The following is a 115,343-nucleotide window of genomic DNA, read 5'->3' on the forward strand; positions in this document are numbered from 1 at the left end:
TTGGAAGCACAACTTCTGATTCTGTAAGAGCAATGGTTACGAAGGATACAAAAAATTTAATTATGGCTATAGTCTCTTTTAACGGAGATAGGAATTTAGATAAGTATATAGAGTACTGTAAAGAGCTTCTAGTAAAGTATGCAGAGGGAAAAAATATTCATTCTGGAATAATTTCATAGAAAGCTGCTATTTTATAATACAGCTTAATGGGAAAAGTCATAATAAATTATAAGGTGTGATGGGATTTTGGGTAGGGAAATTATAGTAAATGGTAGGGCTTATTCAGAAGATGATTTAAAGAAGGCCACATTAGACAGTATTATTAAGATTTGCAAGGAATTAAAAATGAGTTTTCCGGAATACGGTCATCTTCTTTATAAAAGAAATGTTTTAATTGAAAAAATATTTCAAATAGCTGATTGTAATAGTGAGGATGTAAATAATAAGGGAATAGTTAACCAATCAATTGATTATGAAGAAGAGAAAAGCTTGGTAGATATAGACTTAGGTGAAGACGCAACTAAAGAAAAGATAGATTTTTCAGAGGAAAAATCCATATTCTCTTTAGAGGAGCTCTTTAAAAGGAGCTTTAGAGAAGAAAAAAATAACGATGCTCAGGATTGTTACATAGAGGAAAATGAAAATATAGTAGAAGACAAGGAAACACAAGCAGAAGTAGAATGTCAATTTGAAGATAAGATACTACAAGATTTTCCAAAGGATAGTGATTCTAGAAGCTACAACTTTGAAGATTTAAAAGCATTAGATTACCGCTCTTTAGCAGATATTTGTTCAAGTTTGCAGTTAATAAAAGAAGAAACGGATGATTCCTATTACGGATATGATAGATCAGAATTAGCAATGATGATTTTAGATTGTCAAGGGAAAGCTTATGATGAAATCGAAGTTAGAAAGTATTATGATGAGTATTATGATGAGTTTGAAAAGGAAACCCTTTTAGAGAAAGTAGAAGAAAGAAAAAGCTCACATGAAAAGTACAATAATTCTACAGATTCTCTATCACAGAAAATTGGATACGACGGGGAGTTATATGTTAGCTTTACTTCTACTTCTATTTTGTTAAAAGTAGAAATAAGAAAAGAAGGAAAGTTTATCTATTATAATATACCAAATGTAATATATGTAGAGGACATATATTTAGATAAAGTAGATGTTCTATTTGGCGAGGATTTACAAAATGTCTTAAAAGATAAACTTTTGAAAGGAACATTTATAGTCAATTTTGATAAATGGCTTCAGGAACTTGGAAACAATGAAGAGAACAGTGAAGAAATTAGTACTATAGAAAGGCAGAAGGTTTTAAAAGCTTTCTTTAATAAATTAATAAGCAAGATAAACAATGACTTAAATATAGCTATCAGTTTCCTGTATATTTTAACAAAAAATAACTTAATTGCTAAAAAAATATTAGATGAATGTGATTTGAAATGTAAGTCGGTAGGTTCATTGGAACTAGATGATATAAGTGCAATTATTTATGAAATGAGTACAACGGATAAGAAAGCAGGTAGTAACAAGTATCTAGGAATAAATCTAGAGGAAAACAAATGTGAACTAGTTGAATATAGCAGTAATATGAAAGAAGGAGAATTTTCCTATATTTTAACTATAGATAAGAAAATATTAGAGCAAAGCTTTGTATTAAGTATTAATAGATTAGCGGAAAAAATAGCCTGTTATATGAAATACAAATTAGCAAATTCTTTTAACGATGAAAGTTCACTTTTCCTAGAATGTGAAAAAATATTTAGGAAGATAGACAATAATGAACCTTTGGAACACATTAATAAGGAGTTAAACCTGCACTTTGAAAAGGCTCAGTTACTATTTCCAACAGATTTTAATCAGTTAGAGTTAGATGAAGATTACTACAGAATTAGAAATAACTATTATATATTAAAATTAACAGCTTTAAACATAATGAACGGAACTGAAGGAACTATTAAATTAGAATTATATAGAAGAGAAAATCAATCTCTCCTAGTATATGAAAAGGAAATACTAATCAAAAGTGAAGAGATAAAAAGAATTATAGCTGGTGAAATGTACTTAGGAATTAAAAGCATACTACATGATTATAATGAAAAAGTTATTCTTGTAGGAGAAGAGTTTTTAGTACAAGCAGTGAGGGAGGTAGTAAAGGAATTTATACCTGGAAACATGGTAAAAAGTTCTTCAGTTTATGACTGTATTGAGGCTGCCAAAGAGTATTCTAAAGAAGTTATTAAAGGCACTATAGAAGCGGTAGTTACAAACCATAGAGAAAATATAAAATACATTGTTTCTACTAAGAATTTCAAGGGTGAGGAAGTTATTCTTATAGATGAGGAAAAAAATATAAACTACGTAATGAAAAATATGATGACCAATGAAGTGGAATTTTACTTAAAATCTGGCTGTGATAACCTAGAGGTAGTTAGTAACTATATTTTTAGAAACAAGCAATATACAAGAAGAGAAGAAACTTCATTAGAAAAGTATATAGAGCTATTTGGTATAGATAATATAGCCAACATTTCTAAAAACACCAATAAATTTATAATTAAATTAAATGAAAATAAAACAGAATTATTTGTTCTGTCAGTACAAAATAGAGATGATGTGGAGTATATAGGTGATTTAGAAATTTTTCATATATCAGAGAGCTAAGTTACAGTACTAATTTTAGTTGAAGAAAAAGGTGAAAATATGTTTAAAAATTTTTTTGGTAAATCATCAAATTATTACTATGATGAAAATGATAACAGGATAAGCAAAGATGAATTAGAAGAGATAGGTTCTGGTGGAGAGGGAACTGTATTCAAAACTAAGGATGATAAGATACTTAAGCTCTATTTCGAAGAGAGACTTACACAAGAGCTAGAAGAGAAGATTAAGCTCATGGTAAGTAGAAGGATAAGTTATTCTGGAATTTGTTGGCCAGAAAATATGGTTTTTAACCATGAAGGGAAATTCATTGGATACATCATGTGTAAAGCAAAGGGCTATGAATTACAGAAATCTGTATTCATGAAACCGCTTTTACAAAAAAGGTTTCCAGATTGGACAAGAGTCAATCTTACTAATTTAGCTATAAACATTCTAAAAAAACTGGACTTTTTGCATGAAAATCATGTAATAGTTGGAGACTTGAATCCGTTTAATATTTTGGTGAATTCTGAAGAGGAAGTTTATTTTGTGGATACAGATAGTTATCAAATTGGAGATTATAAATGTTCAGTCGGAACTCCTATCTTTACAGCACCGGAGATACAAGGAAAAAACTTTGGATCCTTTTTTAGAACAATTAACCATGAATATTTTGCTATAGCCACATTACTATTTATGATTTATCTTCCTGGGAAAACCCCATATTCTTTTCAGGGTGGAGAAGATGTTGTAGATAACATTATAAAGAAAAATTTCTCTTATCCCTTTGATGAAAGTGCTAATTTTTTAGCGCCAAAGGGACCATGGGAATTCATCTGGAATGAGTTGTCTTATGAGCTAAAGGAGGCCTTTTACAATACTTTTAAACTTGATACTAGATTGTCACCGAAAGAGTGGATTAAGTTATTAGAAGGTTATAAAAAGGAACTAGTAAATGACAACTATGAAAAACACATTTTTCCTGATTCCACTACTAAATACGTTGAAGATATTTCTGTTTCAATGAATAGAAGAAATGAAGGTTTTGGTGAAATAGAAACTGTTGTTAATGAAAGTTTAAGATATGATCCTAATATTGCAGTTATAGAGTTAAGTACTAAAGCTGTAAAAATGTTAATTGGTGATTTAGAACAAATAAAGACTAGAGGATTTAATTTTAAGAGCTTTAAAAGAGAGGCCAAGCTTACCAATACAGGTAAGGGATTAGATGCTGAAAATAATATGGATTTGGAATTTTTTAAAGCAAAAGTAATACCAGTAATAGATCATTTTAAAAGCGCACTTAAGGCACACAGAGTAGATATTGTGTATACTGTAGCTACTGCAGCAATAAGAAGTGCTAAAAATAATAAGAATATACTTAAATTGATAAAAGAAGAGTGCGGCTTAAATGTTAAGGTGTTGACAAAGGAGGAAGAAGCAAAAGCTACTCTAGATGCTTTCATGTTTAGCGGCAAAAGTTATATTGAAGATACTGAACAGAGATTTATTTTAATCGACCAAGGGGGAGGCTCCACAGAAATAACTCTTTTTGAAAAGGGTAGAATATTAGAAACTTATAGCTTAGACCTAGGCACTGTTGTTTTAGAAAACAGACTGTTTGTAAATAACAATATAGATACAGATATAAGAAGAGCATTTAAGGAAGTTGATAAGCAGATTAACAACAAGCTAAGATACTATTTTCAGAAACACGCTCCCAATGCAGAAGATGCTACTTGTATAAGCGTGGGCACTGTAATAACAAGAGCTACTGGTAAGGCTACTAATAAGAGACAACATGGAACAAAAATAACTCTAGAATATATTGAAAATAAAATTAGAGAGACAGAGGATGAAATAGCTATAAAATATAATAGTGTCGGAGACGTATATGAGGCTATTCACGGGTCTACCGAAAAAAACGAGAATACTGCAGAAGATCTAGCAATAATGAGAATGGGACTATTTATGTACAAGGAGCTTATGAAAAGATTTAATATAAAAGAACTTCTAGTTAGCGGTACTGGATTATGGTATGGCGTTTACTATGATAAATATAAGGAAATTTATGAGTGTTCATAAATTGTGAGGTGAACAAAGATGAATCTTGATACAATTTTAAAAAAATACTTAATCTTTGTTGATACCTGTAGCTTTATGTGTGACCAGGCAGAGGTGTTTTTTCAAGGCAATTTTATTAATCAGCTAGAAAACCGTGGAAGAAAAATTTTAGTTCAATATAAGGTTGCAGAAGAAATAAACAGGCTGCAAGAAAGTAATAAGAAAGAAACTAGAGATAAAGCGAAAAAAGCAGGAACTTTGGTTAATAGGCTTATAAGAAAGCAACTAATAGATCCAATCGGTACAGAAAAGGATAAATTTGCTGATCACACTTTTTTAAAGGTATTTATGGATAAGGTTACTGAATTCAACATGTGTTTGATCACCCAAGATAGTAAGCTTGCAAATGCTATTTTGGCAATAAAGAATCAACAGGCGGTTTTTGGCAAAGACATACTAGTTTTTCGGATTAATGAAGATTCAAACTTAAGAGACTGGGAAGAAATATTTAAAAATAGAGAACAAAAAGGAAGGTCAGGAGACAATTCCTTTGACCGAACTGAAGATAACAAGGACAAAGCTAAGAGGCTTGCAAATAAATTGATATCTGCTATAGATAATGGAGTAAAAGCAAAAGAAAGATATCAATTGAAAAGTAATATAACCCCTGACAATAACAAACTTTTAGGAGTATTAAAGGTGCCAGAGTTAAATGATGTTGTATCCTCTGGTAAACATGGTATGTTAAAGTTGGTAGAGGAAATTGGCGATGGGGGAGAAGGAAAAATATATGTTACAGATAACGGATTGATATGTAAGATATATTACCAAGAAAAGCTAACTGAAAATAAAAAGGATAAGATTCTTCTAATGCTTCAATCGGATATATCTATAAAAGGCATCTGCTGGCCTATAGACTATGTTACTTATAAAAACAACTTTGTAGGCTATCTAATGCATAGGGCTACAGGAAAAACACTACAAACAGCAATGTTTGTTAAACCACTACTTTTAAAGAACTTTCCTTATTGGACAAGAAAGCACCTAGTAGAGTTGTGTTTAAACATCTTAGGAAAAATCTACTATTTACACAGCAGGAATATCATAATTGGGGATATAAACCCAAACAATATACTAATTAAAAGTGAAAAAGAAGTATATTTTGTTGATACAGATAGCTATCAAATAGAAGCTTATCCCTGTCCAGTAGGTACCATTAATTATACTGCTCCAGAAATTCAGAGAAAAGATTTCAAAACTTTTTTAAGAACTTTTGAGCAGGAATACTTTGCAGTTGCTACACTTATGTTTATGCTTTTACACCCTGGAAAACCTCCCTATTCTCATCAGGGGGGAGGATCTCCAAGTGAGAATATAAGATCAATGAATTTTTCCTATCCTCTTGGAGAACAGAGTAATAAAAAGGCGCCGGATGGACCTTGGAGATTTATATGGAGTAATTTGCCATATGCTACAAAGGAACTGTTTTATAATGTATTTAGAAACAATAAGAGAGTGGATACTAAAACATGGATTGAAAATATGTGTTACTACTTAGTGCTTCTTCAGTCTGATTTTGCCTCAGAAGAATTGTTTCCAACAGAATATAAAAAGGTGACCACTAACACTGTGGAGGCTACCTGTGTAATATGCAAAAAAATAGTTAAAGAAAATAAACATCATATAGATAAGTTGAAGAAGCTTAATAAAGATTATATATGTCCAAATTGCGGTTCAAAACTAAAGAATTCATAATTACTAGGAGGAGATTATATCATGGATTTAAGAGAAAAATTATTATTTGACAACCCAACTACAAGACTGCCAGTTTGCTTGGTACTAGATACAAGCGGTTCAATGTATGGAACACCTATAGCAGAGTTAAATGAAGGTATACACTTATTTTTCAAAGATGTATTAGAAGACGATGTTGCTAGATATTCAGCTGAAATAGCTATCGTTACCTTTGGAAGAGGTGGGGTACATAAGATAGTTGATTTTGACAGCATTGAAAATCAATCAATACCTGTTTTAGAAGCAGATGGGCTAACACCAATGGGAGAAGCTGTTAACGCAGGATTAGATCTGCTGGAACAGAGAAAGAAAGAGTACAGCAATGCAGGAGTTGAATACTTTCAACCTTGGTTGGTTATTATGACAGATGGAATTCCAACAGATGATATTGAAGATGCAGCAAATAGAACTAGCGACCTTGTAAAAAATAAAAAATTAACTATATTCCCAGTAGGGATAGGTGATAATTTTGATCCTACAGTACTTGCTAGATTTTCACCATTATTTGCACCACAGAAATTAAGAGGGTATGAATTTAAAAAGTTCTTTAAATGGTTAAGTAAGAGTGTAAGTAGAACTTCAACTTCCATGCCAGGAGAAAAAATAACGTTACCTCAGAGAGACTGGAATGAAGTAAGCTTATAAGAGAAGGAGAAACTATGGAAAAGCTAGAAATTGGACGTTGGAAAGTTGCTGGGGCATCAGTAGAAGGACTGTCCCATGAAAAGGATAGCACACCCTGCCAGGATAAAGTTGCTATGGCTGTTGATAACAGAACCGCTGTAATAGCTCTAGCTGATGGAGCTGGCTCTTGTAAGTTATCTCACTATGGAGCTGAAATAGTTGTAAATAAAGTAAAAACTATGTTTATAGATAGCTTTGACAGGGTTTATAATATGGATGCAAAAAGTGCAGCAAGATATATTATAAGTAATATTGTAAGCGAACTTAGGGAAAAACTTAAAGAGTTTGAGGGAGCAGTATTGAAAGACTTTTCTTCAACAATGTTATTTGTGGCTGTAAAGGACGATAGGTTCATTGCAGGTCATGTTGGAGATGGAGTCATTGGATATATTTCAAAGGATCAAGCTAAAGTTCTTTCGGAGCCAGAAAACGGCGAATTTTCAAATTCTACTTTTTTTGTCACCATGGATAACTCAGAAAGATATCTGAGGCTATCTAGAGGAACTATTGGAAATGCCAGTGGATTTCTTTTAATGTCTGATGGAACTGGAAGCAGCTTTTATGATAAAAAAACTAGAACCTTAGCACCAGCCTCCAATGCAGTTTTAGGTTGGTTAGATGAAAACTCAGCACTTGATGTGAATAAAGCTATCGAAAAAAATTTAAGAGAACTTATTAGAATGAAAACTAATGATGACTGCAGCATGGCAATCATGGTATTATGTAAGAAGAACTTGGATGAGTTCAGAGATAGGGATATTGAGTTTAAAAAAGACTTTTTAGAGCTAAGTGATGACAGGGCAGTAGAAAACTGCATTAAAGTCTACGAAGCAGTAAAAAAAAATAGGATAATTAAGAAAACTACCTTAAGAAGGGTGGCAAAAAGTATAAGGTTATCTAAAAAGATTGTATTTAGACATGTTAAAAGAATGGTCAATATAGGCATACTATAAGTAAAGTACTAGAGATGAGGTGTTAATAATTGCATATAGTTTGTTCTATTGGTTCATGGGTTAACTCAATAGAAGATGTAGATAAATTAGTAGAAGCAGGTATGACTGTACCTAGATTTAACTTTTCACATATTGATTATGAAAAGTCAGAGAAGCTTATAAGTGAAATAAAGAAAAAATATCCCGAGATGCCTATTTTTCAAGACTTACAGGGAAACAAGTTAAGGGTTTCGAAGCTATTTAGAAATCAAATTAAAGTAAATGAAGGTGATATTGTATATTTCTGCACTGAAGAACTATACAAAAAATATCAGAGAACAGATAAGTATACACTTATACCTGTAGCTTATGAAGGTGAATTTAAAGATCTGCAAAAGGCAAGAACTATCTATATGAAAGATGCTACAATGGAATTTACCGTCCTTGGTAGAAATGAAAATGCTATTAAAGTACAGGTAAAAAAAGGTGGCATGGTCAGAGGAGAAAAGGGGATAAATGCTCCTGGCATGGATAGAAGTAAGCTTGGATTAACAGAAAAGGATAAGAATGATATAAAGTGGGGACTAGACCGGGGGATAGATATTATATGCCTATCTTATGTAACTAGTGATGACAGTATTAAAGAATTGAAAAGCTTTATTAAAGATTATCAAAAATACAATAAAGATATAAAGATGCCTATAATTTGGGCCAAAATTGAGTGTAGAGATGCTATAGAAAATTTTGATAAAATAGTAAAGGTAAGCGATGGCATTATGATAGGCAGGGGAGATCTGTTAGCAGAGTTGGAACTCCATGAAATTCCTTTAGCTCAAGATAAAATTGTTACAAAGATGAAAAAGAGTGTAAAGGAGCTAATTATTGCTACCTATGTATTAGATTCCTTAAAAAAAGGCAGTATGCCAACTATAAATGAAGTTAACGATATATATAATTTCATGAAAAATAAGGTTAATGGTTTTATGTTATCCGGTGAGGTAACTATTTCTAGAACCCCTATTGAAAATATCAAGCTTTTAAAGGATTTAGTTACAAGATTTGAGAATTAAATAGTCTTTGAAGATATTATTTTTTATCAGCTTACTTTTTAAAATTTAGACTATAAATTGCAATTAAGGAGTGGTAGTTATTAATTACTCTGAATTATTTAATAAATATAGAATACTAGTAGATACTTCCAGTTTTCTCTGTACTGGAGCAGAAGAGTTTTTTATTCATAAAGCTGAAAGGGAATTAAAGAATAGTAATAAAAAATTTATCATACAGTACAAAGTAGCGGAAGAAATAAATTTGTTAACTGATAGTGAAGATGAAAAGGCAAGAGAAAGAGCTAAGAAAGCGGTTAAGCTTGTTAATTATATGTATTTTCAGGGGGGAACTTTAGAGCACTACGGAACAGAAGAAGATTCCTATACAGATACGCAATTTTTAAAGATATTTACACAGTTTGGTAAGAACGCAGATTTAGCTCTTATAACTCAGGATAGATCATTAGCTAAGTCTATTCTAGGGATTAAAAATCAAAATGATATCACATCTACAAAAGATATAGCAGCTTTCAGAGTTTCCGATGATGGAAACCTAGTTAATTGGGAAGAATTGATAAAAGAAAAAAAAGTAAGAACTGTTAGTACAAGATGCTTCAACTGCCATAAATGGTTTAAGGAAAATAAGTGGTTTATAGATAAATTATACGACAACGGAAAAAAAGTATACTGTACTGAATGCAAAAAATTATTTATACCTGTAAGGTAGATTTTTAATAAAAAGGGGTATCTCCAAAGGAGATGTCCCCTTTTTGTTAATGAAGTTAAGACTAAGAATCAGCCTTTGGTAACTCTTTTACAAATTGGAAAAATTCTTCATAATTCCCCTTGTAATCTGTAATTATAGCGTCTTCTGTTCTATGTAACATGTTATCTGTTATTAGATAAGTCTTCATTCCAAGATTTTTGGCTACAAGGTCTTCTTGCACGTCATTTCCAACCATAAGACATTCTACAGGAGATTTCTCTATATCTTTTAGTATTTCCTCGTAGTACTTTAATTGAGGTTTGCAATAGTGATTGGTTTCAAAGGTACTTATATATGAAAATTCTTCTGGGTCAAAACCAGCCCAGCGTATTCTATGATAAATTGCTTTCGCTGGAAACATAGGGTTTGTGGCTACAACTATTTTATAACCTTTTTCCTTCAGTATTTTAACACTTTCTTTAATACTTTCAATGTTGTGAACTGCTTCCCTTACATTCAAGAACCTTGTATCATAAAATTCATCAAAACGATTCTTTAGAACAGATATATCGGCTTCCAATCTTTTCCCAAAGTCCTCCATAAAAACTTCTTCATTGGTTCTAAATTCAGTATTTTTAACCATAGCCTTTGTGGATTCCCAAATATTCTTTGCAAACTTTTCAGGTTCCATTATATCGGAAAAAGTATCTGTTAGTTCTCTAAAATATAGTTTTTCAAATAAAATCATATCCATAGAAAGTAGTGTTCCATCAAGATCAAATAAAATAGTATTCATAGTTGTCCTCCTTCATGGCTTATATCAAAATTTAAAGTAAGGGAGTAAGTATATTTAGAAAATCTCCCCAACATATTAAATAATTTTAACATAATAATAATAGTATTACTACAAAAGGTATAGGTTTTATTATTATAACTAAAGGTGTTGAAGTGTTTTGAATGATTCGTGAAAGTATTTGATTTAATTTGAATGAAATTGATTGAAATTTTGTTTTTTATCTATTATAATGTTTACATAAGTTATTTAAGAAGGTGATTATAGTTGTTAACAGAAGAAAGACATAATTTGATACTTGAGCTTCTCAAAGAAAAAGGCGTAGTAAAGATAAATGAACTTGTGGAAGCAACAAACACTTCAGAGTCCACCATAAGACGAGACTTAACCATATTAGAAAGTACAAACAGCATTAAGAGAATACATGGGGGAGCTACATTAACTAAGGGAAGACTCATCGAACAAACTTACCTTGAAAAGGAAGTTCAGAGCGTAGATGAAAAAAGATTAATCGGTAAATATGCTGCATCACTTGTAAAAGATGGTGATTGCATCTACCTAGATGCAGGAACATCTACCTTCGAAATGATTCAATTTATTGATAGAAAAAATATAATAGTAGTTACCAACGGACTTAAACATATAAATGCTCTTGTTGAACGAAAGATTAACTCTTATATTTTAGGTGGAAAAGTTAAAGAAACTACAAAAGCAGTTGTAGGCATAGATGCTTTGAAAAGTTTAGAAAAATTTAGGTTTGATAAGTCTTTTCTAGGAATCAATGGAGTTCACTTAGAGCAAGGCTTTACTACACCAGATTCAGAGGAAGCTATACTCAAAGAAAGTGCTATTAAGCAATCAAGACAAGCTTTTATTTTGGCAGATGACAGTAAATTTGGGGAGGTAAGTTTTGTTAAAGTAGCGGATTTGGAAAAAGCTATGATTATTACAAACTCTCGGATAGAAGATTATGAAAATTATAGTAAAAAAACTAAACTAAAGGTTGTGGTAGAACAATGATATACACAGTAACATTTAATCCATCTATAGATTATGTCATTGATGTTGAAGAATTTGAAAAAGGAAAAGTAAATAGAGTTACAAAAGAATATAAGTATGCTGGCGGAAAGGGAATAAATGTATCTAGGGTTTTAAAGAATCTAGATATTCAAAGCAGAGCACTTGGATTTATTGGAGGCTTTACAGGTAGGTTTATAGTTGACTCTTTAAAAAGTCAAGGTGTTGAAACAGACTTTATAGAAGTTAGTGGTGACACAAGGATAAATGTAAAGCTTAAATCAAAGGAAGAAACAGAAATAAATGGTGCTGGTCCAGAGATAGATGAAGAAGCTCTAAACAGGTTATTCAAGAAAATTGATAAATTAAGTTCTAAAGATTTTTTAGTATTAGCGGGAAATGTGCAAAAGTCATTGCCAATGGATATTTATTCAATAATTCAGCAAAAATGTTCGCATAAGGCAGTAAAGGTTGTAGTTGATACTACAGGAGAAGCTTTAATAGCTACATTAAAGTTTAACCCTTTTTTAATTAAGCCTAACAATCATGAACTGGAAGAAATATTTAATGTAAAAATAAACAGTAAAGAGGAACTAATACACTATGGTAATGAGCTTAAAGAAAAGGGAGCAGAAAATGTAGTTATTTCTATGGCCAGTGAAGGTGCATTATTAATATGTAATGAAGGTGTTTTTCATGCATCTGCTCCAAAGGGAATTGTAAAAAATTCAGTAGGTGCTGGGGACTCTTTAATTGCCGGGTTTATTGCAAGTTATTCTGAAAAATCAAGTTTAGTTGAAGCACTTAAATTTGGTGCTGCAACAGGAAGTGCCACAGCATTTTCAATGGATTTATGTAAAATGGAAGATGTAAAGAAACTGCTCACAGAAATAACCATAACTAAGTTATAGCACGCTGTGATTGTATAGATATAATATAGAAAACAATTTTATATCATCAGCTAAATCAGGCATACCTATGTTGTATAAGAATAATTAAGACTACCTTAGTTTAAATAATAAAGATTATGTAAAGGTGTACAAAGGTAAATTAACCATAAAAATTTAAAAATAAAACAATGCGGAGGTAAAAATGAAAATTACAGAGCTTTTAAAAAGAGATACTATTATTTTAGACTTAAATTCTAAATCTAAAGCAGAAGTAATTGATGAATTAGTAAATAAACTAGATACAGCTGGAAGATTGAGTAATAAGGAAGAATATAAAAAAGCTATATGGAAAAGAGAAAATGAGTTCTCAACGGGAATAGGTGATGGAATAGCTATTCCCCATGCTAAAACTACAGCAGTAAAGGTTCCATCTATAGCCTTTGGCCGTTCTAAGGAAGGTATAGATTATGATTCTCTAGATGGTACTAATGCTCATATATTCTTTATGATAGCTGCAAGTGAAGGGGCACATAATGAACATTTAGAAACCTTATCAAGACTATCAAGCTTACTTATGAATGAAAGCTTTAAAGAGGGACTTGTTAATGCAAAATCAAAGGATGAGATATTAAATCTAATTGATAATCAAGAAAAAGTTTATTTACAAGCTGAAAGCAATAAATCATTGTCAACAGAGAAGAAAACTGAAGAAAAAAAGTTAATCCTTGCTGTTACTGCATGCCCTACTGGTATAGCCCATACTTACATGGCAGCAGATTCTCTTAAAAATAAGGCAAGAGAAATGGGAGTAGATATTAAGGTTGAAACTAATGGTTCTACTGGAGTAAAGAATAGATTAACTGAAGATGAAATTAGTAGAGCAGCAGCAATAATAGTAGCTGCAGATAAACAAGTTGAGATGGCTAGGTTTGAAGGTAAAAAAGTAATTCAAGTTCCTGTAGCACATGGAATTAAAAAGGCTGAAGAACTTATAAATAGAGGATTACAGGGAGATGAACCAGTATATCATCATAGTGGAAATAGAGAAACTCCAGCAGGAGACAAAAGTGAAAAAATAGGTTTTTATAAGCATCTCATGAGTGGTGTGTCAAATATGCTTCCTTTCGTTGTAGGTGGAGGTATATTAATTGCAATATCCTTCATGTTCGGTATTCATGCTAATGATCCAAAGGATCCATCCTTTAATCCTATAGCAAAACTCCTAATGGATATAGGTGGAGGTAATGCTTTTGCCTTAATGGTGCCGGTGCTTGCTGGATTTATCGGAAGCAGCATAGCAGATAGACCTGGTTTTGCTCCAGCAATGGTAGGTGGTTTAATTGCAGCAAACAATGGTGCCGGTTTCTTAGGTGGATTAATTGCTGGTTTTCTTGGAGGTTACTCTGTACTATTAGTTAAGAAGGTATTCTCCGGGCTTCCAGAATCTCTTGAGGGTATAAAGCCAGTTCTTATATATCCTCTACTTGGTATATTCATAACTGGTGCAGTTATGCTGCTATTTATAGTAAACCCTGTTAAAGCCATTAACACAGCAATGCAAACATGGTTAGGATCAATGGGAACAACTAATAGGGTTATTTTAGGTTTAATTCTTGGTGGTATGATGGCTGTTGATATGGGTGGTCCAATAAATAAAGCTGCCTTTACCTTTGGTATTGCAATGATTGATGCAGGAAACTACTATCCTCATGCTGCTATAATGGCAGCAGGTATGGTGCCTTCAATAGGAATTGCTATTGCAACAACTATATTCAAAAATAGATTTACTAAGGAAGAAAGAGATGCAGGTAAAACTAACTATATAATGGGCGCTAGCTTCATAACAGAAGGAGCTATACCTTTTGCAGCTGCAGATCCAGGAAGGGTCATACCTTCAGTAATTGTTGGATCAGCAATATCTGGAGCATTAACTATGATGTTTAATATAGGACTACCTGCTCCTCACGGTGGTATATTTGTAATACCAATAGTAAAGGGAAATCCATTGCTTTATATTTTAGCTATCCTAATAGGAGCATTTATTACAGCCTTTATGTTAGGGTTTTTAAAAAAACCACTGGAAAATAATGAATAGAAGTTATTACAAATAACTTGTCAAAGAAAAACAACAGAATAAAAAAGCAAAGGTATAATTTACTTACCTTTGCTTTTTCATTATAGTAATAACATAAACCTTATCAATTGTTCTTACCTTGCAATCTTTTCCTCAGAATTACTGGAATAGTCAGCTTCCTCTTTACTTTTAACTATTGAGGTTATAATACTAATCGTTAGAATAGAGAATATTGTAATCAAGGATGCTACTATAGATATTTCAATGTGGAAGAATAAAATTGCTAGTTTTATTCCAGTAAATATTAATATGCTGGCAACACCATATTTCACATAAGCAAACTTATTATGAAGCTTTTCTAAAAGAAAGTATAGGTTTCTAAGCCCTAATATAGCAAACATATTAGAGGTATATACTATGAAAGGGTCAGTAGTTATAGAAAATATAGCTGGTATAGAATCTATAGCAAAAATAATATCGGAACCTTCTACAAGCAGTAGTATAGCAAACAATGGTGTAGCGTATAGAATTCCATTTTTTCTTGTGAAAAATTTTTCCCCTTCAAGAGTGTCAGAAACAGGTATAATCCTATTAAGAACTTTTATTATTTTACTGTCTTTAAAGCTATCCGCATTTTCTTCATTTCGGAACATTCTAATTCCGCTAAATATAAGAAGCAAACCAAAAATGTAAAGAATCCAGTGAAATTTGTTAACAATAGTTACTCCTAATACTATGAATATAAGTCTTAAAATAATAGCTCCAATGATTCCATAAGTAAGAACTCTTTTCTGATATTCTTCCTTTATCCCAAAACTTTGGAATATTAAAAGAAACAAAAATAAGTTATCTAAACTTAGACTTTGCTCAATTACGTATCCACCAAGAAAAGCTAAAGCTTTTTCCGTACCCATGAAAAAGTAAATTCCAATGTTAAATAGCACTGCTAATCCAACCCAAAAACCTAAATGTAGTAGTGATTTCTTCGTTGACATAAAATTGCCTCCCTTATAAAAAATTTATGTTAACCTAGGACAAAATAAAAGGCTTTTAACATAATTCATATTGGGCTATGAACTATGTCAAAAGTCTTATAACCTGAAACAGGCTTACAAAGCCAGATTTATAACACTAAATCGAATTGTTGACTTTGTAATTTAAATTACTCCCTTTTAACAGAGGATTATTAAAGTTCTAAATTAATAATAGCTTAACTAATAAGGTTATGTCAAGTAAAAAATAATATATATAATAATTATAAATATTGTGATAAGTGGTCAATGATACTACATTGCCCCGGTGCGGTTTATATAGAAATACCATATTCTATAAATGAATAAATAAATTTTACAAGATAAAAATAATTAGGTAGAATTATAGTGAAAAAAAGAGAGGGGTTAGACTAGATGATAAATTTTAATTACAACATTCCTACAAGGGTTTTTTTTGGAAAGGATCAGATTAAGGTATTAGCAAAGGAAATAAAAAAATATGGTTCCAAAGTACTGTTAACCTACGGAGGTGGAAGTATAAAACGAACTGGTATATATGATACTGTAATACAAATTTTAAAGGATAATAATATTTCCTACTGGGAACTTGGAGGTATAGAACCTAATCCAAGGATAACCAGTGTAAAAGAAGGTGTTAAGATATGCCGGGAAAATGATATAGACTTTATACTTGCAGTTGGTGGAGGAAGTACCATAGACTGTTCAAAGGTTATTGGTGCAGCCTTTTATTATGAAGGTGATCCATGGGATTTAGTTTCAGGTAAAAGTAGAATAGAAAATGTTTTGCCAGTAGGAACTATTTTAACTCTTTCAGCAACTGGTTCTGAAATGGATGCTGGTGCTGTTATTAGTAATTTAGAAACAAAGGAAAAACTAGGTTGTGGTCATCCTGGAATGTTTCCTAAGTTTTCCATACTAGATCCTACATATACCTTTACCGTACCAGCAAACCAGACAGCAGCAGGCACTGCTGACATAATGAGTCATATATTTGAAGTATATTTTAATAAGACAGAAGGGGCTTATCTTCAAAACAGAATGGCAGAAGCACTACTTAAAACCTGTATAAAGTATGGGCCTATTGCTTATAAAGAGCCAGAAAACTATGAAGCAAGAGCCAATATAATGTGGGCATCTAGCCTTGCAATAAATGGATTGTTAACCTATGGAAAGGAGACAAATTGGAGTGTTCATGGAATGGAGCATGAATTAAGTGCATTTTATGATATAACCCATGGAGTAGGTTTGGCTATTTTAACTCCAAGTTGGATGAAACACGTTCTAGATGACAGTACAGTTAATTACTTTGTAGACTATGGAGTTAATGTTTGGGACCTAGATAAAGATGGAGATAAATTTGAAATAGCCAATGCTGCCATAGATAAAACAAGAGAATTCTTTACTTCATTAGGAATACCATCAACTTTAACAGAGGTTGGAATTAACCGTGAAAACCTAGAAATTATGGCAAAGGCTGCTGTTAGAAGGGGATCTCTAGGTAATTTTAAGCCTCTTAAAGCAGAGGATGTTCTATCTATATTTGAAGCTTCCTTATAAAAATTCTACTAGTGATATTTACAATTTAATACAAAAGAAAATTCCTGTCTAAATTTATATTGAGACAGGAATTTTCTTTTGTATTAATACCTTAACTATACATAAACTAAGGATAATTTAAATAAGGGAAGGTGAGATTATGAGGATCAGATTAGGTTACGTAGCAATCGCTTTAAATCTTCCAAAGGTCACTTCATCCAGCTCAGTGACCTATACCAATTATAACAAATTAGGTTCTGATGAAAAAAGGTTAAATAAACTTAAGCAAGTAACGTTATCTAATTTAGATGATTTGTATAAAATTCTTAAATATAATGTAGAGAATAATATTCACTTCTATAGAATAACTTCTGCACTAGTACCCTTAGCTACCCATCCTGAAGTTGATAACTGGGATTATAGAAAGATTTTTAATGTAGACTTTAAAAGAATAGGTCAGTTAATAAAAGATGAGAAAATGAGGGTAGATACTCACCCAGATGAATTTAATGTTATAAATAGTATAAGGGAAGAAGTAGTAGAAAGTACAAGACGAAATTTATGGTTTCACGCAAATCTATTTGAGGACATAGGTTATCCAAAGGGAAAAATGGTGCTACACATAGGTAGTAGCCAAGGTGGAAAGGAAAAGGCCATAAATAGATTTATTAATAACTTTTCTCAGTTTCCTAAGGAAATAACCAGTAAATTGATATTAGAAAATGATGATAAGACCTTTACCACCAAAGAAGTTTTACAGATATGTAAGGAGGTAAAAACCCCTATGGTTTTAGATGTTCACCATCATATCTGCAATAATAATGGCGAGGAATTAGAACCAATGCTTAAGGATATCTTCCATACTTGGATAGATCAAGCATTGCCTCCCAAAATTCACTTTTCCAGTCCAAGGGAAGGAAAAACTGACAGGAAACATTCTGATTTCATAAACCCACAGGATTTTGTAGAATTTATAGAAAGCTGTAGGCCTTTAAAAATTGATTTTGACGTAATGCTAGAATGTAAAAAGAAAGATATAGCCCTATATAAACTAGTTGATGATATAAAGGAATTAAGAAGTGGCTGGAATTGGATTGATGAAACTACTATAGAACTATAGATTTTTATAAATATTTAACCCAGTATTCATATTGTACTGGGTTAAATATTTATAAAACATACTGAGTTAAAGTGTATTTTATTGTAAAACTTTTAAAAATTAAGGAATACTACAAGAAAATTTAGCATAAAGATTAACTTAAAGCAGTTAATATATTGATATACTCCCATTACAAAGTATAATATAAATGGAAGAAGATATATTCCATGCATATAATGGAACACTTTTCCCAGAAGTATATAAGTTGGAGGAAATAACTAATGAAAAATAGCAAATCTATTGTTAGTATTTATAAGAAGCACATATCTATAATTATAACTCTAATTATTACTGTAATTATATCAATTTTTACGCTTCTATTCATAAACCTACATAGTAATTATGAGAATATTAACCTAATTAACATACTAGGTAAACAGAGAATGCTAACACAAATTATTGTAAAGGAGGTAAATCGAGTATATGAATTAAACTCAGCAGCAGAAAAATATAGAGATAACGAAAAAGAAATATCATCTATAAAAATTAAACTAGAAAAAACTCTTAATAATTTGGAAAAGTATAGGAATGAATATAGAGAGAGGTACGAAACAATAGGCCATGGATACGTCACTTTCAATGACAAAAGGATACGCTTTGAAAATGTGCTTCAGGATCTTCAGCCTACTCTATCAGAACATGAAAAAGTGTGGCCTCAGTTTGATAATGCAGTTAATATTGTTTTAAAAGAGAAAGGTAATACCAATTTACTATATGAAGGAGTAAAATATATAAATGAGAATAATGAAACTCTTTTAAAATACAGTAATGATATAACTAATATAGTTTCTAAATATACCCATCACAGAAATTTAGTTAGACTTTACTTAACAATTTTACTATCCATTATTACACTTGTTTTCTTAAGTATATTTTTTAATAATGCATATAAAAATTTATTTATACCTATAACTCAGCTGTATAAAGGTATGGAAGAGGTAGGAATAACAGATTTAGACATCTCTGCTGTAAAAATGAACAATGCGGAATTTGCCCCTGTTTTCTCTGAGGTAAAAAGAGTATTTAACAAGTTTAACAGCATTATTTTACTGATAGAAAACCTAGGTAGAAATATTCCTTTCAAAGATATTTTAAATTATATTTTTGACTCTTTCATTGAATATATACCCTATACATATATAGGAATAGCACTTATAAAAGATGATGGAAAGTCCATACAAGCATCCTACGGTGTATCTGGCAAGAACCATGAAAATTTGCCTAAGAGATTACTTGGCTTTAAGACAAGCATTGAAAGAACAAGTCTAGGAAAAATTATAGAATACGGTAAAGAAAGAATTATAAATGATCTAGAGATGTATGTAAGTAATAGTGAGGTTACAGAGTATAATCGTATTCTATTAGAAGAGGGAATAAGGTCATCTATAACACTACCATTAAAAAATGATAAAGAGGTAGTAGGGATAATATTTTTTTCCAGCAATATAAAAAATGTTTATAAAAAAGAACATGTGAAATTTTTAAAGACATTAGCTAATAGCATAATGCTTAGTTTAGAAGAGGATATAATTATTGACGATATGATTATTAGTTCAACATTGGCTCTTGCAACATTGACGGAAGAAAGAGATTCGGATACCGGAGATCATTTAAATAGAATGAAAAGTTATTCTCGTATAATTGCTCAACTACTATCTAAAGACAAAAAATATGCAGAAATTATAGGTATGCAGTATATAGACAATATAGAAAGATTTAGTCCTCTTCATGATATTGGAAAGGTAGCAATTAAAGATGATATTCTTCTAAAACCATCAAAACTTACTGAGGATGAATTTGAAACAATGAAAACTCATACCATATATGGCGGAAAAGTTTTAAGGAGGGCAGAGGAAAACCTAAAAAAGAGTGGAAGAAACATTTTTAAAATAGGTATTGAAATTGCAGAAGGACATCATGAAAAATGGGATGGATCAGGATATCCCTATGGTAGAAGAGGAGAAGATATACCTCTCAGCGCTAGAATTGTAGCAATTGCAGATGTTTTTGATGCATTGACCAGTAATAGGCCTTATAAGAAAGCCTTCACTTTTGAAGAGTCTACTAAAATTATTTACGAAGGTTCTGGAAAGCATTTTGATCCATATATAATTAATGTGTTTCTTAATAATATTGACGTAATAAGATCTGAATATAATAAATATTTTGCCTTAACTAAACAATAATGCATAATTGACGATCTTTTCTTAGAATATTTCTATTAAAAAAATATTAATAATAATATACACAAAAATATGTTATACTGTAATTGCAGTGATATCCTTGACTTTGAGAGAAAATGGAGATGATTTATATGCAGATGTGTTCTATTTGTAATAAAAATATTGCAACTATATATACAGCAAAAATGGAAAATGGAAAAACTGAGATGATACCTGTATGTATGGACTGCGCAAAAAAAATGGGAATTCCCATAGTAGATCAGTTGATGAAACAAGCAGGAATGACTCCAGAAGATATTGAAAATTTATCTGAACAAATGAATAGTATGCTTCAAGATATAGATTTAAACGACACAGATAATAAGCCCTTTGCTAACTTCTTTAATGGTATATTCCCACCATCTAAAGACATGAATAATAAAGATCCTAAAGCTTACAATAGAGAAGCCTCCTCAAAGGATGAAAAAGATCCCGGTGTAAAAACAAAAGGGGGCTTTTTTAAGAAAAAGAGAAAAAATCTAGATTTATATGGAATAAACTTAACGGAAAAGGCAAAATCAAATAAAGTGGATAAAGTTGTTGGAAGACATAGAGAAATTGATAGAGTAATTCAAATTTTAAATAGAAGAACTAAGAATAATCCTATCTTAATTGGAGAGCCAGGTGTTGGAAAGACTGCAATTGCAGAAGGTTTAGCTGTAAGAATTGCTGATAAAGAAGTTCCAGCTAAATTATTTGATGCAGAAGTTTATCTTTTAGATCTAACCGCTATTGTAGCTGGCACTCAATTTAGAGGCCAATTCGAAGGCCGTATGAAAGCTATTATAGAAGAAGCTAAAGATAATGGAAATATTATTTTAGTAATTGATGAGGTTCATAATATAATTGGAGCAGGAGAAGCTCAAGGTGGTGCTATGAACGCTGCTAATATACTAAAGCCTGCTCTTGCAAGAGGAGAAATACAGGTAATTGGTGCAACTACCTTAGAGGAGTATAGAAAGCATATAGAAAAAGACTCAGCCCTTGAAAGAAGATTCCAGCCAGTTATTGTTGAAGAGCCAACTATAGATGAGTCTATAGAAATTTTAAAAGGTATTAAAAATTACTACGAAGAATATCATCAAGTTAAAATATCTGATGAGGTTATAGAAACAGCTGTGAAATTATCAGCAAGATATATAACGGATAGATTTCTACCAGATAAAGCAATAGATGTCATTGACGAAGCTAGTTCAAGGGCAAATTTAAAAAACCAAGGATTAGTAGAGTTACGAGCATTAGAAGAAGAATTAAAAGAAGTTCAAGATAAAATTATAGATGCTGCAAGTGATAATGACTATGAAAAAGCTGCTGAGTACAAGGTGAATGAATGCAGACTTGAGAGCAAAATCAAAGAAATTAAGGAGAACTGTTCAAATATTCGGTTAAGTATTGAAGATATTGCCTTTGTTATTGAATCTTGGACTAAAATTCCAGTTCAAAAAATCACAGAAGAAGAAGCTGAAAAATTATTGAATTTAGAGGAAAGTCTTCATCAAAGAGTTATAGGTCAACATGAAGCTGTTGTAAGCATATCTAGGGCAATTAGACGTAATAGATTAGGATTTAGAAAAAACAAAAAACCTTCATCCTTCATCTTTGTTGGTCCTACTGGTGTAGGAAAAACCGAACTTGCTAAGGCTCTAGCCACTGAGCTTTTCGGCAGTGAAGAAGCACTGATTAGGCTAGATATGTCTGAGTATATGGAAAAGCATACAGTATCTAAATTGATAGGGGCTCCTCCAGGATATGTTGGATATGACCAGGGAGGTCAGCTGACTGAAAAAATAAGAAGAAAACCTTACTCTGTAATCTTATTAGATGAAATTGAGAAAGCCCATCCTGATGTATTTAATATGCTTCTTCAAATCCTTGAAGACGGAAGGCTAACAGATAGTCAGGGAAGAACTGTTCATTTTGATAATTCAGTAATAATTATGACCTCCAATGCTGGAACTAACTTTAAATCTAATGGAATTGGGTTTACTCATAGTGATTATAATGCTTTAGAAAATCGTGTAAAAGAAGCATTAAAGGAGACCTTTAGACCGGAGTTTTTAAATAGAGTAGATGACATTATTATATTTACAGAACTTTCAAAGGAAGAGCTTCACAAGATCATTGACTTAATGTTAAAAGAGGTAGCAAGTGAAGTAAAAGAAAAAAATATAACCTTAGATATATCTGAGAATGTGAAAGATTATATATTAAAGGTTGGATATAACGATAAATATGGAGCAAGACCTTTGAGAAGAGCTATTCAAAAGAATATAGAAGATGAAATTGCGGAACAATATTTACAGAAGAAATTTAAAGAAGGTTCTTATATAAAAGTTAAACTAGAAGATGATAAAATTGTTCTAGAATAAAAAGGCAAAACTCATACCTAGTTAAAGCAGCTATGTATGAGTTTTGTTTTTAATTAATTATTTATAATTCCTGTTAAAATGGTGGTGTAAAGATGGAAAACAAAAAGGTTCCAATTTCAGATCCGTATATTCTTCTAAGTTGGATAAATATGAAACTAAGAGATGAATTCGATAGTTTTTCTACCCTGTGTGAAGACTATCAATTAATTGAAGAGGAGATACTTAATATGCTTAAACTCATTGGGTACAAATATAATGAAAAGACTAATCAGTTTTTTTTAGAATAAATACAAGAACTATCGGGGGATAAAAGATGAGTGATTTAATAAAAACTAATCTAAAAGAATTCAATTTGAGGACTGCAGAAGAAAAGGACGTTCCTTTAATTCTAGAATTTATAAAAGAACTAGCTAACTACGAAAACCTATTACATGAAGTTGTTGCAACGGAGGACATATTAAAAGAGTCTCTATTTCAGCAAAGAGCAGCAGAAGTTATTATAGGAGAATATAGGGGAAAGCCAGTAAGCTTTGCATTATTCTTTCATAACTTCTCCACTTTTTTAGGACGCCCTGGAATATATCTTGAGGATTTATATGTTAAACCTGAATTTCGTGGCAAAGGCTTTGGTAAGATAATGCTTTCATTTTTAGCTAAGTTAGCACTGGAAAGAAACTGCGGAAGATTAGAGTGGTGGTGTCTCGACTGGAATATATCATCAATAGAATTTTATAAAGAAATGGGTGCTGGACCTATGGACGAATGGACTGTTTATAGAGTATGTGATGATGAACTGCATAGTTTAGCTAATAAATATGATAAGTAGAGGAGTTAAGAAATGAATGAATTTAAGATAGGGGTCATATCAGATACTCATGGATTGTTAAGAACTAAAGTATTAGAGCTTTTTCAAAGTTCAAATCTAATTATTCATGCTGGAGATATAGGGTCTATTGATATTATAAACTCTCTGGAGAAAATAGCACCAGTAGTTGCTGTAAAAGGAAACTGCGATAAAGACTCTAGCTTAAATAAATATCATAAAACTGAGGTTGTTGAACTAGGAGGTAAATTAATATATGTACTACATAATGCAAGGGAGTTAGATTTAGATGTTAAAACTTCAGGTTTTCATATAGTTATTAGCGGACACTCACATAAACCTGAAAATTATTTTCTTAATGATATTTTATATTTAAATCCAGGAAGTGCAGGTCCTAGAAGATTCAATTTACCAATTAGTGCTGCTGCAATTTATATAGATGGCTCATCTGTAAGAGCAGAATTATTTGATATATTTGATATTGAGAAATAAATAATCTCTAAAAATACTAAAGTAATTGCCTAGATATGCTTCAATTGTTAAGGCATCCAGGGATAATAGGAAGGAAAGTGTAGGTTTAATATGAATTTAGTTATAAAAAAGTTCGATGATTTAAATACAAAGGAATTATATGAAATAATTAGAGAAAGGATAAATGTTTTTGTTGTTGAGCAAAATTGTCCTTATGAAGAATGTGATAAGAAAGACTTAAAATCCTTTCACTTATTTTTAGAAGAAAAGGATACTATAGTGGCATATTTAAGAATAATACCTAAAGGAGTTTCCTATGACGAAGTTTCTATAGGTAGAGTATTAGTGTCTAAAGAGCACCGTAACAAAGGCTTAGCAAAATATTTGTTAAATGAAGCAATTAAATTTATTAAGAAAGAACTTAAAGAATCAGAAATTAGAATTTCAGCTCAAGAATATATTATGAAGTTTTACGAGGATTTAGGGTTTGTAAAAGTATCACAGATCTATTTGGAGGACAATATTCCCCACGTGGAAATGGTTTATGGAAAACAGTCATAACAATTTATTTTAGGTTATGCCATTAATGGTAACATGGTAAGTCTATTCTGTTAATGAAGCTATAACAAAATAGACTTACTAGAAAGAAAAACTATCCGAAAAACTCAGGCTCCTCTTTAAAGTCAGATCTAATTGCCTTTTGCAAAATCGTTACACTGATTTTCTCTTTGTCTGTAAGTAATTGACAAGGGAAGGTCTCTCCACACTGTGCACACTCTAAAAATTCCTTTGAATCAGTTTGTTCTCTATTATCGAATAGGAATGGAAGAGCCTCACCTTCTTCACTCCATTGTTCAGTAAGCTCTGTATTTATATTATAAGTATAAACATAAGTAGCCTGTCGTTTCATTTTAAAGTAATTCCCATTGCAGTTAGGACATGACAAGGATTTGGATGAATTCAATTTACAACTTCCTTTCTATATGTTTTCTAATTACTAGTCTTTGTATTTTTTTTGTTTCTATGCCAAAAGGGTGTAATACTTTATTCAAAAAGCATAATAATATTATCTATAGCACCTGTTAAAGTTTTTATAATCAACTAGTTAAAATCTGTATTATATATGGAGAAATGCTCATATAAGTAAAGAAACAGCATCTTTTAAAGGGGATGGAGTTTACTTAAACATAGGTAGTAGTAATATTATTAAACTCTGAAATGGGTGGAGGAGGTATATATGAATTATGATTATAATGAATGGTGTGAAGCAAGAAAAAAGGGAATGCTAAAATACCTACTAGACTCTAAGCACATTATGTTATCTTCAGTAATTATTACAATATTTATAATGGTTGAGTTTATAGCTAAAAAAAATCTATGTAAGACTAGAGAACTTATTTTTCATTTTATATTTTTATTTGCAATTTTCACATGTACTCAAGTAGTATCGCAAATTTATAAGTGGAAGTTTATGAAGTGTTTGTATGAAAGAACTATTAAAGCGAAAAGAGTACTGCTAAATTATTTTAAAATAATGATTGGAATTTTAGATTTATGGCTGCCTGTTGGAGTGCTGAGCTCTTTATATTTTATTCATATTAAATTAGAAACAATAAGACATATATTAACTTTCATCACTAGTGTATTTAGTATGTCAATTTTATGGATATTGCTAGGTGTAGTAATTGATATATTTTTTATTGTTAAGAATAGTAGTAATGAAGAAATTGTTAAAGAACACTTTATAATAATGATTAGCTGCAAATTGTGATAACAAACCTCATTTGATATATATTATCATTTACAAAGTTATAGTTTTATGCTACTATAATTATAGGCTGTCTGGCGCTAAATATTATCGCAGTATAATATTTTAGGAGGAATAAAATGGCGAGACCAATGGGACCTAGATTTAAAGTAGCAAGACATCTAGGTGTAAATGTATTTAATCATCCAAAAGCTTTGAAAAGGGGAGTTAAACCTCACAAAAAGCTTTCTGAGTATGGGGAACAACTATTAGAAAAGCAAAAATTGAAGGCTTATTATGGAGTCTTGGAGAAACAATTCAAAAGATATATATATGAAGCTTTAAAATCCAAAAAAAGTTCAGATGAGGTTTTAATTCAAAGCTTAGAAAGAAGATTAGATAATCTTGTATATAGACTAGGTTTTGCTTCTACTTTAAGACAAGCAAGACAAATGGTAGTTCATAATCATGTTTTAGTAGATGGTGAAAAAGTAAACATACCTTCCTTTAGAGTAAGTATAGGGAGCACTATAAGTTTAAGAGAAAAATCAAGAAAAAATCAATTGTTTACAGATAATTTTACTATCATAGAAAATGTTTTAGGATATTTGGAAAAGGATAAAAACAGTTTTTCTGGAAAACTTGTTAGAATGCCTCAAAAGGATGAAATTCCTGTAGAAGTTAAGTTTTCTAAGATACTAGAATTTTATTCTAAATAATTTGATTATAATAAGATGGCTTTCCGGCCATCTTTTTTCATATATAACCAGATCTATTCATATATATATTCTTTATGTAAATAATATATATGAATAGATTAATTGCCTACATAAAGGATTCTAAGAAAGAGGAAGGAGTATATTATGGAAAGAGAAAAAAAGTATAATGATAATAGTAAATTGGTAAATGGAGAGGATAACAAAACGGACGAAAGAGCTGCCGTTGATTTAGAAGGAGAGGATTTTTACATATCAACTCCCATAGTAAGTAATTACTATTATAGGTATAGACCCCAAAGGTAGCCTGTAACAAATGCTGTAGCTTAATAAATAACCTCTATGAAATAAAAACACTGCCCTAGATTTAATGAGGTCTAAAGGAACTCTTAAATCTAGGGCATTTTAATAAGTATATAAGTCACCCTTAAATAGTTATTTTTAAAAAGTGTATTTTTTTTGCACCCCAGGTTCTAGTATAAGGTATGTTTAAAGCTTCGAAGGAGTGATGAGATATTAAAGGCACTTTATTTGAAAATCCTGTAACTATAGCAGAGTGGAATATCTTACCGTTGTTGTCCTCAAAAAACATTAAATCACCTAATTCTAATTCTCCTATACTAGACACTTCTCTTCCTTTAGGCCCTTGCAATCCTGATTGTTCGTTGATCTTTAAAGTCCAATATAGCGAATGTGCCACTGCCCAGGATATGGACCAGGTATCGTCTTTTACGTTATTATTACTATTTGATCTATACCACCATGGACTCCTGGAAGTAAAATTCATGGGAGCTCCTCCAGCCCTAAGACATTGTGATACAAAGTTAGCACAGTCACCGCTTGTGTCATTTATTAAAGGAAAGTATCTATATGCTGGATTAGGCTTAAGGGCATAGGTGACAGCATAGTTAACGGCAGCTGTTCTTGAATAATTACTTTGCCTAAATATATACATAATTCTCTCCGTAAAATTATTTACTATCATATTCTATGTTGGAAATGTAAAGAAAGTGTATAATATTTATAAGTTTATTGTAAGATTTTACAACATACTAAAAGGCACATAGTTATACTACGTACCTGATAAAAGATTACAGTTTCTTAGTTTTAGTTTTTATTTTAGTCTCCCTATTAGGATTAGATGAATCTTCAGAATTAATATAGTTTGGTAGTAAAGGTTTATCACCAGTTAGCCCATCAGTTAATCCAGCGGAAGTAGTATTGCCTAAAGACTCTGTAATTGATGGAGAAGATAAAATCATATCGTCTTTTGAAGTTTTTCGTCCCTGTGGCATATAAGAAACCTGGTTCGTTGTACTATATAAATTTTATATTTGTTATCCTTTGGTTTATAGAACAACTAAATCAGGAAATCGCCTCCTTTCTAATACTATTTTGCTCATATATATGATTTTTTATCATATTCTCTGTAATAACAGTGCTATAGAAATTAATTGGATATTATGTTATAACTAAGTAAAAGGTTATCTTTTATTATATGTTTTATTTTATGAGGGGGATAAAAATGAAGAACTTAGTTGAAAATCTTATTAAAAATTATGTAAGAAGCTACTCTTTGGACAATAGGTTAGAGATACAGTGGGAGGAACCTTTAGTTAGCTTTGCAGATGCAAAAGATAGCATGTTCTTTGAATTAAAAAAAGTTATAGGGGAGAATCACAAACTGCCAGAGGATTTCCTGCAGAATGGAAAAACCGTTATCACTTATTTCATTCCTTTTAATAAAGACATTGTCCTTAGTAATATAAAGGGGAGAGAAAGTTCAGAATTTTGGGCTAAGGCATATGTTGAAACCAACAAGTTAATTTTGAGTCTAAATGAATACATTAAGGAAGAGCTAGAAGGAAAAGGGTATGATACTATTGGCGTACCTTTATCCATAAATTTCGATTATGATAAATTAATTAATGATTGGTCTCATAGGCATGCTGCCTATATTTCTGGATTGGGAACCTTTGGAGTAAATAATATGCTTATTACTAATAAAGGATGCTGTGGTAGGTTTGGAACTATAATAACTAGTTTAGAAGTTGAAAAGACAGAAAGGAAGGAAAAGGAGTCTTGTTTATATAAATATAACGGCAGCTGCGGTGGCTGTGTTAAAAGATGTGTAAATGAGGCATTAAAGCTAGATAGCTTTGATAGGCATAAATGCTTTGAAATGTGTTTATATAACGATAAGCTTTATAATAGATTAGGTCCAGCGGATGTATGCGGCAAATGCATGGTAGGAGTTCCCTGTTCTTTTACCAATCCTACTAAGTGTTTATAGGATGTTATCTACAATGTCTAGTGATAGACAATCGTTTTAGGAATATGTGTTTAGAAGTATATATATCTGTACCATTTCTGCTAAATTCTTTAGTGTTATAGAGCAGGTAAGGAGATTTCTTAGTCTTCACTATACAAATATTTAGCTAGAAGCATAGATATATATACTTCAAAAATAGTTTTTTAAGCTACATTTTTAAAGAGCTGTTATACAGCCACATTGCCACTCCATTTACCACATTTATCGCCAAAAAAGCCTATAGTAGTATTGCTGCCAAGTATTTTTACTACCTCACATCTATTAGGACAGCCTTCGCATTCAAAGCTCTTAGAGTTAAAGTTTGTATCTGCTAAGTCAAACCCTTTGAAATTAGTTAACTTGCCTGTCTTTTCTAATTTTTCTTTTGCTAAAATAGCGGAGCCTATTGCCCCCATAACTTTATAGTTTGGAGGAATTGTAACTTCGCATCCTAGTGCGTTTTCAAAGGCCACCTTCATACCTATGTTAGCGGCTACACCTCCTTGAAAAAATATCTCCGATTTAATTTCTTTTCCCTTTGCTACATTATTAAGATAATTTCTTACTAAAGCTTCACAGAGACCTCGAATTATATCTTTATCACTATATCCTAATTGTTGCTTATGTATCATATCTGATTCAGCAAAAACGGCGCATCTGCCAGCGATTCTTACTGGATTTGTAGATTTTAATGCGTAGTCGCCAAAGTCTTCTATAGGTATTTCAAGTCTTTCTGCCTGCCTATCTAAGAATGATCCTGTACCGGCAGCACATACGGTGTTCATAGCAAAATCTGTAACTATTCCTTCTTCTAATAAGATAATCTTGGAGTCTTGACCTCCAATTTCTATAATAGTTCTTACTGTCTTTTGTGTATTTAGAGCTGCAACAGCGTGAGCAGTAATTTCATTTTTTACTACATCAGCGCCAATTATGGTAGAGCATATTTGACGGCCGCTTCCGGTAGTTCCCACTGCTATTATTTCATCATTTTTATATTTATCTTTTAATATTTTAAAACCTTCTTGAATTGCATTTATTGGTCTGCCTTTTGTTCTTAAATATAAGGACTCCACTACCTTCATATCCTTATCTAATAACACAATATCAGTACTGACAGAACCAACATCAACTCCCATATAGTACATTGTCTTTTCTCCTTTCAAGTAAGTCTAAAAAAGCTTCTATTCTGGTTATGTATCCAGCTTCCCCAGTCATTTCATCTACAACTAAAGTTAGTATGGGAAAGTCTTTGTCTCTTGATATTGATGGCAATATAGACTTGCATACAATTTCAGGCATACAGCCCATAGGGAATATTTGAATTGCTCCATCAAAGCCTTTTTCTTGAGCTAAAACCGCTTCTCCTATACACTCTCTAGCATGACCTCCAATATAAAGCGGTAGATAATCCTTAGATGCTCTTCTAATATCTAAAGACTGCATTTTTATGGTGGATAAGGTTGTATTCTTAAACCACCAACTAGGGGAAAGATGCCTTTTAGATGAAACACCGTAATCCATAAGCTTATCTTCTATATATAGGTTAGAGAAGGGTTCGATTATAGTATATATTTCACCTATAATAGCTATTTTAATCGGGTCCTTCTTCTTGTCTATTTCTATATCATTAAGAAGTTTTTCATAGTTTTTAAAATGATTTATCATAGCAGCTGGATTACTATAACTAAATGCCTCGCTTTTACATCTATTTAATAATCTTTTGCAATCTCCCTTATTTACCTCATATCCAGCAAGAAATCTTGCCTTTTCCTCTATTTTATCTATTAAATTAATGACCTTAATTGCGTTATGTAGTACTTGAAATTTTTCTACAGAAGACTTTTGGCTTCTAGAGGTAATTTTTTCTATTCTGTTAAATAACTCCTTGATTCCAATATCCTTTGGTTGATCTAAAACTATAAAGTCTAAATTATGACCTAATCTTTTCAATATATTCATCTGTAGTTCGCAGTATTCGCCAAATCTACAAGGGCCGCAACTGCCAACAATTAAAATAGTATCTGCACCTTGTTCTATACTTTTTACGTAGTTACCTATCATTATTTTGAAGGGAAGACACATTTCTTCTGGCGAATAAAGGGAACCGGTTTCTAAAGCCTCTTTATTACTTGCAGGAGGTATTATGTAGTCTACACCAAGACCATCGAATATGGCTTTTGCAGCAAAACAGGTATTTCCAAGGTGAGGAAAGGTTATTTTCATGTTATCCACATCTCCTTTCTAACATATCTGCAAAGGCCTCTAGTCTTGTATCAAAGCCAGCTTCTCCGGTATGTTCATCTATTTTTAAAATTAAAACCGGAAAACTTCCTAATCTGTCTTTTATTAATTCAATTACAACAGAATCTATGCCACAGGCAAAGGAAGACATATACACCAATCCGTCGATTTTCCTATTTTCTGCAAGATAGGTAGAGAAACCATAAGAGTTTTTAGCAAAAGTCCAAAAGGGTCTCTTAAATAAATCTTTAACTTGATTTCTTATAATACAACTGTCGATATTCTCTTCTGTTATTACTCCTATACCTAATTTGTTTAACTTTTTAACTACATTCATATTTGTAAAATTATCATAGATATTATAGGGATGACCAACTAAGGCTACATTTAAGTTGTATCCATTATCCCTTATACCACATTTGTAATTTTTTTGTGCGTCAATTGCAGATCTATAGGCCTTTTCAATAGTTGTAAGATTTTTTGTAAATAATTTTCCTGTAGTTTTAACCCATTTTTTTAATTCTTTTTCTGTGGAAGCGTATATGGGATAGATAATTGCTTTAGGCATATCCGATATGCTATTTAGTACCATTTCAGGTAAACCACAAAACTTAGGACATATAAATTCTCTTGTGTCTAATTGCATTATCCTGGGAATAAATATAATATCACATTTATCCTTAATTGAAGCAACATGTCCGTGAAAAACCTTAACAGGAAGGCAAGCTTCATCTACGGAATGCTTAACACCTATATCTAATATTTCTTTATTGGTATCTGGAGATGTAATTATCTCTGCACCTAATTCGGTGAAAAAGGTTTCAAAGAAGGGATAGTATTTGTAATATAGTAATCCTTTAGGTATTCCGACTTTCATTAAAAAATCTCCTTTAGCTAATGTAAAATAATTTATAACCACATTAGTATATTTTACCTTGTTATCAAAAAATTATTCAAAACATCAGTTAGTAATATTATAACTGTATTGTATTTATTAACCATATGGATTTTGTTGAAAAATTACGCTGTAAAAACTTTATAACATAGAGAAATGCGATTGAGCTTTTTTTGTTGATAAAATTTATGAATAAAACGGGATTTGAAAATGTTAATAAAAGTAATTTTTGCTACTAAATATCTACAAGCCCCTTCTGTTTAGGGGATAAGAGGGGATGATTACAGAGCAGTTATAGATTTATATGTAATTTAAAAGAGAATTTATACCGTATTGTTATATAGCAGCAAGTTAACTTATCCTTTTAAATTTTATTTATGTAATTGATAATATTCTCAATTGAAACTTTATACAAAGATAGTAGTAGATGACTAGTATAAATATATAATATAATTATACTTACAGGACACATATTGCCTTAAGGACTATTTTAATAGGAATTCAAATACAATCCTATTTGTTTATATATAAATAACTTATAAGTACTAATAATATACATATAACTAAATCTTATTAATCTAAATAAATCATATATAAACTTATATTCGCTAAATACACATTTCTTAAACTTCGCGTATTGTAATCCGCGAACGAATATAGTATAATGAAATCAAGGCTTGAGGCATATTAAGGAGGTTTTTTATGACTAGAGGTAGAACCATAACATTTAGGTATAAACATTTTAAGTACGATGATAACATTAACAAGATGTTATCTATTAGCCTAACCCCTAAAGATGAAGAAAGATTAATTAAAATATATAATAATTACGAATCCTTAGGTGTTCGTCGTGGTTACGAGTATATAATAAAAGATTTATATATTTTGTTAGAAAAATACTCCGTTAGCACCACAGATATAGCTAAAATTTATGATGTTGGAATTCGTACTGTTCAGATATGGTTAAAAGAATTAGGATTAAATAGAACGTTAAAGGAAGCTCAACAAATTGCAGTAACAAAAAGAGATTATAAAACTGTCAAATCCCCTTCTAAAGGAACTGCAACATCCAAAATAGAGGTAAAGGATAAGGCGAGGAATTATATCACGGTAGAGCTAAATAGATTGCTAGTGGAGAGATTTAACAATTATGAAGTAATAGTCGGAATAGACGCCTTAGGAGTTATAAACTCTAAAAGAGCTATTCCTATAATAGTAGCTAAAAATACTGTGTTTAAGAAATTTTTAATTGACTTTGTAGAACTTGAAGGTAATGAGGAGGAACTAGACAAAACCAAAAGAGTTACAGCAGAAAAGATGGGTTATAAATTGTTGTTAGTAAAGCACCAAAATCTTAATGATGAAAAAGAGATAAATCATGAATTGATGAATTTATTTAATGAAATAACTAGTGAATTGGAAGGGATATAATAATATGAAATATGATATTAAAGGAATAAGAAATAATGACTTACCGGAACAGGTAACAAACTTTTTAAATTATTTAGAAACAATAAAAGGTAAATCTGAAAATACATTAAAGGCCTACAAGGTTGATTTGACTATGTTTTTTAGATTTATAAAAATGTATAAAGGAATACCCTATGATGATAATCTAGATTTTGAGGAGATACCTATATATGATATAGACGAATATGTTATAAGAAAATTAAAACTATCGGATTTATATGCTTTTTTATCCTTTACAGAGAAATACAGATCTAATAGTGCCTACGCCAGAGCTAGAAAGGTAGCTACTTTAAAGTCTTTCTTTAAATTTTTAAGCGGCAAGGCTAAGATTATAGATGAAAACCCTGCTATAGATTTAGAGTCTCCTAAGATAAGCAAGAGAAATCCTACATACTTAACTTTAGATGAAAGTAAATCTCTCTTAAAGGCTATTGAGGGCAAAAATAAAGAAAGAGACTACTGTATGATAACTCTATTTTTAAACTGCGGCCTTAGACTGTCTGAGTTATGTGGAATTAATATTTCTAATATTAAAAAGGACATTTTGACAGTTGTAGGAAAAGGAAATAAGGAACGAACGGTTTATTTAAATAATGCCTGTATAAAAGCCATAGATAACTACCTTATAGTTCGTCATAAAAACATAGATAAGATAATAGATAAAGACGCACTTTTTATTAGCAAAAACAACACAAGAATCAGTAAAAGATCAGTAGAAGTCATGCTAAAGAAATATCTTAGTGCTGCTGGATTAGATACAGATAAGTATACTCCTCATAAGCTTCGACACACTGCTGCTACACTTATGTATAAGTATGGAAATGTAGATATAAGAAGCCTCCAACAAATACTAGGTCATGAGAATGTATCTACAACACAAATTTATACCCATGTTGATGACGAAAAGTTGAGACAAGCTGTAAATTCTAACCCTTTAAGTGATGAAAATACAGATTAAAAATAAAGCTTCAACTATAGATGTTACCTATAGTTGAAGCTTTATCAAAGTTACTTTCTAAAATCTTTTTCTGTTTTAAATCTAAGCACTCCAGGAAACTCCTCGTAAGTTAACTCGCTTAATCTTCCGTCATCTTCTAGAATTTCGCTTAAGCCTTCAACGTCATCAATGAAAACTAAATTTTCATCAATATCATCTGTATCGTCATAGGTATACTCATCATAATCACTGTTAACATAATCATCATCTATGTAGGCAGTTTCCTCTGCATCATCAGAAACCTCTCCCCTACCACTTTCAGAGTCCCCTTCAGAAAATTGATAATGATTTTCACTTGTAATTTTTGAATTACTATCATTAGTTATTTCTTTTTCGTATTCTTTAACTTCTTCTTCATCTTCTATAATTTCATCGATCTTAATAGATTTTATATCATAACCTTCTAGCTGCATGCACTTGCCACAGTTATTACACTTCTTACTCCTATTTAGATCACAAATTTCGCATTCACCACAGTTATCACATTTCTTACTTGCTTTAAAAATACAATAATCTCTATTCATAGCTGCTCCCTTTCTAGCTTAATAACTCTTAACATATTATCTTTTTTCTTTTACTAGAATCACTTGAATTTAGTCCTAATAAGAAAAAATTAAAAGTCTAAATACTATTATACATAATAAATTTATAATTCCCAAGGGTTTTGTTAATTTTTTTCTACAATTAAAGTTGCATTTTCAAGATGTAAGTTATAATAGAACATAAGTTTGATATTTGTTCTTTTATATGGTATAATTTTAATAATTAACATAGAGAGGTGTTTTATATGGCTGAACACAAAAATACTAAACAAATGGAAATTTATGAGTTCATAAAAAATCAAATTAGAGACAAGGGTTACCCTCCTTCAGTTAGAGAAATATGCGCAGCTGTAGGCTTAAAGTCTACTTCTACAGTCCATGGACATCTAGAAAGATTAGAAAAAAAAGGTCTGATAAGGAAGGACCCTACCAAACCAAGAACTATAGAAGTAATTGAAAACTCATTAAATAAAAAGGAAATGATAAATGTTCCCATAATCGGTACAATTACAGCAGGACTTCCTATTTTGGCAGTAGAGAATATCGAAGGTACTTTTCCTTTAGCAGTAGATTATATAAGAAGTAATAAAGATCTTTTTATACTAAAGGTAAGCGGAGAAAGTATGATTGATGCTGGTATTCTAGACGGGGATTTTTCTATAATTGAGAAAGTAAACTCTGCTGATAACGGAGATATAGTTGTGGCTTTAATAGAGAATGAGGCTACCCTTAAAAGATTTTTTAAAGAAGAAAATTATATAAGACTTCAACCAGAAAACAAAACTATGTCTCCTATTATAGTAGATAATTGCGAAATAGTAGGAAAGCTAGTAGGAGTATATAGACAGTATTAATTTAACTACTAAAAAACTAAAAGAGGTGAAGATATAGAAAAGAATTAAAACTATCTATGTCTTCACCTCTTTTAGACAAGTATTTACTAATGTAGCCCCTTTAGAAATAAAAATTTATTTATCTCTTCATTATTTATTACTTAAATTATATCCATCAAACTCACTATTGTATAGTTTTTGATAATGCTATTAAGATTCCTATTTTTGCATGGTCAAAGGTAAGTCCTCCTTGTAGATATGCAATATAAGGTTCTCTTATAGGCGCATCTGCAGATAACTCTATTGAAGCACCTTGAACAAAGGCTCCTGCAGCCATTATTACCTGATCTGTATAACCAGGCATATCCCAAGGTTCACACTGAACAAAGGAATCAATTGGGGAACCTAGCTGTATTCCCTTACAAAAGTTAATTAGTTTCTCTTTATCATTGAACTTAATAGCTTGAATTATATCACTTCTTTTATCCGTATATGATGGAAGTACCTCAAAACCTGCAAGTTCCATTATTCTGGCACAGAATAATGCCCCTTTTACTGCTTCAATAGCTACATGAGGAGCAAAAAATAAACCTTGATACAAGAGTCTCATAACTCCAAAGGTAGAGCCGCATTCTCCTCCTATTCCCGGTACAGTTAACCTGTAAGAAGCTTGAGTAACATACTCTTCTTTACCTGCTATATATCCCCCTGTTGGTGCTATTCCTCCACCAATATTTTTAATCAAGGAACCGGCTACTAGATCTGCTCCAACATCTGTAGGCTCCATTGTATCTATGAATTCACCATAACAGTTATCAACAAAGCAAATTATTTCCGACTTAATATTTTTTACAAAGTCTATTATTTCTTTAATTTCAGATATTAGTAAAGACTTTCTCCAGCCGTATCCAGTAGATCTTTGAATATGCACTAACTTTATGCTAGCATCTTTTTCTAGTTCTCCTTTTATTTTGTCGAAGTTTATATTGCCTTCAGGGGTTAGGTCTACCTGCTTATAGTTTACTCCATATTCCTTTAAAGAACCTATATTTTTCTTATCGCTTATTCCTATTACATTATGTAAAGTATCATAGGGTGTTCCGCAAACAGATATCATAGTATCCCCTGGTCTTAGGTTACCAAATAAGGCTGTTCCTAAGGCATGAGTACCATTTACAAAATGAGGTCTTACAAGAGCGCTTTCACAATTAAATATTCTTGCATATACCTTATCTAAGGCATCTCTTCCTATATCCCCATATCCGTAACCAGAAGAATTGGTAAAATGAGAATCACTTATTCTTTCTTCTTGAAAAGCGTTTAAAACCTTTAGTTGGTTATATTCTCTTATTTCATCATATGCTGCAAATTCACCCTTCACATCTTCTAAAGCTTGTTCATAAAGATTGATTACCTTTTCATTTATTCCATAAGCTTTTTCTAGATATTCTTTTGTTAAATTAATCATTTTATAGACCTCCAGTCAACCAAGTATTTATTTTATAAGAATTGGATTAATATATGAATATAACCCAGATTTGCTTTAAACTTTATGCCATTGATTATAATAACACATAAAAAAAGAATAGGCAATTATTCGCCTATTCTTATACTTCTCCCTCAGGAGCATTATTGAATAATACTGGTTTTAAAGGTGTTATAGTGGAGATTGCATGTTTATATATCATCATCTGTTTGCCATCACAATCAAGAACTACTGTAAAGCTATCAAAGCCCTTAACATTACCTTTAATTTGGAAGCCATTAGTTAAGTGTATAGTAACTGGCGTTTTGCCTTTTCTCGCCCCATTTAGAAATATATCCTGTAAATTGTTGGCTGTTTTGCTCATATACCTCACCCTCCGCAGTTTTTATTTTATAGTATTCTATAAATATTATAAAATTCCTTTTAATTTTTATAAAAAATTTATCTATTTTATAAATCTAATTAAAATTCGTCCATAAACCCCTATAGAAAAGCTATAAATCTATTGGATTATAAAAATTAATAACTTTTCTCTTTAATAAGGTTAAATTTACTTATTATGCTGTCTACAATATCATCATCACTATTAAACTTATCCTTATCAACCCAAGTAACTCTATCATCCTTTCTAAACCAAGTTAGTTGTCTTTTAGCATAATTTCTGCTTCCTTTTTTAATTAGATAAATAGCTTCATCTAAGGATATTTGGCCATCTAAGTAATATAATATTTCCTTATAACCTATTCCCTTCATAGATTGCATATCAGCAGTGTATCCCATAGATTTTAGTTTTACAACTTCATCTATAAGTCCTCTATCCATCATTATGTCTACTCTTTTATTTATTCTTTCATATAACTTCTCTCTATCCATTGTTAGGACAAAGTAATGAACTCTATAAGGTATATTAAAAATATCATTATTGGCATTATAATGAGAAATAGTTTTCCCTGTAAGTTTAAAAACCTCCAAAGCTCTAATAACTCTCTTTAAATCATTTGGATACAACCTTTCAAAAGATTCAGGGTCTATGTCTTTTAATAAGTTATGAACGTATTCTTTTCCCTTACTTTTAGCTATATCTTGAAGATAAGATCTATATTCTTCGTCATTCTCTGCTTCGGTAAAGTCATAATTATATATAAGTGAATTAATATATAGTCCTGTACCTCCTACTAGCATAGGAAGTCTTTCTCTATTATTAATATCTTCAATAATTTCTCTAGCCATTTTTTTATACTCAGATACATTAAAAGTTTCATGAGGCTCCACTATATCAATCAAATGATGGGGTATCCCTTTCATTTCAGCGTTAGTTATTTTAGCAGAACCTATATCCATATATTTATATATTTGCATGGAATCTGCTGATATTATTTCGCCTTTTAATTTTTCAGCTAATTTAATAGATATATCAGTTTTTCCCACAGCGGTAGGCCCTGCAAGTATAAATAAGTCTATCATAATATCCCCCTTTTACTACTGTATTCTCTTGAATTTTTTTTCTAGTTCATTTAAAGTAAATTTAATTATAGTCGGTCTTCCATGAGGACAGGTAAAAGGATCATCAATATATCTTAAGTCTTCAATCAATGACTTCATTTCAATTATTGAAAGGTTATCATTTGCCTTTACTGCAGACTTACAGGCACGTTTAGCTATAGTATTATATTTTACCTCCCAAGTTTCTCCAGATCCTAGATTTTTTAGATTTTCCAATAAATTTGTAAATAAATTCTTTACATCTGGCTTTCCCAGTATAAGAGGTACTTCCCTTATACTAATTGTATTATCGCCAAAAATATTAATATCAAATCCAACTTTTGTAAAAGTCTCATTGTTTTCTTTAAATATATCAAAGTCTTCTGGTGAGAGTTCCATAACCATTGGGGTCATTAGAACCTGGGAGATAACATTATTTTCTTTAATGCTTTTTTTATATTTTTCAAATAAAATTTTTTCATGTGCTGCGTGCTGATCTATAAGATATAAGTTATCCATAAATTCTGCCAAGATATAAGTACTATGAAACTGTCCTATAACTTTTAGCGACGGAAATTTAGCTGTTTTATCCTCACTAGGTATTATGTGTTTTCCTGCAGACTCTATTTCCTTTGTATCTTCCGGCACAGTTTTGTATTCTTCATTAGGGCAATCTGCCGATTCTTTAAGTATATGTTTATTTAAATAGTCCTTTTGAACTAAATTTTCACTAGTATGTATATCTTCCGCAGTATTATAGGGAATATTAGTAATCTCACAACTTTTAGTATTGCCATATTCTACACTTTTATAATCACTTTCACTGAAAGAATTTAAGTCAATGGGAAGTTGAATTCTTTGCATTTCAGTCTTATCTTCTTCCTTTTTTAAGGTAATACTTTCTTCTTCTACAGGTATGCTGAAGGAATCCTTTAAGTAATTACGTAAAGCTTCATGAATGGCATTAAAAGTAAGTTTAAAAATCTCTCTGTCATCTCTAAATTTAACTTCAGATTTAGTAGGATGAACATTTATATCTGTATACTCTGGAAAAATGTCCAAAAAAACTATAAAAAAAGGAAACTTATTAACAGTTAAAAAAGATTTAAATGCATTTTCTACTGCAGCAGTAATAAGTTTATTTTTTATATATCTTTTATTTACAAATATACTTTGATTATTTCTGCTTCCTCTGCTTATTTCAGAGTTTCCGATGTATCCATGAACGGAAGCAATATCACTGTGACCTTCAAAGGCTATTATATTTTCTGCTACTGTTTTACCATATACGCTTCTGATAACATCTAATAATTTACCTGTGCCATAGGTATTAAGAGTCTTCTTGTTATTATTTAAAAGCTTAAAAGACACCTCCGGATTAGCCAAAGCAAGTCTGTTCAAAATGTCTGATATATAAGCAGCTTCTCTGCTGGAGGATTTCAAAAATTTTAGCCTTGCAGGAACATTATAAAATAAATCCCTTACTTCTATAGTAGTCCCTACATTAGAGCCAGCCTCCCTAATGTAATCTGTTTTTCCGCCACTTATAGATATTTCCTTACCATAGTCAAATTCTTCAATTCTACTTTTTAACACTGTATTAGATACCGCTGCAATACTTGCTAAGGCCTCTCCACGGAATCCCATAGTGTTTATGTTATAGACGTCATCTATATTGCTTATCTTACTGGTGGCGTGGGGCATAAAGGCCTTTTCAACGTCATCGGGATGAATTCCTTCTCCGTCGTCAATAATCTTTATGCTTTTTTGACCTCCTTCTATAATCTCTACAGTAATATTTTTAGCATGAGAATCTATACTATTTTCTACTAGTTCTTTTACTACAGAGTAAGGACGTTCAACAACTTCACCAGCTGCTATTTTATTTGAAGTTTCAATACCCAGTACATTTATTCTCTTTTTCAAAGTATCACCTCCTAAACAAGTTAATAGCGAAGATTAGAAACGTAAATTTGTTCCTAATCTTTAACTATTAATCAATAACTCTTAAAGTGTTTTTGCTCTTTTTATTAATTCATAAAGTTTATTGAATCCATCCATAGGAGTCATGTTTAATATATCAATGTTTGTAATTTCCTTTATAAGGTTTTCCTTTTCAATATCGCCAAAATCCATCTGTAACGATAAATTTGTATCTGCTGCTTTTTTCTTTTCTTCAAAATTAATATCTAAAGACATTAGTTTTTCTTTATTTATTAAGTTATCTTTCTTTACTTGGTCTAAAGATATCGATTGGGAATCTTCTAATTTATCTAGTGCTATTTCCTTTTCTTTTGAATCTTCTTGCTCATTGACACTTATAGCTGCATCTTTATTTAAATATAAATCACAATTGTTATCCTCTTTGGTTATAGGTGTATTAGTCTTTGTGAATTGGTCAATGTTAATATCATTTGCTCTTTCGTTTTCTATTCTATTTAAAATATCCTTAGCCCTTCTTATTACTTCATCTGGTAATCCAGCAAGCTTTGCAACCTCTATACCATAGGATTGATCCGCTCCCCCTCTTATAATTTTACGTAGGAAAACTATATCACTTCCTATTTCTTTTACAGATACAGAGTAGTTTTTAACCCCTTCTAGGATCCCTTCCAACTTTGTCAGTTCGTGATAATGGGTTGCAAAGAGGGTTTTACACTTAAGTCTTTTATTATTGCATATATACTCTACAACAGACCAAGCGATACTTAAACCATCATAAGTACTAGTTCCTCTTCCTACTTCGTCTAATAGAATTAAACTTTTATTAGTGGCGTTTTTCAATATATTTGATACTTCCCACATTTCTACCATAAAAGTACTTTTACCAGAAGCTAAATCGTCAGAAGCCCCTATTCTTGTAAATATTTTATCACATACTGAAATCTTTGCAGCTTTAGCTGGTACAAAGCTTCCTATTTGTGCCATAATAACAATTAAAGCTACCTGCCTCATATAAGTAGATTTACCTGCCATATTAGGGCCGGTTATAACTAATAATTGCTCATCTGATGTGTTTATATTTATATTATTAGAAACAAAACTCCCTGATGGGATAATCTTTTCCACTACAGGATGTCTTCCCTCTTCTATACAAACCTCTTCATTATTTGTTATTTTAGGCTTACAATAATTATTTTCTAAAGCTATAACAGCTAAGGAACTTAGACAGTCTAATTCAGCTATAGTTTTTGCAGTTTTTTGCATTCTGTCAACGTGTTTTTCAACTTCTTCCCTTACCTGAACAAAAATATCATACTCTAAATTTATTAGTTTCTCTTCCGCACCTAATATCTTTTCTTCCATTTCCTTCAATTCAGGAGTAATAAATCTTTCCGCATTGGCTAAAGTTTGCTTTCTTATATATCTTCCCTCTGGTATAGAATTTAGATTAGACTTGGTTATTTCAATATAGTAACCAAATATCTTATTATATCCCACCTTAAGGGACTTTATGCCAGTTATTTCTCTTTCGCTATTCTCTAGAGAAGCAATCCACTCTTTTCCGTGGGCTTTAGCAATTTTAAACTCATCTACTTCTTTATTATAGCCTTCTTTTATTATGTTTCCTTCTTTTACAGATATAGAAGGACTTTCTAATATAGCTTCATCAAGGAGTTTATATATATCTTGCAGCTCATCTAGATTTTCATACATATCTGCCATCAAGCCGCTTTGAAAAAAACCTAAAATATTTTTCACATACGGAATTTTTTCAATGGAGTTTTTAAGAAATATTAGTTCTTTAGCATTAACACTTTTAGAGGATATCTTTCCAACTAACCTTTCTATGTCGTATATTTCTTTTAAAGCATCTTTTAGATCCTCATGAATAGACATATTGCTTAGAATTTCTTCTACCGAATCTAACCTCTTTTGTATTGAGGTTTTATCTATCAGCGGCTGCTCTATCCACTTTCTTAGCTGTCTTCCGCCCATAGCTGTATTAGTCTTATCCATAACCCATAAAAGAGATCCTTTTTTACTCTTTTCCCTTAGGCTCTCAGTAAGTTCTAAATTTCTTCTAGAGTTACTATCTATGCTTAAGTAGTCTACTATACTATAATAATTAAACTCATTGATATGATTTAGAGAAGTCTTTTGAGTTTCCATTACATATTTTAAAAGTCCACCACAGCACTTTAATAAAATTGCACTATACTCATTAGTTTTTACATTAGCAAATTGCTTAGTTATTACTTCTTCAGCTTTTGCTAGGAAAAATTCTTCCCCTAATCTAGAAAAGGTAACTTGAATTCTTTCCTTTATACTTTCAATTATCTCATCATCAAGATTTTCTTGAATTAGAATCTCCTTTGGAGAATACTTAGATATTTCATCTAATACAACAGACAAATCAAAAGAAGTTTCTGTGCAATTAAAATCTCCTGTGGAAACATCTGCAAAGCATAAAGCAGTCATGTTTTTTTCTTTTTCCATATATAAGCTCATTATATAATTATTCTTATTTTCCTCTAGAAAAGATGAATCTGTATAGGTTCCTGGAGTAATAACTTTTACAATGCCTCTTCTAACTATTCCTTTTGAAGCACTAGGATCTTCTAATTGCTCACAAATGGCAATCTTATAACCTTTATTAACTAATCTACTTATATAAGAATTAGCTGCATGAAAGGGAATTCCACACATAGGCGCCCTTTTGTCTAACCCGCACTCTCTTCCTGTAAGTACAAGCTCCAGTTCCTTTGAGGCTATTTCTGCATCTTCAAAAAACATTTCATAAAAGTCACCTAGTCTAAAAAATAATATACAATCTCTGCAGTCCTCTTTTACTTCTAAATACTGCTGCATCATTGGAGTTAAAGCCACTTTTATACCTCCTTAAAAATTAATTGGGAATGAGAATTTTCCATTCCCGATTCCCAATTATCTTAAACCTGTTCTCCTATTAATGAAAATGAATTAGCTTTTGTTATCTTAACATTTACTAATTTGCCAATGTTGCTTCCATCGCCGGCAAAGTTTACAAGCTTTCCAGTTCTAGTTCTACCCATTAATTTTGTCTCATCGTTTTTACTTAGTCCTTCTATTAAAACTTCTTCTATTCTACCCTCGTATTCTTTGTTCTTCTTAGCAGCAGAACCGTTGATTACTTCTACTAATCTATTAAATCTATCATGCTTTACAGCATCGTCAATTTGATCTTCCATTTCGTCAGCTGGAGTACCTTTTCTTCTGGAGTAAATAAAGGTAAAGGCTGAATCGTATTGAACTTCCCTAGCAAGGCTAAGAGTTTCTTCAAAATCTTCATCTGTTTCTCCAGGGAAACCAACTATAATATCAGTACTTATTGCTACATTAGGAATAGCTTTTTTTATCCTTTGAACTAAGTCTAGGTACTGTTCCTTTGTATAGCTTCTATTCATTTTCTTTAATAATCTTGTTGAACCAGATTGAACAGGAAGATGTATATATTCACATAAAGTTTTACACTCTGCTATTGCATCTATTACATCCTGTGTTAAGTCCTTAGGGTGAGAAGTCATAAACTTAACTCTTTCTAATCCTTCAATCTTGTCTATTTCTCTTAAGAGTTCTGCAAAAGTAATTTTTGGATCTAAATCTTTACCATAGGAGTTAACATTTTGACCAAGTAATGTAATTTCCTTATACCCTTTTGCTATTAGATCCTCTATTTCCTTTTTAATGTCCTCCAATTTTCTGCTTCTTTCTCTACCTCTTACATAAGGTACGATACAATAAGTACAGAAATTGTTACATCCATACATTATAGTAACAAAAGCTTTTACATCACTTTCTCTATCTATTGGAAGACCTTCAACTATTCCATCTTCCTTATCCTGCACTTCAACTACTGATTTTCCCTCTTGTTTAACCCTATTTAGATATTCTGGAAACTTATAAGCATTATGAGTTCCAAATACTATATCTACAAAAGGAAATTTCTTAACTATAGCTTCAGCCATACCTTCTTGCTGCATCATGCATCCACATACTGCAATAATAAGGTCAGGATTCTTTTCTTTTTGCTTTTTTAGCGCTCCTAAGTTTCCGTATACCTTTAATTCAGCATTTTCCCTCACGCAGCAGGTATTAAAAATTATTAAGTCTGCAAATTCTTTTACTGTAGTTCTTTTATAACCTGTCTTTCTCAACATCCCAGATAGCTTTTCTGAATCTTCTTCATTCATTTGGCAACCGTATGTAGAAATAAAGAAGGTTTTGTCAGTGGCTTTTTTAATTTCTTTTAGTCCTTTTAATTGCATATATTAATCCTCCAATTTTATCAATGTTTCAACAAATAATTGTATTATATCATATCAATTAATTAATTACAAAGAGGGATTATAGTGCTTAATCTCTCTTTACTTTTTAATTCTTATCTCTTACCCTTCCATATATAATGATTTACCTTCTATTCCATAGAGCAGCCGCATTTCTAATTCTTTAAAATCATAATTTCTTTGGGTAAAATTATTGAAGGTACTAACAGCATGAGCCTTTATATTTTTTAAATTCAGTCTGTTTTCATCTTTAAAAACAGACTTATAATTTTCTAAAACCCATTTGGTATATGCAAAAACATTCTTTACACTCTTTTGAGATACTGCATATCCATGTCCTTTAATAATTTTCACTATATCATTACAAGCTAATTTTAAAAGTTCTTTAGACTCCTCTTTATCGAATCCTGTAGTATTAGATATCACTTCAATATCCTTTGATGCATCTGGTGCTTTTTCGGTTTCCTCTTTAACTATATTAGGATTTTCAATTGCCGCTGGTGTTAAGTCCTCTTTTTCATCAACAATAACTTCATCAATATCTATTTGACCTTCTATTGGAGCATTTCCGTCACTATCTATATGTTTAGTCTTACTTTCTTCTACTGGAGCAGTAATCTCTGCTTTATCTTCAACCAAATCAGTTTTCACACTATATACATACTCATATCTTCCTTTGTTTCTTGTCTTAGATTCCACAAGTACACATTTGTCCTTAAGCTCTTTCCATACTCTCCTAAAGGCAGTTTCACCATAGCCACTAATGGATTTTATGTAGTCTCTCTTTATAGAAAAATTCTTTATAGTTGATAAGTATTGTAACTTAGCATAAAGTCCTATTGCTTCCAAAGATAGATTTGCATCAAAAATTATTGAATTATTTATTTTGGTAAATCCTTTAGTAGCCATGTTATAATCTCCTTTCGATATATTGTTCCTGTTGTTTTATTGTTTTGTTGTTAAATATAGTATATCATTTATGTTGTTATGTTGTCAACAACATAAAGTTTAAAAATAACAATAGCCAAGGTTTATTTACCTTGGCTATTGTTATTACGTTTTTCAAGCACCAGTTTTAATCCCTCTTCAATCAAATCGTTTATTTTACATTCTTCATTTAGTGCTAATAACTTTATGGACTTTATTAATTTTTCATCAATAGTTGTGTTTATAGCTTTTCTCGCCATATCTATACCTCCGTTCAACTTTATACCTTTATTATATCATATTTGTTGTTATGTTGATATACGTTTTTGTTGTTATCTATAAAATTATTTTTGTCAAAACAACCGTTTATTATTTTATAATATATCTTTTAGGTATAGATAGTTGTTGTATAAGTGTATTCTTAATATAAAGTCTTATTTAACTATAGTCTTATTATATATGTGTGTTTCCCACCTGTGGTGTTATCAGCATATGAAACTCCTAAAAAAGCTGTTAACCACATGATTGAATTGAACATGTAGTTTTGGCTATGTGCATTTTACAGCCGACATAAGTACAAGAGGTTTTACCCTATAGTAATACCATAAAGCAAAACCTCTTGTACTTATGCCGGAATATAAACTATTTTATTATGCCATGTCTTACTGCCCACCAGTATCCCTCTGAAAGGTCATCTTGTCTTTCCTTACTAGCATATTTCCATGCCACAAATAAAAATAAAAAATACATCATACTACCAGCTCCTTTATTATAAGTATGATGTATTTTCCATATTTTTATAACTCTACTTTCTTTATTTTTTTATTTCTTTCTCTGGACCTTTATCATTTCCGCTGACCTGATTTTTAGCGTAGTTTAATATCTGATTAATTGAGCTTTCTGGAACCTTATAAAGCTTACTCATGGCTTTTATAGTTTCTCTTAGCACTTCCCTCTGACTTTGCAGCTCCTTTATTTGTTTATATAAAACTCTATTGTCTTTTAATGCTTCTTTATCCTTTCTGTCCGACACTTCCATAATATCTTTGTAAAAGTGAAGGGTCTTTTGAAGTTCGATGACTTTCTTCTCTATTAAGTCATTGTTTAAAGCTTTTGCACACACACTTTTTATATCTTTAGTATCTATTTTTTTATTCATTAATGTATAATACTGGCTTATCTTTACATGAGTTGCTTTACTGCCTTTTATTCCTCTAATTAATCCTAAATCTTTCATACTGCTTCCGTAACTGTCCTGTAACGCACTCATTCTTTGTTTATTACCAAAGAATCTTTTATTAGCTAACTTATAACACTTATGCTTTTCGTCATAAACTCTAGGACAAAATAATATATTTAAGTGTAATGTTCTTTCGTCCTCGTGGCTGGATATATAGAGAATTCTATCTTCTCCAAATGTCCTATTCAGCCACTGGACGTTTTTATTTATCCACCTTTCTTTTTCTCCCGCTGGCATCTTCTCAAAGTATTCATGACTTGCTGTTAAAAGCATAGAAGTAGCTAATACACTATTCTTACGGACCTTAACATTTTTAAGGTATTCCTGCAGGTCTTTAGTTATATTACTGCTACCTTTAATGATTTTGTTAAACTTTGCCCTTTTAGGATCTGCATTTAATACTTCTTCTTTTCTTTCCATGTGCTTTTCGAAAGTTTCTACCCCTGCCAAATTATGATATCTAGCTCCAACTCTAAAAATACAGTAATGCTTATTTCCTCTTACATGAGCCGCAGTTATATCTTTTTGTTTTAACTGCTCCGGTTTCTTGTCTAATAGCTTTACATCATCTTCAAGAAAGTCAAATTTAATCATTCTTCATCACCTACAGCAGCATCTAAAAGCTTATCTAAATCTTCGTACTTACTTAAAGTATTTAAGGTTTCTTCCTCCTTATGCTTTAGTAATTCCTGTAGCTGAGCCTTTAATATGTCATTCTCTTGCACTACCTTTATATAAGCCTTCTGTAATTCCTCATAATTCTCTTTTAGAGTAAAATATTTAATTTTGAGTTCCTGCATCTTTTGTTCCTGTTCTTTTTTAGCTTCCAGCTCTATATCCTTAACCATGATTTTAAATTCATCTGTAGATATTTTTACTTTCTTATCAAACATAATTTCCCCTCCGAATGAATTATTGAATTTGAAACTTTCACTTTCTCATCCTTTGTGGGACAACCTTTGAAAAAGGTCTAGTAAGTTAGTCTTTTAAAAAAGAGAATAAAGTTAGAATAAAAATTAAAAGTTTGACTAAGCTAACTTTCATGAAACTTTTCAAAACCTTTCTGGAAATTCTTCTGGGTAGACATACGTTGAGTAACTTTCATTTTCATAATAGATATTCAGATAATCTTTTACTGGTGCTAAATTATGAGCTATAATCAGCATCTCATTTATTTTAAGCTCTCTAATATTGCTTTCAGCGAACATTTTTTCTTTAGTTGCGGAATAGCTTATACTTGTATTATTCCCGCTTCTTGATGTGCTTTTCTTTTTAACATCTACATAGCCGCACAGTTCACTGGCATAGCTTAATGTAGATGTCTCTGATATGGATGGGAGAATACACTTTGTCTTTAGGTTATTTAGAATTGTTAATCCGTTATCTCTTCCGTATAGCTGGAATAGCTGGCTAATACTTTGTAAGCATACTAGGAAGCTTAATTCCCTGCTTCTACTTACCGCCACAGTATTATGAAAATTTAATATCTGTCCAGTAGCAGTGGCAAATTCATCAAACATAAAGTACACTGGTAAACTTTCTTCTGAATAGTTCTCTATAAGATGGGTTATCATTTGACTGTAAAATATACTTAGAAATGGACTTAAGTAATTCGCTTTCTGGTCATTATAGCTTACATATAAAGCTATAGGTTTTTCTCTTAACTCTTCTGGGGTAAATTCTGTTTCACTGGTTAACTTCTCAATATTTTTATCAAGGAATATCTGCAGATTAGTAGCTAAAGTAACTTTAATACTAGATGCAGTTTTGGGACTTTCTAGCGATGTTTTAAAGATATTATATTGTTCCTTTATATCTTCTTTACAATTTGAAAATAACAGGTCAATTTCTTCTGTAGAGTGGTTTATTATGAGTCTTAAAGCCTCGGTTATAGTGTTCATAGGTCTGCCTTTTCCCTTGCAGTAAAGCATACTAGCAACTAATAAAGGTAATGCCATGTTTATCCATGTACTGTCATTTCCTCCGCTCTTTCCGCTGCTTAATTCTATTGCCTTAACCCCATTTATTAATAAGGTTTGTGATAGTTCTCTCACTTCTGTTAAATCTTTAGCCTGTTCTAAAGGATTGTACTTCCATGAGTGCATATGATCAAGCGGACTAAATAGTATAGGCTCTCTTCCTATGCTTCTTTGATAATTGGCAGTATCTCTGTAAAGTTCTCCTTTAGCATCTAAAATAATTATGCTGCCTTTTATGCAGTCACTTAATAAATTAGGATAAAATAAGCTAGTAGTTTTCCTACTTCCAGTAGCTCCAACCACTAAAATATTTTCAAAACACTTCTTCTCTGATAGCTGCATATTCTTACTTATTCTTATTCCGTCTGCTCCTTTAATATCTTTTAACTTGTTGCTCTTACCTACTACAGGCTTTTTGGTGATTATTGAATGGTTATCTAAATAAACATTTAAAAAAGTTGCTCCTACGCCTAAAGCCCCGATCACCTTTCCATAAAATAAAGTTGAACCTAGCATATTTACACGCTCCTTTTAAATTAGTTAAATTCTCTATTATTCTTCTTTTGTTTCTTCTCTAAATATCTGGAGTAAAACTCTATTGCATCTTTGATGTAATCTGACTTTTCTTCTTTTTCCATAACCAGTAAATAAAGCTTCATATCTCTAGTTGTTTTCTTAAAACTTACATCAATTCGTGGCACTTTCTCCCTCCCCTTTCCTGTACTTCTAATAACAATATATGTATACATTACAGAAAAGTTGCATAATTTTAAAAACATTTTTGTAATTTTACAAATAAAATTTATAAAAATAAAAAGCACCTATTTCTCAGGCACTTTATAAATAACTTCTTCTATTCTCTTTCCTGTTTTTAAACATATTTGTAATAGATTTTCCCCACTTGGTTGAACTCTATTTTTCTCATATCTGTTATAAAGCCATCTGTCTATTTCTAAAAAATCCGCGAACTCTTGTTGAGTTTTATATCTAAGTTCTAATCTAATATCTAAAAGTCTGTTTTGAATAGCCATACACATCACCTCTAAATAATATATTCAAGAAATAAGTGTTTTTTCCTTTTATATGTAAATAAAAAAACCCCCCGAGCCTAAGCCCGAGGTTTAAATTATTTTCCTATAAATTGCAAAACTGCCTTTATTGTCTCATATCTGTCAGTACCTTTTATAATTTTCTTAGTGTAGCTAGTAAACTCCCCGCTCCCTACTGCATACACATTTTCTACTACACTATAGTCAAATGGTGTTGAATTTGATATTATAGGGCACTGTAAATAGTCTGCCAAATACTCTGCAGCTCTCTTATCAACTTCATTGCTATAAACTACTATATTTTTCACTTTTTCATTTTCCTCCTTTAAAACATTAGTATTTTGTCCTGTTAGTCCCTTAACTATAGCATTAGCTATATCTTCCGCATTATATCTCGCCATATCCTCATTAGAGTCTACGAAACAACACTCTACCAACATGGCAGGCATATTAGTATGTCTAATAACTGCTAACTTTGAGCCATCCTTAACACCTCTATTTCTATATCCTAAAGAACATATATTGTTAAGAATAGTTTTTACCTCCGGTAATTCTTTAGCGTTCATGGTGTAAATTTCGGTGCCAAATCCTCCAGGAGTGGCATTAAAATGAATAGATACAAATATACCTGCTCCACTATTATTTGCTGTGTTATACCTATAGTATAGAGAATCATTTATACTTGAAGCCTTATTACAAGTACAGTTAACTACTTTATATCCTAATGCCTTTAGTTTAGCAATAACCCTGTTGCCTACTTCTCTAGTAAGTAGACTTTCCTCTTTAATTGCACTAGTTCCATAGTCAGATCCTGAAAGCGTATGTCCCATGTCTATTGCAATAACAGTATTTAAACTTAGCATTTTCTACTCCTCCCTTATCTCTTTCTTATTACCTTCTTTAAGTTGCAGCAATACTTCTTTGAGTTTTTCTGGCACCGGTAATCCTAATGCAGCACTATTTTCTATTATAGATATACCCTCGTTAGCTATGTAAAAATATGCTACTAGAGTCCTAAACACCCATGTACCGGTATTAGAAAGCCTGTCTAAACTTACAGCAACTATAAGAACTACAAATATTACTGCCTTTCTAGCCAAGCCTTTAAAACCTACATCACTTGACAGCTCCTTATTGATTGCACCTCTTAGCAGTCCAGTACAATAATCTAACACCATAAATACTATAAGTATCTGCAAGGCTGTGTCCCATGCTCCAAATAACCATGTAAGATAAGTTCCCGTTCCAGCAATAATTGAATTAAATACTTCTTTTTTATCCATTGTATACCTCCGTTTTAAAAAAATAAAAAGAACCCGGTATGAACCAAGTCCTATTGAAACTTTTTATATTCATGCTTTATATTTTCTTCTGAAATTTCACTATACACAAGTGTAGTTTCTGGAGAATCGTGGCCCATCAATTTTTGTAAAATAACCAGCGGCATCCCTGAGTTTAGCTTATGGGTAGCAAAACTATGACGAAATAGATGTGGATAAATAGATTTATCAAACCCCGCTCTAATTGCTATATTATTTATTTCCCGCTCTACGCTTCTACTGCCCATACGTTGATGAGGATATTTACCGGTTACAAACAAGGCTGGACATTCATCTTTTCTTGCAGATAAATATTTTTGTAACAGAATTTTTGCTTTTATACTAAAATATATTTTTCTCTCCTTATTGCCCTTGCCTATAACATTCAGCGACATTTCATACCAATTTATTTTGTCCTTATTTACACCTATAACCTCTGAAAGTCTAGCTCCAGAAGATACTAAAAATTCTATTAAAGCTTTTTCTCTATCTGTTTTACACGCCTGTCTTAGAAGTTCTATCTCTTCTTCCGTGAGTGCGTGTCTTAGCCTCTTAGGTTCTTTGGTATGTTTAATTTTTTTAGTAGGATCCTTTGGTATATATTCTTCATTACTTAACCAACCAAAGAAGCTTTTTAGAGTAGAGATATGTGTATTGGTAGTTGTACCTTTTAGGTTCTTGCATCTTACTGCTAAATACATCCTGATGTCCATGGTTGTTACAGTTGCAATAGGTTTTCTGATGAAATTAGCAAAGGACATAAGATTTAACTCATAGCTATCTAAAGTCTTTCGACTTAATCCATCAAGCTTTTTTACTGCCAAGTATATCTGTATTTTTTCTTCAATATCACTTGCTACTAAAGCAGTTTCCTTTGAAAGAACATCATAACCATAGAAAGCCTCTTCGAGTATTCTTCTTAGCTTCAATTGGTCCAGTTCCGGGAATTCTAATGAAATCTTACCAATACATTTTATGATAAGTTCATCATTGCAATTCATAAAATTTTCGTCCTCCTTGAATAACCAAGGGGATATCTGTCCATAATTAGAATGATATCTCCTTAGAGGTATTTTGGGAGAATAGTGATTAGTTTGCGAGGCTGAACACTATTCTCTTTCTTATTCATAGGATTTCCAAATTTATGAATTATATGTGCATTTTAAGAACATATTTTCCCGTTATACTTGTACATTCAGCTTTCTAAATTAATACAACCAAGGTTTCTATTGTGAAGTAAGTTGTGCTTCTACTTCATCTCTGTACTCTTGTATTTTTATATCTTCCAGCTTAAACGCCTCTCCGGTTTGAGGATTAATCTTACCACTTTTTATTCTATCTACTAGCCAATTAACATATTCTTGATTTATCATCTATATTACCCCCTGTGCTATCATTAGTTGATTTTGCAGTTCTTCTATCTGTTGCTCTGGTGTTAATGTTGATGGGTTTAAATCAAATTCTAAAAATTTGTTTTCTACATCAGTTACGGTTATAGAATTTAATCCATCCTTTAGTCTTAAAAACTCATCTGCATACTTACCATATTCTAAGTCTATCATAACTAAATTATTTACATCTGGTCTTGGTAAAACATCTCCAGACATTTCTCCAAAGTCGTGTAATATTCTATTAGTTGATTTATCTATTAACAATCTTCTTCCTATATTCACGTTTTAACCCTCCTCTTTTATTCAAAAGCATACCATCTTAAACCATCAGGTCTTGTGCCCATTGGGAAATTAGCAAAATTTATAGAAAATCCATTAGATAGTATACTCATTACATTTTTTAAACTATTCCAAGTTGTTCCTCCAGTATTACCAAGTCCGTTGTATGAATAGTTGGTCATTGCTATATTAAGCCCAACGTCTTTAATATATAATCCAACTGTATTCCCATTTACATAAGGTGAGCTATTATCCAATAGATATAAAATTATAAAACTTGGTGAAAAACTTAAATTATTTACTGTTACAATTGTACCACTATAGTTAGGTCCAGGAAACGAACCACTAGCCCACCTTTTTCCTGTATTAATATTTGCAACTTTTGATACTAAGTTAGCTAAAGTATCAGTTTCAACTGAACTCTGCCCTTTATTAGTCAAATTTGTAGCTAGTGTGTTTTTATTATTTTGAATGCAATTTTTCAACATTTCAAAAGTATCGCTACTTAATGCAGGAGAGCCAATAACGTTAGCGATACCTGTTTTTCCGTTATTGGCATATTGAAAAAGATTACTTAAAATAGTTTGAACGTCTGAACCAGTTATGCCAGTTACATTTGCACTTATATTACTTGCTTTGTGTGCTCCCGACGTAGTATCAGCCAAATGTCTATTAATCGTATTATTTGAATCTTCTAATGTAGTTCCATCATTTAACTTTATATCTTCTGCTTTTAGTACTACATCTCCAGTTTTCCCATTTACCTTCGTAACCGGTACCTTTATATTGCTTATTTGATTTTGTAAGACTTGTATATCTTTTTTAGTGGCTAGTATAACAGTCGGGTCTACTTTTAAAGTAACACTTGCAGTATTACTTACCTCTAAAATCATCCTTATGATTAAGTCCTTAGAGCTGCCTTCACTTGCTATAGGTTTATATGTTTCTGGATATTTGCCTATAACTACTAAATTACCCTCATCATCAAAGATACCAGCTTCACGTATCATAAAGCCGCCTTGATCGGCTGGAATTACTGTCTCCATTACTATCCAATTAGGGTTGTTTTCATCTACTATTACTGAATTAATGTTTCCTTCCCATACTTTGTTTTTTAATTGAGTTTGTTCCTCTGTTGGATTATAGTAAGTTCCTCCACCATCTCCAACTTGGAATTTTACTAAGTTTAGCTTTATTCCTAATGCACTTACATTAGCTATTTTAGATTTACCTAGTTTAGTCAATATCGTATAAAATTGCTCTGCCATTAATTAGCCTCCTTTCTAGGATATATAGTCATACTCTCTATCCCCTTAGTGCCACTCAACGCCACATTTAACTTGCCTTTAGATTCTATATTTCTAGGTGACCAAGGGTAAACTGTTATTTCTTCTCCAGAACTTATACAACTTCCAATAAATATACTCCCATTAGTGGTTAAAAATATATTTACTAATTCAAGCCAACTACGTTTGTTTTTATAAGCATTTATAAGCTGATCTAAAAGGACTAAATCTTCAGGAGAGGCTCCTTGATTTGTTGCTTCAGCATAGACTTTAAACCTGTAAGGACTTCCTCCATAATCAGACCACTCTTCAACCCAAGAACGTCCAAAAACAATTTGGGTGGCTCTTTCTACAGCTGCTGGAGTACCTTTTGCTTTATGAAGATGCGTCGAATTTTTTACTAATTCACGTTTTACGGCTAAGGAAAGAGCTGCTTTATAAAAGTCAACATGCTTTTCATATGCTAGAAAGTCAAGTAATTGCTCCGGAAGATTGTCCACATTCGTTAAATCTGAGAGAGATTCTGCCTCACGATACGCCTCTTTAATTTCCCTTTCGAAAGCTTCAGCTAGTGCAATCACAAATGGGTCTTGTTTCAAACTATATGGAAGAATATTAGAGATTAAATAATCATTTAAACTATTCATCTACTAATCCTCCAAATCTTAGTGCAGTACTATCTTCGTGAGCAACTTGATATTTTTCAACTTGAATATACATTGTGGAATTTACAGAAACCCTATAGGCACCTGCTTCCTTTAATCTGGCTATTAGCTCAGATAAATCCACATCTCTACCAAGCTTTGATTTTTGCCAGATTAAATAATCTTGAAAAGCTTGTTGTATCTTTTGTTGAATAGAAGTTAAAACAGACGATTTGGATTTAGATATCCAGTATTGAACGTCTACATTGTAATTAACAACCTCTGGAATATTTACAGTCACATGATCTGTTAGTGGACGAATCTTTTTATCTGAGCAAATTTCAAGTACCTTATCAATCATTTCCTCTGAAGGCAACTTGCCATCTTGCAAAAGAATACGTATATCTACAGTACCCTCACTTGGACTATCTACTTTTACATCAATAATGTCTTGGCTTGCTGTTTTTGCCCAATACTCATAAGCACCTTCTGGCCCTGCAACAGAAAAACTTTCTGGGGCAATTCTTATACGTTCAGCATAAGGATTATCATCTTCAATATCAACACCACCATTTGAAGTAGTTATATTTTTAACTTCTTTAACCCAAGGAAGAGGATCTACTAAGTTTGTAATTTCCCCTGGTAAATATCCATTACCAGTTATTCCCGCTTCTGTACAGGTAGCAGCAATCTGTATAGTATTTTCGCCAGCAGGAACAGTTAGTGTTTCATCTGTTGCAAAGTAAGTGTTATCACCAACTAAAAAACGCGTTCCCTTTGGAATAGTCAACACATCTACTCGGTTCTCTTCAATTATAAATTTCATTGTTGTTACTGCAGCAGATGCTCCTAGCCTCGGAGTTGAGACATCCTCTCCTTTATGGTCCAGAAAATCATCTTCTGCATAAGCTAATAAATTTTGCTTTAAGGCATAATTAAGATTGTTTCGCTCTTGGGTCACATACAAGACAAGTCCTTGAATAAACTTTCTGCGAGGATCAGCATTTGAAAGAGTTATCCCTGTTTGAGTTTCAACGTATGATAACATATCATTTTCAATTTTTTCTGGGTCTTTTTCTAAAAAATTAATATCTGGTAAATTAAATCGATTCATCTACGCTCACCCTCACAATCGTCTTCAATTGTCCATCTTTTCTGTTTCCCTCAAACCTTATTTCTTCCACAATAGCTCTAGGCTCGTTATCATTTATAGCTTTCATAATCCTAGCCGAATTAATAGCTTGTGCTGCAATAATTGGAGAATCTAAATCTGGTATCCACCCAAAGTTTCTATCCATTGGACAACTATAGACAAAGGTTGAAAGGATAAATGATACATTTTGCAACACCTCTTTTGTTCTAGTTGCTCCAAAATCAATTTTACTAAGATTAGTTACTTCATATTGCATACATACACCTTCCTTTCCTATAGACGATATTCTTTAAGAGTGACATTAACCTCTGCTGACAAAATATTACCGTTACTGTCTATTACATTATAGGCCTCACTCATCTGCTGTATATACCAATAGTTTTGTGATACAGGTTTACCACCTATAATAAAATAGTCAACTTTACCTGTATCACGAATTTCCCTAAGTTTTTCTAATTGCTTTGAAGGGTTTACCCCTAATTCTGCTTTTAGCAAAATATCGAATGAGATTTCCTCAAGTTCCGCTCCAATAAACTCACTTATCGGTTTCTTTTGGTTAACTTCATGCTCAGCCCAACGTACTGATCCACTTCTTTTTAAATTAGAGAATGTCTGCGTTATTTTTTCAGACACCTCAAAAACAATCTCACCAAAACTACCTATCTTGGCCAAATTAATCACTTCCAATCGATTAAGATGTTACAGAATCTGTTCTCTATGCGTATGGTTTTTCAATGAAATTCCATCTGCTATTACATCACCCTGAACATTAATGTTTCCTTTTATATTTATAGGTCCAGTTGCATCTATTGTAAGCGTGCTTGTACTAGTATCATATTCAATCACTGTACCATCGACAAAAGTCATATGCCGCTTACGTTTATTACTAACAGGTGGAACATCTTCATCAGAATAAACTGATGCCAAAATATAACCAACCTTTTGTTCAGTAAATCCGCAAATAACTTGTTCTTCAATTTCAGGAATCCAATAATCTTTACTTTTACATGTTCCTCTATATCCAATTTGTAATTCAGCAGATAGTTGCCCTGTATCGGGGAAAAGAACTCGTCCAGTACATTTTTCCTCATTTACTGTTTTTACAATTCCAACTTTAATCATTAGTAACCCTCCAGACATCTTCTAATTTGAAGTGAAACAGAATCCTGAGAGTGTATCACTTGAGATATGATATACTTACCATCAAACCAACCAAACTCTTTTAAATTTATAGTCATTCCTGCATCCAAGTGTTTTTCACTAATTACATTCAATGTTAAAGTAGTTGCATTTTTGTTAGCTTCCCTCAGTTTTTTCTTTGCTAATTTTTGTGCTTCAGCAGTGGATTTGACATCTTCTTTAACTACAAGAGTTCTTCCTACCTGTGGTGATTTTGGAGGAGTAAATGTAGCTTTAATAGTTTTTTTCTTATTAGAGTCTACATTTTCAACTCTGCAGGCTTTATATGTTTCAGTTAATGTTGTTTTCGCAGACCAATTAATTACCTGAATTGAACTATCTCCGCTATTATTTCTGTAAATAGTGGCAACTGAATCTCTACTCTCATAGTCTGCTTCATCTAATATAACAATTGAGTTATTTGAAAGCTTCAAGCACAATCCTTCATCACTACATATTTTATATAGAAAAGATAAATCAGTTTCGTTATCTTGCTCATAACGATCTTTTTGGGGATTATCATCTGTTTCATAGTAAAGCTTTAATCCATTTGCTTTAGCTATATCACCTGCAACAACTTTTAATGTTGCCTTTTCCCAAGCCTTAGACTTATCTTCTCCACGAATACTATTACTTTCAGGAACAGATAAAGCCTTTATTGTTATTTCTGTAGGAGGTCCAGAACCCTCTATTTCATCTATTTCAAAACTTCCAATTTTCGTCTTGATATTAGTTTTTGACCAGTTCTGTTTTTCAATAGCAGCCGTAATTGTAGATCCTTTCTTTGGAAACCAACTATTTAGCCATACGGTTTCAATATCTTCTAGTACAAGTTGAAGGTCATCTATCTGCCCGCTTAAATTATCTGTATATGTCCAACTTTTTGTATGTCCAGTTAAATGCTCCATAATGCTTGTTCCATTATAACTAATATCTAGTTGTGTACGTCTACTATTGGTCATACTTCATCAACCTCCCCTAACCATTTTGGCCGTTCTGTATATTCAGCAGTATCTATGCCCTCTGGAATTGTTAAAGTGATTCCTCCAGGAAAGATAACTATCTTTCTATATTGTTTGTTTGCTTCTATTAAAAGAGGGAACAAATACTCGTTCCCTAATGTGTCGTGTGCTATTTTATCCCATGTATCACCTTGAATTGTTATATATTTAGCCATTGTAACTCACCCTCTTATCACTGCTTCCTACAGATGATGGTACCTGCATATTATTAATTCGAGTAGCTAAATTGTTTAAAGCAGTTTCTACTCTTTTCCCAGCAGTTGATATCCCACTAAGAGATTGAAGCCATCCACCAGCTTGATTAGCTGTGCTAGCAAGTGTGCCTAAATTACTTTTTAAGGCATCGGCACTAAATCTAATACCCATAAAAGAACCAGACATCCAGATATTGATTTGCCCTGTGCTGTTTGCCATGTTTTGAAAATTTTGTGCACTTAAGCTAGTTGCAGTTTGCATTGCCATAAATCCAATCGTCAGAGAAGTTGCAGCCTGCCCTGAAGAAAGAGCCAGTGTTTGTAAATTGGTTGTATTTAGAGTTAATGCCGCATTGATACTTGTCAAGTTTATAGAAAGTTGGGTATTAGCTTGCACAGCATAAGTTTCTAAGCTCTTGACACTAGTAACTGTAGTCGTAACAGCTGATTTTAACTCAGCTGTTGATTGAGCTACAATAGCATTAGTTGGTGATGCGGTTGCACTCGTTTGAGTATTTGTTTGAGTTGCAGTTGATTGCCTTGTAGTATCAACTGCTTTCCCACCTACCCATTTTCCTGCTACATAGCCACCTAGACCACCAATAAAACCACCAATTGCCGTTCCTATTCCTGGAGCAATAGCTGTACCAATTGCTGCACCTATCTTTGCTCCCCCAAGACTTCCTGCAAGCCCTGTTCCGGCTTGTACTGTGGATTTTGCTTTATCATTTGACCGGTAGACATTATATGCTTCCATAGCAATGGTTGCTGGTAAAGCCGCTTTGCCTAATACATTCCCAACCTTGCCTAAAACAGGTTTAAGTACACTAGTGTTAGTAACGGATTGAGCGACTTGCTTAGTAGGGAATGGTATAATTTTACCTTTTGAAGAAGTTGAAGGCACTGGAGCTGGAACAGACTTTGGAGTTACTCCACTGGCAGTAGCCTTAGCACCTTTTGCTTTATTATAAATCCCTTTTCCTGCACCCAATGCACCTTTAGCTAGTACTCCACCTCCAAGCATCCATGCAACTGCACCGCTTCCTAAAGCAGAAAAAACATTTCCTTCTGCCAAATTACTCATAGAAGTTTTTAGAGCACCAGTAAATGCGTTATACCATGCTTTTGCCGCAATTTCTCCAAGCTTAGCAAAGATTTTATTCATACTCTCACCACCAGGTCCACTAAGCCACTCTTCTGTTTTTGCAGATGCTTCATCTAACATATAAACAACTTTATCACCAAAATCCATGTTGGAAAACTTAGCGTCCTCTGAGGTGAATGGCTTGAAAACATCTTTTAAAGTACTTGCTAAACGTTCTCCAGCTTGCTCAATTCCTCCCGAGCTTTTGTCAATACCAGAGCTTATTCCATTAAATAAGTCTTGGAAAACTGGAAGAATGGGTGTAGCAAATTTGATTTGTGCAGTTTCTACACTTCCTTTTAACTCCTCTAATGAACCAGCGTAATTATCCTTCATAGCCTTAGCTGCCTTTTCTGCAGCACCTGTTGAGTTTTTTAATGATTTAGTCAACTCATTTATTTTTTCAGGACCTGCAGAGAAAAGATTAAGCATACCAGTAGCAGCTTCAGTTCCAAATACAGTTGAAGCATATTGTACCTTTTGTGTATCAGATAAGTTCTTAGTTGCCTTATTCCAGTTATCTGATAGTTCTGCGAGATTCTTAAACTTACCCTGTGAGTCAGTAACTGAAAGATTTAACTTATCTAAAGCTTTCCGTGCTTCTTTTGGAGGATTAGATAATCGAATAAGAGCCATACGCAAGGACGTTCCAGCTTGCTCTCCACTTAATCCTTTATCAACCATTACGCCTGTTGCTGAAGCTAATTCCTCTAGACTTAATCCAAGTGTATTAGCCACAGGAGCAGCATATTTAAAGGAATATCCTAAGTCCTCTACACCAGCCGCAGTTTTGTTAGCACTCATAGCCATAACATCAGCTACATGACTTGCCTCTGTTGCCTTTAATTCAAAAGCATTTAATGCTGATGTAACAACAGATGATGTCATTGACAAATCTTCACCAGATGCTTCAGCAGCAGCTAGAATTCCAGGCATAGCACCAATAATTTTATTTGTATCCATACCTTTAGAAGCTAACTCCTGCATAGCAGTTGCTACTTCAGTTGCAGAAAGAGAAGAACTAGCCCCAAGTTCAAGTGCTGTATTACTAAGTTTTTTCATCTCTTCCCCAGAAGCACTTGCAATTACACCTACCTTGGTGATTTGCTGCTGAAAACTAGCAGCCTTATCTAAGGAACTCATAGCTACGCCTGTTGCTGTGACGGCTGTAGCAAATGCAGCTGTACTTGCTACATTTTTTGCTGTATCTAATCCGTTGCTTAATGCCGATTTAAATCCCTTAATTCTCTTTTGTGTTGATTCTAGTCGTGATAACTCCTTTGTTAGCCTCTGTGTAGATTCACTAAGCTGATCTTGTGTTATTTTACCTTTTCTGAAATCATTGTTCAAAGCATCTAGTGCTCGCTGAGTTTGCCTTGCTTCATTTTTCAGTGATGTTAGCCGACTATTTGCTGTAGAAAAAGTACTGGAGAAAGAACTAGCTAGTTTTCCTCCAATCTGAAAGCTCATCTCAAAAGTTTTTCTAGCCATCTTTGTCCTCCTCTCCCACTAAGGCATCCATCCAACCTTTTAGTTCTCTGATTGTTTTAGATTGCCAGTATTCAATGCTTGTATAGGTGCCTATTGCTAATTTGATGAGGATTCTTCGGAACTCTTGGATTCCTCCTTCTGTCCCGACAATCCCATTAAAAAATTTCTTACTGAAAAGGTAACTTCTAAAAAGTCTGGTGCAGATAACTTCTTTAAATCATCCACAATAATACCAGATGCTTTTGAAGCTACTGAAAGCAATACCTTTTGATCATATACATTGTTAAATCCATAAGCACTTCCATTTACACGCAATTCAGTATCTACCTTTAAAATATCTTCGCCTGTTAAATCCTCAAGTTTTAATTCAATTTCATCAATTTCTTTTCCATCTAAATTTAATGATTTGTTTAAAGCTATTTTCATATTACTTTCCCTCCAATTACATTCCTAATGCTTTTCTTAAATCTGCCATATAATCAACGCCGTTAACAATATAGATGTAGTTAACTTTATCAAGTTCAATAAAGGTTTTCCCCTCACGCTCAATTTTTAAGTATAAGACTTCAACTTCCGTTGACCCTTCATAAGGAGATCCTTTCTCCGCTTTACCTAGTTCATTATTAGTTGGAATACCTCTAACTACAACTCTATTAGCTTTAAATTCATGCTTACCTTTTGTTAGATTATACTCTTGGTTAGCTAAACGACAGTCAATTATCGCCATTTGTGGCTTTAAAAACTCCAATAAATCTTCTGTGATAACAGTCCAGTTTATAGTAAGTTGCATACTTTGAAAGTGTCCTATGTTAGGGGATTCGTATTCGCCAGCAATTCCACTACCAGAAACAGTTTCTGTCATGGCTTCTAAAGAAGGTAGTTCCAAGTCTGCAACTCCTTTTAGTTCAGGAGATCCATTTACATATATTCTGAAATCATTCAGCTTTTCAGGAATTAATTTACCCATATTCTTTTACCTCCTATTTACTATTCTGAAAACATTTGATTATAATAAGTAGCATCAAATTCTACAATAAAATCAATTTCACGGGCTGGTGTAGGTTCTGCTAAATATACATGGTAACGAACAATTCCATCTAGTAAATCAGTAGTTGGATTTTCTTCCTTTAAAAATTCTACTCTTCCACCAATAAGTGCACCAGCTGATGTTAACCCATTTAGCCAAATATTAATCTCATCTACCACGCTACTAATTAGCATCTTATTAATTAAGTTGTCCACCTTTTGCCATGTTCTTAGAATAATCGTATTTTGTACCCAGTTATGCATACGTCGAACAGGAATAAAAGCATCTTTTGTATTTTTATTGGATGGATATGCCCCAGTTCTGTTTCCCCAAGCTCTCCAATTTCCCATAAAATTTAGTGCTGTGACGATACCTTCCCCATTTAAATATGCTGCCTGATCAGGGCCAAGGTTAACTTCTGTCCCATCTTTTGTAATTGCTTTATCAATTTTTAAAGGCTCATTTGATGGACTCTTATGTGGAGTATCATCATTTTTTGAATCTACAAGATTCATAAGACTAGCCAAATGTGTTGAGAAATTATATATTTTATTATTAAAAGCCAACTTTGGCCAACAAACAAATTCATTTTCAGAGATATAATTCCCTTCATTTTTCCATCCTGAAACTTTTGTATAAGTATTTGCCTCTAATGTATCAATATCTACAGCAGTACATGCTTTAAAATAAGTATTCACACTACTTGCCTTTGCTTTCATGACAGCTTCAATAGTAGGTTTTTTTGAATATTTAGGTGCAATAATTGTTCCAGGTACTAAACCGAATTTAGGAAAAATAGAGTTAATTAATTCTAATCCTGTTGAAGCACCTGTATTAGCATCTACTCCTCCAATTATGTCATTATCTGTTACTTTCGATGGATCAATTTTTGTATAAGAAACAGATAGAGTACCTTGTTCAAGAGGAATAGAACCACCTGTAATTGCCGTAATTATCACATTTCCATCCCCATCAAATGTTGCTGTATAATCTGTATTCTTAATCAATTCTTGTCCATCAGAAGTTGCAATTTTTACTTTTAATGTATCTAGTAATACTCCCCTATCTGTAATTACTGACCTATGATTTAGAATAGGCACAGAACTGGAACTAACTTCTGTAATATGTTTAGATGGATCTAGTACATTAATAAATACTACTGGTCCTACCCCATACAACATAAAAGCAGTATTCATAGCTTCGCAAAGAGTATAGCTTTCCCAATCATCCGAATATCCTAACGCTTTCACAGCTTCACTGTATTTATATGCAAGTAACGGTTTGCTCACATACTCCCTTGTTTCCGCTAAATTAATTGGTGCTGTACCTACTACTACTTGAAGACCTGCGGTTGCTTGTGCAGCAGAAGCAATCGAAGTAACTACTTCACTTGCATAAACCCCATGTTTATAATCAGTCATTACTTACTCACCTCTTTATTAAAATATTTCTTTACTTCCTCAAACCAAATGCTTTCAGCAGTACCCTTTTCATTCACATTCCTCTCAAATTCTGAAAGCTTACTAAGTTGTATAAATAAATTTTTTAGAATAGGAAACTCCTTTAACTGCTCTTTTAAGTGTAGTGGATATCCATTCCTATAAGTGGTATATCTTGAAATGTATTTATTTGTTGGTCCAACATAAATAAAAACAGTTTCCTTTTTTTCAGAAACTGTTTCATTAGTGGTAGTTTTCTTTGTTTTAGAAATCAAAATTATGTTCACTCCAATCCATTTGTACTTTTTGAATATAGAAATTTAAATCCATAATTGCAAACCAATAAGGAAAAGGTTGTTCTTCAAAAAGTTCTATTTCAATTTTATCCTTTAGTGAAAAAGAACCTATAATTTGTGTCCTTCTAAAGGCTACTTTTAACCTAGTTGCAATATTTAACGGATCCCTCCATCCATTTTGCTCATCTTCATTGTATGCACCAATTATTATCCGAATACTAACAGTATCATCTTCATTGTCTTCTTCAGAAATATACCTAACAATAACGTAAGGAAACTCAGATGAATCTTCTCCCTTTCCTTTAGATGGTAAGTAGCCAGAATAAACTTCAGGTGCTTTAGTGATACCGTTAGCTTTTGTAGATAAATCATATTCTTTTACTGCTTGTTTTATAAAGCCAACCAATTCATCAACTAATTCAATAGGGGTCATTAGCTACCTCCTAACACTCGACTAACCTCATGCTCTAATCGAGTTTCTAATACTTCTGCTGCTTTTTCTTCTATTTTACTAATAACATTCTCATTCCCAAGCATTTGAGGAACAGACGGACCATAATGTCCCCGAATGGGAAGCCGTTTCTTCGAAACTCTTGTAAATACGTTAGTATGACTATTACCCATGCTTGTTACAAACGAACCATTAATCATCTTACTAGATCCTTTCTTAACACTGACAACTGCATATCTCCCATGAGCAGGTAATGACTTATTTGCTCTAACCTTAAACTTCATAAGTTCAAGTACACTACCTGTAGATTTGATTTCAGCTGATAGGTTTTCTGAACTTGCATTTTTAATCTTAATAGTGCTGGTAACATCCCTTTGCTTAACAATATACGTTTCTCTTATCAACCGCCCTGCCTGTGTTTTTGCCGTGCTTGCTGAACGATTTATAGCCCTTGCTGTAACAATTGGAACCTTCTTAGGTACTTCTTCTAGTTTCTTTTGTAGTTTTTCCATTTGAGGAATAGTTAGATCAATCACATAATCACCTAACCTTCATTTGACATTAGATTAATTTTTATCAAACCATCTGCTTCAAAGACATCTATTACATGGTAGTATTCACCATCAAGTTGAAGCCGATAGCCTAAGTTTGGCTTTTCACAATCGGTAGACTTTACATATATAGTTAAAGTTGATTGAAATACCCCCTGCATTGCGTTTTCCACTTTTTCAGTACTAGAAAACTTTTCAAAGGCATCTGAATCAATAATAACAGGTATTTGCAGCCCATCAAGGATATGAAGGTCTGCAAATTCATTGACATTTATAAAAATATCTAAATCCTTTTTTAGCTGTTCCTTAAAATTCATCTCAATTCACCGCTTTCAAAATAGCATCAATAATCTCTGCCTTTTTATTAGAATCATCAATACCTTCAATGTCTCTTTCTTCCACTAATTTTAATAATTCTGCTTTAGTCATAGACTCTAATTCCCTATGTTGTCCGTTATCTTGGGCGGTTAAACTAACAGCACACTGATTTTCTATTAACTTCTTCGCGAAGTCAGGGGGACAAGAAAACTTATCCCCTTCCTGAATAATCCTTCCACTTAAAAATACTGGGTTTAAAGCTTTTAAAATAACCATACCATTCACCTTAGCCTATTTTTATTCTTGCTACTGTTCCAGCTGTAGCTTTAGCTTCGACTACCCACCCAGCAGGGGTATTAGTCCCAGCCGTTACTGTTATGGCAGTACCATTCCAGTACGCTGCTTGTCCGACAGCAAAAACTTCAGTATTCAATGCAGGAAGATCATATACCCCAACCACATGAATACTTCCTTTAGCCCCTACAGGTACATCACACCCAGCCACACCTATTCTAGTAGCTAACCTTACTACATCATTAGCTTTAATATTAGTCACCCCTGTATTTGTATAATCAATAGCTTCTCCACGTTGAACATAACTTGCTTGAGGGTTATTTAACATATTTAAACTCCACCTTTCTAAAATTATTGCCCATTATTTTTAACGACTGTTTTATAATCTACGATAGTAACACCATAGTCTATATAAATATCCCATAGATATCCTAGTTGACCAGCAGGTGGCTGTTTCATAACAATTGTCGGCATATCCAATCCATTTAAGTAGTCAACTTGAATAGGACTTCTTAGTTGGTCAGCAGTCATATACCATTCCTTTGCTCCATTAGCTGTTGCATCATCTAGTTCAGCATCGCTAATAATTTTAAAGCTATTGTAGAACGGGTTAGGTATATTAGGATTTGTTTGAGCAGGGTCGATAGATGCACCTATTAATTGTCCTGACTTTGTTTCTAAGGCAGTCGGAACCAGCATAAATTTAGCAGGAATATTTAATTTCACTTGACCACCTGCAGCCTTCTGATTTCTCATCTTCATTCTCATGTCAGATAACGCATCTACACTTGGATTGGATCCTATAGATGATATATTTCCATGGTCAGCTGAGAATAGCTGTTTTCCGTCCCAAATTGCTGGATTCTTAGCAAGTGTTTGATATACTAATCTATTAATTCCTAGTCTTGCAGATTGTGCATAAAGTGCTGGGATAGTTGATATAAAGTCTACATCATCATTTATAAATGCTTCACGAGTCATACTGAATTGACGACCAAAAGTAAGTAATTGACGAACTGGTCCTTCTTCAGCATTAATGGAATCATGTTTTAATTCACCATTTTGAGAAACTAATAAAAGTTCACCGGCTGTTCCAGTTTGATAAGTCTTAGTTGGTCTAAAATCTTTTAACGTTCCTCTTCTGGTCCACAGTTGATAAGTTGTTTCAGCCTCAGTATAAGCTTTTTCAAAAACAGAGCGTGCAGTTTGGTCCATAATGCCAGTAAATAAGCTAGTTGGATTTAAGTACTGACGTAACATCTCATCTTCATTTAAACGATAAGCATTTTGCACACCCTCAAGTCTTAGTGTTTCTTTTGCTAATTCTTTTAAAGATAAACCTCGAAGTTCCTTTGCACCATCAGCTGGTTTTTCAACATTTAATCCAACACGGAGTGCAAGTCCATCCACTGCAGCAGCACGGAACTTATCTCCCTCATCTTGAATAACTCCTACGCTTGACGGCTTCTTCGTTTTTAATTGCTTTTGAAGTATGAATGCACGCACTTCATCCACTGTATTTCCTGCTTTAATATACTCCTGTGGCTCTAACTCAAAGCTTCTGCAAAGATCTGTAATATCCATAGTACGCTGTCTTTCAGCTTCTCTTGCTTGTCTAGCTATTTCTTCATTGTCCGGAACCTGAATTATTCCAGCAGCCGCTATATTTGTATTATTACCCATTGCCCTCAATGAATCAATGTTGCTCTGTAAGCCATCAAACTCTCTTTGCTCCTCTGTAGTTAAATCACGGTGATTTGCTTTAGCCTTATCTAAGATTTCCTGCTGTCTTGCTAACATTTGTTCTAAAGTCATTTATAATTCCCTCCTATAAATAGTTTTTATTTAATTGAATTTGCTTATAATAAAGTTCCAATGGTGCAGACTTTAAAAGAGTTTTTTGAAATTCATTCATTTCCCTACCTACCCCTACTGTTGCATCGGCAGGAACAGAAACAATAGATATTTCTACTGGAAGCCATTTAAGTGCAATACTACATGGCCCTGTAAATTTTCCATTAGCTGATACTTTCCCAGCAGTAACTTCTTCCCAGCTATCAACTCGATAGCCAACACTAACACCTTTTAACGTACCACTTCTTACCTTCTGATAAATCTTTTCACTTTCATCATCTTCATCAAAGGTAACTAATGCTTTTCCCCTGTTATCTTCAATCCAAGCTTTATCGATTCTTCCAATAACCTTGTCTCTGGAATGATTAAAAAGAAGACATCCAATTTCACTTAGTCTTGATAAATCGCAGGCTCCATCTTGATGGCTTAAAATTTCTGGCCCAAACCATCTATCATAGGGTTCTTCACTTGAGAAGCTTAATTCAACTTGCCGTGAACCTTCCTCAACTTCCCTAAAATTAATTCTTGAATATCGCTGGCTAAATTGAGAGTTATTCTCCTTACTATTGCTCATCTTTTATCACCCCCTTCTCCTTCATATATTGAATTTCTCTCGCTCTTTGGTCTACGATTTCTTTCCAATCATGGCCATAGGTAGCTGAAAGTTCTGCAAGGGTAGTTTGATTTGTTTCTAATGCAATTCTATTTGCATTAGCCTCTTTTAGAGGGTCAATCCATTTTTGCCCTGGCGGAGTCCACTCATGCATCATATATTCTTTTTTCTTACCCCAAAAATCCTTAATTGCAATGGCTCCACTTAAAACGGCAGATATTAAAAAAGTTTCATAGACCTCTGTAAGAAAATGATCAATAAGATATTGCTGTTCAATTTGGTAGGTTTTTTCATCTTCCAGCAAACCCTGTCGTGCACTACTGTAGTTAACTTGTGACATATCCCTTGAAACGGATTCATAAGAAATCCCTTGGCCACTGCCCGTCAATCTTTGCTGCAATCTTACAAAGTCAGCTGCACTAGCTCCTTGTGCCGGAGGCTGAACAACAGATACATCCTCCCCAGGACTAAGCTCCATAATCATTCCTGGGCTTAACGTTTTTCCTTTATATTGATTAGTATTCTGCTTTCCTCCTGTCCTTCCAATTCCGCCAGTGTCAGGATTCATACGTTTGATAAAAACGGATAAGCAAGCAGAAACTCTCTCTTTTACACTAACAGCCTCCATATAAGAGTTAACATCTTTAATTCTTGTTATAGTTGGAGACATTTCTGACATTTCACGGACTTGGGAAGGTCTCTTTTTAAGCCATAAAAAAATGACGTCATTTGCTTCAATTCGTTCACTTTTTCCCAAATAGAAGCCATTGACATCATATTTTTTAAAGTAGTATGCAATTGGTCGATTAAATTCATTGTATTCAATACCATTTAAAACCCTGATATTATTTCTACTTATTTGCATTGTATCTAGGTCATCAACTTCCCTAACCTGTAAAGTAAAGGGTACGACACCCCCTTGAGTATATCTTTTAATAAAAAAAATGCCACCATCAACCTTTTTCCTTCTTAATGCCATTCGACACATTTCATTGAAGCTTTGCTGATAGGTAACATCGCAATTTCTCGGCTTACACCATTCTCTCCACAGCTTCTCAATTTCCGAATTAAGATTTTCATCATCTGTTTTCGCTTGAAGTTTAAATCCGGTTCCAACCACATTTCTCTCAAAAGCTCCAATGATACTTTCACTCATATCTGAGTTTCTTTCTAAATCACGTGCTCTGGCACGGATTGTATCACGATAGGCACTATCCGTTTGCTCAGCAGATGCATTTACCGCACGCCATCCTGCATTTAAACGGTCTTCAGTACCAGCATCATAACTACGTAATTCCTGATATGCTTTTCTCCAAGCCTCACGCCTATATGCTGCACTTGGAGATATAAATGCTACTGCTTTATCTAGCCAGCTCACTCCTATCACCTCCTGTCAAAAACACCTACATATGTATTACCTAGTAAGTTATCCTGACTATTTTCATAGTTCATTTGAGCCTGCAACTCTTTTTGTCTTGCATAGAGCAAAGATAAGTCCGCTCTTTTCAACCTTCTTGACCCAATCTGATACTCTTGACCACCAATTTCAATAGCAGTTATAGCCTCATTAATCTGTTTTAACTGTTCTTCTAAAGATAACATAATTCACACCTCCTATAACCATTTATTATTTTTTAACCATGAATCGTTAAAGTCCATGGATTGTGTATTTACATTTTGAGGTTCTTCCTGTTGTTGTTCCTCTTCTTGCATTAAATGAATACTTCGGACATTCAGAATATCAGCAGCAGCCAATGCATAAACCTCAGTATCTAAATAGTGGTTATCCGCATGACTTGTTTTTGGTACCCACACTTGATTAATTCGACCACCACTAGTTTTAACATTAACCTTATGCTCCGCTGTTACCTGTTCTGCATACTCTCGGTCACACCCTTCATAAACCATCCAAGAGCCATTACCATTTGGTTTTCTCATCCTTGAAGCTATCATATCTTTATACTTTCCGCCGTCTACTAATAGCAGTCGCATGCCATGAGCTTTGGATGTAGCTTTATTAATTGTGCTTATCTTAAAGTGTGAATATCCGCTAGCAGTACCTTTAGCAGGAATTGCCCATTCACTATTTTTAGCACAGAAATCATAAACTGCATCTGTCTGGTCTCCTGAGTCAACTGCACAAAGGTTAACCATAAAGGCTTCACCATTTCTTTTTTTGTATTCTGAATTCATAGCCATTTCAATTTCATTAAAGCTTAACGCTTGGCCATGAGCAATATTTTGACTTGTAAGATACGGCCCCCATGCACGAATGGTCCAATATAAGCTAGACTCCTGAACATCAACTCCCCCAGTAAGCATAACTGCCCAATCTGGCACCTCAAATTGTTTATAACTAGTCTGCCTTTCTAGTACCATGTCTGCATTTGTTTTTAATTTTGTATCTTCCCACGGTTCGGCAAGCCATGAGTTAACGAAGTTTTGAAATTCTTCTGGGTCATCTTTAGTAGTTAGGAATTCTTTTGCAATCTCTCCAAATCTTACAAAGGGAGAATATAAAGTATTCATCCAGTAAGCTACTTTTCTAGGATATTGTGTCCTTTGCTTAAATACTTCCCACCTACCATAACGCAACATCTGTGGTTTATGTTGGTCTGTAATTATACAACCACATTCTTGGCAAACATAAGTAGCTAATTCAGCCCTTTCTGCATAACTCATTCCCTCTTTTTTTGGCCATTTAATTTGTTCAAGCTTAAGTTCAATATATTCCCCACAATGCGGGCAAGGAACTTTATAATGCTTTTCAATATCAGCACTTTCTTTAGCTTTCCAAATATGTCCTGTTTTAAGAGTTGGTGTAGATGTCATGAATATCTTTCTGTTATTTGAAAAGGTCTTTGTACGCTCTTTAGCCAATTTAATTGGATCTGCTTCTTTTTTACTTGCTCCTGGATACTTGTCAACTTCATCTAAAAGTAAAAACCTAACAGGTTTACTAGCTAAAGAGGATGGTGAATTAGCACCACTTAAGGTTAAATACAATCCTTCAAATTGTAATTCTAATTTACTGGACTGAAATGGTTTGAATTTTGTTCTTAATTCTCTTGAATTCATTAGCATTGGCTGCAATCGATTTTCGGATATACTTTCTGCAAGCTTATCAGACGGATAAACAATCATTGTTGGTGAAGGATCTTGCATAACTATATACCCAACCATATTTTGGAGTGCTTCTGTTCCTCCTACCTGTGTTGGTTTAACAAATATAATTTCTTCTGTTTCTGCATTGTTAAACTCATTCATTATATCAACTAAATAGGGGGTAACAGAATTCTTCCATTTACCAGGTATAGCAGAGGATTTATTATCTAAAATACGATACTTTTCAGACCATTCACTAACTGCTAAGTCCTCAGGTGGCCTTAATTGTCTTAATGGATTCTTAATGTAATCTGGTAAATTACTTTGCTTTCTTCTTGGCACTATAAACACCGTCCACACTCATTTGATAGAGTGCATCATTAATAATTTCTGTTAGGCTTTTTTCAATACGCCTTGCCTCAATTGGTTCTACATAAGGGCCAACTTCCGCAGATAGTTTTCTCGAAAGCGACATAGCTGATTTTTTAAAAACAATAAAAAACCTAGCCAACTCTGCTTCAACTACTTCCTTTTGGATATACTTCCCGTTTGCAATATCTGTTTTCAGCCTAGTCAACTCAGACTGTGCTTCTTTAAATGCAACCTCTGCTTCTAACTTCTTCTGTTGAAGGTTTACGGATTTACTAACTTCGGAATCAGCATTGTATATTTCACCACGCCACTTCAACACATGTTTTAAATCCCACCAACCTCGGCTATGTTGTGTTAACCCTTGTCTTTTCCAGTCAGTAAGCGTTCTATCACTAACATCTAATATTTCGCAAAGAACTTTAGTTGATACAACTATTTTGTTATCGGCCTGCTTAATTCCATCCATAAACTCACCCCCCAATTCCGAAGTTCCGAAGTAAAATTTTTTGTTTTTATGGAGCAAGATTTCGGGGCTCGCTAGCCCCGCACCTCCCGTACCCCCTTAGAAGGACCCATGACTTAATAACTTTGCCTTAATACCATAGTGGTATACTTACTATTATTACTTGTGCAAATAAAATAAGCACCTGGAGTTAACCAAGTGCTTTGCTGTTGCCACGCAACAGCTTATTAATCTTACATAGTATCATTATATCAATTTATATACCCTCATTACTGACAACTTTTTAAGAAATCTTTTTTATTCTTAATCCTCTTTGATATGCAAACAATTCTCTTGCTTGCTTTAACCATCTGTATATAGATCTTTCGTCAGCATGTATTTCATCACTTGCTTTAATGACTCTGTTTTTTATATCCCCTGCACCAAGCTCTTTATCACAATCTTTAAAGTATACAATCTCTATTGCTTTTATTATATATTTTTTATGTCTTGCCTCTAGTTCCGCAAGAACTTTGTCCACTGCCTCCATATCTAAAACTTCAGATATTCTTTCATTTACTGCTTTCTCCGCCTTAATAAGGACTTCTTCTGTAGGTTTAGATATTCCGCTTCTAACCTTAGTTTCCTTTTTCTTTATTTCATCTAATGCCTCGATATATATTTTTTGTCTATATTTTTCCGCTGACATACCATTCTCACCATAGAATCTAAATGCTGCTGTAGCATAATCTCGTATATAATCCTTCATTTGTTAACTCACCCCAATTTGTTTTTTAGAAAGTTTATTATGGTTGTCCACGTCTCCACCGTCCTCTTGAACACTTTTCAATACCTCTATTTTGTATATCCGCTAAGTCAACTAAAAACTTTCTTCGCTTATACTCTTTTTCTTTAAGTCTTCTATTAGCGTATTCCATAAATCTTTCTTTATTTGTCATAAAATTATCCCCTCTAATAACTAAATTCAGCTTGCATAGTTTTCTCATATTCAATTTGTACCAAACTAGGATTTTCTAACTGTCTGTTCATTTCATCTATCAATTCCTCTGCCTCTTCATAGTCAATATCAAGTGCAAAAGCTAATGCCTCTATTCCCCTTGTTCTCAAATCTTTACCCTGTTCTAGCTCTTTTAGTGTTTCCTTATTCATTTATTATCCTCCACCTTCGTTTATTTCAAGCTTTTCTTAAAAACATGACGCAAAAACACTGTAAAATTCAACTTTGAATAATACAGTGTTTTAATAAATCATTCGTCTTTTCAGTTGTTACCTTAAATAAGAAGATATCGTAGTGACCTCGGCAAGTCTAATAATTTTTTATGGATTATGTATTGGAATTTATTTTTTTATAGCCCATCCCATTATCTTTGCATGCTTTTCAACTTGTGGGGCCATTTTTTCTACCTTAGAAGATTTAAGGACCACATCAGACATTTTATCAGAATCATTCGGAACAAAATCTTTCATGGTTACTTTGTATTGAAATACCCTTATATCTCCCTTCATAACTCCAATAGTGACAGTATCTACGCCTTTAAGGTCAGCCTGCTGTAAAAATTCATAGGATTGGTTTAAAACGTGTTGAGTTGCTAATCCTTGGGTTAGCTCATCACTCATAAAAACTGTGGCTGTTACATGATTAGTTATACCTCTAGCATCAGTAATATCAACCTTATTGGCATATGAAAAAGCATCAGTTTTAACGGTATTTCTCTCTGTCTCAGATACCTCGGTTTCCGATGCTGCAGTTTCAGATTTATTCGCCTCAGTTTTTGGTGCTGTAGTTTCAGATTTAACGGTCCCAGTTTTTTGTGCTTCCTCTTTCGGAGCTTCTTTCGCACTAGAACAGCCAGTCAATAATAGCCCAATAGTCAAGACAATAAATAATAGTTTTAATTTCACTTCACTAATCCCCTTTCCAAATACGAATATATTACTATAATAGCATAATTTGGATAAGGAAGCTAATAAGAATAAATATACTCAATTAATTACTATTTTAACTTAACTAATATTAACTATAACATATCTACATAGTCTCATATGGTTATTTTTATAACAAAAGTAAAACCCTTTAACTTCTTAACACTGTATTATTCAATTTCCAAAGATCATTTGTATATGTTGAAAAGTATATATTTTTTTCTTCTAATTTTTTAAAAACTTTTCCATTATTTTCAATAATCTATATTTGCACATCATATAAACTTGCTATAGCCTTTATCCCAATACTCTCCAAATTTACTACATACTGAATAAATAATTTTCATAAAATCCTCATTCATACAGACTAACTATAGTTGCTGTATGATTAAAATAAGCTCCCGTCAATTAATACTAAATAAGGTTCTTGGCGACTTGTATATATATCAAATTCTTTAAGAGCTTCTATTTCATCTTCTCTACAACCACCAAGAAGTTTTGCTCTAGCATCTTCTTTTGTTATCTGACTTGGGGGTCCATCATCTTCCTCAACATCTGCAACCGTCTCTCTATAATATTTAACTGCATCTTCCTCGGATTCAGCACCTATAAGAGCATAGTAATCAAAATCATTAAACTCATAAAATTTCATTCTAATTTACCTCCTCAAAATACTTGTAATTAATCAAACCACTCTGGTTTATCTTCATAACACATTGCAGTTTTAGTAATTTCTTTGAATTCAAGACATTTTTCACAGAAAAATTTATCTACTCTTTTCCACTCCTTACCTGGCCTTACTCCTATCCAAGCATCTTCGCCATGCTGCCTTGAAGTTCCCATATAGACAAATTTATGTTCACATTGTTTCACCTGCATAGGAGGTCTTTTAGGAGGTGGATAACTAGCTGGTGGAACCTTCTTTATATCATCCATCTTTAATCACTTCCTTCGATTAATAGTTGCAAAACCTCACTTTGATTTAATAATTAGTGGTAGCTATAATATATGGCTCCTCTATAGCTCCCTGTAATTTGATTACTTCCCTGAAAGACATTAACCTTTCCACTATGCTTTTATCTTCAATTCCACGTCTTAAGTCACCTATGCCACCTCTGCAGATTTCATCATAATCACCTAACTCTGCAATATCTTCTGGATTATTTGTTTGATACCACATAACATCTTTATCTATGTCACATTCTTCTAACTCCAAATCATCATCTAAATAAAATTCTTTAATAACCCATTGTCTAGTCTTTTCTAAGTCCCAAGCACTTGCATACCATTCACTATCACCATCAAAATACACTCTCAAGCCACTAGGATTATAAAGGTCACTTATCCCTTTTTCAAATGTTTCGCACTTCCCACTTTCATCAATCTCAATTCTTTCTTCATTTATGTTTTTCATACAATTATCTTCCCAATAATGTTTACACTCACTGTTCATACACATCATGTTTATAGCCATGCTAATTCCCCCTTACATTTTAAATGAATTGCGACCTAACTAAATAAGCTTTTAACATAATTCAATTGTTTATTTTTATCTATTTGACTTCCTGCTGATTTTGGATGCCCACCGCCTCCAAATTGTTTTGCAAATACTCCTAAATCTATATCTTTAATACCTCTATAGCTTATTGTTTTATCACCAATTAGCACTATAAAATCTAACTCTACAAACTTTTCTGCTAGGTAATTTCCTAGTTCAGATATATATTGGTCTGCAAATACAATACCAACCTTATAATTCTGCAAGTCTTGTTTTAACAGTTCTTTGGATTTCTTTTCAAAATAAACTTGTTTTTTATCTTTATCAAGCTCCAGTAATAGCAAATCAGTTTCATCAAATTCAAACTTGTTTTTTGTTTCAAGTTTTTTAATTATCTTATTCACAAATTTTTCTTTACCATATAACCCCAAAAGATTACTTAGTTGACCTGACATTTCATTGTTATAAATAGTTTTCCATTCCCAAGTGTCATATTGTCTTACTAGCTCTACAAACTCTTTTAAACCTTTATAATTAACAGAATCATCTTGTTGTAGAACATTATAAAATAAACTTGTTCCTGATGTTTTACCTAATTCATTTTTCGTAATTACATTACACCACCAATATTTATCAAGTTCCATAGCTGTAGGATGATGGTCTATAAGAGTAAAACTCTCGCATAGATTAAATCCTTCTTTGAAGTTATCAGGATGAGTATTCTCTATTAGTTCAGCTAATTCTTGATTTATTGATATATCAGTTATATAAACATGGTTATAATTGCTATACTCTTTATTTTCTATAAAATCCTTAACTTTATCATTTATATCATTGTAGCCACAATATTCAACATCAACCTTATTGAATGCTAATAAAGCTAATACAGCACATCCGACACCATCTAAATCGTTATGAGTAAATAATTTTATATTCATTTTCAATCCTCCATTTAATCTTTTATTTAGGTCGTATAATATTCAGAGTCTGCAGCTAACTAAAAAAACTTATTAATCTTTGCTTTATTCCTAATTTACTCTTTTCAGGCTCCGCTACCTTCCTATCCAAATTCTTTTCAATTTCAACGAGATTTTCGCAGCTTGCTTCCAGTTCCATTACCCTATTTTTAAGTTCCTTATTTTCTTGATACAGTTCATCTATAATGTCATTAGCTTCAAGTACTAACCTTGATAATTGCTTTCTTTTCCCCCTACTCATGCTCCTTAACCTCCACTATATTTTTTATAAGCTCTGAGTTTCTGAGGAAATTCTCAGAGCTTTACACATCAAACTTTAATATCTTCCATCCCTAAAATTACATAACCTTCCTTTACAAACTGCTCATCATCAAGCTTGTATACTATCCGCTTAGGTATCCATGCTCCTGTTTTTATTTGCTTAATCGGGTCAAATTCCTCGAGTATCAAAGTGTCACCTACTCGATAATTCCTATCGTTTTTTCTAACTTCAAACTGCTTAATTCCGCTCCTAACATCTTGAAAGAATTGAGTCCAGGTTTTTAAATAATGTACATTTTCTCCGCATACCAAACTTTTACCCATACCTATCTCCCCTTACTTTTAAATTCAACCTTTCGTTTTAAACTCTATTTCTCCCTTATTCCAAACCATTCTAGAACTTGTATAAATATTATTTAAAACTCTCATAATATGCTCTATTCTCCCCTTTAATGTTGTCTGTTTAGTTTTTGTAGCCTGCTCTAGTTCACGTACCTCTATTAAGATATTGCTCCATCTTTCATATTGGGCAAGGGCATTTTTATGTAACTTATATGCCCTTGCGTACTCTGTATCCTGAAGTGTATTAAACTCATTAACTAGATTTATATAGTTCTGAGCATCTTGATTATAGTCTTCCATACTATCACCTTGTCCTTTTTAAAGCTTCTCAGCCATTTTTTCAATAACACCAGTAACCGCTTTTTTATATTTCTCTTTAACTTCATCTTCTTCTATTTCTGACAAGGTACCGAGTAGTGATTTAAAGTTCTCAACCAATTCATTAAAGTATACCGAAAACTTAACAACTGGCTGGCTATTACTGGCCACTTTTTCTCTAAGCTCTTGAAGTTCTTTTTCAACTTCTTCAGGAATCTTTTCAATAATCTCTGGAGAAGTTACCACTTCTATAGGCTTCTCTTTAAGCTGTTTCTCCAATTGCTGTATTTTATCACTTGCATCTAATAGCTTGTACTCAGCTTCATAAAGGCTTGCTTGAAGCTTTTCAACACCCTCATTATTTCCGGAAGCTTGAGCCTTAGCTAACTGCTCATTTATTTCATTAATATGGGTTCTAAGGTTTTCAATTTCAACCTCTCTATTGGTTAGTTCATCTTTATTTTTATCTTTAAGTTCCTCTAATTCTTTTCTTAGCTTTTCTACATTCTTGGAGTACTTTTCATTGGATTTTTCCAGCTTATTATAGCTTTCCGAAACAGTTTCCCATGCTTTATGCTCTAGTTCTGCTTTTTTCTCAGCAGCTTTTAACTTATCTTCCAACTCCTGCTTTTCTTTTATCACTTTTTGAAGCTCCCTAGTGGACATATCTTCAACATTATTTTCTTTTACAAATTCCTCCCGCTCCTTTTCTGGTATCTCCAGCAAAGCTATAGCCTGGGAATAGCTTAAAGTGGCAAACGCTTGCGACTTTGAATTGTCTCCAAGAAGTGTAATTTGCTCTGAGCCATATTCATTAAATATCCTCATAAGGTTGTTAGCAGTTCTTTGAGAGTAATCAACAGACTCCTTTAACCACTTCCCCCACTCTCCATGCCCTACAATTTCCTTCGCTTCTACTAAACGTCTTCCAATCTCTATACTGTTATAGAGGACCATCTTTCTAGTCTGCTCTTTTATGTTATTAATCTCCGCTGCTATTAAATCTGGAGTTCTTGTTATTGGATTTAAACCACTTTTTATAATTTCAGACACAATATCTCCTCCTATGCTGGTACTGATATTTTGATTTTTTTCTTACCTAATTTTTCAGCTTTAAAAACTTCAATAAACATTTTAACTTCCTCATCTGGCATGCAGTTTCTTTTCCCATGAACCTGCCTTATCTCATCATCTTTTATTTCTACTGTATAGTAAGGTTTATCAGGTTCTGATATTTTCCTTAGAAGAAATATATTTGTTTCTCCCTTTGCATAAGGTTTAATATAGTTAGTTGCTACACAATGATTTAATGTCTTGCCCTCTAATATTAATTCCTCTGTACCTTCAGCCGCTCTAATTACTAAATCCTTATATTTAAAGTAATATTTTTCATTTAATGCTCCTACACGTCTAGATATTTTTTCATTTGATATTTTATCCGCTTTTACTTTAACTTGCTTCATTGTATTTTGATGGAGTTTATATACATCCTTTGGGTATAAAACATGATCTGAATTTAAATCCATTTCTAAATCGATACAGTTTTCTATGTAGTCACTCCATGTAGTAGTTACAGAGCCTTTAGCTACATAATGTTTTTTATATTTTTCATACTGTTTTTCAATATATTTAACAGCCTTTCTCATTGAAGTGTATTTTAAAATATGTTTCAGCTTTTCAAAATAAAATTGGTATTCAATTTCTATCTCTTTAACCTCTTTAGGAGAAAGTATTGATTTATCTTTCACCTGCAATTGATATAAACTAAGAAAGAAAGGTGTTATATTTTTATTTGAATTTATAATGTCCTTTACATCTTTTCTAGGTAATCTAAGCACCTTAAATATGTCTTTACCTCTATAATTTAAGCAATTATGCATCTGTCCGCCTTTTATTTTAGTTTCAACTATATCCTTAAATCCCATTTTGTATAGCTGCTCTAACCACGGATATTTTGTAAATTCATCAAATACTTTTACTGTGCTATGGTAGCCTTGAAGCAGCTCTTTAGGAATATATTGAAACCTTGTATCCTTTGTGGCTTCTTCAATGCTTTCACGTGATATATAACACATTTTAGGAGCAAACCACCCTTGATTAAAGTCAAAGACGCTTTTTTTCTCGTCCCACCTTGCCCCTTGAAAATAACTGTTATTAAACTTTAGCATTTTACTCTTTTTATCTTCAAAGATATAAATTGCTTCAAGCAAGAATTCAGTTACTGGATTTTTATAATCTGCTGTGTAGTCCCTTGACACATAATATCCCTTACAAACTACAGCACTAGGATTTTTTATGGATTTTTCAAAGTAATAGAAACAAGCATCATTCCTGCAGTTTTTTCTACCATAGCGGCTTTGCTTTACCTGTAAATTCGCTCCACATTGTGGGCAAATTCCACTTGCATTATGCTTATAATTTTGACTTAACTCATATTCTTTATGACACTTAGTACAATGCCCTTGGTAAATTCCATTTACCTTTTCAATAAATAAATATTCCCTTTCTCCAAACACTTCATCATCAACGAACTTTTCTATTTTCTCCGTTATTTCTTTAGAAATATGGCTGGTATATTCCTCATACATTTAAATCACCTCACCTTATAGAAAATCTTCTAAACTCACATCAAAATCTATATCTTTTTTAGGCTTCGGTTCTATATTTTCTACCGGTGCATGAGAAGGTTCTATCTCTGGAGTTATAGCCGCTTTGTCTACATTATCCTTTATTCCAAAATACTTTAATACTATTTCAAAGCCTTCCTGGTCCGTAAGCATAGCTCTCCCATTAACCGCTTTCTTTCTTGCAACATTAGCCATCTCATTAATGCTTTTTGCAATTGTCTTATCTTCAGCTAATATCTTTTCCGCTGCAGCTGGATATCTGTTAACATGCTGTAGTAAAAATTCTCCTATAGCTTTTACATAAGGATCCTTAGTTTCTTTATTCATTTCAGTTTTTAACTTATTAATTGCTTTAACAATCATTCTTTTACACCTCTCTATTTTTAAGCAGAATTACCGCTCCTTAATAAACTTTCTTAATATGCTTGTCCTAACATTAACTATATAGACTACCCTTACAGTAACTTACCATCTCCAAGATAGCTTAATATTGTCTTTGAAGCTTCTTCCCATCCTCTGCAAACTACTGCGTAATACCCTTGTGAATTTAAAGCTTCTAACCAATGGTCCTGATTTTCTGTAGTACTGTTACCTTTTTTCTTTTTAAGCTCTATGTATAGTCCATAAAAGCCATTGCGTGCTACTGGCAGATGAATGTCTGGCACTCCTGCCTTTACCCCTTCAGCTTTTAATCTTTTGGCTGTAGTAATGCTTCTCTTCCCTCCATTAGGGATATGATACATAAGGGCTAACTCTGGATACTTTCCCTCTTCATACATAGCCCATCTGAATAGACATATTTGCTCTACGCTTTCACTTGGTACTGGCAGCTTACTTTTTCCCATAATACCCTTCCTTTCTTCTTGTTGATAACTTGTGTATAACTTGTTAGTAATTTGTGTGTATCTTCATTCTAGTCTCCTCAATTTTAAATATATGGACCACCCTGTTATGTCGTTATATTCAGGTCTGAACCCATAATAATCATTTGTAAGAGTCCACCCAGGATATTTCTTTTCCCAATATGCTCTATCAGGCATTTCTTTACATATTCTTTCAACTTCTCTTTTGCTGTACCTATAATCATTAGTTCGAGAATAAGGCTTTTTCAAATTCTGTGATGAACTCCATCGCTTTTTTCTATTAGTGAACTTTGTAAGATATCTACATAAAGCCTCAGCTCCATTTTCATCCGGCTGTAGTCTATCTGCATTTATATAACCTATTCTTTCACCTTTTTTTTGACCCTTTTGTTTTCTTTTAGACCAAAGCTCTTCTACGATATCTCTATCAAGACCGCCATTCATAAAAAGGTGATGATGTATTCTTACAGGCTTTTTTTCATCCTTTTCAGTGATGTATTCTGTCACAAGTATATACTTCAAAGGTTCTAAGCCTTCTTTTTTCCTTCTATAGCTGATTCTACGTAAATAGTTTGATATTTCTCTTTCAGCCTCTTCTAACGTTTCCGGTAAGAACTTGTCCTTATATGTTGCAGTAACATGTAAGTCTCTTTCATCAAAATTTGTATTGACAAGCTGTATAAAATATCTTTTAGCATTTTTATCATTCAGGTTCTTCTGCTTCGGTTCACTTTCTTTTCTCTTCTTAGATCTCTTACCTCTTCTGCTTGCTTCTTCTTGAGTCTTTGTATAAGTGTATATATCTACTTCTATATGGTTATCTCCACAATATATCTTTTTCTCCCTTGTGAAAGTCCTCATGTCTTTTCCTTCTTCTCCCTTCTATCAAGTAAGGAGTATATAATTTATAACCTATCCTATTCTTTTATATATTTATATCTATCTCTATTATCTAGTTATAGATATTTTTAGATTATAAGTATTTTATAATATATATAATTAAATAGTATCGTTATAATATTAATACCCTATACAAGCCCTAAAAGCATTGATTTAAGTCCATATTTTATTGACCTTCACCGCTTTAATTTGATATAATGGAGATAGGATTTTTTTAAAAGCGATGAACTTTTAGGAAAACGCTTTACATCTATCTTCGCCGGATATATGTAAAGCGTTTTTGTTTACTACTTTTACTGCTTATAATAATCACATCAATTAATTGTTATCCTCCTGCTTGTCCAAAGTTATCTCTTATTAAAATCTTCTATGGTTAATATTTTTCCTGTGCTTCTATGAACGAAAGTATATTTTTTATTTTCTCTCTTAATCCTTAAATAATCATCTGAGTTATGTCCCTGTGCCTTTAATAACACCTTCTCATACATTGTTGGTCTTTTACCGCTTCTCAAGTTTTCACTTCCTTTTTCTACGAATTTTTTAATGCTGACATTTTTTTATACATTTCTTTATTTATCTCTAAATCTAACTCTTGGCTCTTAGCTACCTTTACTGGATTTGATAAATTGGATAAGTCTTCATCAAGACATATAATGACATAGAGTTCTTGTCTTAACTGTTCAAGCATGTCCAATCACTCCTTTTTTAGCTTTCTAATCCTTTACACTTTATCTGTTCTATTTTCAATTTAACTGCGTATAATAAACTGTGAAGTATTTGCATTTCACCGAAAAATAGTTTTTTATAAAAGGCTTCATTCAGCCTTCTATAAAAATTCCCTATTAATCTTTCATTTTGATTTTTAAAATAGGCTCTAATGACTCTTTTGTTTCTTCAAGAAAATCAGCTATAAAATCAAGCTGTGAAGCTTCCTGAGAAAAACCTTCAATAATCACATCTATAACTTTATTCATAACTTCTAATTTTTTATTTTCAGTAACAACATTAATCTTATTCATAACTGTTACCTCCTAAGAGCTATCAACTTCTTGTACCCCCTTGTAGTTAATGCTAGAATTCTGTTGAAAGGGGTGAATTTTAAATGAACTTTAATTTTCTACAATCAGATACATTTAAAAATCTAACAGGTTTAGTCTCAATTGTAATAACCTATAGCGTTGCAAGATTTAACCTACAAACTCCACGCAAAGTGGAAGCTAAAAAACAACAACTACAAAATGTGTACCTTCCATTATTTAAGCTAATTGAGCCACATATTTATAAAGATATCTCAAATGAATTCGCCTTAACTTTGGTAGAAAAAATGAATTCTTTTATAGATTCTTATTATGAATTCATAAACCCAAATTTAATACATATTTTTAGAAAGCTTGAAGCTAATGTCGTATTAAATAAAAATTTTTTTGAAGAATATCAATCCTTTTGCTCTGTAGTTGATAAAGACTTTGAAAAACTAAGAAAGTCCTTATTCTTACCTACCAGAGGAATTATTTATAAGATTAACACTAGGCAATTTCCTAAGGATACACAAACTCTAATAAGTGAAATAGCAAGACTCTTTCTTAGTTTAATTTCTAAAATTATTTTGCTTTTATCAACAGCCTTTGCTTTTGCTTTTATTACTAGTGTGATATCCAAACTAAAAGTGTTATTTTAATCATCCACTGCAATTAAAGCAGCAAATATAACACAAGAAACTATTAAATACTTTCCTAAACCATCAACCGCATTAAATCCTAATACTGTACAAAGTGTAATATATACTACTAGATTAATTAGGTTCAATCCGATTAGTTTAAACAAATAGTACATTTAATCACCCTATTCTCTCGTAAAATTTACTGGTTAACTTGGGCACTATTTAATATTATGCTTGCTCCTGAAATGGTACTTCAGGAGCAACTACTTCCTTTTTTAATCTATCAAACAAACTAGAAAAAACTCTTTCTGTCTCTACATCATGTCCTGAAAGCCACAATAAGTATCTTTTATCTTCATCAGATAACTCTATGCCTTTAAAGTTTTCAGCAAGTCTAAAATACCTTTGCTTCTGCCATTCCCCAACATTGTTAAATTTATATTCAAATGTGTTTTCAAACAACTTTATGACCTCTTTCCGCTTTCAAATTCTAACCTAAATTGCTGCTTCTTCCTGCTTAAATGGCATTGTAAATATCCCTATATCCAGAGCGTTTTCTTTTATATACTTTTCTACATCTTCATCTGTATATATCCCATATTCATTTAGGTATTTCCATGTTTGCTCTAGTCGCTCTCTTCTTGCTTCTGGGTTTTCTCTAAGCTCTTTACGAGTGTATTCCTTATATTCCATGGCTACCCTCCTAATTATTGTTTTGAATTTTTAACAAAATACTTTCAAATATTTCTTTATCATAAGTGAAAACTTCATAGTCACCGTTCTCTTTCATTTCAGCAACTCTATCTTCCACAAGCTCTTTAATCCAATTTAATTCTTTTTCTTCAAAACTAATATTCATATCATTATCGCCCTTCTCGCTAATTGGTATTTTGTGTATTCGTCCTTTATGTGGTAAAATCTTCTTGAGCCTGAACCATCCTCTAGTGATAGGAGGTGATACTATTGAGTAAAGAAGAAATTGCTAAAGAACTTACACTTGCTGCTATAAATAACAAATTGATAACTGTTAACACAAGTAAATTTGACTCATACGTTGAGTATAGTGAAAAAGTTGCTGAGAATGTTGCCGCATTCTACAACAAACTTATGGAGCAATTAGATGTTAGAGAATAGCATTCAATAATTGTGCTACTTCACACATTGTTTCTATATTTTTTCTACATTGTTCAGGCTCGGTTTTCTTATTCTGTTTATTCCAGTCATCTAAGAGCTTAATGTTTTCCATTAAAATATCTACTACATTAACAAGTTTTTCTCTATTTTCTTTTGATACAGGTTTCACCATCTTCACCCCCTTCCGCTACCTTAATATCTATTCCTTACCACCTTCTTTCTCTAAGCTGGGTGCTTTGAAGTTTTATTATTTAACAGCTCATATCCCATAGCCATAATAAACATTGTGTTTTTCTGCTCTTCTGTTAACTTGCTGAATATTTCCGCCATTTCCTTTGCATCTGCTTTTTTCTTTTGAAATGAAGATTTATTTTCTGACATCTTATCACCTCCTTGTTTATTTATCGGATTGTCTATATTATATTATAGATAATCTATAAAGTCAATATAGATTATTAAATTTTTATATAGACAATCCGATTTATTTATTTTATAATTAAATCATCATTTATAGATGGGGGTGATAAAATGAATGAAAATAGTTTCGATGATATTCGTGACAGAATACGTTATTTAAGAGAAGAAATTCTTAAAATTAAGCAAAATGAAATGTCTGTAAAGCTGGGTTTAAAACAAGGTTCTTTATCCGACATTGAAAGAAAAAAGACTAAAAATGTGACAGATAGAGTTATAAACGATATTTGCCGTGAATTTTTAGTCAATGAAGATTGGTTAAGATATGGAACTAAGCCTATACTCATCGAAAATGACTCTACTATACTGGATGAACTAGCTTCAGAATATAAACTCAATCCAAGAGATATGAAATTCTTCCAAACTTATTTAAATCTTACTCCAGAACAACGAGAAGCTCTAACGGAATTTTCTATTAACTTCGCTAATGCTGTAGCTAAAGATGAAACTGCAGCCACGAATACTGAAGAAACAGTAACTACTAAAGAATATAAATATAGTATTGTAGCTGAAGAGTCTGGGGAATACTTAGATGATTCCATAAGAGCAGAAGTAGAGGCGTTTACCGCTGAACTTCTAGCTACCAAAAAAGGGAAAATATCATCAGCTTTAGAGCAGCAAGACGAAAAATTAGCTTAAAAGGAGGTATGTGCTAATGTCTTTAAATCCAATAGACAATAAAATATACACCTATGAAGATTACTTAAACTTTAAAGATACTGAACCTATTGAGATTATAGATGGGAGAATCTTAGCAATGTCACCAGCTCCAAGCAGGATACATCAGAAAATCATTTTAAAGCTTTCTACATCAATAGAGAATTATATTCAATCTAACAATGGAGAATGTGAAATTTATCCCGCTCCTTTCGATGTAATCTTGAAAAATGATGATGAAGATGTTACCTATAGTAAAAATATTGTTCAACCAGATATATCAGTTATATGTGATAAAAATAAGTTAACTGATAAAGGCTGTGTTGGTTCTCCTGATATGATAGTTGAAGTTATATCTCCTTTTAATCCTAGTAATGATTATGTAAGAAAGCTAAACCTATATGAACAATTTAAAGTGAAGGAGTATTGGATTGTAAATCCCATGGAGAAAAATGTTTTAGTATATACTTTAACTGACAATGGTTATAATGCTCCTAAAGTATATTCTTTTAGCGATAAAGTTAAGGTTAACATCTATGATAATTTAGAAATAGACTTTAACTCACTAAATCTTTTATAAAGCTTCTTAATAGGATAATAACCTCATGTGTTCTAACATGGGGTTTAAAATTTAATAAAAGAAAGGAATTGTAAAATGAAAAAAGCAGCATTATATGTCAGAGTTTCGACTCATTTTCAAATAGATAAAGATTCTTTACCGCTTCAAAGGCAGGATCTTATAAACTATGCTAAATATATTCTTGGAATTGACGACTATGAAATATTCGAGGATGCTGGATATAGTGGAAAAAACACAGCTAGGCCTGCATACCAGGATATGATGAGTAGAATAAGGGCTAAAGAGTTTTCTCATCTTCTGGTGTGGAAAATAGATAGAATATCTAGGAACCTACTTAATTTTTGCGATATGTATGAAGAGATAAAAAGGTATGGAGTTGTATTTGTAAGTAAGAATGAACAGTTTGACACTTCCTCTGCTATGGGTGAAGCTATGCTTAAAATAATCCTAGTATTTGCAGAACTTGAAAGGAAGCTTACCGGTGAAAGAGTAACCTCTGTTATGCTTTCCAGAGCGGAAAAAGGACTATGGAATGGTGCTCCTGTACCTCTAGGTTATAAATGGGATGCTGAAAAGAAATTCCCTGTTCCTGATGAGGAGGAAGCTCAATCTGTTAGACTTATTTATAATAAATACTTAGAGGTAGAATCAACTTCCGCTTTAACTCAAATATTAAATGAATTAGGAGTAAAAACTAAAAGAGATGGTACCTGGACCACAAAAACCATAAGCGACATTATTCGTAACCCTTTTTACAAAGGTACCTATAGGTATAACTACAAAGAAAGTGCCAGAGGTAAAAAGAAGAATGAAAAGGAATGGGTATTAATAGACAATAACCATGAAGCTATTATTCCATTGGAGCTGTGGACTGATTGTAATAAAATAATGGATAGAAATGCAGAAAGAAACAATGCAATCTTTAGGAAGAATTTTAAAATACATATCTTTGCCGGATTAGTTGAATGTGGTGAGTGCAATAATAGCTTTTATGCTAAACAGGATAAACCTAATATTGATGGTTTCAGACCTTCTCTTTATACATGCTCTGGCAGATATCAGCACTTAGGCTGTTCCCAAAAAACCATCAGCGATAAAGTTATTGGAACACTTGTCTTTAATTTTATAATTAACCTATTAAATATTTATAAAAATAAGAAGAGCATTAGTGTAAATGAGGTTGAATCCAATCTTCTTAAAGGAACCCCTTTTAAAGATGTATACGGCATAGAAAGTGAATGTATAGACCAAATACACTCTGCTTTAAATATTCCTAGTAAAAGAGTTCTAAACGCAAAATTAGAAGATGAAAATAAAAGTAATGATACTAATTTAGAATATGAGAATTTAAATAAAGAAAAAGTAAAATTTGAAAGAGCTTTAAGCAGGCTCGAAGATCTATTTCTCTTTGATGAAGCTGGCATGTCTGAAAAGGATTATATTTTAAAGAAAAATAAAATAAATGAAAAACTCAAAGAAATACATGACAAACTTACTTCCATGGAAGAATCTAAGGACCTAAAAAATAACAAACAAATAAATCTCATAATTAGAAATGAATACTGTATACTCTTAAATTCTATTGCTAAGGATGATAAAATAAATTTCAAAGATATTATTATTAAATTTGGCAGAGAAAATATAAAGGATTTTATGAATGATATTATTGATAAAATAATTGTTCGTGATAGACAAGTACTATCTATATCTTTTAAAAATGGACTAATAGTTAAGTTTATATATAAGGCTTAACCATTGGTATTACTACACTCTTTACACCTTCTTAATTTACACTAACGGGCAACCCCAGGTTTCTATAAAAAAGTTTTTACTTGTTTTTTTCATATCTAGTTCTTTATACAATTGCTTCACCTCATACTAATACAACTTATTTTTTTAATTTTTCTATCTCTCCCTGTTTACCTTAACAGTAGAAGATAAAATAGAAAATGAATATTATAACTCTAAATTCAAATTATAATATTGACATCCTACATTATACTATATTTTTTTATGAATATCTATTTTTTATTGTTTTTAGGCAATTTATTTAATACTGAAAGTTATGGGTTATTAACTTTCTTAACTTAGAACTTAAGATTCATATGGAATGGTATACAACAAATCATAAAAATCATTTACTAGAGGCTATAAATTGATGAATGTTTAAAAAATAACAATACTTTTATTTAAAATTCTATAAAAAATATAATTAAACATTGAAATATTGAATAAAAAATTGTATTATTATAAGTGGAGAGGATATTCTACATCAATTCACTGGAATTTGAAAAGGTTTGCAAAGTTATCTGAATAATGACTTTTTTATATCTTTTCAAGCTTCAAATTTCATTAACATAACAGATAAGAAGGAAATTTTGAGTTTTTGTAGAATAGATATACTGTAAGACCTTAAAATATAATTATAATTTTCGGAGGGATTTTATTATGGAAGTACGTTTTTCAGAAAGAGCTAATGGCTTAAAAGCATCAGAAATCAGAGAACTTTTAAAGCTTGCTGAAATGCCAGAAATTATTTCTTTTGCTGGAGGATTACCAGCACCAGAATTATTTCCAGTAAAGGAAATGGAGGAAATTATACAAAAAGTATTAGAAAAAGATGGTAGACTAGCACTACAATATGGTTCTACTGAAGGTATTAAACCTTTAAGAGAGATAATTGCTAAACAAAGAATGGCTCCAGCTGGAGTAAATGTTACAGCTGATGAAGTAGCTATAACATCAGGTTCACAACAAGGACTTGAGTTCTCAGCTAGAGTATTTATAAATGAGGGCGATAAAATAATATGCGAAAGCCCAAGCTACTTAGGAGCAATAAACGCATTTAAAGCATATCAACCACAATTCATAGAAATACCTATGGATGATAACGGTATGAAAGTTGATTTATTAGAAGAAGCATTAAAAGCAAATCCAGACGTTAAAATGATATATACAATTCCAGATTTCCAAAACCCAACTGGAAGAACTATGTCAGATGATAGAAGAAAACGTATAGCTGAGCTTGCTGCTGAATATCAGATTCCAGTAATAGAAGATAATCCATATGGCGACTTAATATTTGATGGAGAAAGACACCCATCAATTAAGAGTTTTGATAAAGAAGGTTGGGTAATATACCTTGGAACTTTCTCAAAAACATTCTGCCCTGGATTAAGAATTGGCTGGGTATGTGCTGCACCACAAATACTAGAAAAGTATATAATTGTTAAGCAAGGTGCTGATCTTCAATCTAGCTCACTTGACCAAAGAGCAACAGCATTATTTATGGAAACTTATGATCTTGAAAAACACATAGAAAGCATTAGAGGAGTTTACGGAAAACGTAGAGACCTTATGATAGAGAGTATTAAACAATACTTCCCAGCAGATGTAAAATACACTTTCCCAACAGGTGGATTATTTACTTGGATAGAATTAAAAGAAGGTCTTGATGCTGCTGTAATATTACAAGAAGCATTAAAAGACAATGTTGCTTATGTTCCAGGTGGTTCATTCTTCCCTAACGGAGGACATCCAAACTTCTTTAGAATGAATTACTCATGCATGACTGAAGAAAAAATAGTTGAAGGTATAAAGAGATTAGGAAAAGTTCTTGCTAAATTTTACTAATACAGGAAATAAATAAAACTACTAAACTCCTCCTTTTAGGTTAAACTATACCTAAAAGGAGGAGTTTGTATGTACGATGTTAAAAATTCAGAACAATTAGTTGAAAAAGAAAAGGATTCCATGAGATGTGATTGTATTGGAGACAGAGCTTATTTTAAGCAAATTCAATATGAATCAATGTTCGAGTTTAAAGCACTTCATATTCCCATTGAAAATATTATAAAATAAAAATTATCACAAGAATTAAGTAATATATAAAAACAGAACTCATTTTTATGTATTTTAAATAAATCTAACTTATATGTTTAATTAAGGTTTGGGGGTTTTTGAGGGTTCTAAACATAATTTTAATGATGTAGTTCTCAAACTTTAAAAAAGATAAGCCTTCGGCATCAAACCAAGGGCTTATCTTTTTAGTTCCCAATTGTATATTTCTCCTATAACCTGGAAACCCACTCTTTTATATAAATTTAAAGCTATATTATTAGTATTCTTAACCTTTATTTTTACAAAGTCAAATCCAGCATCCTTTATTACTTTTAATAAATAACTTAAAAAAACTTTACTATATCCCTTACCTCTATGTTCCTTTAATATTCCAAAGTTAACTATTACAGGTGTATTTTCTTCTATTATTATTTGTCCATAACCAACATATTGACCATCCTTCTTTAAAAATACAGCACCCTTATCAAGATAATAGCTCTGTGCCTCGTCAAAATAAATATCATCTATAGTCAGTGGTAACCTATTATTATTTTTAAAAATTTCATTTTGGATACGACACCTTTTTCCTTCATCTGCTCCCACTTGTAAAGTTTCAAATTGCAGGCTGTGCTCTGGCATCACTAATTTGTTTTCTTCAACATTTAAGCCTAATATAAGTGTTCCTTCTCCTTGAGTAAAACCGATGTTTTCTAAGATTTGAGAGTTAAAGTTATTACTTTCACAATAATAATTTACTAAAGTATTCTTTCTTAAGTTATTGATTAAAGCTTTATAAGGACTATAATCTAGTATATCAGCATTATTGGATGATAAGACATTAAGTGCTTTTATAGAACAATTTTTCTTATCATTCATTTCCGCCCAAATATATCCAATGTATCTAGAATCTTTTATTAGTAGTTTCACTCTTCTTCTTAATAACATACGTTGAGCAAAGTTACTATTGTTATAAACTTTAATAAAGTCTTCATTTAAATTGTTAAAATTATGTCTAAGCTTATTTAAGTCTAAAAGTTTATTAAAATTAGTTTTATTTAATCCTACACATTCAAACATACTTTTTCCCCATCGCTGCAAATTATTATTAGATTTATATTAAATATAAGTATAATTATTTAGCTCATAGAAGTCAATTTTTTACTGATATTCTTTAAGAAAAGATAAGTAATCCTCCAGAAATTTTATTTGTAATTCATTGTATTTAATGAGCTTAGTTAACTTACGCATATATTTAGCTTCATCCCATCCTTTATGTTTTATATATCTTCTTTTACCAAGCTTCCAAAACTTGTGAGGAAAAATAATTAAAGCTAGCATTACTTCTAATTCACTCTTGCTTAATTTATTTACAGAGGCATAGGCATCTATTAATCTTCTAGCTTTTTCAAAATCCCACTGATAGCTTTTCTTGAACATTAGACGCCGTATGAGCTTACCTAAGTCATTTACATGGAGATCAATCATTATACTATCTAAATCTATTATATAGTAGCTGCTGTCCCTTTTAATGATGTTTTGATAATAAAAGCTATCGTGACAGATAGATTTATTTTTGCTGGCTTCTTTTGACAATCTGTAATAATCAGAAGTATTTAAAAAGTTTAAAGATATCATTCCTCTGTAATAGAAGCTATCTATATGACTACTGTAAATTGAGTCAAATTCACTTTTTATTCTTTTTCTATCTATTACTCGTTGGAATTTTTCAAGATCCTGAACACTTGCATTAAATTTTTTAGGCCAATTTATTAGGTTGTTTTTTACTCTAAGTTTGCTTGTATCTATGCTATTAGCAGCTACATGAAATTCTGCTAGTAGCTTTACGCAGTTTAAAGCTTCATCAATATTATTTAAATCACACTCTACCCCGTCTATCCATTCGGTAACATAAAATAGCATTTTTTTATAGCGTACATATACTCTGCCATCCTTTGTTTTATAATACTTTGCTATATTGTAAAAATTTCTTTCAATAAGTTCCTGAACTAAGATGCTGCCATTATTAGGTTTATGTCTTCCATGCTTAATTCTTTTTAAGCAAATGATTCCAGATGTGGTTTCGATCTTATATACACTTCTAACTTTACTACAGCTAATGGTCTGGAAGTCATACTGTTCTAATACTTTGTCTATAGTCTTTCTTTCCTTTTCAGACAACTCTCCTAGATATCTATTACTTATAGCCTCCATATTACTACCTCCATTAGTTCTCTAGTAAAGTATATTATTGTAGGTAGAAATTATTACAAATATAAAAGACCATCGTAAACGATGATCTCCTATATATTTGACGCTTTGACTGATACAGGTTGTTCGAAGATACCTCTTTTAACTTCGGTAGCAGTCATATTCTTAGCATTAAATTTCTCCGTCATATAATTGCATGCATCCCATGGGTTTATCTTGTCGCCACAAGTAAATACGTCTACAGCAGCGTATCCAAGTTCTGGCCAAGTATGAATCGTTAAGTGTGATTCTGATATAATAACAACTCCACTTACTCCTTGAGGGCTAAACTTATGAAAAGCTACTTCCCTCACCTCTGCACCAGCTTTTAATGCAGAATCAACCATTATTTTTTCTATATACTCTTTGTTGTTTAATATTTCAGAACTACATCCGTAAATTTCTGCTAAAATGTGACGTCCTAATTCATTCATTGTCCGTATTTACCCCCTTGCTTAAAATCATAACAATTAAATTTTATCAAAAATAATCAAAAAGTCAAGATATATCGCTATTTTTTTAAAAATACACATAAAAACTCTGAATATTTAAGTATATCTCTATATTTCTGCATATCTTGTTAAACATTCATAGAAAAATGCGTGCTTTATACTTGATATTACACGCATTTATCTTAAGTATATTACATATTTCTACATCTCTTCTACTTCTTTAATGCTCAATCCTATTTTTTTATTTTCTCTATTCACATCTAGTATCTTTGCTTTTATTTCTTGTCCTATATTAAGTATCTCCTCTGGTTTGTTTATTCTTTTATGGCTGATTTGTGATATATGTACCAAAGCATCTACTCCTGGCTCTAACTCTATAAAAGCTCCAAAATTAGCAAAACGAACGACTTTACCTAAAACTATACTTCCAACAGGATATTTAACCTCTACATTGTTCCATGGATCTTCTATTAGTTTCTTAATTGATAGCGATAGTTTTTTCTTTTCACTATCCACATCTAAAATATATACCTTTAATTTATCTCCTATATTTAGCATATCCCCAGGCTTCTGTATTCTTCCCCAGGACATTTCAGATACATGAAGTAGTCCATCTACACCTTGAACATCAATGAAAGCTCCAAAATCTGTTAGTCTTTTTACTTCTCCATCTACTATAGTATCTTTTTCAAGACCATTCCAAGTTTCTTCTTCCTTTTTATCTTTCTCAACTTTTAGTAAGTTTCTTCTAGAAGCTACTACTCTAGTAGAGTTTCTTTCAGTACTAAATTCAATTATTTTTACTTCTAACTCTTTATTTATATATTCCTTTAAATTGTCTACATGAAATAATTCTATATGTGATGCAGGAATAAATACTCTTACTCCCTTATAACTTGATACTAATCCGCCATTTACTGCATCTTTTACCGTTACTTTTAGAACCTCATTATTATCCTTTAACTCTTTTAGCTCTTTATAGGCATTTTCTCTTTCGATTTCAATTCTGGACAATACTACATAGCCATCTTCATTTTTTCTCTTTATAATTTTTACTTCTAGTTCACTTCCAACCTGAACCAACTGAGCTAAATCTAAATTTTCATCCTTAGTCACTTCATTTTTAGGAAGGATACCATCTGCTTTATATCCTATATTTAAAAAAGCTTCTCTTTCGTTAACTAATATTACTTTGCCTTTTATTAACTGTCCAACTATTATCTTGTTGTCATTTTCCTCCATATAAGCCAATTGTTCATTTACTTCTAAATCCTTGTTATCACTCATTTTTAAAATAGCCTCCTTTATTATCCAATCAGGTGTTGATGCACCTGCAGTAATACCTATTTTTTTAGTCTTATTTGCTTTTATTATAGAGTCAGGTATTTCACCTGAATTTTCAACATGTATAGTGTTAGAACAATTTGATTTACATATTTCATATAATTTTGTAGTATTGGAACTATTACGTCCACCTATTACTAACATCATATCTACATTTTTGGAAAGATCTTCTGCAGACTTTTGTCTATATTCTGTGGCACTACATATTGTATTAAAGGCAATGAACTCTTTACAGCTTCTAACAATAATGTTTAAAACCTTCTCCCAATTTGATTGTTTTTCTGTAGTTTGAGATACAACACATAACTTGTTAGGAAGCTTTTGTAGGTTAGAACCATCCTTAGATATAATAGCCTTATCATCACACCAACCATTTATACCTATAACCTCCGGATGATTTTCATCGCCTACAATTAACACTGAATATCCCTGCTCATAGTAGGTTCTTACCTTCTTCTGTATATTAGATACATATGGGCAGGTAGCATTAACTACAGTTATTCCTTTTTCCTCTAGAAACTTAATTGTTCTCTCTGAGACACCATGAGAACGTATAATAACTACGTCTTCTTTACTTAAGTTAGATAAGCCATCCATCTCAATAGGGTATATGTTATTTTCTTTCAAGTAGGTTACAACATCATTATTATGTATTAACGGTCCTAAGGTATATATCTTCTTATTATACTTTTTTTGCGTATTAATAGCTTCTTCCACCGCTCTTTTTACTCCAAAACAAAATCCAGCTTTATCTGCTAATGTAACTTTCATATATATTCACCTTCAGTTATTGTTTATATTTATTTATATACTCTCTAATATAAGATGAAATTAGATCTACTACTTCATCTATACATAATTTTGAGGAATCTATCTTTATGGCATCCTCAGCCATTCTTAATGGATTTGTTTCTCTATTGGAATCTATGTAGTCTCTCTTTATTATATCATCTAAAATATTATTGTATTCTACAGCAATACCCTTTTCATTTAACTCATTACATCTTCTGTTAGCTCTTTCTTGTGCACTGGCTGTTAAGAAAAACTTTAGTGGAGCATTTTTAAGGACTACCGTTCCTATATCTCTTCCATCCATAATTACATTATATTTAGAAGCCATCTCTTGCTGAAGTCTAACAAGTATTTCTCTCACTTCAGCAATAGCTGCAAAATTAGATACATTATTACTTACTTTTGGAAGCCTTATTTCTTCGCTTACATCCTCTTCATTTACTACTAACTTATCACCAACGAAGTACATAGTTAGAGAATTAGTAAGGTTACAAACAGCTTCTACTTCTGTATAGGAAATTCCTCTTCGCATACACATTAAAGCTACTGCCCTATACATTGAACCTGTATTAATGTACATTAAATTAAATCTATTAGCTATAATATTAGCTATAGTACTTTTTCCTGCTCCAGCAGGTCCGTCAATTGCCACAGATATATTCAAAAATTTCACTCCGCCTTTCTAAATTGTAAGAATTTTGTATAAGAATATATTCTATAAAAAAAGATAAAATCCTTTATTTTACGATATCATTTACTAAATAAGTCACTTCTTAAATTCTTAGCATTTTTTAAGTATACAAATTCTTTATCTATTTTAGTTACATCTACCAACATTAAAATTCTTATGCATAAAGGCAGAGACGAATCTGTCTCTCCTTCTACGTACATCTCATTAAAATGCATAATAGCAGCATGTTTAACATTAAAAGCTTCCCTTACAAACTTTCCAGGATAAGCTTTAGTTATGTCTTTTGTGCAAGAAAACTCTATAGTTAGTATTTTATCTAGGTCTATATCATTTCTCATTATCATTTCATTAAATAACTCTACTGTTGACTTTTTAATCTCTTCAACAGAATTTTCTGATACAGTTGTAGCTCCTCTCAAGGCTATCATTCACTTTCACCAACCTTTAATCCTGCTAAAAATCCTGTAGACAAAGCTATTTGTATATTAAAACCACCAGTGAATGCGTCTACATCAATTAGTTCTCCTGCAAAATATAAGTTTCTTGTTATTTTAGAAGCCATTGTAGAAGGATCAATTTCTTTTATATTTACTCCTCCAGCAGTTACAATTGCTTCAGCTATAGGTCTTAAACCCTTTATCTGCAAAGTAAAGTTTTGAATAAGATTGACTAAATTCTTTCTTTCCTCCTTAGTAATGGAGTTTACTTTTTTTTCTGCCTCTATTTCGGATAGTCTAACCACTACATCAATGAGCTTCTGTGGTAGAAGATCCACTAAAGAGTTCTTGAAATCCTTATTTATGTACTTAGCAAAATCCTTTTGTAGCCGTTTATCTAGTTCCTCAGAGGATAATGCAGGTTTTAAATTTATAACAGCTTTTAAGTTTTCTTTTTTACTTACAACTCTACTGCCACTTAATACAATTGGCCCTGATATACCAAAGTGAGTAAATAACATTTCACCAAAGTCTTCATATAGTGTTTTGTTTTTACTATCTATTATTCGTAATTGAACATTTTTAAGTGATAATCCTTGAAGTTCCTTTATCCAACTTTCCTTTACTTCTATAGGCACAAGAGCCGGAGTTATATTTGTTATATTATGTCCTAATATTTCTGCAAACTTATGACCCTCTCCACTGGAGCCTGTTTGAGGATATGACATTCCTCCTGTACATAATATAAAATAATCTCCTTTTATTGTGGAGTTGTCTTCCAACTGAACTTCCTTTATAACTCCATCTTCATCTATAAGTTTTTTTACCTTAGAACCTAGTTTTACAGTAACACCTTTTCTAACAAGCTCTTTTTGCAATGCACTTATTATGTCAGAAGACTTATCTGATTGAGGAAAAACTCTGTCCCCTCTTTCTACTTTTAATTTAACACCTAGTCTTTCAAAAAAGTTAATAGCATCTTCATTTGTAAAGGTATATAGAGAGCTATATAAAAAATGAGGATTTCCAGGAATATAATCAAAAAAATCATTAATATCCTTTTTATTAGTTACATTACATCTACCTTTTCCTGTAATGAACATTTTTTTACCTAGCTTGTCGTTTTTCTCGATTAGTATTGTTTTATGTTTGTCAGCAGCGGTTATTGCTGCCATCATACCAGCGGGTCCCCCGCCGATTACTACTACTGTTGCCATGAAGTCACCACCCTATATTGTTAATCCTTCTTTCATATCTATATTATAGTAATATAATAGATTAATTTATTCAATATTTATTTAAAATTAAAAAACGAAGCCTGTGGCTTCGTTCCTATATCCATTTTCATATATTGACCAAAAGGAAAGGGGTTATCCCACTCCTTTTTAATCAGACTCCTTAAAGGAATATACCTGATACTCTTCCCATATGCCTTCTAAGTTTGTAAAGGTAGTAGATATCTTTTCTTTCTCTCTCAAACCAACTGCAATAATTAAAGCATTAATTACACTAAGTGGAGCAACTAGTGAATCAACAAAAGAAGCCATGTTACTTTGTGCTATTAATGTATAATCAGCTCTTGCAGCAAGTGGTGATAAAAGGCTATCAGTTATAGCAACAACCTTTGCACCTCTGCTTTGAGCAAAGGTTAACGCTTCTATAGTTCTAGCAGCATAACGTGGGAAACCAATACCTATAACTAAGTCGTCTTCCGTAACATTAATCATTTGTTCAAAGATATCGCTAATTCCATAGCTGACAATCTTAACGTTGTCCAAAATAAGATTTAAATAAAATCCTAGAAACTCTGCAAGTGCAGTAGAACTTCTAAGACCTATTATATATATTTTTTTAGCGCTAAAGATACCGTTTACTACGTCTTCAAAAGTCTTATGGTTTATTTTCTCCAAGGTTGACCTTATATTCTCCATGTCCGACTTTAATACGCCTTTTAAAGCACTTTCTTCACTGACAAAATCATTTGACAATTCTATTCTTTGAACCGTAGTAAGTTTGTTTTTAATTAGTTCTTGCAAAGCCTTTTGTAGTTTTGGATATCCACTGAAACCTAATTCGTTTGCAAATCTTACTACAGTAGATTCACTAACTCCTACACTAATACCTAGCTTAGCAGCGGTCATGAAAGCTGCTTTATCATAGTGTTTTAAAATGTACTCAGCTATTAACTTTTGTCCCTTACTAAGACGCGGAAACTTAACCTGAATGGTTCTCATTAAATCTTGTTTATTATTCCCATCTTCCATAATATTCTCAATCCTTTCTCTTTTCCCCATACATTTGCAATATTTATTTCATTTTAACATCTATTGAACAAAGTTTCAATATGTCATTCAATTGTTTGTTATTTTTCTTTATAAATATTTATTATATGTTTATCATCCTTTTCTGTTATACCAAACACAAGGTCTTTTTCACTTAAATTTTTATTTAAGAAATCAACTACCTTATACATTTCTTCGTAGTAATTAAATTCCTTTGATGCTATTAATTCTAATTTATCTTTCATAACTTTTTTATCAAACTAGTAAAGGTTTGATAAAAGTTCACCTCCCATTTATTTTTTTTCAATAACTATTAAGTATGGCGGATTGTTTAATCTGTTAACATAGGAATGGAGCATTACCCCAAAGACTTCTTTAGGAAGATTTTCAACAAAATCTAATACAGCTGTTTCCTCTCTTTTGCCTTCTTCATGACCTCTATATAATGCAATGGTGATTATTCCACCAGAATTTAATAAATCTATACTTTCTTTTAGGCTATTTATAGTTGAATTGCTTTTTGTAGTAATATCTTTATTGCCTCCAGGTAAAAAACCTAGATTATACATTACACAATCTACATTTTCCTTTATGTATTTTTTTATCTCCTCATGAGAATCTTCTATTACAATTACATTGTTTTTATTTTTCTCTTTATAGGCTCTTACTGCACTTGTTTGAATTTCAAAAGAATAAACTTTACCAAAAATCTCACTCAAAAAATCAGTATCATGCCCATTACCTAAGGTAGCATCAATTGCTATATCAAATTTATTACAGAATTCCTTTATTATATGATGTGAAAGTTTATTGACATCCGTAACATATTTGTACATTGTCTTCTCCTTTTAATACGTAGTTTGTTTTACTCTTACATTTTACATAGGGTTCCTTATTAAGTCTACCTACATGCCTACAATTATCATATAAGTCTATAAGGTTTTAATGTATTCAATTTCATCAACATCTAAGTATCTCCACTGGCCTTCTTGTAAGCTGCCAAGTTTAATCTTTCCTATCTGTATTCTTCTTAACTTTATTACAGGATGTTTTATCACTTCACACATTCTTCTTATTTGTCTATTTTTTCCTTCATGTATTGTAATTTGAACTTCTGAAGAATCTTTATACCTATTTAATATTTTAAAGTCCGCATTAGATGTTATATATCCTCCTATGTCCAAACCCTTCTTAAACCTTTCTATTTGGATGTCTGATGGAATTCCCTTAACTATAGCAACATATACTTTGTTTTTTTCTTCCCTGGGGTGAATTATTTTATTATATACTTCACCATCATTAGTAAGTAAGATCAAACCTGAGGTATCATAGTCTAATCTACCTATAGGATATACTCTCTCATCAACTTCTACCAAATCTAAAATTGTTTTCCTTCCTTTTTCATCCTTTACAGTAGATACATATCCAACTGGTTTATTTAGTGCTATGTATACTTTTCTTTCTTCTTTTTTAATTGTTTTTCCATCTACTACTACAACATCTTTTTCACTGTCTACCTTAAACCCTAATTCATAAATTACATTATTATTAACCTTTACTCTCCCCTGCTGTATGATTTCTTCACACTTTCTTCTAGAAGCTACTCCACAGGAGGCCATGTATTTTTGTAGTCTTTCTTCCATAATATCACCTGCCTTCTTATATGAATTTTATTTAACTATTTACTATACTAATTTATAATTAATTTTAAATATCCGCAAGAAAGATTTTTCCAATTCATATTTAAATAGTGGTTAATAATATTATTTCTTTTTTTTATAAATATAATTCTAAAGGGTATCGGTAAATCTATAGATACATTAAGCTTTTTAACTTATATTTATAAAACCATTTTATATAGATATAGTACAATAATCAAATTTAGATTGTTTTTTATAAGTTTACTTTTAGTTTTATTTACATAATATTTAATATGTAATTATACTTAATTAATAAAAGAACAAAAGAAATTTTAAGCTAAATAAAACTTCTTTTGTTCTTTTCCTCCTAAAGGATTCTAGTGAAAGTTATCTATACTAACATTTAGTATATTAACCTACGTTAGGCTTCTCTATTTATATCATTAAATCCATCTTTAAACCAATACTGAAGAGCTTTATATATAGCTCTCTCTTCTAAATAATCCTCTGAAAAAGCTTTAAGTCTTTTAAATCGTGTAACATTCACGGAAAGGTGGTTTATAGAATATTGAACAATGTTATTTATAGCTATATTGGGTTTAACCACTTCTTCTTTTTTCTCACAGTAAGTTGAATCTGAAAATGTAATAAACTTTCTACAATTTAGTGGTCTAACCTCATATATAGAGCATCCCCCATCTTCATCTAAAAAAATACAGGGTATATTTTTTTCACTGAAAAGTTCTACTACCTCCTCTTTCCTTTCTTTAATTTCCTTAAAGCTTGGAACCTCCATTATGGTTGCATTTATCTTATTTTTAAGTTCATTAATTTTGTCACCATCAAAATTATTTATGACATATTCTCTTATTAATTCTGCCTCTATAGCTGTGCAATCCATATAGATATGGCAGCAGTGACTGCATCCCTTTCTACAGGGCGCGTACTTAGTAAAATCCTCAGCACCTTCATCTGCAGCCTTGTACATATATTTTAAGTAGTCTTTTCCCTTACTCAAGCTTAATTCTTTATCTATAATATCTTGCAACAGAAATTCTGATACTTTATCATAGTTATTGCTGCTTTTACTATAGTTAAAAACTATCTCTTCATCTCTATAATTTCTACCTAAAGTTTTATATTCACTATTATTTTTCATACAGCAATTTTTAAATTTCAAGCCACTGCCACAAAAACAATGGTTCTCTGGTGATATTTTGATCCTTTTCTCCTTTGTATATAGTTTTCCCTCCATAGTACACCTCTTCAACTGTACGCTAAAATAATGATTTAAGGTTTATTTTAGCATATCTATTCTACAAATTTTAAATAATTTCTACTTGTATTTTATAATAATATTTAATGTTTTTACAAGTAGGTTACTATAATTTAAAAATAAAACTATTAAAAAAATCCCTATACCAATAGGTACAAGGATTTTTTTAATCTTTATCTAATTCATCTCTGAATTTTGCTATTTCTTCCTCTGTCATATTTGTCTTTTTCATAACTTCTCCCATGCACATTCCTTTACTGAAAAGATTAATGGCATAGTCTCTTGTTTCCTCATAAGTATTAATTTTTTCCTTTGAATTAGCCACAATTTACACCATCCTTTAGTTTTAATTTATTAATATGAATATAAGTATAAATATTATTTGTAGTTTACATTAAATTTGATTTACATAATAATTAATATGTTGTATAGCATTAGTTAAAAAAGATAGATGCAAACTTACTTTATCTTTAAAGTTTACACCTATTTTTAACCCTATCTTATCCATAGTGATTTAGATTAATTTTATTTTGTAACTATGTTTTCAAGTTGGCTTTTTATTTCTTCTGCTGTTTGACCATCAGCAATAATCTGTGGTGTTCTTGTTGTAGTGTCTGAATAGCCCATAACATTTATGCTCTGCCCTGTTACTACTACTGCATCAAATTGATCGTAAAAAGAAGAATTTTCAGTACTGTTTATCTCAAATTCCTCAACACTATACCCATTTTTGGATAAATAGTTTCCTACTGTGCCTAGTCCTTTTTCTACAGCTACCTTTTTCATTTCTATCACCTCCAAGTATATTTTTCACAAAAAACAGAAAATAATTCATAGTAGCAATATCAAAATCTTAACATTTTTATTGTTACATGAATTTAAACTAAAAAAGAGTTCTTAAATAACACCAGTGTGCTACTTAAGAACTCTTTTTATTCAACATCTTGAATACTTATTTGTCTTATATGCTTCGTATGACTCCACTCTTTTTTATCTTTATCTATTATCCCTTGAATAGTTATTGGAATCCAAGTTAAAGTATATATTCCGTATAATAAGTACCAAACAAATAGTTTAAGAGGATTCTTTCCACCTATCATACGAATCATTACTATGAAAGTACCAATATACGCAATATTCCCTATAAGCATTTCTATAAAGGTTGGTTGACCACCATATAGGTATGAAAGTATTATTACATTTAGAGAATATAAACCAAAGGTAATAAACATTTTCTTTGAAAGTTTATTCTCTAGGAGCATTATTAAAGGTGTAAAAATAAACTGAATAATACTGAAGGTCTTCCATATAATGCTTCCAAAAACACTACCAAAGACATTGTTAAACAAATCATTTATAACAAATATGTTTAAACCATCTTTAGTGTTAACCTGCATCATAGTAAGCACTGCAGACAAACCTATTAATATTGTTACAAAGGGCTGTATTGTATATAATGCACAGTCTAACGCTGTAAAGCTTTTATCCTTAACAGCCTTTTTAAGTAACTTTGAGAAAAATCTCGAAGATACATCTGTAAATCCCTGCATCCATCTTTTTCTCTGATTCCAAGATTGTTTCAAAGTTAAAGGTTTTTCATCATAAACTATTGCATTATGTGCCCAACCTACTTTATGTCCATTTAACACAAGCTTACAAGTAAATTCTAAATCCTCTGTAAGACAGGTTGCCCCCCATCCAAGTTTTCTAAGAATTTCAGTGTCCATACAAAACCCTGTTCCACCTATCTGGTTAGATAGTCCAAGATTTGCTCTTGCTAATTGAAACAGTCTGTTTGCAGTCCAGAAAGAAATAGAATAAGATTGTGTGATCCATGAATCATTTGGATTTTTGCTATCTATGTACCCTTGAACTACCTTATATCCCTGCTGCATCTTATAGTTCATTTCTTTTAGAAAGTTTTTAGAAATTAAATTATCTGCATCAAAAATTGCTATAGCATCATATTTTTTGTCCATTTTAAATATTCTATCAAACATCCATTCCAGAGCATATCCCTTACCTCTCTTGTCTGGAACCTTTCTTTCATGAACATTAACTCCATAACTGTTAGCAATGCTAGCTGTACTATCATCGCAGTTATCAGCAATAACAAAGATATCATACATTTCTTTAGGATAGTCTATTTCTTTAAGACTTTCTATAATTTTCCCTACAACCATCTCCTCATTGTGAGCTGCAACAAGTAGTGCAAAAGTTTTTTTAGGTGCACAATTTTCTGCTCCTTTGTCTTCCTTTTTATAAAGTCCAAACAATGAAAGGAGTAGATAGTACATTGTAATTGCAAAAACTGATATTTGAAAAATAAATGTAAAACTAGATATAAATTGATTCATTAAAAAAACCCTTTCCTTATTTATAGTGTCTTATTTTTTCCACGTAGACATAAAATACCGTATATCATAATACCACAAATTTTTCATTTTTACCTAGTTGTCGTAATTTTCTGACTATTAATTTTTCAATTTTCTACTTATAAACAAAACTTATAGTTAAAAGAACTTCTATTTATAAATATTATAATGTCAGCATTTTAGTTGTGCTATAATTTATGTAGGTTGTACTATTCTCTATCTTTATCTGTATATACTTTACCCAATTATATAATATATAATCCTACAATAAAATTGTTTTAAAAAGGTGGTAATAATATGAGAAACTTAATTGATTGTAAAGGTTTAAAATGTCCAGAACCTGTTATACATACTAAAAAGTATTTTGATGGAATTGAAGAAGGAGAGGCTACAATTATAGTGGATAACGAAGTAGCTAAGAATAATGTTTCCAAATTTGCTGAAAGTAACGGTTTTAAATGGAAGGTAGAAGAAAATAACGGTTTATTCCATGTAAACATAACTAAAGAGAATTGTTCCTGTAAAGACATGGATTTAAATGAAAAGAAGCTTACTATTTTAGTTGGAAGTGACAGACTAGGAGAAGGCGATGATATATTAGGATCTATGCTTATGAAAAGCTATTTCTATGCTTTATCAGAAAGTGATTCTATTCCATCAGATCTACTCTTTTTAAATGCTGGCGTTAAGCTTACTGTGGAAGGTTCTGATTGTTTAGAGAGTATAATGAAACTTAAGGAAAGAGGAGTAAATGTTTTTAGCTGTGGAACTTGTCTTGATTTTTATAATCTAAAAGATAAACTAGCAGTAGGTGAAATAACTAATATGTACACTATAGTTGAAAAGATGAATTCATCAGATAATACAATTAAGCTATAAGATTAAACTTAGCTTAGATGAGGAATATTTATATATACTATAATATTCTATAACAGATAACTAAAAAATAGATGTATGAAAATAATTGTTTTTCATACATCTATTTTTTAATTTAATTATTATACTAAAATTATTTAGCTTCCAAAGCTTTGATAAAGATTCACTTAATTTAGTACTTCATTTATATAAAATTTTCAAATATTTTAGTTATAACTGGTGCAATAAAAACTGTTATAATACCTGCTAGTCCTATGGATAAACTGCTCATTGCCCCTTCCACTTCCCCTAATTCAATAGCCTTTGTTGTGCCTACAGCATGAGAAGCGGTTCCTATGGCTACTCCTACTGCTACCTTATCTTCTATTTTGAATAGCTTGCATACATAAGGTCCTACAACAGCTCCCATTATTCCTGTAATTATAATAGCTGCCACTGTAATAGAAGGTATTCCACCTAACTGCTTGGAGACCTCTACTCCTATAGGTACTGTTATGGATTTAGGTATCATTGAAATATCTAAAGGTTTTGATATACCGAATAAATGACATAAAAAAATAACTGTTATAATTCCAACTAAAGATCCTGCAGTTATTCCAGCAACTATTGGTAATGCGTAAGCTTTCAAAAGTTTAATCTTTTTATACAACGGTACTGCTAGTATCACCGTAGCTGGAGATAGGAAAAAGGAAATAAATTGTCCTCCCTTATCATAGTCTGAAACATTAATGTTAAAAATAGTTAAAAAGCACATCACCATGATTATACTAGTAAACAAGGGGTTTAAAATAGGAATCTTAGTCTTTTTATACAAAATACATCCTATTTCAAATGCTATTAAAGATATCATAATACCAAAGATAGGTGTAGAAATTAGTTCTCTCATCTCGATTCTCTCCTTTTAAATAGTTGTACTGTTATTCCCGTAACTACCATAACAACTACTGTAGATATAAAGGCTATTATTAAGACATAGTACCAATAGTCTTTAATTAGCGCTATGGAAGCTATAAGACCAACTCCTGCTGGTAAGAAAAAGAAAGCTAGATGATCTAACAAAAACTTGCTTATATCTTCAATCATTTCAACTTTGATTATGCCAGTACATAATAGCATCAGTAAGATTATCATTCCCATTACATTACCAGGTACCGTTAAATTTAGGACCCTTCTAAGCAATTCTCCTAGAAAACAAATTATAAGTATAATAGCTAACTGCCTTATAATTTTCATAACAAAACCTCTTTTCCTGCTAAATTCTATTTCTCTAAAGTTATCAGTATATTTTTTCATTATCTTTTGATTAATGTCTATAAATAATATACACCCTTTTTTTAAGTAAAAGGATTTTTTTAGAAAAGGTGTACTATAGAAAATTTTCTGAATAAAAATGCACTTCTTATAATAAATAAACCATAACTATGAATATTGCTTTATAAAATAACATTCATAATTATGGTTATGTGCTTAAAATATATACTTGCAGCAATTATCTGTTCTTTGTCTATACTTCCTGAAAATAATAGTAATACTTAATCAGATAATGTTCTATTTATTATAACTTTTTAGTAATCTTATAATAAATCTAAATTATATAGATCCCCTCTCCTGTGCTTTAATAACGGCAAAGAGTCTCTTATTTCATCTATATACTCTAGATCTATATCCTGAATCAATATTCCTTCTTTTTCATCTAACTTTGCAGCAATATCTCCCCAAGGGTTAGTTATTAAGGAATTTCCATAAGCTACATAAGAATAATTAGTATTTCTAGCTGGAGATATGCCTGCTATATATAACTGATTATCTAATGCTCTGGACTTAAATAGAGTCTCCCAATGAGCAAGCCCTGTAGTCATATTAAAAGCCGCTGGTATAAAGATAATTTTAGCTCCTTTTAAAGCCATTATTCTTATAATCTCCGGAAATCTTATATCATAGCAAATAGCTACACCTACTTTTCCCCAAGGTGAATCAACTAAAGTAATATCACTGCCACTAGATAATACTTCTGATTCCATAAATCTAACTCCATTTTTAATGTCAATATCAAATAAATGAACCTTTCTATGTTTGCCTATTAATTCCCCTTTATTATCGAATATAAAAGAAGTATTGTAAATTTTATCATCCTCTATCTCTGGAATTGAGCCTCCTATTAAATATATATTTTTATCTTTAGCAGTAGAAGAAAGCATTTTTATTGTCTCTCCTTCTGGGAAAGCTTCAGCATATTCTCTAAAATGTTTATTATTATAAGGGCAGTTAAACATCTCTGGAAGAGCTACAATTTTAGCTCCTTTATCTGCTGCTTCACATATCATGTTTTGAGCCTTTTTTGTATTTTCCTCTTTTGTACTTTTTACTACCATCATTTGACACAGCCCTATTTTTAAAGTATTCATTTTATACTCTCCTCCTTTTTATTCATAGGAATATTATACCATCAATCTTATATTATATTTAACTCTATTGTATTGACTTTTAATTTTGTTATTATATACTATTTACGTGAAGCAATAAATTGATTTTATATGTATTGTAGCAACAGTCTACTTTAAATGCAGTAAATTTAATATATAAAGGAGATATACTATGGGACAACACTCACTTTCAAGAACTGAATTATTAATTGGTAAGGAATCCTTAGAGAAGCTAAAAGACAGTACAGTTGTCATCTTTGGTTTAGGTGGTGTAGGTAGTTTTACCTTCGAAGCACTAGTAAGAGCTGGAGTTGGACATCTTATATTAATAGATGATGATACGGTATGTTTAACTAACTTAAATAGACAAATACACGCCACTTTTGATACTATAGGCAAGTCAAAAGTTGAGCTTTTAAAAGAAAGGGCTTTAAAAATCAATCCTAAATGCAAGGTTGATATTCATCAAACTTTTGTTAAAGCAGATAATATAGATGAAATAATACCATTAGACGCTGATTACGTAGTAGATGCAATAGATACAGTTTCCTCAAAGATTGCTCTAGTTCTTTGGTGCAAAGAACATAATATTGACATAATTAGCTGTATGGGTACAGGGAATAAGTTAGACCCTACTCAATTTAGAGTAGCAGATATATATGATACAAAGATTTGTCCTCTTGCGAAAGTTATGAGATATGAGCTTAGAAAGAGAGGAATTAAAACTTTAAAAGTGCTGTATTCTGAAGAAATGCCTATGAAGCCTAAACAAGGTGAAGTTATTACCTGTAAGGAAGGCTGCGTATGTACTAGCGGAAGTAAAAAATGTACTGCAAAGAGACAAATTCCTGGAAGCATATCCTTTGTTCCTCCAGTAGCAGGTATGATTATAGGTGGCGAAGTAGTTAAAGATATTATTGCCAAATAAGTTATAACTAAAAACCGCAAATATTTATTTGCGGTTTTTTATTTTACTGAGAATCATTTCCTATATAATTTTTAAAAAGCTCCTCTATTTTTTCTTTTTCTAAGGAAGATACTTGCCAGTCCTTAGTCTCTACTCTATCCTTTATTTTTATTTTAAATAACAACTGATTTTCTTTTTTATCGGACCAATGCCATTCCTCTATATCCTTCCAGTAACTAAAGTTATAGTATACATTACTGTATAGGCTCTTTTGTCCTATACCCTTATCAGTAACTACTTTTTCTTTACTAAAATCATAAATACTTAATAGAAAATAAACTACAATCATTACGCCTAAGGCAGTAAAATATCCTGTTATTATCACATATACAAAATACCCCATTAGTCCTAAGAAAAGTATTGCTAAGAACTTCCTTTTTATATCCGATGCCGATAATCTTAATAAAATTTCTCCATTATCCTTCCTAGGAGCCCTTCCTTTAATAAAAGACAAGTAAAGTTGCGAAATAGAGGCAATAATTAAAACTATAAGCAGCATTTTTTCAAAACTCAATATATTCACCTAATTCCCTTCTAAGTTTATATTTTTTCTAGTATTTTTAAGTCATCTACATAATTTAAGTTACAGAACATCTCCATATTAGGATCATACTCTTTTGTAACTTCTTCTGGAATGTATAGTATATTTGAATTTCTAATTATATCGTACAAAACTAAATTATTTTCCATTATTCCCTTCTCAAAGTCTCCAATTAAACTTTGGGAATAGAAAGCATGAAGAGGTTCAACCCAATTATTACGTCTTGGAATAACACCATCGTAATCATTGTGTCTTAAATTCTCCATCATAGATTCTATGTATTCTATATTTACAATAGGCATATCACAGGCTAAAAAAAACACATACTGAGATGAAGCATGCTTTAAGCCGGTGTAAATCCCTCCTGCTGGACCATATTCCTTCTTTAAATCCTCTAATACAGTATACCTTAACCCTACAAACTTATCTTTTCTTTCCGCTACAAGTAGTACCTCTTCAAATAGGCCCTCTAGTTTCTCTGCCACTATTTCTAAAAGAAGTTTATTGCCTAATTTTAGCTTACTTTTATCAAATCCCATTCTACTGCTCTTACCACCACATAGGATAACTGCTGTTCCAAGTCTTTTCACTTTATCCCCCCGTTCCTATCTGTACCATTAGTATGTATTACTTTCTAAGTATGAACTTAAAAAATTCATAAAATTAACTAAATCTTCTTTGCTAGTAAAAGTTCCCTGAGCCTTTTTACCGTTGCCGCCACCTTTTCCGTTAAATTCTTTAATGTTATCTTTGAAGATTTTACCACAGTTAACATCAAGTCCAGTATTGTTATTAAATAGCAGCTTTAAATCACATAGTGAACCTAAAATTATTATTCTATCCTTTCCTTCAAAAGCTGTTCCTAATAGCTGTATTTCTTCAAAGCTTCTATCTTCATATTTTCCAACATAGATCTTTGAACTATCTTCTTTAACTATGTGTTCTACTTCTCTTACAGCAAGTATTCTTCTTAGCTTATTTAGTTCTCTACTGACTCTTTCAAAATCTGCAGCTTGATTTTCAACTCTCTGTACCAAGTTATTTTCATCTGACGAAAAAAGCCTATTTAGTTTTGTTATTATGTTATGTTTATTTTGAAAATCCTTTAGAGCTCTATTTCCACATTTGAAATATATTCTAGTCATTCCTTTATATCTTTCAGTCTTTATTATTTTAACTACTCCTACTTCTCCAGTTCTAATTACATGGGTTCCGCAGCAAGGACAGCAATCCATATTCTCAGCTTCTACTATTCTTAAATCTTCGTCTACATTAATTCTTTTTCTTAATGGTAGTTTTTCACTTTCTTCCTTTGAAACCACATATGTACGTATCTCCTGATTTTTATATATGAAAGAGTTTACTGTTTCTTCCGCTTTAAGAAGCATTTCCTCTGTCATATCTTCTAAAGGTATATCAATATCTATAGTTACATATTCCTCTCCTAGATGAAATCCTTTATTGTTTCCTTTATACAAATTAAAAATTGCTCCAGTTAACAAATGTTCTCCACTATGCTGCTGCATATGATCAAATCGTCTTTCAAAATCAATTTTGCAAAAGACTTTTTTGTCTTTTGGAGCCTTAGTCACTCTATGATAAATAACTCCTTCTTTTTCAAAAACATATTCTACTGCTGCACCATCAATTTCACCAATATCTGAAGGCTGTCCTCCACCTTCAGGGTAAAATATTGTTTTATTTAAAACTAACAAAAACTTATCATCCTTAGGTACTATCTCTTCTACTTCTGATTCACACTCCCTTAAGTAAGGATTTTCATAAAATAATTTTTCTGTCAACGTTAACAGCTCCTCTCTAGTTTTCCATATAATATTATTCTACCTTCTATCCCCATTTTTTGAAACAGTAATTTTAAATTTTGTTCCAAAAAAGACAGGAAGCAAACATACCAATAATAACTACGCCAAAAGTCGTTTCAAACATCACTAATATTCTTACCAATGTGGAGTTAGGTAAAATATCTCCATAGCCAAGGGTAGTTATAGTTACTGCACTAAAATACATAAAATTCCAAAGTGGATATTTAAAACTTCCATTTGCTACTCCCTTTAAAACTAAAGGACTATCATCGGGAAATGAAACAGAGTTTTCCATAAGGTTTGTAAAATAAAAACTTAGAGGATAAAAATAGCTGCCTTTTTTAAAAAACTCCTCCTCTATTTTAGGATAATCTTTAACCCAGATTACCATATTATTTATCTTTTTCATTTTGTTGCTCTTATTATAAAGAATGAAACTATCATTTTTATCATTACTAATAACTTTATATAGAGATATTTTTAATTTATAACAGCTAAATTTACTACTTACAAATTGCTCTTCACAGCTTTCCACCTTCATATGAGTTATTCCTTTACCTTGAAGCGATAGATAATAATAATTAGCCCAAATCTCGCCTAGTGGATTCTCAAAGGTAAAAACGTTAAAATTCTTCTCCTTTTTATGTTCCGTGTCTTCCAGTTTCACTATAGGTCTTCTGTATTCTTCTGAAACAATTAAATCCGCTATAGTATTATTAAATTCTCTATTATTAATATTTAATTTAAGAGCCTTTTTAAAGGCAGTAACCTTTGTATTTATATTAATATCATTCTGAAATACAAAAAACTCTCCAGAAGAAATATTGGCAATTTTCCAGTATATTATGCCAAAGGTGATTAATGTACTTAAGTAGAGAATACCAAGTATAGTTAACAAACTTCTCTTTCTCATATTACTGATAATATCTAATAAATTCATATTTAATCTCCTTAAATGAATTCTGCTTCATTTATAGTCTTATAAAATTTTATTAGTTACAAGATATTGATATTCTCTCAAAAGTAACATTATTAATTTAAAATGAAAAATTCTTTTATTTCTGCTGACCAAGATAAACTTTATGTCCACAAAAACCTTTTTTAAAATCCTCCCAAAAAACATCTCTAAGGATTTCAGGGTACACATCAATTGAAGTAATTCTGATCTCTTCTTCAGATAGAAAGGCTGTATCTATAATAAATTGTTTATCTATTGAAAATTCTGGATCAATACCAATGTTTATATTATAATCCAATGCTGCAGCAGTAAAAAAAAGAGATATATGATGAGTTTCCTTATGCCATTCTACATATTCTCTAACATAGACTAAATCCTTTGGAATACACTTAATTCCACATTCTTCTTTAACTTCTCTTATTAATGCCTCTACTGCACTTTCTCCTGCCTCTATACCGCCGCCAGGTAACGTCCACCAAGTTTCACCGGTATCTGGGTCTCTATGCTTAACAAGAAGAACTCTATTTAAGTCATCTAAAATTATAGCAGCTGCTCTAGTTCTAATTTTCATAATTTATATCTCCTCCCTCTATATACAGTAATTTTACCATGTAAAATAATCTTAGTATAAATACAGTATTAGTATTTTATTAATTCAATTAAAAAACCCCCTAGCTCAATAGCTAGAGGGCTTAAATATTTCCAAATTATAATTTTCTTCTGAGAGTTAGTGTTATTTAAGGTTTTTTTCAACCATCCTAGTCTTGAGAATAACGAAGTTAAAATTATTAATATTAATATTTTGAAAGTGAAAGTTTCACTTTTAAATGTTCTTTATAGGGTTTAAGAGCATTAATAGAGAATTTCACTATAACTTCGTTATCACTATATTAGTATTGGAGCACCTCTCTTAATGAACTTACCTGCTCCTTCTTTTCCTACAAATTGACCATCTTTAGCAACTACTGTTCCTCTGCTTACTGTAACTACTGGAGCACCTTTTAACTTAAAGCCTTCATAAGGTGTGTAGTCAACATTTTCATGAAGCATTGGTTGAGTAACTGTAATATCTACATTTGGATCAAATACTACTATATCAGCATCACTTCCAACTGCTATAGTTCCTTTTTGAGGATACATACCATATACTTTAGCAGCATTTGTAGAAGTTACCTGAACGAATCTGTTTAAGTCAAATCTTCCTTCAGCTACACCATAAGTGTACATTAGGGACATTCTAAGCTCTACTCCTGGAGCTCCATTTGGAATTTGTGCAAAGAACTCTTTTCCCATTTCCTTTTGCTCCATGAAGAATGGGCAGTGGTCTGTAGCCACAAATTGCACTGTGTTATCTTTTAAAGCCTTCCACATTGTAGGCCAGTTTTTCTTATCTCTTAATGGAGGTGACATTACATATTTAGCTCCATTGAAATCTGGTTCTCTATAGTTGTCCTCTGATAATAATAGATATTGAGGACAAGTTTCACCAATTATTGGATATCCTTCTGCTCTAGCACGAGCTATTTCAGAAACAGATGCTTCACAGCTATTATGAACTATGCAAAGAGGCGCATTAGCAATTTTAGCAAGCTTAATAGCTCTGCCAGCTGCTTCTCCTTCAGCTAAATCTGGACGGGATAGTGCGTGATATATTGGCTCTCCCTTTCCTTCTGCTTTGAACTTTTTAGTAAGGTAATCAATTACATAGTAGTTTTCTGCGTGTACGCAAGCAAGTCCACCATTTTCGTTAACCTTCATTAAAGTTCTTATAATTGTGCCATCATCTACTCTTAAGCCATCATATGTCATAAACATTTTAAAGCTTGTATATCCTTGTTTGATTATTTCTGGCATTTCATTTAAAACGTTGTCGTTTAAATCTGTAACGCTTATGTGAATACCATAGTCAATTACAGCTTTTCCATCTGCTTTTTCACGCCAAGTTTCTGTAGCATCCTTTAGCGTTTTTCCGTTTTGTTGGATAGCAAAGTCCACTATAGTTGTCGTTCCGCCGCAAGCAGCTGCTATAGTACCAGTTTTAAAGTCGTCACTAGAGTATGTTCCGCCAAATGGCATATCCATGTGAGTGTGTGGATCTATTCCACCAGGGAAAACATATTTACCAGCAGCATCAACTACCTCTGCTCCCTCTGTACATAAATCTATTCCAATTTCAATTATTTTCTCATCTTTTATACCTAAGTCCGCTTTAAAAGTATCGGAAGCTGTTACTACAGTTCCTCCTTTTACTACTAAATCATATTTACTCATTTTAAATTCCCCCCTAATAAAGAATACATCTTATATGATAATTGAAGGATTTTAGTAAAATTATCGAGAGTTATTAGTCAGATTTATAAATTCATCCATATGGGGTAATTTCTTACCTCATATGGATGAATAGTTAGATAAATATTATGCTTGTTGCTCAGCGTTTTCTACAACTTTTTTGTTTTTGTTAGTAATTTTTTCTAACCAAGCACCACCGGCATCTGAGACTAATCCTACTACAGATCCCATTAAAAGAACTGCTGCCGTATCTAAGTAGGAGTGTCCTAAAGCCATCATACCAAAAGTAGTTGAACATCCTATATATACACCTGGCACGAACATTAAGTGCTTCCATTTAGCTTCTGCAACTATTCCGAAGGAGATAACACCTGTCATAATAGCAACTATATTTGGAATATGAAGTACGTTTGAAGCCTCTACACAGAAGATAGCCCATGCTACTCCTACCATGTTTACAAATATGCCTCTTAGCCATCCCTTAACGAAACGTTCTCCAAGTGCAGAACCAACTCCATAATATGTTGTGGTTCCCATGAATCCAGCCCAAGCTTGTACGCCTATTGCGGTACTAAAATTGGACCATATCCATGCAAGTATCCCCATGCTAATAGCACCTGACATTATTCCACTCATAAAAACTCCCCTTTATTATAACTCTTTATTAAAGAGCTATTTCTCTTTCTACTCCAAAGTCTTTAAATACAACTTCACCTTTAGTTATGCATTTTTCGATAGGGCATACTAATGCACATAAGTGACATCCTACACAGTTATCTTTGTTAACTGAAGGTTTTCTTGTTTCTGAATCCCAAACTACAGCTTGGTGTCCTCCATCGAAACATGAAATATAACATCTTCCACAACCGATACACTTGTCATGGTTGAAGTCTGGATATACTATATAATCTCTATCTAAGTTTTCAGCTGGTACCATATTACCTAATGCACAACCAACTAATTCTTGTAGGCTATCAACACCTTTTTCTTCCATGAAGTATTGTAATCCGCTGATCATGTCTTCTACAACTCTGTATCCATATTGCATGATAGATGTAGTAACTTGAACTGTTCCTGATCCAAGCATTATGAATTCAAGAGCATCTTCCCAAGTTTCAACTCCACCGATACCACTTACTGGAACATCTTTAAGAGCTGGATCTTGTTTTAATTGAGTTATGAATCTTAATGCGATTGGTTTTACAGCTTTACCTGAGTATCCTGATATTGATGATTTTCCGTTTACTATTGGAAGACCAACTCTCTTATCAAAGTCAACTCCAGTTATACATTTTATTGTATTGATTGCAGCTATACCTGTAGCTCCACCTTCAATAGCAGCTCTTGCTGGTACTTCCATGTTTCCTATGTTTGGAGTCATTTTAGCAAGTACTGGAAGATGAGTTCCTTTTCTTACTGCTGCAGAATATTTTTTAACTAATTCTGGGTTTTGTCCAACGTCTGAACCCATAGCGTGAGTTGTCATTTGAGGACATGAGAAGTTACACTCTATTATATCTGCTCCTATTTCAGTAACTTGTTGAGCAAGTCTTGTCCACTCT

At 32.0% G+C, this 115,343-nt stretch carries 135 protein-coding genes and 2 pseudogenes (2 of these 137 running past the window's edge); 35 read left to right on the plus strand and 102 right to left on the minus strand.

Annotated features, from left to right (window positions below; all coding sequences use genetic code 11):
* The 8 genes from N4T77_RS02355 to N4T77_RS02390 form a co-directional block, all read left to right on the plus strand.
* Positions 1-179: the 3' portion of a B3/4 domain-containing protein gene (locus N4T77_RS02355; protein WP_261670124.1), read on the plus strand. The gene continues 487 nt to the left of window position 1, outside the view; the window shows 179 of its 666 coding nt (coding positions 488-666); the start codon falls outside the window, past its left edge; its stop codon occupies positions 177-179.
* A gap of 67 nt (positions 180-246) precedes the next feature.
* Positions 247-2,670 carry a hypothetical protein gene (locus tag N4T77_RS02360; RefSeq protein ID WP_261670125.1) on the plus strand — a complete coding sequence of 808 codons (2,424 nt, stop codon included), beginning with the start codon at positions 247-249 and terminating at the stop codon, positions 2,668-2,670.
* A 39-nt stretch (positions 2,671-2,709) separates the two neighbouring features.
* Positions 2,710-4,734: a protein kinase domain-containing protein gene (locus N4T77_RS02365; protein ID WP_261670126.1), complete on the plus strand. Its 2,025-nt coding sequence runs from the start codon at positions 2,710-2,712 to the stop codon at positions 4,732-4,734.
* Positions 4,735-4,752: 18 nt separating this feature from the next.
* Complete coding sequence (locus N4T77_RS02370) at positions 4,753-6,468, plus strand: protein kinase domain-containing protein (RefSeq protein ID WP_261670127.1); 1,716 nt, start codon at positions 4,753-4,755, stop codon at positions 6,466-6,468.
* A gap of 21 nt (positions 6,469-6,489) precedes the next feature.
* On the plus strand, positions 6,490-7,152 hold the full coding sequence (locus tag N4T77_RS02375) for a VWA domain-containing protein (protein WP_261670128.1): 663 nt from the start codon (positions 6,490-6,492) through the stop codon (positions 7,150-7,152).
* A gap of 14 nt (positions 7,153-7,166) precedes the next feature.
* The gene (locus N4T77_RS02380) at positions 7,167-8,144 is read left to right on the plus strand and encodes a PP2C family serine/threonine-protein phosphatase (protein ID WP_261670129.1); all 978 of its coding nucleotides are present in this window, start codon (positions 7,167-7,169) and stop codon (positions 8,142-8,144) included.
* 29 nt (positions 8,145-8,173) lie between these two features.
* Positions 8,174-9,193, plus strand: a complete 1,020-nt coding sequence (locus N4T77_RS02385; RefSeq protein ID WP_261670130.1) for a pyruvate kinase — start codon at positions 8,174-8,176, stop codon at positions 9,191-9,193.
* 70 nt (positions 9,194-9,263) lie between these two features.
* The gene (locus tag N4T77_RS02390) at positions 9,264-9,899 is read left to right on the plus strand and encodes a hypothetical protein (protein WP_261670131.1); all 636 of its coding nucleotides are present in this window, start codon (positions 9,264-9,266) and stop codon (positions 9,897-9,899) included.
* 61 nt (positions 9,900-9,960) lie between these two features.
* Here the strand turns inward: N4T77_RS02390 and N4T77_RS02395 are convergent, their stop codons facing one another.
* Positions 9,961-10,674, minus strand: coding sequence for an HAD family hydrolase (locus N4T77_RS02395; protein ID WP_261670132.1), 714 nt, complete (start codon positions 10,672-10,674; stop codon positions 9,961-9,963).
* 264 nt (positions 10,675-10,938) lie between these two features.
* Between N4T77_RS02395 and N4T77_RS02400 the strand changes: the two genes are divergently transcribed.
* The 3 genes from N4T77_RS02400 to N4T77_RS02410 all read left to right on the plus strand — a co-directional run bounded on the left by N4T77_RS02400 (position 10,939) and on the right by N4T77_RS02410 (position 14,673).
* Positions 10,939-11,691, plus strand: coding sequence for a DeoR/GlpR family DNA-binding transcription regulator (locus N4T77_RS02400; RefSeq protein WP_261670133.1), 753 nt, complete (start codon positions 10,939-10,941; stop codon positions 11,689-11,691).
* Complete coding sequence (pfkB, locus tag N4T77_RS02405; protein WP_261670134.1) at positions 11,688-12,599, plus strand: 1-phosphofructokinase; 912 nt, start codon at positions 11,688-11,690, stop codon at positions 12,597-12,599. Before N4T77_RS02400 ends, pfkB begins: the two co-directional genes overlap by 4 nt.
* Before the next feature lie 181 nt (positions 12,600-12,780).
* Positions 12,781-14,673: a PTS fructose transporter subunit IIABC gene (locus tag N4T77_RS02410; RefSeq protein ID WP_261670135.1), complete on the plus strand. Its 1,893-nt coding sequence runs from the start codon at positions 12,781-12,783 to the stop codon at positions 14,671-14,673.
* Between the two features lie 113 nt (positions 14,674-14,786).
* Here the strand turns inward: N4T77_RS02410 and N4T77_RS02415 are convergent, their stop codons facing one another.
* A complete protein-coding gene (locus N4T77_RS02415) occupies positions 14,787-15,647 on the minus strand; it encodes a TerC/Alx family metal homeostasis membrane protein (RefSeq protein ID WP_261670136.1) in 861 nt (286 codons plus the stop codon).
* A 411-nt stretch (positions 15,648-16,058) separates the two neighbouring features.
* Between N4T77_RS02415 and N4T77_RS02420 the strand changes: the two genes are divergently transcribed.
* From N4T77_RS02420 to N4T77_RS02455, 8 genes are all read left to right on the plus strand, one after another.
* Positions 16,059-17,222, plus strand: a complete 1,164-nt coding sequence (locus N4T77_RS02420) for an iron-containing alcohol dehydrogenase (RefSeq protein WP_261670137.1) — start codon at positions 16,059-16,061, stop codon at positions 17,220-17,222.
* A 139-nt stretch (positions 17,223-17,361) separates the two neighbouring features.
* A complete protein-coding gene (gene uvsE / locus N4T77_RS02425) occupies positions 17,362-18,321 on the plus strand; it encodes a UV DNA damage repair endonuclease UvsE (RefSeq protein ID WP_261670139.1) in 960 nt (319 codons plus the stop codon).
* Between the two features lie 260 nt (positions 18,322-18,581).
* Entirely contained in the window at positions 18,582-20,546 is a 1,965-nt protein-coding gene (locus tag N4T77_RS02430; protein WP_261670140.1) for an HD-GYP domain-containing protein, read from the plus strand.
* Positions 20,547-20,674: 128 nt separating this feature from the next.
* Positions 20,675-22,951, plus strand: a complete 2,277-nt coding sequence (locus N4T77_RS02435; protein ID WP_261670141.1) for an ATP-dependent Clp protease ATP-binding subunit — start codon at positions 20,675-20,677, stop codon at positions 22,949-22,951.
* 92 nt (positions 22,952-23,043) lie between these two features.
* Positions 23,044-23,238, plus strand: a complete 195-nt coding sequence (locus N4T77_RS02440) for a DUF4250 domain-containing protein (protein ID WP_261670142.1) — start codon at positions 23,044-23,046, stop codon at positions 23,236-23,238.
* 26 nt (positions 23,239-23,264) lie between these two features.
* The gene (locus N4T77_RS02445) at positions 23,265-23,777 is read left to right on the plus strand and encodes a GNAT family N-acetyltransferase (RefSeq protein WP_261670144.1); all 513 of its coding nucleotides are present in this window, start codon (positions 23,265-23,267) and stop codon (positions 23,775-23,777) included.
* Positions 23,778-23,789: 12 nt separating this feature from the next.
* Positions 23,790-24,266 (plus strand): metallophosphoesterase, encoded by a 477-nt coding sequence (locus tag N4T77_RS02450; RefSeq protein WP_261670145.1) that lies wholly within the window; start codon positions 23,790-23,792, stop codon positions 24,264-24,266.
* A 90-nt stretch (positions 24,267-24,356) separates the two neighbouring features.
* Positions 24,357-24,806: a GNAT family N-acetyltransferase gene (locus N4T77_RS02455; RefSeq protein WP_261670146.1), complete on the plus strand. Its 450-nt coding sequence runs from the start codon at positions 24,357-24,359 to the stop codon at positions 24,804-24,806.
* Positions 24,807-24,897: 91 nt separating this feature from the next.
* Here the strand turns inward: N4T77_RS02455 and N4T77_RS02460 are convergent, their stop codons facing one another.
* Positions 24,898-25,209 carry a hypothetical protein gene (locus N4T77_RS02460; RefSeq protein WP_261670147.1) on the minus strand — a complete coding sequence of 104 codons (312 nt, stop codon included), beginning with the start codon at positions 25,207-25,209 and terminating at the stop codon, positions 24,898-24,900.
* A gap of 273 nt (positions 25,210-25,482) precedes the next feature.
* Here N4T77_RS02460 and N4T77_RS02465 point away from each other — a divergent pair, with 273 nt between their 5' ends.
* The 3 genes from N4T77_RS02465 (at position 25,483) to N4T77_RS02475 (ending at position 27,014) form a co-directional block, all read left to right on the plus strand.
* Entirely contained in the window at positions 25,483-26,016 is a 534-nt protein-coding gene (locus tag N4T77_RS02465; RefSeq protein WP_261670148.1) for a hypothetical protein, read from the plus strand.
* 116 nt (positions 26,017-26,132) lie between these two features.
* The gene (rpsD, locus tag N4T77_RS02470) at positions 26,133-26,711 is read left to right on the plus strand and encodes a 30S ribosomal protein S4 (RefSeq protein WP_261670149.1); all 579 of its coding nucleotides are present in this window, start codon (positions 26,133-26,135) and stop codon (positions 26,709-26,711) included.
* Positions 26,712-26,855: 144 nt separating this feature from the next.
* Positions 26,856-27,014, plus strand: coding sequence for a hypothetical protein (locus tag N4T77_RS02475; protein WP_261670150.1), 159 nt, complete (start codon positions 26,856-26,858; stop codon positions 27,012-27,014).
* A 121-nt stretch (positions 27,015-27,135) separates the two neighbouring features.
* On the opposite strand, the gene N4T77_RS02480 is transcribed toward N4T77_RS02475, so the two are convergent.
* Complete coding sequence (locus N4T77_RS02480) at positions 27,136-27,663, minus strand: amidase domain-containing protein (protein WP_261670151.1); 528 nt, start codon at positions 27,661-27,663, stop codon at positions 27,136-27,138.
* Positions 27,664-27,799: 136 nt separating this feature from the next.
* Positions 27,800-28,003 carry a hypothetical protein gene (locus N4T77_RS02485; RefSeq protein ID WP_261670152.1) on the minus strand — a complete coding sequence of 68 codons (204 nt, stop codon included), beginning with the start codon at positions 28,001-28,003 and terminating at the stop codon, positions 27,800-27,802.
* 230 nt (positions 28,004-28,233) lie between these two features.
* Here N4T77_RS02485 and N4T77_RS02490 point away from each other — a divergent pair, with 230 nt between their 5' ends.
* Positions 28,234-29,001: an epoxyqueuosine reductase gene (locus tag N4T77_RS02490; RefSeq protein WP_261670153.1), complete on the plus strand. Its 768-nt coding sequence runs from the start codon at positions 28,234-28,236 to the stop codon at positions 28,999-29,001.
* Between the two features lie 206 nt (positions 29,002-29,207).
* Here N4T77_RS02490 and N4T77_RS02495 read toward each other — a convergent pair whose 3' ends face one another.
* From N4T77_RS02495 to N4T77_RS02505, 3 genes are read right to left on the minus strand one after another with little or no spacing between them, the layout of a single operon-like run.
* Complete coding sequence (locus tag N4T77_RS02495) at positions 29,208-30,167, minus strand: acyl-CoA dehydratase activase (protein ID WP_261670154.1); 960 nt, start codon at positions 30,165-30,167, stop codon at positions 29,208-29,210.
* The gene (locus tag N4T77_RS02500) at positions 30,148-31,245 is read right to left on the minus strand and encodes a 2-hydroxyglutaryl-CoA dehydratase (RefSeq protein WP_261670155.1); all 1,098 of its coding nucleotides are present in this window, start codon (positions 31,243-31,245) and stop codon (positions 30,148-30,150) included. Before N4T77_RS02500 ends, N4T77_RS02495 begins: the two co-directional genes overlap by 20 nt.
* 1 nt (position 31,246) lies before the next feature.
* Positions 31,247-32,140, minus strand: a complete 894-nt coding sequence (locus N4T77_RS02505) for an acyl-CoA dehydratase activase-related protein (protein ID WP_261670156.1) — start codon at positions 32,138-32,140, stop codon at positions 31,247-31,249.
* Positions 32,141-32,860: 720 nt separating this feature from the next.
* Between N4T77_RS02505 and N4T77_RS02510 the strand changes: the two genes are divergently transcribed.
* Entirely contained in the window at positions 32,861-33,589 is a 729-nt protein-coding gene (locus N4T77_RS02510) for a hypothetical protein (protein WP_261670157.1), read from the plus strand.
* A 4-nt stretch (positions 33,590-33,593) separates the two neighbouring features.
* Complete coding sequence (locus tag N4T77_RS02515; RefSeq protein ID WP_261670158.1) at positions 33,594-34,586, plus strand: tyrosine recombinase XerC; 993 nt, start codon at positions 33,594-33,596, stop codon at positions 34,584-34,586.
* A gap of 50 nt (positions 34,587-34,636) precedes the next feature.
* Here N4T77_RS02515 and N4T77_RS02520 read toward each other — a convergent pair whose 3' ends face one another.
* Positions 34,637-35,149 (minus strand): hypothetical protein, encoded by a 513-nt coding sequence (locus N4T77_RS02520; RefSeq protein WP_261670159.1) that lies wholly within the window; start codon positions 35,147-35,149, stop codon positions 34,637-34,639.
* Positions 35,150-35,412: 263 nt separating this feature from the next.
* Here N4T77_RS02520 and lexA point away from each other — a divergent pair, with 263 nt between their 5' ends.
* Positions 35,413-36,021: a transcriptional repressor LexA gene (gene lexA, locus N4T77_RS02525; RefSeq protein ID WP_261670160.1), complete on the plus strand. Its 609-nt coding sequence runs from the start codon at positions 35,413-35,415 to the stop codon at positions 36,019-36,021.
* Between the two features lie 163 nt (positions 36,022-36,184).
* Here lexA and N4T77_RS02530 read toward each other — a convergent pair whose 3' ends face one another.
* From N4T77_RS02530 to N4T77_RS02830, 61 genes and pseudogenes are all read right to left on the minus strand, one after another.
* A complete protein-coding gene (locus tag N4T77_RS02530; protein WP_261670161.1) occupies positions 36,185-37,468 on the minus strand; it encodes a methionine gamma-lyase family protein in 1,284 nt (427 codons plus the stop codon).
* 139 nt (positions 37,469-37,607) lie between these two features.
* Positions 37,608-37,850, minus strand: coding sequence for an RNA chaperone Hfq (hfq, locus tag N4T77_RS02535; protein ID WP_261670162.1), 243 nt, complete (start codon positions 37,848-37,850; stop codon positions 37,608-37,610).
* A gap of 155 nt (positions 37,851-38,005) precedes the next feature.
* Positions 38,006-38,950 (minus strand): tRNA (adenosine(37)-N6)-dimethylallyltransferase MiaA, encoded by a 945-nt coding sequence (gene miaA, locus N4T77_RS02540; protein WP_261670163.1) that lies wholly within the window; start codon positions 38,948-38,950, stop codon positions 38,006-38,008.
* Positions 38,951-38,965: 15 nt separating this feature from the next.
* On the minus strand, positions 38,966-40,894 hold the full coding sequence (mutL, locus tag N4T77_RS02545) for a DNA mismatch repair endonuclease MutL (RefSeq protein WP_261670164.1): 1,929 nt from the start codon (positions 40,892-40,894) through the stop codon (positions 38,966-38,968).
* A 447-nt stretch (positions 40,895-41,341) separates the two neighbouring features.
* A pseudogene (mutS, locus tag N4T77_RS02550) lies at positions 41,342-43,798 on the minus strand (DNA mismatch repair protein MutS); the annotation flags it as partial.
* Between the two features lie 62 nt (positions 43,799-43,860).
* Complete coding sequence (gene miaB, locus N4T77_RS02555) at positions 43,861-45,216, minus strand: tRNA (N6-isopentenyl adenosine(37)-C2)-methylthiotransferase MiaB (protein WP_261670166.1); 1,356 nt, start codon at positions 45,214-45,216, stop codon at positions 43,861-43,863.
* A gap of 120 nt (positions 45,217-45,336) precedes the next feature.
* On the minus strand, positions 45,337-46,143 hold the full coding sequence (locus N4T77_RS02560) for a hypothetical protein (RefSeq protein WP_261670167.1): 807 nt from the start codon (positions 46,141-46,143) through the stop codon (positions 45,337-45,339).
* Between the two features lie 122 nt (positions 46,144-46,265).
* Positions 46,266-46,421 (minus strand): hypothetical protein, encoded by a 156-nt coding sequence (locus tag N4T77_RS02565; RefSeq protein ID WP_261670168.1) that lies wholly within the window; start codon positions 46,419-46,421, stop codon positions 46,266-46,268.
* 554 nt (positions 46,422-46,975) lie between these two features.
* Positions 46,976-47,995 carry a MobV family relaxase gene (mobV, locus tag N4T77_RS02570; RefSeq protein WP_261670169.1) on the minus strand — a complete coding sequence of 340 codons (1,020 nt, stop codon included), beginning with the start codon at positions 47,993-47,995 and terminating at the stop codon, positions 46,976-46,978.
* A complete protein-coding gene (locus N4T77_RS02575) occupies positions 47,992-48,294 on the minus strand; it encodes a hypothetical protein (protein WP_261670170.1) in 303 nt (100 codons plus the stop codon). Before N4T77_RS02575 ends, mobV begins: the two co-directional genes overlap by 4 nt.
* Before the next feature lie 159 nt (positions 48,295-48,453).
* Positions 48,454-49,896 carry a type IV secretory system conjugative DNA transfer family protein gene (locus N4T77_RS02580; RefSeq protein ID WP_261670171.1) on the minus strand — a complete coding sequence of 481 codons (1,443 nt, stop codon included), beginning with the start codon at positions 49,894-49,896 and terminating at the stop codon, positions 48,454-48,456.
* A 20-nt stretch (positions 49,897-49,916) separates the two neighbouring features.
* A complete protein-coding gene (locus N4T77_RS02585) occupies positions 49,917-50,081 on the minus strand; it encodes a hypothetical protein (RefSeq protein ID WP_261670172.1) in 165 nt (54 codons plus the stop codon).
* A gap of 120 nt (positions 50,082-50,201) precedes the next feature.
* Entirely contained in the window at positions 50,202-50,411 is a 210-nt protein-coding gene (locus tag N4T77_RS02590) for a helix-turn-helix transcriptional regulator (RefSeq protein ID WP_261670173.1), read from the minus strand.
* A 95-nt stretch (positions 50,412-50,506) separates the two neighbouring features.
* A complete protein-coding gene (locus N4T77_RS02595; protein ID WP_261670174.1) occupies positions 50,507-51,292 on the minus strand; it encodes an N-acetylmuramoyl-L-alanine amidase in 786 nt (261 codons plus the stop codon).
* A gap of 3 nt (positions 51,293-51,295) precedes the next feature.
* Positions 51,296-51,712 (minus strand): holin family protein, encoded by a 417-nt coding sequence (locus N4T77_RS02600; RefSeq protein WP_261670175.1) that lies wholly within the window; start codon positions 51,710-51,712, stop codon positions 51,296-51,298.
* Between the two features lie 50 nt (positions 51,713-51,762).
* Positions 51,763-52,749, minus strand: coding sequence for a tyrosine-type recombinase/integrase (locus N4T77_RS02605; RefSeq protein WP_261670176.1), 987 nt, complete (start codon positions 52,747-52,749; stop codon positions 51,763-51,765).
* A gap of 225 nt (positions 52,750-52,974) precedes the next feature.
* Positions 52,975-53,121, minus strand: a complete 147-nt coding sequence (locus N4T77_RS02610) for a hypothetical protein (protein ID WP_261670177.1) — start codon at positions 53,119-53,121, stop codon at positions 52,975-52,977.
* The gene (locus tag N4T77_RS02615; protein ID WP_261670178.1) at positions 53,122-53,421 is read right to left on the minus strand and encodes a hypothetical protein; all 300 of its coding nucleotides are present in this window, start codon (positions 53,419-53,421) and stop codon (positions 53,122-53,124) included.
* Positions 53,422-53,438: 17 nt separating this feature from the next.
* Complete coding sequence (locus N4T77_RS02620; protein ID WP_261670179.1) at positions 53,439-54,686, minus strand: phage tail protein; 1,248 nt, start codon at positions 54,684-54,686, stop codon at positions 53,439-53,441.
* The gene (locus tag N4T77_RS02625; RefSeq protein WP_261670180.1) at positions 54,686-55,351 is read right to left on the minus strand and encodes a phage tail protein I; all 666 of its coding nucleotides are present in this window, start codon (positions 55,349-55,351) and stop codon (positions 54,686-54,688) included. Before N4T77_RS02625 ends, N4T77_RS02620 begins: the two co-directional genes overlap by 1 nt.
* Positions 55,344-56,462, minus strand: a complete 1,119-nt coding sequence (locus tag N4T77_RS02630) for a baseplate J/gp47 family protein (protein WP_261670181.1) — start codon at positions 56,460-56,462, stop codon at positions 55,344-55,346. Before N4T77_RS02630 ends, N4T77_RS02625 begins: the two co-directional genes overlap by 8 nt.
* The gene (locus N4T77_RS02635; protein WP_261670182.1) at positions 56,449-56,757 is read right to left on the minus strand and encodes a GPW/gp25 family protein; all 309 of its coding nucleotides are present in this window, start codon (positions 56,755-56,757) and stop codon (positions 56,449-56,451) included. Before N4T77_RS02635 ends, N4T77_RS02630 begins: the two co-directional genes overlap by 14 nt.
* A gap of 17 nt (positions 56,758-56,774) precedes the next feature.
* On the minus strand, positions 56,775-57,173 hold the full coding sequence (locus tag N4T77_RS02640) for a phage tail protein (RefSeq protein WP_261670183.1): 399 nt from the start codon (positions 57,171-57,173) through the stop codon (positions 56,775-56,777).
* 27 nt (positions 57,174-57,200) lie between these two features.
* Positions 57,201-57,623, minus strand: coding sequence for a phage baseplate assembly protein V (locus N4T77_RS02645; RefSeq protein WP_261670184.1), 423 nt, complete (start codon positions 57,621-57,623; stop codon positions 57,201-57,203).
* On the minus strand, positions 57,623-58,642 hold the full coding sequence (locus N4T77_RS02650; protein WP_261670185.1) for a phage late control D family protein: 1,020 nt from the start codon (positions 58,640-58,642) through the stop codon (positions 57,623-57,625). Before N4T77_RS02650 ends, N4T77_RS02645 begins: the two co-directional genes overlap by 1 nt.
* Positions 58,639-58,857 (minus strand): phage tail protein, encoded by a 219-nt coding sequence (locus N4T77_RS02655; RefSeq protein WP_261670186.1) that lies wholly within the window; start codon positions 58,855-58,857, stop codon positions 58,639-58,641. Before N4T77_RS02655 ends, N4T77_RS02650 begins: the two co-directional genes overlap by 4 nt.
* Complete coding sequence (locus tag N4T77_RS02660) at positions 58,850-61,531, minus strand: phage tail tape measure protein (RefSeq protein WP_261670187.1); 2,682 nt, start codon at positions 61,529-61,531, stop codon at positions 58,850-58,852. Before N4T77_RS02660 ends, N4T77_RS02655 begins: the two co-directional genes overlap by 8 nt.
* Positions 61,532-61,627: 96 nt before the next feature.
* Positions 61,628-61,957: a hypothetical protein gene (locus tag N4T77_RS02665; protein ID WP_261670188.1), complete on the minus strand. Its 330-nt coding sequence runs from the start codon at positions 61,955-61,957 to the stop codon at positions 61,628-61,630.
* Between the two features lie 16 nt (positions 61,958-61,973).
* Entirely contained in the window at positions 61,974-62,498 is a 525-nt protein-coding gene (locus N4T77_RS02670; protein WP_261670189.1) for a phage major tail tube protein, read from the minus strand.
* Between the two features lie 20 nt (positions 62,499-62,518).
* Entirely contained in the window at positions 62,519-63,979 is a 1,461-nt protein-coding gene (locus N4T77_RS02675) for a phage tail sheath family protein (RefSeq protein WP_261670190.1), read from the minus strand.
* Positions 63,979-64,272, minus strand: coding sequence for a hypothetical protein (locus tag N4T77_RS02680; RefSeq protein WP_261670191.1), 294 nt, complete (start codon positions 64,270-64,272; stop codon positions 63,979-63,981). The genes N4T77_RS02675 and N4T77_RS02680 overlap by 1 nt, the downstream gene beginning before the upstream one ends.
* The gene (locus N4T77_RS02685; RefSeq protein ID WP_261670192.1) at positions 64,262-64,726 is read right to left on the minus strand and encodes a hypothetical protein; all 465 of its coding nucleotides are present in this window, start codon (positions 64,724-64,726) and stop codon (positions 64,262-64,264) included. The genes N4T77_RS02680 and N4T77_RS02685 overlap by 11 nt, the downstream gene beginning before the upstream one ends.
* Entirely contained in the window at positions 64,726-65,256 is a 531-nt protein-coding gene (locus N4T77_RS02690) for a phage tail protein (protein WP_261670193.1), read from the minus strand. Before N4T77_RS02690 ends, N4T77_RS02685 begins: the two co-directional genes overlap by 1 nt.
* A gap of 32 nt (positions 65,257-65,288) precedes the next feature.
* Positions 65,289-65,612 carry a hypothetical protein gene (locus N4T77_RS02695; protein WP_261670194.1) on the minus strand — a complete coding sequence of 108 codons (324 nt, stop codon included), beginning with the start codon at positions 65,610-65,612 and terminating at the stop codon, positions 65,289-65,291.
* A gap of 1 nt (position 65,613) precedes the next feature.
* Positions 65,614-65,889, minus strand: coding sequence for a Rho termination factor N-terminal domain-containing protein (locus N4T77_RS02700; RefSeq protein ID WP_261670195.1), 276 nt, complete (start codon positions 65,887-65,889; stop codon positions 65,614-65,616).
* A 10-nt stretch (positions 65,890-65,899) separates the two neighbouring features.
* Complete coding sequence (locus tag N4T77_RS02705) at positions 65,900-66,235, minus strand: DUF2190 family protein (RefSeq protein WP_261670196.1); 336 nt, start codon at positions 66,233-66,235, stop codon at positions 65,900-65,902.
* Between the two features lie 23 nt (positions 66,236-66,258).
* The gene (locus N4T77_RS02710) at positions 66,259-67,722 is read right to left on the minus strand and encodes a hypothetical protein (RefSeq protein ID WP_261670197.1); all 1,464 of its coding nucleotides are present in this window, start codon (positions 67,720-67,722) and stop codon (positions 66,259-66,261) included.
* Between the two features lie 13 nt (positions 67,723-67,735).
* Complete coding sequence (locus N4T77_RS02715) at positions 67,736-68,335, minus strand: HK97 family phage prohead protease (protein WP_261670198.1); 600 nt, start codon at positions 68,333-68,335, stop codon at positions 67,736-67,738.
* Positions 68,325-69,752, minus strand: coding sequence for a phage portal protein (locus N4T77_RS02720; RefSeq protein ID WP_261670199.1), 1,428 nt, complete (start codon positions 69,750-69,752; stop codon positions 68,325-68,327). The genes N4T77_RS02715 and N4T77_RS02720 overlap by 11 nt, the downstream gene beginning before the upstream one ends.
* 5 nt (positions 69,753-69,757) lie before the next feature.
* Entirely contained in the window at positions 69,758-69,976 is a 219-nt protein-coding gene (locus N4T77_RS02725) for a peptidylprolyl isomerase (RefSeq protein ID WP_261670200.1), read from the minus strand.
* 12 nt (positions 69,977-69,988) lie between these two features.
* Positions 69,989-71,821, minus strand: coding sequence for a phage terminase large subunit family protein (locus N4T77_RS02730; protein WP_261670201.1), 1,833 nt, complete (start codon positions 71,819-71,821; stop codon positions 69,989-69,991).
* On the minus strand, positions 71,799-72,317 hold the full coding sequence (locus N4T77_RS02735) for a hypothetical protein (RefSeq protein WP_261670202.1): 519 nt from the start codon (positions 72,315-72,317) through the stop codon (positions 71,799-71,801). Before N4T77_RS02735 ends, N4T77_RS02730 begins: the two co-directional genes overlap by 23 nt.
* Before the next feature lie 280 nt (positions 72,318-72,597).
* Positions 72,598-73,062 (minus strand): hypothetical protein, encoded by a 465-nt coding sequence (locus tag N4T77_RS02740; protein WP_261670203.1) that lies wholly within the window; start codon positions 73,060-73,062, stop codon positions 72,598-72,600.
* A gap of 37 nt (positions 73,063-73,099) precedes the next feature.
* Positions 73,100-73,252: a hypothetical protein gene (locus N4T77_RS02745; RefSeq protein ID WP_261670204.1), complete on the minus strand. Its 153-nt coding sequence runs from the start codon at positions 73,250-73,252 to the stop codon at positions 73,100-73,102.
* Between the two features lie 13 nt (positions 73,253-73,265).
* Positions 73,266-73,463, minus strand: a complete 198-nt coding sequence (locus N4T77_RS02750; RefSeq protein ID WP_261670205.1) for a hypothetical protein — start codon at positions 73,461-73,463, stop codon at positions 73,266-73,268.
* 189 nt (positions 73,464-73,652) lie between these two features.
* A complete protein-coding gene (locus tag N4T77_RS02755) occupies positions 73,653-74,189 on the minus strand; it encodes a hypothetical protein (RefSeq protein WP_261670206.1) in 537 nt (178 codons plus the stop codon).
* 436 nt (positions 74,190-74,625) lie between these two features.
* Positions 74,626-74,889, minus strand: coding sequence for a hypothetical protein (locus tag N4T77_RS02760; protein WP_261670207.1), 264 nt, complete (start codon positions 74,887-74,889; stop codon positions 74,626-74,628).
* A 29-nt stretch (positions 74,890-74,918) separates the two neighbouring features.
* A complete protein-coding gene (locus N4T77_RS02765; RefSeq protein WP_261670208.1) occupies positions 74,919-75,173 on the minus strand; it encodes a hypothetical protein in 255 nt (84 codons plus the stop codon).
* 46 nt (positions 75,174-75,219) lie between these two features.
* Complete coding sequence (locus N4T77_RS02770; RefSeq protein WP_261670209.1) at positions 75,220-75,711, minus strand: hypothetical protein; 492 nt, start codon at positions 75,709-75,711, stop codon at positions 75,220-75,222.
* A 35-nt stretch (positions 75,712-75,746) separates the two neighbouring features.
* A complete protein-coding gene (locus N4T77_RS02775) occupies positions 75,747-76,673 on the minus strand; it encodes a DHH family phosphoesterase (RefSeq protein WP_261670210.1) in 927 nt (308 codons plus the stop codon).
* Between the two features lie 55 nt (positions 76,674-76,728).
* On the minus strand, positions 76,729-76,953 hold the full coding sequence (locus tag N4T77_RS02780; RefSeq protein WP_261670211.1) for a hypothetical protein: 225 nt from the start codon (positions 76,951-76,953) through the stop codon (positions 76,729-76,731).
* Between the two features lie 68 nt (positions 76,954-77,021).
* Positions 77,022-77,297 (minus strand): DUF3850 domain-containing protein, encoded by a 276-nt coding sequence (locus N4T77_RS02785; RefSeq protein WP_261670212.1) that lies wholly within the window; start codon positions 77,295-77,297, stop codon positions 77,022-77,024.
* Between the two features lie 24 nt (positions 77,298-77,321).
* Positions 77,322-77,615, minus strand: a complete 294-nt coding sequence (locus tag N4T77_RS02790; protein ID WP_261670213.1) for a hypothetical protein — start codon at positions 77,613-77,615, stop codon at positions 77,322-77,324.
* Positions 77,616-78,272: 657 nt separating this feature from the next.
* A pseudogene (locus N4T77_RS20260) lies at positions 78,273-78,686 on the minus strand (DUF3102 domain-containing protein); the annotation flags it as partial.
* An 11-nt stretch (positions 78,687-78,697) separates the two neighbouring features.
* Positions 78,698-80,221 carry a PcfJ domain-containing protein gene (locus N4T77_RS02800; protein WP_261670215.1) on the minus strand — a complete coding sequence of 508 codons (1,524 nt, stop codon included), beginning with the start codon at positions 80,219-80,221 and terminating at the stop codon, positions 78,698-78,700.
* 15 nt (positions 80,222-80,236) lie between these two features.
* Complete coding sequence (locus N4T77_RS02805) at positions 80,237-80,623, minus strand: PcfK-like family protein (RefSeq protein WP_261670216.1); 387 nt, start codon at positions 80,621-80,623, stop codon at positions 80,237-80,239.
* 92 nt (positions 80,624-80,715) lie between these two features.
* Positions 80,716-81,105: a VRR-NUC domain-containing protein gene (locus N4T77_RS02810; RefSeq protein WP_261670217.1), complete on the minus strand. Its 390-nt coding sequence runs from the start codon at positions 81,103-81,105 to the stop codon at positions 80,716-80,718.
* A gap of 63 nt (positions 81,106-81,168) precedes the next feature.
* The gene (locus N4T77_RS02815) at positions 81,169-81,984 is read right to left on the minus strand and encodes a hypothetical protein (protein ID WP_261670218.1); all 816 of its coding nucleotides are present in this window, start codon (positions 81,982-81,984) and stop codon (positions 81,169-81,171) included.
* Positions 81,985-82,370: 386 nt separating this feature from the next.
* Complete coding sequence (locus tag N4T77_RS02820) at positions 82,371-82,535, minus strand: DUF6906 family protein (protein ID WP_261670219.1); 165 nt, start codon at positions 82,533-82,535, stop codon at positions 82,371-82,373.
* A gap of 17 nt (positions 82,536-82,552) precedes the next feature.
* Entirely contained in the window at positions 82,553-82,711 is a 159-nt protein-coding gene (locus N4T77_RS02825) for a Spo0E family sporulation regulatory protein-aspartic acid phosphatase (protein ID WP_261670220.1), read from the minus strand.
* Positions 82,712-82,865: 154 nt separating this feature from the next.
* Positions 82,866-83,042 (minus strand): hypothetical protein, encoded by a 177-nt coding sequence (locus N4T77_RS02830; protein ID WP_261670221.1) that lies wholly within the window; start codon positions 83,040-83,042, stop codon positions 82,866-82,868.
* 83 nt (positions 83,043-83,125) lie between these two features.
* Here N4T77_RS02830 and N4T77_RS02835 point away from each other — a divergent pair, with 83 nt between their 5' ends.
* Positions 83,126-83,701, plus strand: coding sequence for a hypothetical protein (locus N4T77_RS02835; RefSeq protein ID WP_261670222.1), 576 nt, complete (start codon positions 83,126-83,128; stop codon positions 83,699-83,701).
* Here N4T77_RS02835 and N4T77_RS02840 read toward each other — a convergent pair.
* Genes N4T77_RS02840 through N4T77_RS02855 form a run of 4 tightly spaced genes read right to left on the minus strand, consistent with a single transcriptional unit; the run spans position 83,698 to position 84,542 of the window.
* Positions 83,698-83,856, minus strand: a complete 159-nt coding sequence (locus N4T77_RS02840; protein WP_261670223.1) for a hypothetical protein — start codon at positions 83,854-83,856, stop codon at positions 83,698-83,700. The genes N4T77_RS02835 and N4T77_RS02840 overlap by 4 nt on opposite strands.
* A 55-nt stretch (positions 83,857-83,911) precedes the next feature.
* Positions 83,912-84,145: a hypothetical protein gene (locus N4T77_RS02845; RefSeq protein WP_261670224.1), complete on the minus strand. Its 234-nt coding sequence runs from the start codon at positions 84,143-84,145 to the stop codon at positions 83,912-83,914.
* 33 nt (positions 84,146-84,178) lie between these two features.
* Positions 84,179-84,376: a hypothetical protein gene (locus tag N4T77_RS02850; RefSeq protein ID WP_261670225.1), complete on the minus strand. Its 198-nt coding sequence runs from the start codon at positions 84,374-84,376 to the stop codon at positions 84,179-84,181.
* A 10-nt stretch (positions 84,377-84,386) separates the two neighbouring features.
* Complete coding sequence (locus N4T77_RS02855) at positions 84,387-84,542, minus strand: hypothetical protein (RefSeq protein WP_261670226.1); 156 nt, start codon at positions 84,540-84,542, stop codon at positions 84,387-84,389.
* 104 nt (positions 84,543-84,646) lie between these two features.
* On the opposite strand from N4T77_RS02855, the gene N4T77_RS02860 reads away from it, so the two are divergent.
* Positions 84,647-84,817, plus strand: a complete 171-nt coding sequence (locus tag N4T77_RS02860; protein WP_261670227.1) for a hypothetical protein — start codon at positions 84,647-84,649, stop codon at positions 84,815-84,817.
* Here N4T77_RS02860 and N4T77_RS02865 read toward each other — a convergent pair.
* Both N4T77_RS02865 and N4T77_RS02870 read right to left on the minus strand, forming a co-directional pair.
* Positions 84,807-84,989 carry a hypothetical protein gene (locus tag N4T77_RS02865; protein WP_261670228.1) on the minus strand — a complete coding sequence of 61 codons (183 nt, stop codon included), beginning with the start codon at positions 84,987-84,989 and terminating at the stop codon, positions 84,807-84,809. The genes N4T77_RS02860 and N4T77_RS02865 overlap by 11 nt on opposite strands.
* A 50-nt stretch (positions 84,990-85,039) precedes the next feature.
* On the minus strand, positions 85,040-85,198 hold the full coding sequence (locus N4T77_RS02870; protein ID WP_261670229.1) for a hypothetical protein: 159 nt from the start codon (positions 85,196-85,198) through the stop codon (positions 85,040-85,042).
* A gap of 147 nt (positions 85,199-85,345) precedes the next feature.
* Between N4T77_RS02870 and N4T77_RS02875 the strand changes: the two genes are divergently transcribed.
* The 5 genes from N4T77_RS02875 (at position 85,346) to N4T77_RS02895 (ending at position 90,389) form a co-directional block, all read left to right on the plus strand.
* A complete protein-coding gene (locus tag N4T77_RS02875; protein ID WP_261670230.1) occupies positions 85,346-85,930 on the plus strand; it encodes a helix-turn-helix domain-containing protein in 585 nt (194 codons plus the stop codon).
* Between the two features lie 16 nt (positions 85,931-85,946).
* Positions 85,947-86,528 (plus strand): Uma2 family endonuclease, encoded by a 582-nt coding sequence (locus N4T77_RS02880; protein WP_261670231.1) that lies wholly within the window; start codon positions 85,947-85,949, stop codon positions 86,526-86,528.
* 75 nt (positions 86,529-86,603) lie between these two features.
* Positions 86,604-88,280 (plus strand): recombinase family protein, encoded by a 1,677-nt coding sequence (locus tag N4T77_RS02885; protein ID WP_261670232.1) that lies wholly within the window; start codon positions 86,604-86,606, stop codon positions 88,278-88,280.
* 696 nt (positions 88,281-88,976) lie between these two features.
* Positions 88,977-90,161: a PLP-dependent aminotransferase family protein gene (locus N4T77_RS02890; protein WP_261670233.1), complete on the plus strand. Its 1,185-nt coding sequence runs from the start codon at positions 88,977-88,979 to the stop codon at positions 90,159-90,161.
* A 69-nt stretch (positions 90,162-90,230) separates the two neighbouring features.
* Positions 90,231-90,389 carry a hypothetical protein gene (locus N4T77_RS02895; RefSeq protein WP_261670234.1) on the plus strand — a complete coding sequence of 53 codons (159 nt, stop codon included), beginning with the start codon at positions 90,231-90,233 and terminating at the stop codon, positions 90,387-90,389.
* Positions 90,390-90,566: 177 nt separating this feature from the next.
* Here the strand turns inward: N4T77_RS02895 and N4T77_RS02900 are convergent, their stop codons facing one another.
* From N4T77_RS02900 to N4T77_RS02970, 15 genes are all read right to left on the minus strand, one after another.
* Positions 90,567-91,445, minus strand: coding sequence for an N-acetyltransferase (locus tag N4T77_RS02900; RefSeq protein ID WP_261670235.1), 879 nt, complete (start codon positions 91,443-91,445; stop codon positions 90,567-90,569).
* 81 nt (positions 91,446-91,526) lie between these two features.
* Positions 91,527-92,579, minus strand: coding sequence for a CotS family spore coat protein (locus tag N4T77_RS02905; RefSeq protein WP_261670236.1), 1,053 nt, complete (start codon positions 92,577-92,579; stop codon positions 91,527-91,529).
* Between the two features lie 89 nt (positions 92,580-92,668).
* Positions 92,669-93,049, minus strand: a complete 381-nt coding sequence (gene speD / locus N4T77_RS02910) for an adenosylmethionine decarboxylase (RefSeq protein ID WP_261670237.1) — start codon at positions 93,047-93,049, stop codon at positions 92,669-92,671.
* A gap of 219 nt (positions 93,050-93,268) precedes the next feature.
* A complete protein-coding gene (locus tag N4T77_RS02915) occupies positions 93,269-95,182 on the minus strand; it encodes a bifunctional 4-hydroxy-3-methylbut-2-enyl diphosphate reductase/30S ribosomal protein S1 (protein ID WP_261670238.1) in 1,914 nt (637 codons plus the stop codon).
* Between the two features lie 16 nt (positions 95,183-95,198).
* Complete coding sequence (cmk, locus tag N4T77_RS02920; protein ID WP_261670239.1) at positions 95,199-95,867, minus strand: (d)CMP kinase; 669 nt, start codon at positions 95,865-95,867, stop codon at positions 95,199-95,201.
* Positions 95,868-95,953: 86 nt separating this feature from the next.
* Positions 95,954-96,322 carry a chorismate mutase gene (gene aroH, locus N4T77_RS02925; protein WP_261670240.1) on the minus strand — a complete coding sequence of 123 codons (369 nt, stop codon included), beginning with the start codon at positions 96,320-96,322 and terminating at the stop codon, positions 95,954-95,956.
* Positions 96,319-97,548: an NAD(P)/FAD-dependent oxidoreductase gene (locus N4T77_RS02930; RefSeq protein WP_261670241.1), complete on the minus strand. Its 1,230-nt coding sequence runs from the start codon at positions 97,546-97,548 to the stop codon at positions 96,319-96,321. The genes aroH and N4T77_RS02930 overlap by 4 nt, the downstream gene beginning before the upstream one ends.
* A gap of 168 nt (positions 97,549-97,716) precedes the next feature.
* Positions 97,717-98,595 (minus strand): MurR/RpiR family transcriptional regulator, encoded by an 879-nt coding sequence (locus N4T77_RS02935; RefSeq protein ID WP_261670382.1) that lies wholly within the window; start codon positions 98,593-98,595, stop codon positions 97,717-97,719.
* A gap of 98 nt (positions 98,596-98,693) precedes the next feature.
* On the minus strand, positions 98,694-98,858 hold the full coding sequence (locus N4T77_RS02940; protein WP_261670242.1) for a YpmA family protein: 165 nt from the start codon (positions 98,856-98,858) through the stop codon (positions 98,694-98,696).
* Positions 98,859-98,906: 48 nt separating this feature from the next.
* A complete protein-coding gene (locus tag N4T77_RS02945; protein ID WP_261670243.1) occupies positions 98,907-99,449 on the minus strand; it encodes a class I SAM-dependent methyltransferase in 543 nt (180 codons plus the stop codon).
* 96 nt (positions 99,450-99,545) lie between these two features.
* Positions 99,546-100,256, minus strand: a complete 711-nt coding sequence (locus N4T77_RS02950; protein ID WP_261670245.1) for a pseudouridine synthase — start codon at positions 100,254-100,256, stop codon at positions 99,546-99,548.
* Between the two features lie 418 nt (positions 100,257-100,674).
* Positions 100,675-101,508, minus strand: a complete 834-nt coding sequence (locus N4T77_RS02955) for an SEC-C motif-containing protein (protein WP_261670246.1) — start codon at positions 101,506-101,508, stop codon at positions 100,675-100,677.
* A gap of 187 nt (positions 101,509-101,695) precedes the next feature.
* Positions 101,696-101,854 (minus strand): hypothetical protein, encoded by a 159-nt coding sequence (locus N4T77_RS02960; protein ID WP_261670247.1) that lies wholly within the window; start codon positions 101,852-101,854, stop codon positions 101,696-101,698.
* A gap of 200 nt (positions 101,855-102,054) precedes the next feature.
* On the minus strand, positions 102,055-102,315 hold the full coding sequence (locus N4T77_RS02965; protein WP_261670248.1) for a YkuS family protein: 261 nt from the start codon (positions 102,313-102,315) through the stop codon (positions 102,055-102,057).
* Between the two features lie 146 nt (positions 102,316-102,461).
* The gene (locus N4T77_RS02970; RefSeq protein ID WP_261670249.1) at positions 102,462-103,886 is read right to left on the minus strand and encodes a glycosyltransferase family 2 protein; all 1,425 of its coding nucleotides are present in this window, start codon (positions 103,884-103,886) and stop codon (positions 102,462-102,464) included.
* 315 nt (positions 103,887-104,201) lie between these two features.
* On the opposite strand from N4T77_RS02970, the gene yedF reads away from it, so the two are divergent.
* Positions 104,202-104,783 carry a sulfurtransferase-like selenium metabolism protein YedF gene (yedF, locus tag N4T77_RS02975; RefSeq protein WP_261670250.1) on the plus strand — a complete coding sequence of 194 codons (582 nt, stop codon included), beginning with the start codon at positions 104,202-104,204 and terminating at the stop codon, positions 104,781-104,783.
* A gap of 181 nt (positions 104,784-104,964) precedes the next feature.
* On the opposite strand, the gene N4T77_RS02980 is transcribed toward yedF, so the two are convergent.
* The 3 genes from N4T77_RS02980 to N4T77_RS02990 all read right to left on the minus strand — a co-directional run bounded on the left by N4T77_RS02980 (position 104,965) and on the right by N4T77_RS02990 (position 107,185).
* On the minus strand, positions 104,965-105,666 hold the full coding sequence (locus N4T77_RS02980; protein WP_261670251.1) for an LrgB family protein: 702 nt from the start codon (positions 105,664-105,666) through the stop codon (positions 104,965-104,967).
* Positions 105,663-106,073: a CidA/LrgA family protein gene (locus N4T77_RS02985; protein WP_396125081.1), complete on the minus strand. Its 411-nt coding sequence runs from the start codon at positions 106,071-106,073 to the stop codon at positions 105,663-105,665. Before N4T77_RS02985 ends, N4T77_RS02980 begins: the two co-directional genes overlap by 4 nt.
* Positions 106,074-106,354: 281 nt before the next feature.
* Entirely contained in the window at positions 106,355-107,185 is an 831-nt protein-coding gene (locus N4T77_RS02990; protein ID WP_261670252.1) for a carbon-nitrogen hydrolase family protein, read from the minus strand.
* A gap of 190 nt (positions 107,186-107,375) precedes the next feature.
* Here N4T77_RS02990 and N4T77_RS02995 point away from each other — a divergent pair, with 190 nt between their 5' ends.
* A complete protein-coding gene (locus N4T77_RS02995) occupies positions 107,376-108,131 on the plus strand; it encodes a tRNA threonylcarbamoyladenosine dehydratase (protein ID WP_261670253.1) in 756 nt (251 codons plus the stop codon).
* 43 nt (positions 108,132-108,174) lie between these two features.
* Here N4T77_RS02995 and N4T77_RS03000 read toward each other — a convergent pair whose 3' ends face one another.
* From N4T77_RS03000 to preA, 8 genes are all read right to left on the minus strand, one after another.
* Positions 108,175-108,693 (minus strand): hypothetical protein, encoded by a 519-nt coding sequence (locus N4T77_RS03000; RefSeq protein ID WP_261670254.1) that lies wholly within the window; start codon positions 108,691-108,693, stop codon positions 108,175-108,177.
* A 17-nt stretch (positions 108,694-108,710) separates the two neighbouring features.
* Complete coding sequence (locus tag N4T77_RS03005) at positions 108,711-109,301, minus strand: molybdenum cofactor guanylyltransferase (RefSeq protein ID WP_261670255.1); 591 nt, start codon at positions 109,299-109,301, stop codon at positions 108,711-108,713.
* 27 nt (positions 109,302-109,328) lie between these two features.
* Entirely contained in the window at positions 109,329-110,513 is a 1,185-nt protein-coding gene (locus N4T77_RS03010; protein ID WP_261670256.1) for an alanyl-tRNA editing protein, read from the minus strand.
* Between the two features lie 73 nt (positions 110,514-110,586).
* Entirely contained in the window at positions 110,587-111,474 is an 888-nt protein-coding gene (locus tag N4T77_RS03015; RefSeq protein ID WP_261670257.1) for a potassium channel family protein, read from the minus strand.
* A gap of 115 nt (positions 111,475-111,589) precedes the next feature.
* A complete protein-coding gene (locus tag N4T77_RS03020) occupies positions 111,590-112,063 on the minus strand; it encodes an NUDIX domain-containing protein (RefSeq protein ID WP_261670258.1) in 474 nt (157 codons plus the stop codon).
* A gap of 314 nt (positions 112,064-112,377) precedes the next feature.
* Positions 112,378-113,763: a dihydropyrimidinase gene (gene hydA / locus N4T77_RS03025; protein ID WP_261670259.1), complete on the minus strand. Its 1,386-nt coding sequence runs from the start codon at positions 113,761-113,763 to the stop codon at positions 112,378-112,380.
* Between the two features lie 144 nt (positions 113,764-113,907).
* On the minus strand, positions 113,908-114,417 hold the full coding sequence (locus N4T77_RS03030) for a DUF1097 domain-containing protein (RefSeq protein ID WP_261670260.1): 510 nt from the start codon (positions 114,415-114,417) through the stop codon (positions 113,908-113,910).
* A 28-nt stretch (positions 114,418-114,445) separates the two neighbouring features.
* Positions 114,446-115,343, minus strand: partial view of an NAD-dependent dihydropyrimidine dehydrogenase subunit PreA gene (gene preA, locus N4T77_RS03035; protein ID WP_261670261.1) — the 3' portion only. Its footprint extends 341 nt past the window's final position; only the last 898 of its 1,239 coding nucleotides appear in the window; its start codon lies beyond the right edge, outside the window; the stop codon is at positions 114,446-114,448.

It is taken from the genome of Clostridium sp. CX1, from assembly GCF_025398335.1.
GTDB lineage: Bacteria > Bacillota > Clostridia > Clostridiales > Clostridiaceae > Clostridium_AM > Clostridium_AM tanneri.

Coding starts and splice junctions, on each gene's coding strand:
- N4T77_RS02370 (WP_261670127.1), top strand. CDS start 4,753: ATGAATCTTGATACAATTTTAAAAAAATACTTAATCTTTGTTGATACC.
- N4T77_RS02765 (WP_261670208.1), bottom strand. CDS start 75,173: ATGGATGATATAAAGAAGGTTCCACCAGCTAGTTATCCACCTCCTAAA.
- N4T77_RS02705 (WP_261670196.1), bottom strand. CDS start 66,235: ATGTTAAATAACCCTCAAGCAAGTTATGTTCAACGTGGAGAAGCTATT.
- N4T77_RS02935 (WP_261670382.1), bottom strand. CDS start 98,595: ATGGAAGATGGGAATAATAAACAAGATTTAATGAGAACCATTCAGGTT.
- N4T77_RS02745 (WP_261670204.1), bottom strand. CDS start 73,252: ATGACAAATAAAGAAAGATTTATGGAATACGCTAATAGAAGACTTAAA.
- hydA (WP_261670259.1), bottom strand. CDS start 113,763: ATGAGTAAATATGATTTAGTAGTAAAAGGAGGAACTGTAGTAACAGCT.
- N4T77_RS02990 (WP_261670252.1), bottom strand. CDS start 107,185: ATGAATACTTTAAAAATAGGGCTGTGTCAAATGATGGTAGTAAAAAGT.
- N4T77_RS02950 (WP_261670245.1), bottom strand. CDS start 100,256: ATGGAAGAAAGACTACAAAAATACATGGCCTCCTGTGGAGTAGCTTCT.
- speD (WP_261670237.1), bottom strand. CDS start 93,049: ATGAATGAATTAGGACGTCACATTTTAGCAGAAATTTACGGATGTAGT.
- N4T77_RS02905 (WP_261670236.1), bottom strand. CDS start 92,579: ATGGAGGCTATAAGTAATAGATATCTAGGAGAGTTGTCTGAAAAGGAA.
- N4T77_RS02655 (WP_261670186.1), bottom strand. CDS start 58,857: ATGGCTAAATATATAACAATTCAAGGTGATACATGGGATAAAATAGCA.
- N4T77_RS02805 (WP_261670216.1), bottom strand. CDS start 80,623: ATGATTGTTAAAGCAATTAATAAGTTAAAAACTGAAATGAATAAAGAA.
- N4T77_RS02685 (WP_261670192.1), bottom strand. CDS start 64,726: ATGACCCCTATTGAATTAGTTGATGAATTGGTTGGCTTTATAAAACAA.
- N4T77_RS02530 (WP_261670161.1), bottom strand. CDS start 37,468: ATGATTAATTTAACAAAAGAATATCTAGAAAAAGCTTATGGAATAAAT.
- N4T77_RS02455 (WP_261670146.1), top strand. CDS start 24,357: ATGAATTTAGTTATAAAAAAGTTCGATGATTTAAATACAAAGGAATTA.
- aroH (WP_261670240.1), bottom strand. CDS start 96,322: ATGATAGCCTTGAGAGGAGCTACAACTGTATCAGAAAATTCTGTTGAA.
- N4T77_RS02495 (WP_261670154.1), bottom strand. CDS start 30,167: ATGTACTATATGGGAGTTGATGTTGGTTCTGTCAGTACTGATATTGTG.
- N4T77_RS02365 (WP_261670126.1), top strand. CDS start 2,710: ATGTTTAAAAATTTTTTTGGTAAATCATCAAATTATTACTATGATGAA.
- N4T77_RS02575 (WP_261670170.1), bottom strand. CDS start 48,294: ATGTTTGATAAGAAAGTAAAAATATCTACAGATGAATTTAAAATCATG.
- N4T77_RS02890 (WP_261670233.1), top strand. CDS start 88,977: ATGGAAGTACGTTTTTCAGAAAGAGCTAATGGCTTAAAAGCATCAGAA.
- N4T77_RS02610 (WP_261670177.1), bottom strand. CDS start 53,121: ATGATAAATCAAGAATATGTTAATTGGCTAGTAGATAGAATAAAAAGT.
- N4T77_RS02635 (WP_261670182.1), bottom strand. CDS start 56,757: ATGCAATATGAAGTAACTAATCTTAGTAAAATTGATTTTGGAGCAACT.
- N4T77_RS02380 (WP_261670129.1), top strand. CDS start 7,167: ATGGAAAAGCTAGAAATTGGACGTTGGAAAGTTGCTGGGGCATCAGTA.
- N4T77_RS02520 (WP_261670159.1), bottom strand. CDS start 35,149: ATGAATAGAGATTATTGTATTTTTAAAGCAAGTAAGAAATGTGATAAC.
- N4T77_RS02865 (WP_261670228.1), bottom strand. CDS start 84,989: ATGGTGAAACCTGTATCAAAAGAAAATAGAGAAAAACTTGTTAATGTA.
- N4T77_RS02600 (WP_261670175.1), bottom strand. CDS start 51,712: ATGGATAAAAAAGAAGTATTTAATTCAATTATTGCTGGAACGGGAACT.
- N4T77_RS02660 (WP_261670187.1), bottom strand. CDS start 61,531: ATGGCTAGAAAAACTTTTGAGATGAGCTTTCAGATTGGAGGAAAACTA.
- hfq (WP_261670162.1), bottom strand. CDS start 37,850: ATGAGCAAAACAGCCAACAATTTACAGGATATATTTCTAAATGGGGCG.
- N4T77_RS02625 (WP_261670180.1), bottom strand. CDS start 55,351: ATGAATAGTTTAAATGATTATTTAATCTCTAATATTCTTCCATATAGT.
- N4T77_RS02980 (WP_261670251.1), bottom strand. CDS start 105,666: ATGAGAGAACTAATTTCTACACCTATCTTTGGTATTATGATATCTTTA.
- N4T77_RS03015 (WP_261670257.1), bottom strand. CDS start 111,474: ATGAATTTATTAGATATTATCAGTAATATGAGAAAGAGAAGTTTGTTA.
- N4T77_RS02670 (WP_261670189.1), bottom strand. CDS start 62,498: ATGGGTAAATTAATTCCTGAAAAGCTGAATGATTTCAGAATATATGTA.
- N4T77_RS02565 (WP_261670168.1), bottom strand. CDS start 46,421: ATGGCGAGAAAAGCTATAAACACAACTATTGATGAAAAATTAATAAAG.
- N4T77_RS02590 (WP_261670173.1), bottom strand. CDS start 50,411: ATGGCTATTCAAAACAGACTTTTAGATATTAGATTAGAACTTAGATAT.
- N4T77_RS02770 (WP_261670209.1), bottom strand. CDS start 75,711: ATGGCTATAAACATGATGTGTATGAACAGTGAGTGTAAACATTATTGG.
- N4T77_RS02605 (WP_261670176.1), bottom strand. CDS start 52,749: ATGAATTGCAATGATGAACTTATCATAAAATGTATTGGTAAGATTTCA.
- N4T77_RS02945 (WP_261670243.1), bottom strand. CDS start 99,449: ATGTACAAATATGTTACGGATGTCAATAAACTTTCACATCATATAATA.
- miaA (WP_261670163.1), bottom strand. CDS start 38,950: ATGATAGACTTATTTATACTTGCAGGGCCTACCGCTGTGGGAAAAACT.
- pfkB (WP_261670134.1), top strand. CDS start 11,688: ATGATATACACAGTAACATTTAATCCATCTATAGATTATGTCATTGAT.
- N4T77_RS02440 (WP_261670142.1), top strand. CDS start 23,044: ATGGAAAACAAAAAGGTTCCAATTTCAGATCCGTATATTCTTCTAAGT.
- N4T77_RS02850 (WP_261670225.1), bottom strand. CDS start 84,376: ATGGAATATAAGGAATACACTCGTAAAGAGCTTAGAGAAAACCCAGAA.
- N4T77_RS02510 (WP_261670157.1), top strand. CDS start 32,861: ATGACTAGAGGTAGAACCATAACATTTAGGTATAAACATTTTAAGTAC.
- N4T77_RS02750 (WP_261670205.1), bottom strand. CDS start 73,463: ATGAATAAGGAAACACTAAAAGAGCTAGAACAGGGTAAAGATTTGAGA.
- N4T77_RS02515 (WP_261670158.1), top strand. CDS start 33,594: ATGAAATATGATATTAAAGGAATAAGAAATAATGACTTACCGGAACAG.
- N4T77_RS02740 (WP_261670203.1), bottom strand. CDS start 73,062: ATGAAGGATTATATACGAGATTATGCTACAGCAGCATTTAGATTCTAT.
- N4T77_RS02875 (WP_261670230.1), top strand. CDS start 85,346: ATGAATGAAAATAGTTTCGATGATATTCGTGACAGAATACGTTATTTA.
- N4T77_RS02695 (WP_261670194.1), bottom strand. CDS start 65,612: ATGAATTTTAAGGAACAGCTAAAAAAGGATTTAGATATTTTTATAAAT.
- N4T77_RS02790 (WP_261670213.1), bottom strand. CDS start 77,615: ATGGAAGACTATAATCAAGATGCTCAGAACTATATAAATCTAGTTAAT.
- N4T77_RS02815 (WP_261670218.1), bottom strand. CDS start 81,984: ATGAGGACTTTCACAAGGGAGAAAAAGATATATTGTGGAGATAACCAT.
- N4T77_RS02435 (WP_261670141.1), top strand. CDS start 20,675: ATGCAGATGTGTTCTATTTGTAATAAAAATATTGCAACTATATATACA.
- lexA (WP_261670160.1), top strand. CDS start 35,413: ATGGCTGAACACAAAAATACTAAACAAATGGAAATTTATGAGTTCATA.
- N4T77_RS03020 (WP_261670258.1), bottom strand. CDS start 112,063: ATGAAAATTAGAACTAGAGCAGCTGCTATAATTTTAGATGACTTAAAT.
- N4T77_RS02955 (WP_261670246.1), bottom strand. CDS start 101,508: ATGGAGGGAAAACTATATACAAAGGAGAAAAGGATCAAAATATCACCA.
- N4T77_RS02800 (WP_261670215.1), bottom strand. CDS start 80,221: ATGTATGAGGAATATACCAGCCATATTTCTAAAGAAATAACGGAGAAA.
- N4T77_RS02780 (WP_261670211.1), bottom strand. CDS start 76,953: ATGAGTAGGGGGAAAAGAAAGCAATTATCAAGGTTAGTACTTGAAGCT.
- N4T77_RS02490 (WP_261670153.1), top strand. CDS start 28,234: ATGAAGAACTTAGTTGAAAATCTTATTAAAAATTATGTAAGAAGCTAC.
- N4T77_RS02580 (WP_261670171.1), bottom strand. CDS start 49,896: ATGCTAGGTTCAACTTTATTTTATGGAAAGGTGATCGGGGCTTTAGGC.
- N4T77_RS02450 (WP_261670145.1), top strand. CDS start 23,790: ATGAATGAATTTAAGATAGGGGTCATATCAGATACTCATGGATTGTTA.
- N4T77_RS02895 (WP_261670234.1), top strand. CDS start 90,231: ATGTACGATGTTAAAAATTCAGAACAATTAGTTGAAAAAGAAAAGGAT.
- N4T77_RS02870 (WP_261670229.1), bottom strand. CDS start 85,198: ATGTCAGAAAATAAATCTTCATTTCAAAAGAAAAAAGCAGATGCAAAG.
- yedF (WP_261670250.1), top strand. CDS start 104,202: ATGAGAAACTTAATTGATTGTAAAGGTTTAAAATGTCCAGAACCTGTT.
- N4T77_RS02915 (WP_261670238.1), bottom strand. CDS start 95,182: ATGAAAGTTACATTAGCAGATAAAGCTGGATTTTGTTTTGGAGTAAAA.
- N4T77_RS02690 (WP_261670193.1), bottom strand. CDS start 65,256: ATGGAAAAACTACAAAAGAAACTAGAAGAAGTACCTAAGAAGGTTCCA.
- N4T77_RS02965 (WP_261670248.1), bottom strand. CDS start 102,315: ATGAAAAAGGTAGCTGTAGAAAAAGGACTAGGCACAGTAGGAAACTAT.
- N4T77_RS02880 (WP_261670231.1), top strand. CDS start 85,947: ATGTCTTTAAATCCAATAGACAATAAAATATACACCTATGAAGATTAC.
- N4T77_RS02630 (WP_261670181.1), bottom strand. CDS start 56,462: ATGAATCGATTTAATTTACCAGATATTAATTTTTTAGAAAAAGACCCA.
- N4T77_RS02505 (WP_261670156.1), bottom strand. CDS start 32,140: ATGAAAGTCGGAATACCTAAAGGATTACTATATTACAAATACTATCCC.
- N4T77_RS02760 (WP_261670207.1), bottom strand. CDS start 74,889: ATGAAATTTTATGAGTTTAATGATTTTGATTACTATGCTCTTATAGGT.
- N4T77_RS02465 (WP_261670148.1), top strand. CDS start 25,483: ATGAATTATGATTATAATGAATGGTGTGAAGCAAGAAAAAAGGGAATG.
- uvsE (WP_261670139.1), top strand. CDS start 17,362: ATGAGGATCAGATTAGGTTACGTAGCAATCGCTTTAAATCTTCCAAAG.
- N4T77_RS02985 (WP_396125081.1), bottom strand. CDS start 106,073: ATGAAAAAATATACTGATAACTTTAGAGAAATAGAATTTAGCAGGAAA.
- N4T77_RS02930 (WP_261670241.1), bottom strand. CDS start 97,548: ATGGCAACAGTAGTAGTAATCGGCGGGGGACCCGCTGGTATGATGGCA.
- rpsD (WP_261670149.1), top strand. CDS start 26,133: ATGGCGAGACCAATGGGACCTAGATTTAAAGTAGCAAGACATCTAGGT.
- N4T77_RS02940 (WP_261670242.1), bottom strand. CDS start 98,858: ATGAAAGATAAATTAGAATTAATAGCATCAAAGGAATTTAATTACTAC.
- N4T77_RS02645 (WP_261670184.1), bottom strand. CDS start 57,623: ATGATTAAAGTTGGAATTGTAAAAACAGTAAATGAGGAAAAATGTACT.
- N4T77_RS02785 (WP_261670212.1), bottom strand. CDS start 77,297: ATGGGTAAAAGTTTGGTATGCGGAGAAAATGTACATTATTTAAAAACC.
- N4T77_RS02675 (WP_261670190.1), bottom strand. CDS start 63,979: ATGACTGATTATAAACATGGGGTTTATGCAAGTGAAGTAGTTACTTCG.
- N4T77_RS02560 (WP_261670167.1), bottom strand. CDS start 46,143: ATGGCTACTAAAGGATTTACCAAAATAAATAATTCAATAATTTTTGAT.
- N4T77_RS02775 (WP_261670210.1), bottom strand. CDS start 76,673: ATGAATATAAAATTATTTACTCATAACGATTTAGATGGTGTCGGATGT.
- N4T77_RS02595 (WP_261670174.1), bottom strand. CDS start 51,292: ATGCTAAGTTTAAATACTGTTATTGCAATAGACATGGGACATACGCTT.
- mobV (WP_261670169.1), bottom strand. CDS start 47,995: ATGATTAAATTTGACTTTCTTGAAGATGATGTAAAGCTATTAGACAAG.
- N4T77_RS02430 (WP_261670140.1), top strand. CDS start 18,582: ATGAAAAATAGCAAATCTATTGTTAGTATTTATAAGAAGCACATATCT.
- N4T77_RS02725 (WP_261670200.1), bottom strand. CDS start 69,976: ATGTTATCTTTAGAAGAACAGTTAAAACAGATTAATGAGGCTATAACT.
- N4T77_RS02475 (WP_261670150.1), top strand. CDS start 26,856: ATGGAAAGAGAAAAAAAGTATAATGATAATAGTAAATTGGTAAATGGA.
- N4T77_RS02840 (WP_261670223.1), bottom strand. CDS start 83,856: ATGTACTATTTGTTTAAACTAATCGGATTGAACCTAATTAATCTAGTA.
- N4T77_RS02485 (WP_261670152.1), bottom strand. CDS start 28,003: ATGCCACAGGGACGAAAAACTTCAAAAGACGATATGATTTTATCTTCT.
- N4T77_RS02410 (WP_261670135.1), top strand. CDS start 12,781: ATGAAAATTACAGAGCTTTTAAAAAGAGATACTATTATTTTAGACTTA.
- N4T77_RS02855 (WP_261670226.1), bottom strand. CDS start 84,542: ATGAATATTAGTTTTGAAGAAAAAGAATTAAATTGGATTAAAGAGCTT.
- N4T77_RS02885 (WP_261670232.1), top strand. CDS start 86,604: ATGAAAAAAGCAGCATTATATGTCAGAGTTTCGACTCATTTTCAAATA.
- N4T77_RS02700 (WP_261670195.1), bottom strand. CDS start 65,889: ATGGTTATTTTAAAAGCTTTAAACCCAGTATTTTTAAGTGGAAGGATT.
- N4T77_RS02970 (WP_261670249.1), bottom strand. CDS start 103,886: ATGAATCAATTTATATCTAGTTTTACATTTATTTTTCAAATATCAGTT.
- N4T77_RS02420 (WP_261670137.1), top strand. CDS start 16,059: ATGATAAATTTTAATTACAACATTCCTACAAGGGTTTTTTTTGGAAAG.
- N4T77_RS02480 (WP_261670151.1), bottom strand. CDS start 27,663: ATGTATATATTTAGGCAAAGTAATTATTCAAGAACAGCTGCCGTTAAC.
- N4T77_RS02735 (WP_261670202.1), bottom strand. CDS start 72,317: ATGGATGGAATTAAGCAGGCCGATAACAAAATAGTTGTATCAACTAAA.
- N4T77_RS02375 (WP_261670128.1), top strand. CDS start 6,490: ATGGATTTAAGAGAAAAATTATTATTTGACAACCCAACTACAAGACTG.
- N4T77_RS02825 (WP_261670220.1), bottom strand. CDS start 82,711: ATGCTTGAACAGTTAAGACAAGAACTCTATGTCATTATATGTCTTGAT.
- N4T77_RS02715 (WP_261670198.1), bottom strand. CDS start 68,335: ATGAGCAATAGTAAGGAGAATAACTCTCAATTTAGCCAGCGATATTCA.
- N4T77_RS02835 (WP_261670222.1), top strand. CDS start 83,126: ATGAACTTTAATTTTCTACAATCAGATACATTTAAAAATCTAACAGGT.
- N4T77_RS02830 (WP_261670221.1), bottom strand. CDS start 83,042: ATGAATAAGATTAATGTTGTTACTGAAAATAAAAAATTAGAAGTTATG.
- N4T77_RS02620 (WP_261670179.1), bottom strand. CDS start 54,686: ATGGCAGAGCAATTTTATACGATATTGACTAAACTAGGTAAATCTAAA.
- N4T77_RS02500 (WP_261670155.1), bottom strand. CDS start 31,245: ATGAAAATAACCTTTCCTCACCTTGGAAATACCTGTTTTGCTGCAAAA.
- N4T77_RS02900 (WP_261670235.1), bottom strand. CDS start 91,445: ATGTTTGAATGTGTAGGATTAAATAAAACTAATTTTAATAAACTTTTA.
- N4T77_RS02665 (WP_261670188.1), bottom strand. CDS start 61,957: ATGAAAATAGCTTTAAACAAATCATTAAATTTAGATGGAAAAGAAATT.
- N4T77_RS02445 (WP_261670144.1), top strand. CDS start 23,265: ATGAGTGATTTAATAAAAACTAATCTAAAAGAATTCAATTTGAGGACT.
- N4T77_RS02395 (WP_261670132.1), bottom strand. CDS start 10,674: ATGAATACTATTTTATTTGATCTTGATGGAACACTACTTTCTATGGAT.
- miaB (WP_261670166.1), bottom strand. CDS start 45,216: ATGCAATTAAAAGGACTAAAAGAAATTAAAAAAGCCACTGACAAAACC.
- N4T77_RS02415 (WP_261670136.1), bottom strand. CDS start 15,647: ATGTCAACGAAGAAATCACTACTACATTTAGGTTTTTGGGTTGGATTA.
- N4T77_RS02710 (WP_261670197.1), bottom strand. CDS start 67,722: ATGACTTTAGAACAAATGTTAGCAAGACAGCAGGAAATCTTAGATAAG.
- N4T77_RS02995 (WP_261670253.1), top strand. CDS start 107,376: ATGGGACAACACTCACTTTCAAGAACTGAATTATTAATTGGTAAGGAA.
- N4T77_RS02650 (WP_261670185.1), bottom strand. CDS start 58,642: ATGACCAATAGTAGACGTACACAACTAGATATTAGTTATAATGGAACA.
- N4T77_RS03030 (WP_261670260.1), bottom strand. CDS start 114,417: ATGAGTGGAATAATGTCAGGTGCTATTAGCATGGGGATACTTGCATGG.
- N4T77_RS02810 (WP_261670217.1), bottom strand. CDS start 81,105: ATGGGAAAAAGTAAGCTGCCAGTACCAAGTGAAAGCGTAGAGCAAATA.